At 69.9% G+C, this 115343-nt stretch carries 82 protein-coding genes and 1 tRNA gene (2 of these 83 cut by a window edge); 51 read left to right on the top strand and 32 right to left on the bottom strand.

Features of this window, described 5'->3' with window-relative positions; all coding sequences use genetic code 11:
* The 5 genes from GF068_RS06800 to GF068_RS06780 all read left to right on the top strand — a co-directional run.
* Nucleotides 1-880, top strand: the 3' portion of a protein-coding gene (locus GF068_RS06800; RefSeq protein WP_153818522.1) for a cation:proton antiporter. It extends 428 nt beyond the left edge of the window; 880 of the gene's 1308 nt are visible here — the last part of the coding sequence; its start codon lies off the left edge, out of view; the stop codon is at nt 878-880.
* Nucleotides 877-2235 (top strand): cation:proton antiporter, encoded by a 1359-nt coding sequence (locus GF068_RS06795; protein ID WP_153818521.1) that lies wholly within the window; start codon nt 877-879, stop codon nt 2233-2235. The genes GF068_RS06800 and GF068_RS06795 overlap by 4 nt, the downstream gene beginning before the upstream one ends.
* A 65-nt stretch (nt 2236-2300) precedes the next feature.
* The gene (locus GF068_RS06790; protein WP_153818520.1) at nt 2301-3398 is read left to right on the top strand and encodes a TFIIB-type zinc ribbon-containing protein; all 1098 of its coding nucleotides are present in this window, start codon (nt 2301-2303) and stop codon (nt 3396-3398) included.
* 47 nt (nt 3399-3445) lie between these two features.
* Nucleotides 3446-4864 carry a M16 family metallopeptidase gene (locus tag GF068_RS06785; RefSeq protein WP_153818519.1) on the top strand — a complete coding sequence of 473 codons (1419 nt, stop codon included), beginning with the start codon at nt 3446-3448 and terminating at the stop codon, nt 4862-4864.
* Nucleotides 4861-6441, top strand: a complete 1581-nt coding sequence (locus tag GF068_RS06780) for an insulinase family protein (RefSeq protein WP_153818518.1) — start codon at nt 4861-4863, stop codon at nt 6439-6441. Before GF068_RS06785 ends, GF068_RS06780 begins: the two co-directional genes overlap by 4 nt.
* A gap of 60 nt (nt 6442-6501) precedes the next feature.
* On the opposite strand, the gene GF068_RS06775 is transcribed toward GF068_RS06780, so the two are convergent.
* Complete coding sequence (locus GF068_RS06775; protein ID WP_153818517.1) at nt 6502-7071, bottom strand: hypothetical protein; 570 nt, start codon at nt 7069-7071, stop codon at nt 6502-6504.
* Between the two features lie 102 nt (nt 7072-7173).
* Nucleotides 7174-8523, bottom strand: coding sequence for a DUF6600 domain-containing protein (locus GF068_RS06770; protein ID WP_153818516.1), 1350 nt, complete (start codon nt 8521-8523; stop codon nt 7174-7176).
* Between the two features lie 396 nt (nt 8524-8919).
* Here GF068_RS06770 and GF068_RS06765 point away from each other — a divergent pair, with 396 nt between their 5' ends.
* Together GF068_RS06765 and GF068_RS06760 are read left to right on the top strand one after the other, a co-directional pair.
* Entirely contained in the window at nt 8920-10500 is a 1581-nt protein-coding gene (locus GF068_RS06765; protein ID WP_153818515.1) for an OmpA family protein, read from the top strand.
* A 23-nt stretch (nt 10501-10523) separates the two neighbouring features.
* On the top strand, nt 10524-12230 hold the full coding sequence (locus GF068_RS06760; protein WP_153818514.1) for a tetratricopeptide repeat protein: 1707 nt from the start codon (nt 10524-10526) through the stop codon (nt 12228-12230).
* Nucleotides 12231-12237: 7 nt separating this feature from the next.
* On the opposite strand, the gene GF068_RS06755 is transcribed toward GF068_RS06760, so the two are convergent.
* The gene (locus GF068_RS06755) at nt 12238-15717 is read right to left on the bottom strand and encodes an Npt1/Npt2 family nucleotide transporter (protein WP_153818513.1); all 3480 of its coding nucleotides are present in this window, start codon (nt 15715-15717) and stop codon (nt 12238-12240) included.
* Nucleotides 15718-15854: 137 nt separating this feature from the next.
* Nucleotides 15855-16754 (bottom strand): 1,4-dihydroxy-2-naphthoyl-CoA synthase, encoded by a 900-nt coding sequence (locus GF068_RS06750; RefSeq protein ID WP_153818512.1) that lies wholly within the window; start codon nt 16752-16754, stop codon nt 15855-15857.
* Between the two features lie 277 nt (nt 16755-17031).
* On the opposite strand from GF068_RS06750, the gene GF068_RS06745 reads away from it, so the two are divergent.
* From GF068_RS06745 to GF068_RS06730, 4 genes are all read left to right on the top strand, one after another.
* Complete coding sequence (locus GF068_RS06745; protein WP_153818511.1) at nt 17032-18162, top strand: hypothetical protein; 1131 nt, start codon at nt 17032-17034, stop codon at nt 18160-18162.
* Nucleotides 18162-18956 (top strand): MXAN_2562 family outer membrane beta-barrel protein, encoded by a 795-nt coding sequence (locus tag GF068_RS06740; protein ID WP_153818510.1) that lies wholly within the window; start codon nt 18162-18164, stop codon nt 18954-18956. The genes GF068_RS06745 and GF068_RS06740 overlap by 1 nt, the downstream gene beginning before the upstream one ends.
* A 63-nt stretch (nt 18957-19019) precedes the next feature.
* Nucleotides 19020-21380 carry a pentapeptide repeat-containing protein gene (locus GF068_RS46900; RefSeq protein ID WP_153818509.1) on the top strand — a complete coding sequence of 787 codons (2361 nt, stop codon included), beginning with the start codon at nt 19020-19022 and terminating at the stop codon, nt 21378-21380.
* Nucleotides 21381-21440: 60 nt separating this feature from the next.
* Nucleotides 21441-23423 (top strand): hypothetical protein, encoded by a 1983-nt coding sequence (locus GF068_RS06730; protein ID WP_153818508.1) that lies wholly within the window; start codon nt 21441-21443, stop codon nt 23421-23423.
* Here the strand turns inward: GF068_RS06730 and GF068_RS06725 are convergent, their stop codons facing one another.
* The 3 genes from GF068_RS06725 to GF068_RS06715 all read right to left on the bottom strand — a co-directional run bounded on the left by GF068_RS06725 (nt 23424) and on the right by GF068_RS06715 (nt 26841).
* Nucleotides 23424-23684 carry a hypothetical protein gene (locus GF068_RS06725; protein ID WP_153818507.1) on the bottom strand — a complete coding sequence of 87 codons (261 nt, stop codon included), beginning with the start codon at nt 23682-23684 and terminating at the stop codon, nt 23424-23426. It lies immediately after the preceding gene.
* Nucleotides 23685-24569: 885 nt separating this feature from the next.
* Nucleotides 24570-25691, bottom strand: coding sequence for a hypothetical protein (locus GF068_RS06720; RefSeq protein WP_153818506.1), 1122 nt, complete (start codon nt 25689-25691; stop codon nt 24570-24572).
* A 19-nt stretch (nt 25692-25710) separates the two neighbouring features.
* Nucleotides 25711-26841: a PEGA domain-containing protein gene (locus tag GF068_RS06715; protein WP_153818505.1), complete on the bottom strand. Its 1131-nt coding sequence runs from the start codon at nt 26839-26841 to the stop codon at nt 25711-25713.
* A gap of 155 nt (nt 26842-26996) precedes the next feature.
* Between GF068_RS06715 and GF068_RS06710 the strand changes: the two genes are divergently transcribed.
* From GF068_RS06710 to GF068_RS06695, 4 genes are all read left to right on the top strand, one after another.
* The gene (locus GF068_RS06710; RefSeq protein WP_153818504.1) at nt 26997-27536 is read left to right on the top strand and encodes a hypothetical protein; all 540 of its coding nucleotides are present in this window, start codon (nt 26997-26999) and stop codon (nt 27534-27536) included.
* Nucleotides 27537-27700: 164 nt separating this feature from the next.
* Nucleotides 27701-29425 carry a hypothetical protein gene (locus GF068_RS06705; RefSeq protein ID WP_153818503.1) on the top strand — a complete coding sequence of 575 codons (1725 nt, stop codon included), beginning with the start codon at nt 27701-27703 and terminating at the stop codon, nt 29423-29425.
* 39 nt (nt 29426-29464) lie between these two features.
* Complete coding sequence (locus GF068_RS06700) at nt 29465-30937, top strand: sigma-54-dependent transcriptional regulator (RefSeq protein WP_338046259.1); 1473 nt, start codon at nt 29465-29467, stop codon at nt 30935-30937.
* A 49-nt stretch (nt 30938-30986) separates the two neighbouring features.
* Nucleotides 30987-32351: a TolC family protein gene (locus GF068_RS06695; protein WP_153818502.1), complete on the top strand. Its 1365-nt coding sequence runs from the start codon at nt 30987-30989 to the stop codon at nt 32349-32351.
* Nucleotides 32352-32357: 6 nt separating this feature from the next.
* On the opposite strand, the gene GF068_RS06690 is transcribed toward GF068_RS06695, so the two are convergent.
* On the bottom strand, nt 32358-34157 hold the full coding sequence (locus GF068_RS06690; RefSeq protein WP_153818501.1) for a serine/threonine-protein kinase: 1800 nt from the start codon (nt 34155-34157) through the stop codon (nt 32358-32360).
* Nucleotides 34158-34309: 152 nt separating this feature from the next.
* Here GF068_RS06690 and GF068_RS06685 point away from each other — a divergent pair, with 152 nt between their 5' ends.
* From GF068_RS06685 to GF068_RS06660, 7 genes are all read left to right on the top strand, one after another.
* Entirely contained in the window at nt 34310-35059 is a 750-nt protein-coding gene (locus tag GF068_RS06685) for a cytochrome c biogenesis protein (protein ID WP_153818500.1), read from the top strand.
* Nucleotides 35060-35064: 5 nt separating this feature from the next.
* A complete protein-coding gene (locus GF068_RS06680) occupies nt 35065-35331 on the top strand; it encodes a CcmD family protein (protein WP_153818499.1) in 267 nt (88 codons plus the stop codon).
* A gap of 1 nt (nt 35332) precedes the next feature.
* Complete coding sequence (locus GF068_RS43385; RefSeq protein ID WP_240806715.1) at nt 35333-35476, top strand: hypothetical protein; 144 nt, start codon at nt 35333-35335, stop codon at nt 35474-35476.
* A 6-nt stretch (nt 35477-35482) separates the two neighbouring features.
* Nucleotides 35483-36622, top strand: coding sequence for an acyl-CoA dehydrogenase family protein (locus tag GF068_RS06675; RefSeq protein ID WP_420814109.1), 1140 nt, complete (start codon nt 35483-35485; stop codon nt 36620-36622).
* 103 nt (nt 36623-36725) lie between these two features.
* A complete protein-coding gene (locus GF068_RS06670) occupies nt 36726-38306 on the top strand; it encodes an SBBP repeat-containing protein (RefSeq protein WP_153818498.1) in 1581 nt (526 codons plus the stop codon).
* Between the two features lie 271 nt (nt 38307-38577).
* Nucleotides 38578-43203 (top strand): MopE-related protein, encoded by a 4626-nt coding sequence (locus GF068_RS06665; protein WP_153818497.1) that lies wholly within the window; start codon nt 38578-38580, stop codon nt 43201-43203.
* Nucleotides 43200-46511, top strand: a complete 3312-nt coding sequence (locus GF068_RS06660; protein WP_170319338.1) for a MopE-related protein — start codon at nt 43200-43202, stop codon at nt 46509-46511. Before GF068_RS06665 ends, GF068_RS06660 begins: the two co-directional genes overlap by 4 nt.
* 85 nt (nt 46512-46596) lie before the next feature.
* Here the strand turns inward: GF068_RS06660 and GF068_RS06655 are convergent, their stop codons facing one another.
* Nucleotides 46597-47391 carry a sensor histidine kinase gene (locus tag GF068_RS06655; protein WP_153818495.1) on the bottom strand — a complete coding sequence of 265 codons (795 nt, stop codon included), beginning with the start codon at nt 47389-47391 and terminating at the stop codon, nt 46597-46599.
* A gap of 360 nt (nt 47392-47751) precedes the next feature.
* Between GF068_RS06655 and GF068_RS06650 the strand changes: the two genes are divergently transcribed.
* Nucleotides 47752-48174, top strand: a complete 423-nt coding sequence (locus tag GF068_RS06650) for a response regulator (protein WP_338046257.1) — start codon at nt 47752-47754, stop codon at nt 48172-48174.
* Nucleotides 48175-48225: 51 nt separating this feature from the next.
* Here the strand turns inward: GF068_RS06650 and GF068_RS06645 are convergent, their stop codons facing one another.
* Nucleotides 48226-48651 carry a response regulator gene (locus tag GF068_RS06645; RefSeq protein ID WP_153818494.1) on the bottom strand — a complete coding sequence of 142 codons (426 nt, stop codon included), beginning with the start codon at nt 48649-48651 and terminating at the stop codon, nt 48226-48228.
* Between the two features lie 272 nt (nt 48652-48923).
* On the opposite strand from GF068_RS06645, the gene GF068_RS06640 reads away from it, so the two are divergent.
* From GF068_RS06640 to GF068_RS06630, 3 genes are all read left to right on the top strand, one after another.
* Nucleotides 48924-49661 carry a sensor histidine kinase gene (locus tag GF068_RS06640; protein ID WP_170319337.1) on the top strand — a complete coding sequence of 246 codons (738 nt, stop codon included), beginning with the start codon at nt 48924-48926 and terminating at the stop codon, nt 49659-49661.
* Nucleotides 49662-49727: 66 nt separating this feature from the next.
* Nucleotides 49728-50867, top strand: coding sequence for an NHL repeat-containing protein (locus GF068_RS06635; protein WP_153818492.1), 1140 nt, complete (start codon nt 49728-49730; stop codon nt 50865-50867).
* An 83-nt stretch (nt 50868-50950) separates the two neighbouring features.
* On the top strand, nt 50951-54373 hold the full coding sequence (locus GF068_RS06630; protein WP_153818491.1) for a GspE/PulE/PilB domain-containing protein: 3423 nt from the start codon (nt 50951-50953) through the stop codon (nt 54371-54373).
* A 79-nt stretch (nt 54374-54452) separates the two neighbouring features.
* Here the strand turns inward: GF068_RS06630 and GF068_RS06625 are convergent, their stop codons facing one another.
* Together GF068_RS06625 and GF068_RS06620 are read right to left on the bottom strand one after the other, a co-directional pair.
* Complete coding sequence (locus GF068_RS06625) at nt 54453-56426, bottom strand: DsbA family protein (RefSeq protein ID WP_153818490.1); 1974 nt, start codon at nt 56424-56426, stop codon at nt 54453-54455.
* A gap of 305 nt (nt 56427-56731) precedes the next feature.
* Nucleotides 56732-57229 carry a hypothetical protein gene (locus GF068_RS06620; protein WP_153818489.1) on the bottom strand — a complete coding sequence of 166 codons (498 nt, stop codon included), beginning with the start codon at nt 57227-57229 and terminating at the stop codon, nt 56732-56734.
* Nucleotides 57230-57349: 120 nt separating this feature from the next.
* Between GF068_RS06620 and GF068_RS06615 the strand changes: the two genes are divergently transcribed.
* The gene (locus GF068_RS06615) at nt 57350-59971 is read left to right on the top strand and encodes a serine/threonine-protein kinase (RefSeq protein WP_153818488.1); all 2622 of its coding nucleotides are present in this window, start codon (nt 57350-57352) and stop codon (nt 59969-59971) included.
* 82 nt (nt 59972-60053) lie between these two features.
* The gene (locus GF068_RS06610; RefSeq protein ID WP_338046256.1) at nt 60054-61475 is read left to right on the top strand and encodes an MATE family efflux transporter; all 1422 of its coding nucleotides are present in this window, start codon (nt 60054-60056) and stop codon (nt 61473-61475) included.
* On the opposite strand, the gene GF068_RS06605 is transcribed toward GF068_RS06610, so the two are convergent.
* Nucleotides 61476-63401, bottom strand: coding sequence for a DOMON domain-containing protein (locus GF068_RS06605; RefSeq protein WP_240806714.1), 1926 nt, complete (start codon nt 63399-63401; stop codon nt 61476-61478).
* 642 nt (nt 63402-64043) lie between these two features.
* On the opposite strand from GF068_RS06605, the gene GF068_RS06600 reads away from it, so the two are divergent.
* Together GF068_RS06600 and GF068_RS06595 are read left to right on the top strand one after the other, a co-directional pair.
* Nucleotides 64044-65216, top strand: a complete 1173-nt coding sequence (locus tag GF068_RS06600) for an IS1 family transposase (RefSeq protein ID WP_153818486.1) — start codon at nt 64044-64046, stop codon at nt 65214-65216.
* 400 nt (nt 65217-65616) lie between these two features.
* Nucleotides 65617-65877 carry a hypothetical protein gene (locus tag GF068_RS06595; protein ID WP_153818485.1) on the top strand — a complete coding sequence of 87 codons (261 nt, stop codon included), beginning with the start codon at nt 65617-65619 and terminating at the stop codon, nt 65875-65877.
* 53 nt (nt 65878-65930) lie between these two features.
* On the opposite strand, the gene GF068_RS06590 is transcribed toward GF068_RS06595, so the two are convergent.
* The 3 genes from GF068_RS06590 to GF068_RS06580 form a co-directional block, all read right to left on the bottom strand.
* On the bottom strand, nt 65931-66443 hold the full coding sequence (locus GF068_RS06590) for an RNA polymerase sigma factor (RefSeq protein ID WP_153818484.1): 513 nt from the start codon (nt 66441-66443) through the stop codon (nt 65931-65933).
* A gap of 77 nt (nt 66444-66520) precedes the next feature.
* Nucleotides 66521-66784: a hypothetical protein gene (locus GF068_RS06585; protein ID WP_153818483.1), complete on the bottom strand. Its 264-nt coding sequence runs from the start codon at nt 66782-66784 to the stop codon at nt 66521-66523.
* Nucleotides 66781-67089 (bottom strand): hypothetical protein, encoded by a 309-nt coding sequence (locus tag GF068_RS06580; protein WP_153818482.1) that lies wholly within the window; start codon nt 67087-67089, stop codon nt 66781-66783. Before GF068_RS06580 ends, GF068_RS06585 begins: the two co-directional genes overlap by 4 nt.
* Before the next feature lie 694 nt (nt 67090-67783).
* On the opposite strand from GF068_RS06580, the gene GF068_RS06570 reads away from it, so the two are divergent.
* The 4 genes from GF068_RS06570 to GF068_RS06555 are packed head-to-tail and all read left to right on the top strand — an operon-like array spanning nt 67784 to nt 74575.
* Nucleotides 67784-69283, top strand: a complete 1500-nt coding sequence (locus GF068_RS06570) for a hypothetical protein (RefSeq protein ID WP_153818481.1) — start codon at nt 67784-67786, stop codon at nt 69281-69283.
* On the top strand, nt 69273-71252 hold the full coding sequence (locus GF068_RS06565; RefSeq protein WP_153818480.1) for a phospholipase D-like domain-containing protein: 1980 nt from the start codon (nt 69273-69275) through the stop codon (nt 71250-71252). The genes GF068_RS06570 and GF068_RS06565 overlap by 11 nt, the downstream gene beginning before the upstream one ends.
* Entirely contained in the window at nt 71252-73681 is a 2430-nt protein-coding gene (locus GF068_RS06560; RefSeq protein ID WP_153818479.1) for a DEAD/DEAH box helicase, read from the top strand. The genes GF068_RS06565 and GF068_RS06560 overlap by 1 nt, the downstream gene beginning before the upstream one ends.
* Nucleotides 73682-73690: 9 nt before the next feature.
* Entirely contained in the window at nt 73691-74575 is an 885-nt protein-coding gene (locus GF068_RS06555; RefSeq protein ID WP_153818478.1) for an Rpn family recombination-promoting nuclease/putative transposase, read from the top strand.
* 1 nt (nt 74576) lies between these two features.
* On the opposite strand, the gene GF068_RS06550 is transcribed toward GF068_RS06555, so the two are convergent.
* Genes GF068_RS06550 through GF068_RS06540 form a run of 3 tightly spaced genes read right to left on the bottom strand, consistent with a single transcriptional unit; the run spans nt 74577 to nt 78699 of the window.
* Nucleotides 74577-77411, bottom strand: a complete 2835-nt coding sequence (locus GF068_RS06550; protein ID WP_153818477.1) for a cation-translocating P-type ATPase — start codon at nt 77409-77411, stop codon at nt 74577-74579.
* Between the two features lie 16 nt (nt 77412-77427).
* A complete protein-coding gene (locus GF068_RS06545) occupies nt 77428-78255 on the bottom strand; it encodes a PspA/IM30 family protein (RefSeq protein ID WP_153818476.1) in 828 nt (275 codons plus the stop codon).
* A 54-nt stretch (nt 78256-78309) separates the two neighbouring features.
* Nucleotides 78310-78699 carry a CesT family type III secretion system chaperone gene (locus GF068_RS06540; RefSeq protein ID WP_153818475.1) on the bottom strand — a complete coding sequence of 130 codons (390 nt, stop codon included), beginning with the start codon at nt 78697-78699 and terminating at the stop codon, nt 78310-78312.
* A gap of 187 nt (nt 78700-78886) precedes the next feature.
* On the opposite strand from GF068_RS06540, the gene GF068_RS06535 reads away from it, so the two are divergent.
* Nucleotides 78887-79981: a protein kinase domain-containing protein gene (locus GF068_RS06535; RefSeq protein WP_170319336.1), complete on the top strand. Its 1095-nt coding sequence runs from the start codon at nt 78887-78889 to the stop codon at nt 79979-79981.
* 16 nt (nt 79982-79997) lie between these two features.
* The gene (locus tag GF068_RS06530) at nt 79998-81374 is read left to right on the top strand and encodes a sigma 54-interacting transcriptional regulator (protein ID WP_338046255.1); all 1377 of its coding nucleotides are present in this window, start codon (nt 79998-80000) and stop codon (nt 81372-81374) included.
* A 24-nt stretch (nt 81375-81398) separates the two neighbouring features.
* Here the strand turns inward: GF068_RS06530 and GF068_RS06525 are convergent.
* Nucleotides 81399-81493, bottom strand: a tRNA-Sec gene (locus tag GF068_RS06525).
* Between the two features lie 46 nt (nt 81494-81539).
* On the opposite strand from GF068_RS06525, the gene selB reads away from it, so the two are divergent.
* Together selB and GF068_RS06515 are read left to right on the top strand one after the other, a co-directional pair.
* Nucleotides 81540-83489: a selenocysteine-specific translation elongation factor gene (gene selB / locus GF068_RS46895; RefSeq protein ID WP_153818473.1), complete on the top strand. Its 1950-nt coding sequence runs from the start codon at nt 81540-81542 to the stop codon at nt 83487-83489.
* A gap of 17 nt (nt 83490-83506) precedes the next feature.
* The gene (locus GF068_RS06515; protein WP_153818472.1) at nt 83507-83938 is read left to right on the top strand and encodes an arsenate reductase ArsC; all 432 of its coding nucleotides are present in this window, start codon (nt 83507-83509) and stop codon (nt 83936-83938) included.
* On the opposite strand, the gene GF068_RS06510 is transcribed toward GF068_RS06515, so the two are convergent.
* The gene (locus GF068_RS06510) at nt 83892-85643 is read right to left on the bottom strand and encodes an FG-GAP repeat protein (protein WP_153818471.1); all 1752 of its coding nucleotides are present in this window, start codon (nt 85641-85643) and stop codon (nt 83892-83894) included. The genes GF068_RS06515 and GF068_RS06510 overlap by 47 nt on opposite strands.
* An 89-nt stretch (nt 85644-85732) precedes the next feature.
* Here GF068_RS06510 and GF068_RS06505 point away from each other — a divergent pair, with 89 nt between their 5' ends.
* Nucleotides 85733-86266, top strand: coding sequence for a tellurite resistance TerB family protein (locus GF068_RS06505; RefSeq protein ID WP_170319335.1), 534 nt, complete (start codon nt 85733-85735; stop codon nt 86264-86266).
* A 51-nt stretch (nt 86267-86317) separates the two neighbouring features.
* Here GF068_RS06505 and GF068_RS06500 read toward each other — a convergent pair whose 3' ends face one another.
* Together GF068_RS06500 and GF068_RS06495 are read right to left on the bottom strand one after the other, a co-directional pair.
* On the bottom strand, nt 86318-89728 hold the full coding sequence (locus GF068_RS06500; RefSeq protein WP_153818469.1) for an FAD-dependent monooxygenase: 3411 nt from the start codon (nt 89726-89728) through the stop codon (nt 86318-86320).
* Between the two features lie 134 nt (nt 89729-89862).
* On the bottom strand, nt 89863-92181 hold the full coding sequence (locus tag GF068_RS06495) for a squalene/phytoene synthase family protein (protein WP_153818468.1): 2319 nt from the start codon (nt 92179-92181) through the stop codon (nt 89863-89865).
* A gap of 268 nt (nt 92182-92449) precedes the next feature.
* Here GF068_RS06495 and GF068_RS06490 point away from each other — a divergent pair, with 268 nt between their 5' ends.
* Nucleotides 92450-92893, top strand: coding sequence for a hypothetical protein (locus tag GF068_RS06490; protein ID WP_153818467.1), 444 nt, complete (start codon nt 92450-92452; stop codon nt 92891-92893).
* An 8-nt stretch (nt 92894-92901) separates the two neighbouring features.
* Here the strand turns inward: GF068_RS06490 and GF068_RS06485 are convergent, their stop codons facing one another.
* The 3 genes from GF068_RS06485 to GF068_RS06475 all read right to left on the bottom strand — a co-directional run bounded on the left by GF068_RS06485 (nt 92902) and on the right by GF068_RS06475 (nt 95209).
* On the bottom strand, nt 92902-93279 hold the full coding sequence (locus GF068_RS06485; RefSeq protein ID WP_153818466.1) for a sensory rhodopsin transducer: 378 nt from the start codon (nt 93277-93279) through the stop codon (nt 92902-92904).
* Nucleotides 93280-93371: 92 nt separating this feature from the next.
* Nucleotides 93372-94223: a BtpA family protein gene (locus tag GF068_RS06480; RefSeq protein ID WP_153818465.1), complete on the bottom strand. Its 852-nt coding sequence runs from the start codon at nt 94221-94223 to the stop codon at nt 93372-93374.
* Entirely contained in the window at nt 94220-95209 is a 990-nt protein-coding gene (locus GF068_RS06475; RefSeq protein WP_170319334.1) for a carbohydrate kinase family protein, read from the bottom strand. Before GF068_RS06475 ends, GF068_RS06480 begins: the two co-directional genes overlap by 4 nt.
* A gap of 276 nt (nt 95210-95485) precedes the next feature.
* Here GF068_RS06475 and GF068_RS06470 point away from each other — a divergent pair, with 276 nt between their 5' ends.
* The 7 genes from GF068_RS06470 to GF068_RS06440 all read left to right on the top strand — a co-directional run bounded on the left by GF068_RS06470 (nt 95486) and on the right by GF068_RS06440 (nt 103063).
* On the top strand, nt 95486-95659 hold the full coding sequence (locus tag GF068_RS06470; RefSeq protein ID WP_153818463.1) for a hypothetical protein: 174 nt from the start codon (nt 95486-95488) through the stop codon (nt 95657-95659).
* A gap of 92 nt (nt 95660-95751) precedes the next feature.
* Complete coding sequence (locus GF068_RS06465) at nt 95752-96654, top strand: NAD-dependent epimerase/dehydratase family protein (RefSeq protein WP_153818462.1); 903 nt, start codon at nt 95752-95754, stop codon at nt 96652-96654.
* Nucleotides 96651-99005: a glycosyltransferase gene (locus tag GF068_RS06460; protein WP_153818461.1), complete on the top strand. Its 2355-nt coding sequence runs from the start codon at nt 96651-96653 to the stop codon at nt 99003-99005. The genes GF068_RS06465 and GF068_RS06460 overlap by 4 nt, the downstream gene beginning before the upstream one ends.
* A complete protein-coding gene (locus GF068_RS06455) occupies nt 99002-100669 on the top strand; it encodes a methyltransferase (protein WP_153818460.1) in 1668 nt (555 codons plus the stop codon). Before GF068_RS06460 ends, GF068_RS06455 begins: the two co-directional genes overlap by 4 nt.
* 92 nt (nt 100670-100761) lie before the next feature.
* On the top strand, nt 100762-101418 hold the full coding sequence (locus GF068_RS06450) for a glutathione S-transferase family protein (RefSeq protein ID WP_153818459.1): 657 nt from the start codon (nt 100762-100764) through the stop codon (nt 101416-101418).
* A gap of 57 nt (nt 101419-101475) precedes the next feature.
* Nucleotides 101476-102555: a phosphotransferase family protein gene (locus GF068_RS06445; RefSeq protein ID WP_153818458.1), complete on the top strand. Its 1080-nt coding sequence runs from the start codon at nt 101476-101478 to the stop codon at nt 102553-102555.
* 103 nt (nt 102556-102658) lie between these two features.
* On the top strand, nt 102659-103063 hold the full coding sequence (locus tag GF068_RS06440) for a hypothetical protein (protein WP_153818457.1): 405 nt from the start codon (nt 102659-102661) through the stop codon (nt 103061-103063).
* A gap of 10 nt (nt 103064-103073) precedes the next feature.
* Here the strand turns inward: GF068_RS06440 and GF068_RS06435 are convergent, their stop codons facing one another.
* From GF068_RS06435 to GF068_RS44850, 4 genes are all read right to left on the bottom strand, one after another.
* The gene (locus GF068_RS06435; protein ID WP_153818456.1) at nt 103074-103982 is read right to left on the bottom strand and encodes a hypothetical protein; all 909 of its coding nucleotides are present in this window, start codon (nt 103980-103982) and stop codon (nt 103074-103076) included.
* Nucleotides 103983-104047: 65 nt separating this feature from the next.
* Nucleotides 104048-106021: a bifunctional serine/threonine-protein kinase/formylglycine-generating enzyme family protein gene (locus GF068_RS06430; RefSeq protein WP_153818455.1), complete on the bottom strand. Its 1974-nt coding sequence runs from the start codon at nt 106019-106021 to the stop codon at nt 104048-104050.
* Between the two features lie 8 nt (nt 106022-106029).
* Complete coding sequence (locus GF068_RS06425; protein WP_153818454.1) at nt 106030-106617, bottom strand: hypothetical protein; 588 nt, start codon at nt 106615-106617, stop codon at nt 106030-106032.
* Nucleotides 106618-106625: 8 nt separating this feature from the next.
* Nucleotides 106626-107792, bottom strand: coding sequence for a PAAR domain-containing protein (locus GF068_RS44850; protein WP_240806713.1), 1167 nt, complete (start codon nt 107790-107792; stop codon nt 106626-106628).
* A 234-nt stretch (nt 107793-108026) separates the two neighbouring features.
* Between GF068_RS44850 and GF068_RS43380 the strand changes: the two genes are divergently transcribed.
* Entirely contained in the window at nt 108027-109298 is a 1272-nt protein-coding gene (locus GF068_RS43380) for a hypothetical protein (protein WP_170319333.1), read from the top strand.
* Nucleotides 109299-109401: 103 nt separating this feature from the next.
* A complete protein-coding gene (locus GF068_RS06415; protein WP_153818453.1) occupies nt 109402-110169 on the top strand; it encodes a hypothetical protein in 768 nt (255 codons plus the stop codon).
* A 225-nt stretch (nt 110170-110394) separates the two neighbouring features.
* Here the strand turns inward: GF068_RS06415 and GF068_RS46890 are convergent, their stop codons facing one another.
* A complete protein-coding gene (locus tag GF068_RS46890; RefSeq protein WP_170319332.1) occupies nt 110395-111207 on the bottom strand; it encodes an RsbRD N-terminal domain-containing protein in 813 nt (270 codons plus the stop codon).
* A gap of 173 nt (nt 111208-111380) precedes the next feature.
* On the opposite strand from GF068_RS46890, the gene GF068_RS06405 reads away from it, so the two are divergent.
* A complete protein-coding gene (locus tag GF068_RS06405; protein WP_170319331.1) occupies nt 111381-111935 on the top strand; it encodes a YybH family protein in 555 nt (184 codons plus the stop codon).
* Between the two features lie 4 nt (nt 111936-111939).
* Here GF068_RS06405 and arfB read toward each other — a convergent pair whose 3' ends face one another.
* Nucleotides 111940-112395: an alternative ribosome rescue aminoacyl-tRNA hydrolase ArfB gene (gene arfB, locus GF068_RS06400; protein WP_338046254.1), complete on the bottom strand. Its 456-nt coding sequence runs from the start codon at nt 112393-112395 to the stop codon at nt 111940-111942.
* A 138-nt stretch (nt 112396-112533) separates the two neighbouring features.
* Between arfB and GF068_RS06395 the strand changes: the two genes are divergently transcribed.
* Nucleotides 112534-115343: the 5' portion of a nucleotide-binding protein gene (locus tag GF068_RS06395; protein WP_153818450.1), read on the top strand. The gene runs 745 nt beyond the window's last position; the window shows 2810 of its 3555 coding nt (coding positions 1-2810); its start codon is at nt 112534-112536; the stop codon falls past the right edge of the window.

Raw genomic sequence — 115343 nt, 5'->3', positions numbered from 1 at the left:
GGCCTGCGCGGCGCCGAGCGCGCCGATCAGCATGGAGCTCTGGGAGCGACGCGTCGGGCGCAAGGCGGCGCGCATGATCGACGAGGTCACGAGCCTCGACGAGGTCACGGGCCTCGTGGTCCTCGGCGTCGTCGCGATCCTCTTCCGCCCCGACGAGCTCGCGACGCGCTGGACCTTGCCGCCGTCGGCGTGGCTGCTCGTGACGCTTGGCCTCGGCGGCGTGCTCGGCATCTTGACGTACGTCCTCTTGCGCGGCGCGCGCAACGCGGCCGAGGAGCTCACGCTCCTGCTCGGCGCGGTGGCGCTCTCGGCGGGCGTGGCGGGTTACCTCGCGCTCAGCGTCCCGGTCGTCTGCGCGATCGCGGGCGCGCTGCTCGCGAACCTCCCCATCCGTGATCTCGAGGGTTTGAAGAAGACCCTGCTCGACGTCGAGCGCCCGATCTACCTGATCTTCCTGCTCGTCGTCGGCGCGACGTGGCGTCCGCTCGAGTGGCAGGGCTGGCTGCTCGCGACCGCGTTCGTGCTCGCGCGTGTCGCGGGCAAGCGCCTCGGCGCCATCTGGTCGAAGCGCGTGGGCCCGAAGGATCTGCCGAGCGCGCGGATGCTCGCGATCGCGCTCGCTCCGCAGAGCCCGAGCTCGATCGTCTTCATGGTCAGCGCGGCGACCCTGTACCACGGCTACGGGCCCGAGCGCGTGCGCTGGGCGATCGACGCGGTGATCATCGGCGGTGTGCTCACCGAGGTCGTGGTCCGGATCCTCGAGTGGCGTCGCCGGCGTGTCGGGGCGGATCTCACGCCGATCCCGCCGGTGTATCCCTCGGACGGTCCGAACCGCGAGGCCGCGCAGGCGCCCGTCATCAGCCCGGAGGGAGGCACATGATCCGCGGCTTGCTCGTCCTCGCGCTCGTCGCCGGCATCGCCTTCGCGGCGCGCTCCTTCTTGCCTTCGGACGTCACGATCACGGGCTCGGGCGCGGCGCTCGCGTTTGGCTTCCTGCTGCTCGCGGCGATGCAGACGGGGCACATCTTCCACGACCTCCGGCTGCCGCACCTCACGGGCTTCATCCTTTGCGGCGCGCTCTTCGGCCCCGAGGTGCTCCGCCTCATCACGCCGTCCATGCTCGGCGACCTCACGCTCGTGAAGAAGGTCGCGGTCGGGCTCATCGCGCTCACGGCGGGCTGCGAGCTCAACTTCGCGCGCCTGTGGCCGAAGATCCGCACGATCGGCCTCCTCGCCGCCGTGAGCCTCGTCGCCTGCGCGCTCCTGCTCTTCGCGGTCTTCTTCGCGATCTCGTCCCGCCTCCCGTTCACGGCGGGCATGGAGCCTGCGCAGCGCGCCGTCGTGTCTCTCATCCTCGCGAACGTCCTCTGCGCGCGCTCGCCGGCGGTCGTGATCAGCATCCTCAAGGAGTCACGCGCCGCGGGTCCGCTCAGCGAGCTCGCGCTCTCGACCGTGGTCATCGCCGACCTCACCGTCGTCGTCTCCTTCGCGTTCTCGGACTCCCTCGCGCACGCGGTCTTCCCGGTCGCGGGAGCCGCGCAGACGTCGGTGCTCGGCGCGCTCGCCGCGCACATCCTCGGGTCGATCCTCGTCGGCGTGGGCATTGGCCTCGTCTTCGCGCTCTACATCCGCCGCGTGGGCCTGCGCGTCGGCCTGTTCGTGTTCGCCGTGCTCTTCGTCGTCGCCGAGGCGGGCGGCGCGCTCCACCTCGATCCGCTGCTCGTCGGCCTCTCGGCGGGGCTCTTCCTGGAGAACGTGAGCCCGGTCAGCGGACACGAGGTCATCCAGGAGACGGAGATCGCCGCGATGCCCACCTTCGCCGTCTTCTTCGCGGTGGTGGGGGCGGAGGTGCACCTGCACGCGTTCCTCTCGGTGGCTCCGTACGCCGCGCTTGCTGCGCTCGTCCGGGCGGCTGGCATCTACGTCGGCGCGCGCGCGGCTGGGCGTGTCGCGGGGCTCGACCCTCGTATCGGGCGCTTGGTCCCCTTCGGCATGTTCCCGCAGGCGGGCATCGCGATCGGCCTCGCGGGCCTCGTCGCCGCCACCTTCCCGCCCTGGGGTGCGGACGCAGCGACGCTCATCCTCGGCACGATCGTCATCAACGAGATGCTCGGCCCCGTCCTCTTCCGGATGGCCCTCGCGCGTGCCGACGAGATCGGCAAGAAGCGCGACGGCAGCCTGCTCGACCTGCCCTCGCACGCCCCCACGCCCGAGGCCGACGTGGAGGCCACGTGACGCGGCTGCCGCGCGCATGGCCTTCGCGACGCGCTTGCCTGTAACATCGACGCCGGAGGACACAGGTGACGAACGCCTTCGATCCGGGGCCTTCGGGCGACACGTTCCCGTGCGGCCAGTGTGGCGCGAAGCTTGGTTACGACGCGGGCGCGCAGGCCATGAAGTGCCCTTATTGTGGCTTTCAGCAGGCCATCCCGCAGGCGCCCGGCGGCCTCGTGCGCGAGATCCCCATCGAGGAGGGCATGCGCCTCGCCGCGCGTGGGTACGGCACGCCCGTCGCGCAGGTGAGCTGCCGCGAGTGTGGCGCGACGGTCAACGTCCCGCCGGGCGAGCAGACCGCGACGTGTACGTTCTGTCGATCGCAGCAGGTCCTCGCGCAGCAGTCCGCGGGCACGGCGATCCGGCCCGAGTCCGTCGTCCCGTTCAAGGTCGACAAGAACAGCGCGAACCAGCGCTTCGAGCAGTGGCTCGGCTCGCTCTGGTTCCGCCCGAGCGACCTCTCGAAGATGGCCAAGGTCGAGGGGTTCGCCGGCGTGTACGTGCCTTACTGGACGTTCGACGCGCGCGTGGATTCGACGTGGAGCGCCGAGGCCGGCTACCATTATTACGAGACCGAAACATACAGGGACGAGCAGGGCAACCAGCAGACGCGGCAGGTGCAGAAGACGCGCTGGGAGCCTGCGCGGGGCCGCCGCGCCGACGTGTTCGACGACGTGATCATCTGCGCCTCGAAGGGTTTGCCCGAGAGCCTCGGCGACAGCTTCCGCACCTTCGACACGCGCGAGCTCACGCCCTACCGGCCCGAGTTCCTCGCTGGCTGGCGGGCCGAGTCCTACGCGATCGACCTCATGCCCGCGTGGCAGTCGGGGCAAAGCATCATGAGCGCGACCCAGCGCAGCCGCTGCGCGAGCGACATCCCCGGCGACACGCACCGCAACCTGCACGTCGACGACCACTTCTCGCACGTGACCTTCAAGCACGTGCTCCTGCCCGTGTGGATCGCGGCCTATCGGTACCAGGACAAGCCCTTCCAGTTCCTCGTGAACGGCCAGACCGGCGAGGTGATCGGCAAGGCGCCGTATTCCTTCTGGAAGATCTTCTTCTTCGTGCTCTTCCTGGTGGCCGTCGTGGTGATCATCGCCGTCGTCGCGAAGAGCCGCTAGCGCCCGCCCCCTTGCAATCGTGAGCCAACGCGGCACGCTCTGCCGCCATGCGACCGATCCGTCCTCCCCTTCGAAGGCGCGCTGCGTTCGTCGCGGCGCTCCTCGCCTCTGCGCTCGCGTTCTCCGCGCCGCTCGTCACGCCCTCGCTCGTCGCGACCGCTCGCGCCGAGCAGAAGGCCGAGATCAAGGTGCCGTTCGAGAAGTACACGTTGCCGAACGGGCTGACCGTGATCCTGCACGAGGATCACGCGTTGCCGCTCGTCACGGTGAACACGATGGTGAAGGTGGGCTCGCGCTTCGAGGAGCCGAAGCGCACGGGCTTCGCGCACCTCTTCGAGCACCTCATGTTCATGGGCACGCGCCGCGCGCCGCCGAAGATGTTCGACACGTGGATGGAGTCGGAGGGCGGCTGGAACAACGCGTGGACGAGCGAGGATCGCACCGACTACTTCGACGTCGGCCCCGCGCACACGCTGAAGCTCCTGCTCTGGCTCGAGGCGGATCGTTTCTCCTCGCTCGCCGACGAGATGACCAAGGACAAACTCGACGTCCAGCGCGAGGTCGTGCGCAACGAGCGGCGGCAGCGCACGGAGAACGAGCCTTACGGCAAGGTCGAGCTCAGGCTGCCCGAGCTGCTCTTCCCGCCGGGGCATCCCTACCACCACCCCGTGATCGGCTCGCACGAGGACCTGCAGGCCGCGACCGTGGACGACGTGAAGGGCTTCTTCAAGCGCTGGTACGTGCCGAACAACGCCGCGCTCGTCGTCGCCGGTGACTTCTCGTCGGCCGAGGTCAAGCCGCTCATCGAGAAGTGGTTCGGCGCGATCCCGTCCTCGCCCGTGCCCGCGGCGCCGGCCGCCAAGCCCGTGAAGCTCGACAAGGTCGTGCGTGAGTCGCTCACCGACAAGGTGGAGCTCGGCAAGGTCGTGATGGCCTGGCACAGCCCCGCGCGATACGCGCCCGGCGACGCGGAGCTCGATCTGCTCAGCGTGATCCTCACCGACGGCAAGGCGAGTCGGCTCTACAAGGCGCTCGTCTACGACAAGGCGATCGCGCAGGAGGTGTCGGCCTACCAGGCCTCGGCGGATCTCGGCTCGTACTTCCTCGTCGAGGCCATCGCGCGCCCCGGCGTGACCCTCGCGCAGCTCGAGGCCGCGATCGACGAGGAGATCAAGAAGATCACGAACGAGGCCGTGAGCGGAGCCGAGATCACGCGCGCCAAGAACCAGTTCGAGACGAGCTTCGTCTCGCGCTTGCAGTCGGTCACCGCGCGCGCCTCGATGCTGGCCCAGTACGAGACGTACGTCGGCGACCCCGGCTACGCCGAGAAGGACCTCGCGCGGTACCGCGCCGTCACGCCGGAGGCGCTCCAGCGGACCGCGAAGAGCACCCTCGACACGAACGCCCGCGTGATCATCCACGTGGAGCCTGAAAAGAAGACGAACGGCGCCGGAGGTGCCCCGTGAAGCTTGCGAAGAGCTCGCTCGTCCTGTCGCTCGCCGCGACCATCACCCTCGCCGCGTGTGGCGGCGAGACGCTCGTCACGCCGAACGACCCGACGAAGACGGAGACGCAACAAGGGACCGCGCCCGTGGTCGCGTCGAAGCCCGCCGTGGACGTGCTCGGCCCGAAGCCGGAGCTCCCGCCGAGCCGGCCGTTCACACCTCCCACCGTCGAGACGTTCACGACCAAGAACGGCCTGTCGGTGTGGCTCGTCGAGAAGCATGGCTTGCCCCTCGTGTCGGCGGTGCTCGTCGTGCGCGGTGGGTCCTCGGCCGATCCGGCCGACAAGCCCGGCCTCATGCACATCACGACCGACATGCTCGACGAGGGCGCCGGCAAGCGCAGCGCCGTCGAGGTGTCGAGCGGCATCAACGACCTCGGCGCGACGCTCTCCCTCGGCACCGGCACCGACGCGAGCGTCGTTTCGCTCACCGCGCTGAAGAACAACTTCGGCGCGGCGTTCGAGATCTTCTCCGACGTCGTGGCGCGCCCGCACTTCGACGCGAAGGAGTGGAAGCGCGTCTCGGAGCTCTGGCACAACGATCTGAAGACACGCGCCGATCAACCGATGAGCGTGTCACGCGTCATCAACGCGGCGGCGCTCTTCGGCCCGGGGACGCCGTACGGCCACCCCTCGGACGGCTCGCTCGACGCCGCGACGAAGCTCGATCTGAAGGCGGTGAAGCGCTTCTACGCGGAGAGCTTCCGCCCCGATCGTTCGGTGCTCGTCGTCGCGGGCGACATCTCTCGCAAGGAGGTGACGGACATCATCGACGCGAAGCTCGGCACCTGGAAGGCGCCGCCCGCGAAGGCCGCGCCGAAGGCCGCGGAGCTGCCCGGCCCGCGCCCGGCCTCGGCCCGGCCGAAGCTCGTGCTCGTCGATCGCCCCGGCGCTCCGCAGTCCGTCATCGCCGTCGTGCGTGACGGCGTGGCTGCCAGCGATCCGCTCATGCCGCGGCTCGATCTCATCAACACGGCGCTCGGCGGCTCGTTCACGTCGCGGCTCAACATGAACCTGCGCGAGGAGCACCACTGGGCCTACGGCGCAGGCTCGACGTTCCAGGAGAGCCGCAACAAGGGCGGCTTCTGGGCCATCGCCTCGGTCGAGACGCCTGCGACGGGCGTCGCGCTGAAGGAGATGCTGAGCGAGCTCTCGAAGATGGCCGCGTCGGGGCCGACGGCCGAGGAGCTCGACAAGGCGAAGGCGCAGGATCGCGCGGAGCTCATGCAGACCTACGAGACCGTGAGCGGCACGGCGCGCAGGCTCGCGGCGCTCGCGCGGCTCGGGCTGCCGCCCGGGCACGATAGCGAAGCGAGCCACGCGCGGCAGAGCGCGACCCTCACGGAGGTCGCCGCGCTCGCGAAGGCGCACGTCGATCCGGGCTCGGCGACGGTGGTCGTGGTGGGGCCACGCGACGCGGTCGCGCCGCAGCTCGCGACGCTCGGCCTCGGCGAGCCCGAGCTCTGGGATCCGGAGGGCAAGCCGGCGAGCGCTGCGGCGAAGCCCGCGGACAAACCGGCTGCGAAGAAGGGCAAGTAGGAGCGAGGCGGGGGGACCCAAAGGCCCGGTCGACGCGAGGTCGGCCGGGCCTTTTTTCGTTCAGGGCACGGTCGGGACGAAGTCGACCGGGCTCGTCGGCGCGCCGTTGTGCAGGACGCCGTTGCCGAACCAGTACACGAAGCGCGGCTGCGCGACGCCGTCGATGAGGACCTCGACGCGGAGGATCGCGCCGGGCGTCGTGTTGATCTCGATGGCGTCGATGTCCACGCTCGTATCGACGTACATGTCGACCGTCCCCGCGGCCTCGTTGATGTTCACCTGGTCGGCGCCTTCGAGGTCCACGGTCGTGACCGAATGGATGCTCGAGCTCTGGTCGACGGACGTGAAGATGTCCATCGGACAAACGGAGCCCGAGAAGTTCGTGTCGCAGGTCGTCCAGATCCGATACGTGCCGCCCGAGTAGTACTCGACGAACACCCCCACGCCGTCGCCGGGGACCGACTCGAGCGCGACGTCGGTCTCGATGCTCATCAGCATCGGCTGCTCCGGGAGGGGATCCCGGTCGTCGATGATGACCGTGCCGCCATCGTTGTCGTCGACGATGATGCAGCCGGTCGTGGCGCTCCCCAGGCCGACGCAGCCGACGAGCCCGAGAACGGCCGGCCACACTCCCAGTGAACCAAGCTTCACGTTACGCAGATAAGAAGGCATCGGACGTGCTCCTGTGCGGCGGTTTTGGCAAGAGACGAGCCAAGGTGCGCGGACCGTCCCTCAGCGCCGCCCGCGCGACGGCGAGGAAGACCGCGACGGCGAGGAAGACCGCGACGGCGAGATCGAGCGCGACGGCGAGGAAGACCGCGACGGCGAGATCGAGCGCGACGGCGAGGAAGACCGCGACGGCGAGATCGAGCGCGACGGCGAGGAAGACCGTGACGGCGAGACCGAGCGTGACGGCGAGGAAGACCGCGACGGCGAGACCGACGGACGCGAGGTCGAAGGACGCGAGGTCGAAGGACGCGACGGCGCGACGGAGGGACGCGAGGTCGACGGACGCGACGGCGCGACGGAGGGACGCGACGTCGAGGACCGCGACGGCGACACGCTCGGCGAACGCGTCCCGCGCGAAGGCGACGACACGGCGGGACGGCCGCCGCGCGTGTCACGCGGGCTGACCTCGCTGCCGCGCGGGCTGCGATCCACGTGGACGCCACGGCCGTCGGCGTGCGCGCCCCGGGCCCTTCCGGCGGACGGCGCAGCGACGAGGCCACGCGACGGAGCCGGCATCGTCTTCGCTTGCGCGGTCGTGCTGCGACGCGAATAAGCGACCGCGCGCGCGTCCGGAGCGGCGCGTTTTTCCGGAGCGGCCCCCGCGGGGATCTTCGCGTCCGCGAGCGAGGGCGAAGCGGGGCGATACGACGAACGCGCGTGCGCGCCGCCGCCGCCCGCCGACGGGTTGGCCGGGCGATACGGGCGCGAATGCGCGCCGATGCGCCGGACGATGTCGCGATCACGCACGACGTACGTGTGCATGTGGCGGTGGAAGACGTAACTCGACGGGCAGAACACGAACGCGGACGAAGGCGACACCCACACGTTCACCGCCGAGCCGCCGAACCAGTACCAGGACGGCGCCATCGGAGCCCAGCCGACGTAGCCGTAATCCGTCATGCGCCAGGTCACCCACGCCGGCGCATACACGCGGCCCGGGATCCAGCCCCAGCCGCGACCGCCGATCCACGTCCAGCGACCGTAATGGAACGGGATGTAGCCCCAGTCGTAATCGCTGACCCACATCCAGTTGCCGTCGACGTCGAGCTCCCAGCGGCCCGCCGTCTGGTACGGCGCGAAGTCCGAGCCGACGACGTTGGCGCTCGGCACCCAGATCGTGCCGTAGGTGGGATCGTCGACCCACGTGCCGTACGGCGAGAGGGGCTCGCGGAAATCGTTCAGCGCGGCAGGATCGGTGTCGAGGTACTCGTCGCTCGACACCGTGACGCTGACCTGCGCGTCGACGGCCTGCGTGGGCTGAAAGCCCTCTGCGCGCGGAGCCGTTTCCGCCTCGGGCGCGTCGCTCGTCCAGCCCTGCGGGAGACCGGCGGGTGTATCCGCTTGGACTGCCATGGGTGTGAACGAAAGTGCAGCCGCGAGGACCGCGAGGACGAGAGAAGTGAAGCGACGCCCTGGCAAGGCGGGCCGGGGCGCGGGGCGATCGGTGCGGGGCGACGTCTCGGCAAAGCGCATGGCGTTCATGATGGGACCTCGTCGAAGCTGTTGCCAGAGCGGAAGCGCTCGTCGATGCGTGCTTGCAAGCGCCGTTCCGCCTCGTGATCCCTTGGACGAGCCAGGGCCCGGATCGTTTCCGGTCCAAATGATTCCAGTGCGCGTCGCCCAGCCCGCGGCGCGTCGAGGGCCGCGGAGGGGGCCAAAAGGTCGGGGCGCGAACGGCTCGGCGCAGATCCTGCGATCTCGTGCAGGTCCCAGTTCCAACGGGCCCGGCAGTGCATGTAAGGTGGCCCCGTGCGTGCACGGAAAGGATGGGCAGGGCTCCTCGCGCTGGCGTTGGGCTTTTCCCTCGCGGGCTCCTCATCGGCCCAGGAAAACAAGGCCCGTCTCGACGAGGGCATCCGCATCGACCAGCTCCAGCCGGCCTCGCCGGAGAGCCCCTTCCTTCGTGCGCTCGGGCCTCACGAGAAGGGCGCGAACACCATCGAGTTCGCGTTCGGCCTGTCGCTCGACTACGGTATGGGGCTGCTCAAGGCCGTCACGATCGACGATCAGGGCGACGAGACCGTCGCCGCGACGCCGGTGCAGAACGCCCTGCTCGCGCACGTCGGCGGATCGATCACGCCGCTGCCCTGGTTGACGGTCGACCTCGCGCTCCCCGTGGGGCTCTACGTCGGTGGTGACACGGCGGCGTTCGACAAGTACGGCGTGCTGGTCCGCCCGCCCGAGACGTTCGGCGTCGGTGATCTACGCGCAGGCCTGCATTTCCGGCCGATCAACAAGAAGGCCTTCACGTTCATCGCGGGCGGACGGTTCTGGGCGCCGGTCGGATCAACGACGTCGTACCTCTCGGACAAGAAGCTGCGCGCGGAGGTCGATCTCGGCGTCGCGAGCGAGAAGGGCTCGCTCCGGTGGGGATGCACGGCGTTCATCTCGCCCCTGTTTTTTATCGCCGTGCCGGGCTCCGACGGCGAGCGGATCGCGCTCGCGTGCGCCGCGCAGTACAAGGCCGCGTCGTTCCTGTGGGTCGGGCTCGAGCCGAGCTTCGCGATGTTCAACCAGACGCACGCGTACGTCGGCAGCGACAGCCAGAGGCAGGACGACCCTCCGAGCTCGATCGATCTGCAGATCGAGCCGCTCGCGTCGGTGCGGATGGCGTTCGGCGGGATGCAGGTCGGCGTGAGCGCCGGGCCCGGGTTCGGCGGCGCCGCGGGTTCGCCGGGTTTCCGTGGGGTCCTGAGCCTCGCGTACGTCGGCGGCGGGCGGCCGGCGCCGCTGCCGCCCAAGCCGCCGCCGGATCGCGACCTCGACAAGATCCTCGACGCCGACGACGCCTGCCCCGACGAGGCCGGGCCCGACAACGCGGATCCGAAGGAGCGGGGTTGTCCGTCGAGCGACAAGGACGGCGACGGCATCCGCGACGAGGAGGACGCTTGCCCGCAGAGCCCGGGCGTCAAGCACGCGAGCGCGGAGGCGAACGGTTGTCCGGACGTCGACAACGATCAGCTCCCCGAGCCCGTGGACAAGTGCCCGACCGAGCCCGGCGCGGCGCCCGAGGGTTGCCCCAAGTACGCGCGCCTCAAGGGCGATTCGTTCGAGATCAAGCCGCCGATCAGGTTCAGCAGGGGTGATGAGCTGACGCCCGAGGGGCACGCGGCGCTCGAGGAGATCGCGGCGACCATGCGCGCGAACCCGAAGATCGAGCAGGTCAGCGTCTCGCTCGGCACGAAGGGCGTGAGCGCGGATCTGAGTGACAGGCGCGCGCAGGCGATCATCTTCGTCCTGCGATCGGGCAGCCTCGACTCGAACCGCTACGAGCTCGTCCTGCGCGACGATCTCCGAGCGGGCACCGTGCAGGCGCGCATCATCAAATAACACGCGGTAGGAGAGCGCCGGACATGGCTACATCGAAGGCCGCGCCGTCCGGCTTCTCGCTCTTGCTCGTCGCGGCGAGCGCCTTCCTGGGGCACGCGCGCGCGCTCCAGGCGGGCTTCGTCTTCGATGATCGCGGGGCGATCCAGGAGAACCCGGTCGTGCAGGGGGGCCTCGATCTCGGGGCGCTGCTCGGCACGGATTTCTGGGGGCGGCCGCCGGGCGAGGGGCCCGGGACGTGGCGGCCGCTCGTCGTGTTCTCGTTCTGGTTGAACGAGCAGCTCGGCGGGTTTCATACGACGAACCTCGTGCTGCACGTGGCGACGTCGGTGGTGCTCGCGCTCGCGCTCGCGCGGCACACGGGGCGGACCACGTTCGCCGTCCTCGCCGCGATGGTCTTCGGCGTGCTCGGCGTGCACACGGAGGCCGTGGCCGGGCTCGTGGGGCGCGCGGACGTGATGGCCGCAGGGCTCGCGTGGCTCGCGTGGTACGCAGCCGGGCGCGCGGACGAGCCGGAATCTCCGCGAAAGCTGGCCGGCGCGGCGCTCGCGTTCGCGGGAGCGCTCGCCTCGAAGGAGTCGGCGATCGTCTTTCCGCTGTTCCTCGTGCTCGCCGATCGGACCCTCTCGCCGCCGGGGCGCGCGCCGCGGATCGTCTCGGCGCGGTACGGATCTCTCGTCGCGGCGGCGGGCGTGGTGATCGCGCTGCGGAGCATGGCCTTCGCGCCGCCACTCTCCGCGGTGATGCGGGAGGTCCAGGCGAACCCCCTGCTCGCCGAGGGGATGGGGACGCGGCTCTGGACCTCGCTCCGGCTCTTCGGCATGGCGCTCGGCAAGATCGTCCTGCCCGTGGGTTTGTCTGCGGACTATTCGTACGCGGCGATCCTCCCGGAACACTCGCCCTTCGCGTGGCCCGTGCTCGCGGGAGCGCTCGCGCTCGTCGGCCTCGTGGTCGCGGCGATCCGCCTGCGCCTGCGGGAGCCGCTGCTCGCGCTCGCGGCCGTGATGGTGCTCGTGCCGTGGATCGTGACGAGCCAGCTGCCCTTCGTGCTCCCGACGATCTTCGCCGAGCGGCTGCTCTACCTGCCAGCCGCGGGCTTCGCGCTCGTGATCGCGCGGCTCGGCGAGTGGGCGCTCGAGCGAACGCCCGGCGCGCTCGTGCCCGCCGAAAGAGCCACGAAGAAGGGGAAGAAGCGCGCGGCGCAGAAGCGGCGGGAGGAGGCGGATCCCGCGCGTTTGCGCTCGCTCGTGCTCGTGCTCGCGCCCGTGATGCTCGGCAACGCGGCGCTCGCGTGGGATCGTACTGCGGACTGGGAAAACGAGCGGACGCTGTTCGCGTCGGCGATCGAGGTCGTGTCGAGGTCGGCGCGGGCGCACCACAACTACGGCTCCGCGCTGCTCAACGAGGGCAAGGCGGCCGCGGCGATCGCGCCGTTCGAGGAGGCGTGCGAGATCCTGCCGACCTGGGCCGAGCCACACGCGCAGCTCGGGGTCGCGCTGCTCGAAGCGGGACGACCACGCGAGGCGGAAGAGCACTTCCGCAAGGCCGTGGAGCTCGATCCGGCCTCGCCGAAGGCGGTCTTCAACCTCGCGGTCTTCTTCGCCCGGGAAGGGAGGCTCGAGGAGGCGAGGTCGACCCTCGCGCCCTTCGTCGAACGTCACCCGAAGCGGTCGCGCGAGGCCGAGTTGCTGAAGCAGATCGAGGCGACGCTCCGGGCGCCACAACGCCCCTGAGCCACGCTCACTCGTCGTCGTCGTCCCAGCTTCGCCGCGCCGCTGCGGCGTCGCCTTCGGGCAGCGGATGCTCGTCCGTCGGGGCCGAGGTCTTGCGTAGCCGCGCGAGCTCGGCTTCCGCCATGGAGAGCCTTCGATCCGCCTCGCGCAGCCGGGTGCTCACCACACGCAAGACGCCCATGGCGATCTCGGCCGTGTCGTGCACCGCGGCGCTGAAGTCCTCGCCCGACACGCGCAGGAGCTCGACGGGCTCGAGGCTCACGGCGGTCGCCGCGCGTGGCTCTCGATCGATGATCGACGTCTCGCCGAAGACCTCGTTCGCGCCGAGCCGCACGACCTCCTTGCCCTCGACGCGCAGGCTGACCGAGCCCGAGATGATGAAGTAGAGCGCAGCGCCGGAATCCCCTTGCCGGAAGATCACCTCGCCGCGCGGCAGGCCGAGCACCTCCGAGGTCCGCGCGAGGCCCACGAGCTCCTCACCCGAGATCTTCGAGAGGATCGGCACTCGTTGCAGAAAGAGCACCTTCTCGATCGTCGTGTACATGCCGTCTCCCGCGTCCATCCCGCTCCGGCCCGTCTTCGCCCAGTACGCGGCCCACCGCGCGACGACACGGTCCGGATCGTTCGTCAGGCGCCGGAGCTTCTCCTCCGCGCCCTCGGCCCGCGTCTCGACCACCGCGATCGCCGCGGCCTCGCGCACCAGCGGATCCGGCGTCTCCAGCGCGGCGAGCGCGTCCTTCGCGCACGCCTCGATCCGGTGCACCGCGATCGCCTCGAGCACGAGCGCGGCGCGGTAGGGATCGCTCGACTGAAGCTCGGATCGAACGAAGGCCACGACGTCGACCATGCTCGGATCCGCGCCGCCGCGCGGCAGGCGCTCGGCGAGCTCCAGGTAACGCTCGAAGAGCGCGACGAGCCGGGCGCCGCGCCTTCGATCGAGCAGCGACTCGAGCACCTCGAAGGCGTTCGCCCGGAGCGAGCGATCCTTGCCGAAGACGTGCGTCCGCACCCCGGCCACCACCTCGCGCGGGTAAACGAGCTCGCAGAGGCGCAAGATCCGGATGAGGCCCTTGCGCAAGCGGCGCTCCACGTGCGCGTCGAGCAGCGGGCGCGCGAGGCGGGGGCGCACGAGGAGATACGCGTCGCGCTCGCGCTCGTGCGCCTGCGCTTCGCGCTCGATGCGCTCGCGGATCGGCTCGAGCGGCGCAGGCGGCGCGCCGAGGGCGAGGCGGAGCCGCGAGGCCGAGGCGAGCACCTTTTGCCGCACGCGATCGTCCGGTTCGTCCACGCGATCGAGAAGCGCGGCGAGCGCCGCGCTCGTGCCGATCCGCGACAGGAGGCGCGGCAGGGCGAGCCTCACGGTCGCGTCCGCGCCCGGATCGGAGAGCGTCGCCACGAGCCGCGGGATCGCGCGATCGCCGAGCGCCACGATCGCGTTCGCCGCGGCCTTGCCGAGCGTGTGATCGGCGAGCGCGTCGCAGAGCATCGGCAAGAGCTTCGGCGCGGCCACCGTCGCGGAGGCGGCGAGCGCAGCCTTGCGCACCTCGAGGTTCTCATCGGCGAGCAGCCGCGCGACGGCCCGCTCGAGCTGCGGTTGTCCGACCAGACCGAGCACCCGCGCGGCGATCACGCGCTCGGTCGGCGTGTCGCTGTCCAGGAGATCACGCAGCCTCGGCGCGCCTTCGAGCATGCCGCCGAGCCCGCCGTGGCGCAGCAGCGCCGCGATCGCCGCGGCCTGCGCGGTGTCGTCGCCTCCTCGTGCGGCGAGCGCGCAGAGCTCCTCGTGGGCGTCCTCGCCGAGCGCGTGGGCGAGCAGCTCGACGGCGATGCCTCGCACCTCGGGATCGGGATCTTCCAGCCGCTCGCGCGCCATCGTGGCAGCGTCGGGGTGCCCGAGCGCGCGGGACGTTCGGAGCGCCGCGGCCCGCACGCGCGCCGAGCCGTGCCGCGTGAGCGCCGGCAGCGCCTCGCGGACGCGCGCCGGGTCGAGCTGACGCAGCCTGTCGAGGGCGAAGAGCACCTGCGGCGCGTCCAGGCTCGACAGCGCCCCGGCGAGCGCGGCGATGGCCCTGCCGCCGCGCTGGGGCATCTCCGGCGTGAGCTTGCCGCGCAGGAGCGTGCCCTGCATCGCCTCCACGTAGCCGCGCCGAACGACGAGCAGGAGCGGCAGGATCACGAGGCCGAGCGGGATCGTCACGTAGCCGAGCTTCGCCGCGGCCGTGATGAGCGCTGCGCCCGGCTGCGCCTCACCTGCCGAGGGGCTGAACACGAGGAGCAACGCGGCGCCGACGCCGCAGCCGAGCGGCTTCATGATCGCCGACGCGAGCGTCCGCACCCGGTCCCGCATCGCGGCGGGGAACGGGAAGAGCAGGATCTGCAGCGTCACGTCGAAGATCGAGAACTGCAGCGCGTTGTCGCTCGCCTTGAGCACCGCCGCGAGCGGCATCGAGGGGAACGCGACGAGCAGGACCGTGCTCGTGATGAACGCGACGGGCATGGTCGCGGCGCCGCCGAGGACCCCGGCGCGCTCGAGCATGCGGGGCGTCACGACGAGCTGCACGAAGAGCCCGATGAGCCCGATCACCCCGTAAAACGTGCCCATGAAACGCGCGAGCGAGTCGCGATCGGGGTAGGTGGTGCGGGCGATGGCCTTGAACTGGTAATCGCCGACCGTGAGGACCGTGAAGACGAGCAAGATCGTCACGGCGATGCCCACCACGTACCGGGATCCGAAGAGCGGCGTCTTCTCGTGCTCGTGCGCGCGGGCGTGCTCGTGCGTGCGATGCGACGAGCCCATCCCGTGACGGCGCGCCGCGACGCGGCAGAGGAGCGCGACGCCGAGCAGCGCCGCGACGAGGACGAAGATCAGGTTCTCTGCGCCGATCACCGGCGCGATCGCGCCGGCGCCGAGGCCCGAGACCACCGTGCCCGTGATGTGGCCCGCGCCGATCAGGCCGAAGATGCGCTTGGCGCTGCGCGCGTCGTAGAGGTCCTGCGCGATGCTCCAGGAGAGCATGCCCGTCAGGTTCGCGATGACGTCCGCCCAGATCGCGAAGACGAGGTACGCGGCGCCGACGTCCTGGCCGATGAGCACGCGCAAGAGCACGTAACTCGCGGCCGCGCCGAGGGCGAACCAGGCGCCGAAGCGGGCCCGCGGCAGCTTCCGGAGGGCGCGCTCGTAGCCGAAGGCCACGACGGCGGAGACCACGCCGTAGGCCATCCACATCGGCGCGATCCACGTGACGGGGAAGCGCGTCAGGAAGAGCGCGTCACGCGCCGTGCGGCCGACGACGAGCAAAAGCGAGGACAAGAAGAGCAGCGTCGAGAGCAGCACGACGCGCTCGATCTCGGCCCGGCTGAGGGCGATGCCGAGCAACGACGACGCGGCGGCGTGGCGGGCCCCGTCCCGGTTCGTCGTGACGGTCCCCGGGCCCGGGCCTTCGTTCGGCAGGGGCGGTGCTGCGGTCGGGACGGGGGGATGGGACACGTAGGGTGAGAGGGTAGTCTACCGTAACGACAACGTCGCCTCGGTAGGCCATGGTGGGCGCCCGGCTCCCGATGTCGGGCGTGGCCCGAGTTTGGAGCCTTTCGTGTTTTCCGGACAAACGTTCGCGCGCCCCGGCGTCAATAATGCCAGGGGAATTTCTTGTAATCGGGTTTGCGTTTTTCCAGGAACGCGTCGCGGCCCTCCTGGGCCTCCTCGGTGCCGTAGGCGAGCCGCGTCGCCTCGCCGGCGAAGAGCTGCTGGCCCACGAGGCCCTCGTCGGGGAGGTTGAAGCCGTATTTCAGCATTCGCATCGCGGTCGGGCTCTTGCCGTTGATGAGCGCGCCCCATTCGAGCGCCACCTTCTCCAGGTCCTCGTGCGGGACGACCGCGTTCACCATGCCCATCGCCGCGGCCTGTTCTGCGGTGTAATCGAGGCCGAGGAAGAAGATCTCCCGCGCCTTCTTCTGGCCGACCTGCCGCGCGAGCAGGGCCGATCCGTAGCCGCTGTCGAAGCTCGCCACATCGGGGTCCGTCTGCTTGAAACGCGCGTTCTCCCGGCTCGCGAGCGTCATGTCGCAGACGACGTGCAGGCTGTGGCCGCCGCCGACGGCCCAGCCCGGCACCACCGCGATCACGACCTTCGGCATGAAACGAATGAGCCGCTGCACCTCGAGGATGTGCAGCCGCCCGAGCCGCGCGGCGTCGACCTCGCCGGCCTCGTCGCCCTCGTATTTGTACCCGTCCTTGCCGCGAATTCGTTGATCGCCGCCCGAGCAGAAGGCCCAGCCGCCGTCCTTCGGGGAGGGGCCGTTGCCCGTGAGGAGCACGCAGCCCACGTCCGGCGTCGTCCGCGCGTGCTCGAGGGCGGTGTAGAGCTCGTCCACCGTCTTCGGACGAAACGCGTTGCGCACCTCGGGCCTGTGGAAAGCGATACGAACGGTGCCTTGGTCCACGGCGCGGTGGTAGGTGATGTCCGTGAACGAAAAACCCGGCACCTCGCGCCATCGGGCGGGATCGAAGATCGCTGAGACGGTCATGAATCGGGCCTCCTCGCGGGCGCGACCCTACACGTCCGCCACGGCACGCGCCACAGGCGAGGAGGCGCGTTGTCAACTTGTCACGCGAGGAGCATCCGTCCGGCCAACTCGTCACGCGGGTAGGCTCCGTCCGGAGGGAATCACCTTCGCGCCGCAGGGTTTGCTCCGTGGCACGAGCTGTGCTCAAACAGGCGGGATGGATACAGCTTCGTCGTGTCTTGTGGGGGGACCTTCTTCCGGGAGATGTCGCGCGCGTCGGTGGGCCTCAGCGTCGCTCGTGGTCGCGGCGGGTTGGCTCACGGGTGGCGCGGCGGAGGCGCAGACGGTGGCGCTCCAGTCGCAGCAGCCCGTCATCCGGGACCCTCCGTCGAATCGCCCCGCGACGCAGTGGGACATCAACCGGCAGGAGTGCCTGGACCCCGAGGAGACGTTCACGTTCCGGCTCCAGTTCACGGGGTTCACGAACGCGTATTCGTTCGAGGTGTGGGGGTCGACGGTCGCCGGCATCGATTGCACGGACCCGATGCAACGGACGGGGCCCACGGCGCAATGTTTCCCGCTCAATCCGCCGAAGCTCCCGCAGGCGAACCCGCTGAATGGTTACGGGGAGGTCGTGCTGACGGCGCAAGAGATGGTGGCCGTGGATCAGGACCCCGACATCCAGGCCTGCGCGACGATGGGCGTCACGGGGGCGGAGAAGACGATCCAGCTCTTTTTCATGCTCTTCGGCAGCGGATCCGTGGTCAGCACCGCGAAATGGACGAACACGAAGTTCGACCTCTGGGGGCCCGCCGCGCCGACGAGCGTGTCCGTGACGGCGGCGGACGAGGGACTCGAGGTCGATTACGCGCGCCCCACGGACAACGATTTCGCCGGGGTCACGGTGTATTGCGCGCGAGGCGGCGCCATCTACCCCGGCGGTGAAACCGGGAACGGCGGCGCAGGTGGGGCCGGCGGCGCGGGTGGCGCGGGTGGCGCAGGTGGGGCCGGCGGAGCTTCCGTCGGCGCGGGCGGCGCGGGCGGGAGCGGCAGCGGGGCGTGCGCGAGCCCGTTCGTGGCGGGTCAGCGGCCCGATCCCTCGTGGAAGCCTTGCTCCGGCACGAATACGGTCACGGGGCTGGAGAACGGCGTCGAATACGCGGTCGCCGTGGCCTCCACGGACGCGCGCGGCAATGTCGGGCCCCTGTCGGAGGTCCAGTGTGTGACGCCCGTCGCGGTCGACGATTTCTTCGAGGTCTACAATGGGCTCGGCGGCAAGGGAGGCGGCGGGTTCTGCTCGGTCTCGACTTCGCCTCGGGCCGCGGGGCTCTTCGGGGGCGCGCTCGCCGTCTCCGCGCTCGTATTGCGGTTGCGACGGCGCAGGCGACAGGGGCGAGGGCGTCACGCAGGGCAAGAGGGGGCTTCGTGATGCGATCGAAAATCCTCGCTTCGGCGCTCGTCGGGATCGCCGCGCTCCTCGCCGCGGAGGGCGCGGAGGCGCAAACGAGAGGGGTCCGCGATTCGAACTGGCGGCAGCGGGATCGCGTGAGCGCGCGGCAGAACGGCAGCCCCCAGAGGTTCGCGTTCGAGCTCCGGTTCGGCCTGTATTATCCGGCCGTCGACGACGAGTTCGGCGGGACGGGCCCGTACAGCAAGTTCTTCGGCGACGCGGGCCGCTTCTATTTTGGCGGGGAGTTCGACTGGCAGGCGCTGCGGATTCCCTGGGTCGGCTCGCTCGGTCCCGGGGTCGGCATCGGATACACCTCCGCGTCGGGAAAGGCGTTCCTCTCGGGGACGTACGACGCCGCCGACGCGCAACGGGCCGGCGAGACCTCGCTCACCATTCTACCGATGCACGTCTCTGGCGTGATCCGCTTCGACGAGCTCTTTCGTCGCACGGGGTTCCCGGTCATTCCTTATGGCAAGATCGGCCTCGGCATGGGCCTCTGGTGGGTCGACGTCGGGGATGCGACGGCCGAGGTCGGCACGGGCGACGACGCGATCGCGGGGTATGGCATGAGTTATGGCGTGCACTGGGCGCTCGGCGGCATGCTCGCGCTCGATTGGCTCGGGCGCCGCTCCATGGCCGCGCTCGATCAGGAGTCGGGCATCAACCACGTGCACCTCTTCGGCGAGTGGTACAACCAGAACCTCGGCCTCGGGGGCAACCAGATGCTGGTGGGCACCTCGACCTGGGCCGTGGGCCTCACGCTCGAGATGTGAAGGCGGCTTGACGCCGCCCGCCTGCCGGGCGAATGCATCTTCGTGGGCAGCGATCTCTACGACGTGAGCATTCGGTCCTATCGGGAGTGGACGCGCGACGAGGCCGGGCGGCGGGCCCTCGCGTTCGGGCAGGGCGTCGAGGCGGCGGCGCGCTTCTTCGACGAGGCCGGGCCCTTCGTGGAGGCTCGATTCCACGTGACGAGTATCCACCCCGACGCGCCGGTCGCCTGGGATCACGGCTTCGTGCTGCGGCTCTTCGACGAGGCCGTCCTCGATTGCGAGGCGCCCGCGGGGGAGACGTTCGGGTACGAGAACACGCCTCTCGTCCGGGAGTTCAAGTCCCTCTGGGAGATGAAGCTCGAGCTCCCGAAGAAGCCGCCGGTCCTCGTCGTCGAGGTCCTGGCCAAGGAGCGGGGGCCTTCGCGCAATCGCAATCCGATGGGAGATACGGCGGAGATCGTCGCGTTCCTCCCGAAGCGCCTCGCGCCGAACATCTCGAAGCTCGGGCAATTCGACTCGCGCGCCTGGTCCGGGCCGACGTGGCGTGATTGTCAGGACGATCCCCGGACGAAACGCCCCCGGTTCGCGCAGGTTTTTCCTGTCCGTCGCTCGTTCGTCTCGGATGGGGCGCTGGAGTCCGTCGTCGCGATCGCGCCCCGCGCCGAGGGCGGCGTGTACGTGCTGAATCGGCACGCGCTCGTCGCGGTCTCGCCGGGCGGCGAGGTCTCGAAGGTGCTCGACATCGGGCCTGCGAGCGGGGGCGCGGTCGCTGCGTCGATGGTGGTGGATGGGGCGGGGAACGTCTGGATCGGCACGGGCAAGGGATTGCTCCTGCGCGAGCCCTCGGGCGAAGTGAAGCGTTTCGGCGCACAGCACGGGATCAAGAGCGCGCTCGGCGTGGCGATCGCGCCGGATGGGCGGGTCTTCGTCGGCGGAAAGGAAGGGCTCTTCGTCCGCGCGGAGGCCGAGGGCGCGTGGTCGCTCGTCCATCCGGATCTCGACGGCGAGGAGATCGGCGCCGTGTATGCGGGGGAGGACGGCACGATCTGGACGACGGGCCATAAAGCGGTCCACAGGGTTCGTCCCGATGGAACGGTCGACAAGCTCGGCAGGCGGCAAGGTGTTGTTTCTACCGTGCGATTGATCCCGCTCCCGGACGGCACGGCCTGGGTGGTCCCGTCGCTCGGCCCCGTCCTCCGCGTCGCCGCGACCGCCCCGAGCGCGATGCCCTGCCCGATCGCGCAAAACCTGGCGCCGGAGGGCCTCTACCATGGGTTTGTCGGCAAGGACGGGACGCGGCTCGTCGTCACGCGCAGCGCGCACGTGATCCGGATCGCCGAGGGCGCGGTCCCGCGCTATTTCGTATTCGAGAACACCTGCAAGGAGATCCGCAAAGAGACGATGTGGTTCCCCCACGTATGCCTTTCGAATGAGGGGGACCTCTACGTCACGACGGGGAAGGTGCTCTCGGTCGCGCGGGCCGGCGATCTCGCCGCGGCGGGGCAGGGGACGCCGATCAACGCGGATCTGCCGCATTTCGCGCACATCGAGCCGATCCTGCTCCGGCCCGGGAGCGGCCAGGCGTCGGGCGGGGACGTGGTCGATTTCAATGGGAGGACCGTGGTGCTCACGGGCACGCTGGGGTCGATGACGCGCGCCGAGGCGGAGAAATTGCTCGTGGCGCGCGGGGCCGTGCTCTCGGATTCGATCAGCAAGAAGACCCATTACCTCATCGCCGGGAGCAAGGCCGGGAGCAAGCTCGCGAAGGCCGAGCAGCTCGGCGTGAAGGTGCTCGGGGAGGACGCGCTGCTCGCCTTGAACCGGAAAAAAGCGCCGTCCGAGCTCTTCCCGATGTCCGATCAGCCTGGCGGGCCGACGGCGAACCTCGCGCGTGACCTCATGCGCAGGCTCGCGGAGTCGAGCGCGCCGATGACGAAGGAGCAGTGGAAGAAGATCCTCACGAAACACAAGAAGTTCTTGAATGCAGGCGGCGGGGGCGGGGCGTTCCATTCGCTGGAGGCGAGTGGCATGGTCATGGCCGTGTACGCCGACGCGGGCGGAGCAGACCGTGACGATCAGGCGAGCTTGCAGCGTCAAAGGTTCCCGGCCGATTTCGACGCGAAGAAGGCCCACCTACCCTGGGCGAGCGGCGTCGCCATGATCGCGGAGAAGGTCGATTTCTCCGGGGCGAACCTCTCGCACGGCAATTACACGGACGCCTTCATGGCCGGCGCGCGCTTCGACGGGGCGAACCTGTCGAGCTCGGATTTTTCACGCACGGATTTCTCCGGCGCGAGCTTCCGTGACGCGGATCTGAGGAGCGCGGATTTCGAGAACGCCGACCTCACGGGCGCGGATTTCACCGGCGCGAAGCTCGCCGGCGCGCGTTTCCCGGGCGCGAAGCTCGCCGGCGTGATCGTGTGATCGTTCGACCGAGGGCTTCGGCGCTTCGATTCGCTCGCCATACCTGATAGAGTAGGGCCGATGAAGCGCTCGTCCTCCTTCCTCGTCCGGGCCGCGCTCGGCATGTGCCTCGGGCTCGGCGTGGCCGCTTGCTCCTCGAACGCCGAGGATCCGCTGGTTTGTCCGGCCGTGACGCCGGCCTCGGGCGCGCCGAAGCTGCTCGGCGCCGATTGTGATCCGCTGGTCCCGACGCAATGCGGGTTCCCATTCCCCTCGAATGTGTGGCTCGAGGACGACGCGAGCAAGCCGACGGGGAAACGCGTGGCGTTCGGAACGACGACGCTGCCCGTGGCGGCGGGCCACGGGCCGCTGGATCCGAAATGGTGGGCGCCCTGCGACGGGTTCTCCGCGGGGCAGCCGGCGCTGACGCACCTGCCGGGGGCGACGACGACGGGATTGCCGACCGAGGATTCGATCGAGCTTTCGCTCTCGGACACGTCCCCGACGGTGATCCTCGACGCGGAGACGGGCGAGCGGGTGGCGCATTTTTCGGAGCTCGACCGGAGCATCGTGACGGAGGCGGACGAGGAGCGAGCCTTCCTCGTGCGGCCGGTCGTGCGGCTCGCGGACGCGCGGCGGTACATCGTGGCGATACGGAACGTGGTGGACGCGGAGGGCAACACCATTGCGCCGTCGCCGGCATTTCAGGCGCTCCGGGACGGGAAGGCGTCGTGCGAGCCGTCGGTCGAGGCGCGGCGGGCTCTCTACGACGATATCTTCGCGCGGCTGGAGAAGGCGGGGATCTCGCGCGAGAGCCTGCAGATCGCGTGGGATTTCACGACGGCGAGCCGGGAGAACAACACGGCGGCGCTGGTGGCGATGCGGGACGACGCGCTGATGAAGGTGGGCGCGGAGGGGCCGGAGTACACGCTGACGAGCACGGAGGAGTTCACGGAGGCGGAGAACCCGCGGATCTGGAGGCGCCTCGTGGGGCTCATGAAGGTGCCGCTCTACCTCGAAGCCGCCGGGCCGGGCTCGGCGATGTCGCGGGGGGAGGATGGTTTGCCGCGACAAAATGGATTCGCGGAGTACGAGTTCGTGGTGCACGTGCCGCACGCGGCGAAGCAGGGGGAGAAGCTCGCGCTCCTCCAGAATGGTCACGGCCTGCTCGGCTCGAAGTTCGAGGGGGGCGACGGGTATCTGGGGGAGCTCGCGAACCGGCACGGATACGTGGCTTTCTCGGTGGATCTCGTGGGTATGGCGAGCGAGGACGTCCCGAGCATCACGGACGCGCTCGTGACGGACGCGGGGGCCTTTCGGAGCAGCGTGGACCGGCAGCACCAGGGCATCCTGAACAGCCTCCTGGCGATGCGAATGATGTCGGGGCGATTCGTGAACGAGCCGCTCTTGCAGGTGAACGGGGAGAGCGTGATCGACCCGGCGCAGCGATTTTATCGGGGCGACAGCCAGGGTGGGATCTTCGGGACGACGTACATGTCGTTATCGACGGACGTGACCCGAGGGCTCGTGAGCGTGCCGGGGATGCCGTACACGATGCTGCTGGATCGGAGCACCGACTTCGCGCCGTTTTTCCTGATCCTGAAGGGTGCTTATGGAACGGGGCGGAACATTCAGCTCGTGGAGGGTCTCATGCAGATGTTATGGGATCGAACGGAGCCGAACGGATACGCGCCGTACATTCGGGAGAACATGCTGCCGGGGACGCCTGCGCATGATCTGTTGATCCACGTGGCGATCGGGGACTACCAGGTGACGCCGCTCGGAGCGCACATCCTGGCGAGGACCGTGGGGGCGAAGAACCTTTTGCCGGTGAATCGAACGATCTGGGGCGTGGAAGAGGCGACGGGGCCGCTGTCAGGGGCGGCGATGGTGGAGTTCGATTTCGGGCTGCCCGAGGCGCCGAAGACGAATACGCCGCCGAAGGGGGATGACGATCCGCACGGGAAGGTGAGGGGGCTCGATGCGGCTTATTCGCAGAGCCATGAGTTTTTTCGGACGGGGGTGATCAAGGCTTACTGCGAGGGGGCTTGTGATCCGGAGTGATCAGGGGGCGCAGAGGCCGTTCGTGCAGATGAAGGTGTAACATTCGGCGGCGTACTGGCACGGGTCGCCGGCGTCCTTGACGCATTCCATCTGGCCGTCGTTGTCGTTGTCGCGGCATTTGTAGCTGGCGCAGTCGGTGTTTCCGGAGCAGGGGGCGCCGAGGGCGCCCTCGCAAACCCCTCCAGCATTGCAAGCCTTGCCGTCCACGATCAAGCAGGACTGGCTCCCATCGGGGGTGACGTCCTCGGAGTACTTGGGCATCCAAGTGCAATCGCCAAGGTGCGATGGGATGTTGCAGGACGTGCATACTTCGTCGCATGCGCTCGCGCAGCAAACCCCGTCCACGCAGAAACCAGACTGGCAATCCCAGACCGCCAGCTCGGTTTTGCACTTCTTGCCGTTGCCACACGCTGCGCAGTATCCACCGCAGTCGATATCTGCTTCGTTTCCGTTTTGAATTCCGTCAAGACAACTGAAGCACTTGTTCGTCTCTAGTTCACATATATGGGGGAATCCAGGCCCACAATGCTTATTGGCCGTGCATTCTACGCAACTTCCCTTCCCGTCGCAGAGCTTGCCGCCGTTGTCGTTACACGGCGTCCCATGCGGAACCGGCTGCATGTACGGCTTACCGTTCAGGCATGTTCCGACCTGACAGTCCGTACTCGGCGGGACGTCGGTGGCGTCGACACTGGTGGCGATATGCCCGTCGTCTCCACATTGTGTAGATTGGCAATCCCCTGAGATTTGAGGCGGGATCGTGCCCGGTGGCTCGAGGTGGAGGACGCATTGGGATTGCTCACACGTCCAGGAGCCACAGGACTCCCAGACGGGGCAATCTTCCGTCACGACGCAGTCCACGCAATGCCCCTCCCCGTCACACACACCCGGGGAGCAAGGGGTGCGAGCTGGGAGTGGGGCCTTCTTGCAGTAGCCGGTTTCGCAGGTCCAAGGCGCGCAGGGATCAGGCGCGCCGCAGGCGGCGGGATCCGTGCACTGGATGCAGTTAGATGCTTCGCAGTCGGGTTGGTAGTCGTCGAGTCCGAGGGCGAGGCCACATCCGACGATCGTGCCGGCGAGGAGAAGGGCCAGCGGGATCCGGATGGAGCGCATGAGATGACATCTACCGCTGGAGCTACCAGGTTTTCACGGGCTGCACATGCCGTTCGTGCACATGTTGTTGAAGCATTCAACGGGCTGATTGCACGGGTCCCCCGGCCCCTTGACGCAAGTCTTTTTATTGTTGCCGTCAGGGTCGGCACATCGGAGGCTGGCGCAGTCGCCGTTACTGGCGCAGTCGGTGCCGAGCGCCTGTAAGCAGCTAGCGGCAGCGCTGCAAGCGAGTCCATCGGCATTGAGGCAAGACAGCCCATTTCCGTAGGCCGGATCTTGGCCGTATTTTTCGATGGGATTACACTCGCCAATGAAATCCGGGAGATTGCACGCGAGGCACGGACCCGTGCAAGGGGAGCTGCAGCAAACGCCATCCGCGCAGTTGGCCGTCGTGCAGTCCCCTACGACGTTGCAAGTCTGGCCCTGCGTGCACTTGGAGCACCTATCGCCCCCGCAATCGACATCGCTCTCGTCGCCGTTCCGAATTCCATCCATGCAATTGAAGCATGTATTGGACTTCGTGTCGCAGAAGATCCCAGCGACCCCACAATCCGCATCCGTATTACACTCGACGCAATTCCCTTCCCCGTCGCAGCTCTTCCCATTCCCCACGCTGCACGCCGTCCCCTGCGCAGAGGGCATGCTCACCACGCTGCCACCCGCGCACGACGTCATCTGACAGGCGATCGCCGGGACGTCGAAGTCGTCGTTCCCCTCCACCTCCTCGCCGCTGCCGTCGCACTCGATCTGCTTGCAATCCCCCGGGATCTGCGCCGGTACCGGCGTTCCGCTCGGCGCGAACGTCAAGCTGCACACGCCGCTGTTGCAGGCCCACGGCGCGCAGTCGCTCGATTCTCCACACTGATCCGGCGACGTGCAGCCGGCGCATTGGCCGTTCGAATTGCACTCGAGCGCGTTGTTCACCCCGCACGGCAATCCCGCCACCACCACGTGCGCGTTCGCCTGGCCCTCGCAGCCCTCCACCGTGCACGGATCACCGTCGTCCGCCGCGAGCTTGCATTCGCCCTTCAGCGCCGCGCTCTCGCCGTTGCGCTCGATGTTCTCCGCCTCGCTCGAGCAGCCAGGGCCCTGGATCAGGCCGATCACGGCCACGGGCAAGAGCAAGATCCACGTCGCGCGATTCATTCGCCGCATGTCCCGGTTCTCCATTCCCTCAGAACGAGCCGACCACCATGCCGCCCGTCTGGCCGCCGCCGACCACCGGGACGACGTTGACGCCCATCATCTTGCGCCCAAAGGGCGTGCGCGGCAGCAAGAACAACCCCAGCGTGCCGATCGCCGCCACGCCGCCAATCACGTACCCCACCATCGCGCCGTTCGTATACGCGTCCTGCGATGACAAGGTGTCTTTCAGCTTCGCGCAGCCCGCCGCGTTCGGCGCGAATCCCCCCGCGCCACACAGCCCCGACGTCGTCGGCGTCGTCTGCCGCAGGAGCGCGAGCTGCTGATCCGCCTCGTCACTCTTGCCGTTCGCCATCATCGTCAGACCCACGCCGAGCCCGAGGCCGATCACCGTGAGCCCCGCGCCGCCGATCATCCCGTACGTCCGCCACTTCGGCGACGGCAGCGGCGGCGGCTTCGGCTCCTCCTTCTTCGGCGGCTCCGGCTGCTTCGTCTCCGGCTCCGCGGGCAGCGCCGCGAGCGCGAACTCCATCTCGCTCTCCGTCGCCGGCGCCACCGCGAGCAGCTCCTTGCCCGGGTCGAAGCCGAACTTCTTCACCTCGACCTCGTGGCTCCCCGGATCCACGAAGAGCGGCGCCACGAGCGGCGAACGACCCACCGCCTTGCCGTCGATCGACACGTCCGCGCCCTCGACGTTGACCTTGATGATCAACGTGCCGAGCTTCAGCTTCGCGTCGTCGAGCAGCTTCTGCGCCGTCTGCTTCTCGATCGCCGTCGCCGACTTCGCCTCGCGCACGAAGAGCTCGAGGTGCTCGGCCGCGTCACGCGGCTTGCCCGTCTGTAGCTCCGACTGGCCCAGGATCAGGCCGTACGCCGGATCGGGCTTCAGCTTGAACGCGGCGAGCGCGGCGTCACGCGCCTTGTCCCACTGGAACGCCTTGTGCGCCTTCTTCGCGTCCTCGAAGAGGCGCGCCGACTCCTTGTCCGCGTCGGCCGGCGAAGGCGCGGGGGTCGGCGTCGGCGTCGCGGGCGCCGCCGCGGCGCCTTTGTCCGGCGTCGCCGCCTTGCCCGGAGCGCCCTGCGCCCATACGGACGGCGTGCTGGTCCAAACGCCCGTCACGAGCAGGCCCGCGGCCCACCATCGCCCTCGTCGCATCGTCATCGACCCTGCGCTCCTTGGTTCAGGCGCATTGGACCAAACAAGAGGCCTTTCCCTCAAGCGCAAAGTTACGATCGACGTGGTATGATGCTCGTTTGGTTCCAGGGGCCTCGCACGGGAAACTAGCTCCCTCTCGGATCCCGTGTTCCAATCTCGGTATGCGCCCTTCGCTCTCCCTCGCGCTCGCCGGACTCTTGCTCGGGTCGTCCGTGTCGGCCGAGGAGCCGCCGCCGAAGAGCCCGGCGAGCGCGTCCGCGCCCGCCGCGAAGAAGGCCCGGAAGGCGAAGAAGGCGCGCAAGCGTGACGACAAAGGGCCCAAGGCGAACGCCCCGAGCTTCCAGGTGCTCGCGGGAGGCCAGAGCCGCGTCTGGGTCGAGCTCAGCGAGAAGGTGGAGATCACCGAGCACAAGGCCGAAGGGCGGATCGTGTACCGCATGAAAGGCGTCTCGGTGCCCACGCGGACGAACCGCTTGCCGCTGGAGACGATGTTCTTCCCGACGCCCGTCGGCCGCGTGTTGCTCGCCGAGGTCGACGACGGCGACGTGGACCTCGTGATCGAGCTGAAACAGCCGAGCACGCCGAGCTACAAGCTGGTCGAGTCGGAGGGCGGCGTGACGCTGCTGGTCGATTTCCCGGCGCCCGCGAGCAGCCCGTCGAAGCCCTCGAAGCAAGCCTCGGCCGAAGGGGCGATGCGCTGAGCGGACGCGCGATCGCCGCGGCGATCGGGCTCGCGGCGTGGATCTCCGGGGCACGCGCGCGGGCTGAGGACAAACCCGGCGTCGCGGGCGAGGTCCAGTTTCGCGCCGACGAGGCGCGCGCGGATCCCGAGCGCGGCGAGGTCGAGCTCGCAGGCGGCGTGGTCGTGACGTACGACCGCTACCGGATCACGAGCGGGAAGCTCGGGATCACGCTCGGACCTTCTGCGGTCGAGATACGCGGGACGGCGAAGCTCTCGCCTTGCCCGTGCGAAGATCCGCCCGTCTCGCTGGAGGTCTCGGGCGCGCGGGCGACGGGGCAGGGCGAGATCGAGCTGCGATGGCCGCGGCTCTACGTCGGGCCCGTGCCGGTCTTCGTGTTGCCGTGGCTCCTCGTTCGGCCGGCGGATCGCGTGGGGCTCTTGCCGCCGCGGTTCGCGATGCGCGGCGCGGACGGCGCTCTGCTCGGCGCGGGGGCGCGGCTCCCCTGGCGAGGCGCGGACGGGAAGCTCCGCGCGGTCGAGCTGTTCGCGTCGGGCTACCTGCAAGGCGGCGTGGAGCTCGGCGCGCGGATCGAGGGGCCCACGATGACGGGGCGGTTCACGTGGGATCGGCTGCGGCAGGATCGGTTCGTCGCGGATACACATGGGTTCGTCCGGACGGACGCGCGCCCCGACGTGCGGATCGCCTGGGATCTCGACGCGATCCGGGGCGCGCGTGGGCTCGTGGCGACGCCCGCGCTCGCCGCGGCGGCGCAGCCCTTCGACGTGGGCGCGGCCGAGGTGACGATGGCCGTCTCGCCGGGGCGCGGCGTGGGCGCGATCCTCGGGACGGGGTTCACGGCGAGGGCGCGGCGCGGGGAGGGGCCGATCGTTTGGGGACCAACGGCCTTCGTGGGCGCCTCGGGCGCGGCGGGGCGACGCGGTTCGTGGGAGGCGAACACGTCGCTGATGATGCTTTCAGGTCAAACGAGTACGCCGTACGCCCGGGCCGAGGCGGGGATCGAGCTCGCGCCGCGGTTCGGTCCGATCTCGACGCGGGCGCGGATCGGGGCGCGGGCGCGGATCGCGGGGCCCGAGGGCGCGCCGATGGCCTCCTGGGACGCCGTGGCCGAGGCGCGGGCGGAGGCGTTTGTCTCCCTGGAACGGTCGTTCGGCGGGCCAGGGGACGAGGCTCCGCTCGTGCACCGCGTGACGCCGCGGCTCGAGGCGCGTGGCGCGATCGCGCAGGGCGCGGGCGCGTTTTTCCGGTCGATACGGCCGGAGCTCGGGCCGGCGCTCGGCCTCGCGGCGATCGGCGCGTCGAGCTCGCTCGGGCGCGCGTTCGGGAGCTCGCTCGAGGCCCAGGTGAAGGGTGGGTTCGTCGTGACGAACACCGGGGCGAGCGCGGTCGGGTGGGCGAGCGTGGAGGGCACGAGCGGGCTCGTGAGCGCGCGGATCGAGGCGATCGCGAGCAAGGGGAGCGTGGACCTCCCGAGCGAAGGAGGTGACGGCGTCTCGGGGCTCGCGGAGGTGGGCGTGGGCCTCGCGGACGGGACCACGGTCCTCGTTGATGTGTACGGGCGTGCAGGGGGAACGGGCGCGCTCGCGCGTCCGCTCGGCGGCGGGCTCCTGCTCGGCGACACGATCGGCCTCGTCGCGGAGCGCGAGCTCTTGCTCGGGCTCGGCGGGTCGAGGCCGCTCTTCGGCGGCGTCACGGGGCGTCTTCGAGCCGACGCGGACCTCTCGACGAGGGCCCTCGTCGGCCTGGGCGGCGCGCTTTCGTACCGGCATCCGGACGGGTGCGTGGCGCTCGAGGTCGGCGCGAGTCGGCGCGCGGGGCGAGGAGGCACGGACATCTGGGTATCGGTCGACCTCGTTCCCCCGCTGCCAGCGCGTCCTTCGCTGCGTTGACTTGCACGCGGGGGATTCGAGCGCGACCATGGCGGCGACGTGGCGAGCGAGACGACGCAGGGGGCGACCAAGGCGCCGAAGGCGCACGTGATGGTCGTCGACGACGAACCCGCGCTGCGACGCAGCCTGGCGCGTGTCCTGCTCGCCGAGGGCTTCGACGTGATGACGGCCGAGGACGGCGCCGCCGCGCTCACGCTGCTCTCGACGGCGCGCGCGGTCGACGTGGTCCTGCTCGACGTGATGATGCCGGGACCGAGCGGCATGGAGGTGCTCGCGCGGATCAAGGAGCAGCACCCCGAGGTCGAGGTCGTCATGATGACGGCGTTCGGCGACATCGACACGGCGGTCGCAGCCGTGCGGCAAGGCGCGTACAACTTCCTGACCAAGCCGTTCGGGCCGACGGAGACCGTGGCGCTCGCGCTGATGCAGGCCGCCGAGCACAAACGGCTCGTCGATCGGACGCGCCTGCTCGAGCAGCGCCTCGTGGAGCACGAGCGGTTCGGCGAGCTCATCGGCCGTTCGTCGCGGATGCAGGAGGTCTACCGGATCGCGCTCGGCGCGGCGCCGACCACGTCGACGGTGCTGATCCTCGGGGAGAACGGGACGGGCAAGGAGCTCGTGGCGCGCGCGATCCACCAGCACAGCCTGCGCAGCGACAGACCGCTCCGGGCCATCAACTGCGGCGCGATCCCGGAGACGCTCGTCGAGACCGAGCTCTTCGGCAGCGTGCGCGGCGCGTTCACCGGGGCGCAGGACAGGCCGGGGCTCTTCGAGCTCGCGGACAAGGGGACGGTGTTCCTCGACGAGATCGGCGATCTGCCGCTGAGCGCGCAGGCGAAGCTGCTCCGCGCGCTCGCCGAGGGCGAGATCAAGCGCGTGGGCGCGACGGAGCCGAAGACGGTCGACGTGCGCGTGATCGCCGCGACGAACGTGGACCTCAAGGAGCGCATCGCGTCGGGGCGCTTCCGGGAGGACCTTTATTATCGGCTCGCCGTGATCCCCGTGCATTTGCCGCCGCTCCGGCAGCGGAAAGAGGACATCCCGCTGCTCGCGTACCATTTCTTGCTCAAGTACGCGCGGCGGAGCGGACGCGACATCAAGCGGATCGGCGTCGAGGCGCTCCGGCTCCTGCGCGAGCAGCCCTGGCCGGGCAACGTGCGGCAGCTCGAGAACGCGATCGAGCACGCGGTCGTGATGACGCGCGGAGACTCGATCCTGCCCTCGGATCTGCCGTTCGGGCGGGACGAGGCGTACGCGGAGGAGGACGGGGCGCCCTCGGGGCATCGGGCCTTCTTTGGTGACGCGCTCTCGGAGCTGCCGTTCACGCAAGCGAAGGAGAAGGCGGCGCTCGCGTTCGAGCGGGCCTACGTGGAGCGGCTGCTCAAGCGAACGGGCAACAACGTGAGCGAGGCGGCGCGGCAGGCGGGGATGGATCGCTCGAATTTCCGGCGGCTCATGAAAAAGGTCCGCGCGGCGGAGGACGACGGCCTCGCCGAGGATGGCGAGGCGTAGCCCCCATCGAACTTGCGGCCGGCGGCCCCCTGTGAAAAAGAGGCCCGACATGGCGCAGCGGTCGATCCGGCGATGGCTCCTCGGGGCCGCCCTCTCCCTGGGCGTCATGGCCCTGCCGGCGAGCGCGGAGGCCGCGGACAAGGTCGTCTACGATCTGCCGCAGATCCTGGGCCTCGCCGAGCGCAATCACCCGAACGTGCTCGCGGCCCGGGCGCGGCTCGCGCAGGTGCGGGCGCAGCTCGACGAGGCCCACCGCGCGCCGTTCAGCCAGTTCCGCATGAGCGGCGGCATCGGACTCGCGCCGACCGTGCTCGGAAACAACGTCTTCAGCCCGAACACCGACGTCTCGCTGACGAGCAGCCTCGGGCTCGCGTGGAGGGCTTCCATCGACGGGGTCGTGCCGCTCTGGACCTTCGGCAAGATCACGAATCTGTGGGAGGCGGCCGAGGCGAACGTGAAGGTGAACCAGGCGAACGTCGAGAAGGAGCGCGACGCCGTGCGCTTCGACGTACGCCGGGCCTATTTCGGCCTGCAGCTCGCGCGGGACGGGGCGCTGCTCCTCAAGGACGTGCGCGGCGCGATCGACAAGGCCGTGAGCAAGATGAAGGAGGCCGTCGAGGAGGACGACGCCGATCCGATCGAGCTCTTCAAGCTGCAGACGTACACGGCCGAGCTCGACGTGCGCGAGGCGGAGGTCGCGCGGTACACGACGGTGGCGCTCGCGGGGCTCCGGTTCTTCACGGGGATCCGGGACCTCGATATCCCGGACGCGCCGCTCAAGCCGCCGAAGCACAAGCTCGGGCACGTCTCGCGGTACCTCACGGCGGCGCGGCTCCACCGGCCGGAGCTGGCGATGGCGCGGGCCGGGGTGCAGGCGCGGCGCGCGCAGGTCGAGGTCGCGCGGGCGCAGCTCTTCCCCGATATCGGCCTCGGGCTGAACGCGGGATACGCGCGGGCGCCCGAGGTGGCGAACCAGATCAACCCGTTCGGCGCGGATACGGCGAACTTCTTCTGGTACGGCGCGGCCGTCGTCTTCCAGTGGAAGCTCGATTTCCTGCCGCAATCGGCGCGTATCGATTTCGCCAAGTCGCAGCTCGAGGAGATGCGCGCGACGGAGAAACTCGCGCTCGGCGGCGCGGGCGTCGAGGTGGAGACGGCCTATGCCGAGGTCGTCGACTGGCAGAAGCGCGTGGATGCGTATTCGAAGGCGGTCTCGTATGCCCGCAAGTGGATGATCACGGTGCAGCAGGGCATCGACGTGGGGACCCGCGAGGAGAAAGACGTCCTCGACCCGGCGAAGGCGTACGCGACGAACCGGTTCAACCTGATGAACGCGACGATGGAGCTCGACCTCGCCATGAGCAAGCTCGCCAAAGCGACCGGCTGGGACGCGATCGCGCCCGACGGGCTCTGATTTCTCTCAACGAACCAGGATCCAGAGCAGGATCAGCAGCAGCGCGACGAGCCCGCTCGCGCTGCCCACCGCAATGGCGAGCTGCGTGCGCGGCGGCGCATTCTGCCAGAAATGCATGAGCTGACCGAGCCCGCCCGCGGGCGCCGGCGGCGGCGCGCCCTGGCCGGGCCGCGCCATCCAGGCGGGGGGCATGTTCGAGCCCATGGGCAAGGGGCCCGTCGTGCCGGGGATGTTCACGGCGGGCAGGTTGCTCTGCGAGGTCATGAGCTGGCCCGGCATGGGCGGCGGGCGGAACATGCCCGGCGGCATTCCGCCGGGAGGCGCGGCGTACACGCCGGACGCGGTCGGCGTCGGCGCGCCGAAGACCCCGGACCCGCCAGGGTTTGGCGGGCCGAACTGGCCCGGCGGCGGCAGGTTCTGGAGCTCGGGGAACTGGCTCGTGTCGAGCGGCGCCGTCTTCGCGTAGGCGTTCGGCGCGAACCTGCCCTTCGCGGCCGCGAGGTCCCCCGGTTTGACCGGCGCTGTCGGCGGGTCGTCGATGTTCTCTGACGGGATGGCGTACTGGTGTTGCCCGCGGCTCGGCTCGAGCATGCGCGTCTTTTCGCTGTCGGGCGCGCGCTCGGGCAGATCGGGTTTTACGTAGAACGTCGTGGGTGTGTCGCGGCGCTCCTCGGCGGCGGGGGCCTCCTCGGGCGCGTCTCCCGGGCTCGACGGCAGCGCCGGCGTGAGCTCGTCGACCGGGGGCAGGGCGCCTTCGGGCAGGGGGAACGCTTGCGTCGCGTCGCTGTTGTGGATCGGCCGCACGCCCGAGGGCGTGGGCGCGCCGCCCTGGAACGGGCCCGCGTGCGAGGGGCGCGGCGGCTCGGGCGTGGAGGCGCGCGGCGGCTCGTGCATCCACGCCGAGAGGGAGCGATCGCCGAAGGGCGCGAGGTCGCGGCAGAGCTCGAGCACGCTGCCTTGCCGGTCGTCGCGATCGGGCGCGAGCGCGCGCATGATCGCCTTGCAGACGGGCTGCGGCAGATCGGGGCGCAGCCGCGCGATGTCCGTCGGAGGGCCCGAGCAGAGGGCGAAGACGAGGTCGCCGATGGTGTCCGCGTCGTAGGGCTTGCGGCCGGTCAAGCACTCGTAGAGCACGACGCCGAGCGAGTAGAGATCGCTGCGTCCGTCGACCCCGGACGGGTTCCGGAGCTGCTCGAGGCTCATGTAGTACGGCGTGCCGACGGTCGAGCCGGTGCGCGTGAGCGAGCCGCCGGGGACGGGCGCGTCGCTGGCGATCTTGACGATGCCGAAGTCGAGGAGCTTGACGTCGTAGACGCCCGGGCTCGGGCCGGGCCCGAGGTGGATGTTGTCGGGCTTGAGGTCGCGGTGGACGATGCCGTGCGTGTGTGCCTCGGCGAGGCACTCGCCGACCTGCAGCGCGACGTTCACCGTGAGCTCGAGCGGGAGCTGCCCGGCGTCGTGCAGCAGCTCGCGCAGGCTCTGGCCGGCGAGCAGCTCCATCACGAGGTACGGGCCCTCGGACGGGCTCATGCCCATGTCGACGATCTTCACCGCGCGCGGGCTCTTCAGCAGGCTCGTCGCGCGCGCCTCCTGCTCCAGGCGCTGGTACGTGGTCGGATCGAGCAGGGATTTGAGGGCCAGGCGCTGGCCGGTGCGGACGTGCTCGACCTCGTGGACGAGGCCGTTGCCGCCGCCTCCGATGAGCCGGAGGACGCGGTAGCGACCGTCCACGATGGTGCCGGGACGGAACGCGGGGACGTCGGCCGGTGCATCTGCCGGAGCTTGCTCGGGGCGAATGGGGGCCATGGGGTTCGCGGTTCGGAGGGCGAGGATAGATCAGCTCGTCGCCGAGGGATACTTTCCAGGAGGGGGTGCCTGCGCACGGAAACGGGGCGAAGAGGCGCGGCGGTGTGGGTCCTTGAACACCCGCGTCCTTGGCACTACCGTGGCCGTTCACCATGGCGTCGAGCGAGGCACTGGCTGCCGGAACGAAGGTCGAGACGTCGCGCTCCGGCGGCGACGCCGTGTTTTACACGGTGCTCGCCCTGACCGCGGCCGCGTTCGTGATCAGCCTTCAGGTGATCTTCTTCAAGGCGCCCGTCGAATCGACGATGGGCATCGTGCAGAAGATTTTCTACTTCCACGTGCCCATCGCGTACTCGATGTACGTCGGGGCTGCCGCGTGTTTCGTGGGTTCGGCCGGTTACCTCGCGAAGGGCACGCGTGGGTGGGACGCGTTCGCACGTGCGGGCGCGGAGACGGCCGTGGCGATGGGGATCCTCGTGCTCGTGACGGGGGCGCTGTGGGGCGCGAAGGCGTGGGGCGTCTACTGGACGTGGGATCCGCGGCTCACGACGGCGCTGCTCTCGGTCTTGATCTACGTCGCGTACGTGGTCTTGCGGGCGTTCGCGGGCGACGGGGATGCGGAGCGGAAGTTCGCGGCGGCGCTCGGGGTGCTCGGCGCGGCGAACCTGCCGATCATCCACTACTCGGTGCAGAAGTGGGGCGGCAACCACCCGAAGGTGATCACCTCGGGCGGCGGCGGGATCAAGCACCCGGACATGAAGCTCGCGCTCCTGCTCGGGTTCGTCACGTTCACGTTGCTCGCGGTGGTGCTCATCTGGACCCGCGTGCGGATCGAGCTCGCGTCCGCGCGGCTCGGTGAGGCCGAGGAAGAGGCGCTCGAGCTCGGCGTAGGCGAGGAGTGAGAGGGATGTCGTCGGAACAAGCAGCACAAGAGGCGCCGGGATCGGCCGGGCAGGGGACGGCCGACGATCGCTCGACGAGCTTCCGCGCGGTCGAGGGCGGCAACCAGATGCAGAGCGGCGAGAAGCTGCTCGTCGAGGCGTACGCGATCATCTGGATCGTGATCCTCGTGTTCGTCGCGTCGATGTTCCGGCGGCAGCGCCGGCTGGATCGGCGCATCGAGACGCTCGAGGCGGCCCTGCAGAAGGCGCGCGCGAAGAGCGGGGGCGAGTGACGTGTTCAACTTCGGTGAGATCACGCCCCAGCACGTGATCTACATCCCGAGCGTGCTTCTCCTCGGGCTCGTGGTCGGTTACACGATGGGCGCGCGCGCCGTGCGCGCGGAGCTCGAGAAGCGCAAGCGCAGGATGAAGGAGTAGGAGCCCGTGGTGGATTTCTCGCTGTCCGAAGAGCACAAGGGTCTCATCGAGACCGCCCGCCGCTTCACGAAGGAGCGGATCACCCCGATCGCGGCCGCGTGTGATCACGAGTCCCGCTTCCCGATGGAGGTCTTCCGCGAGGCGTGGGAGATCGGCCTCGTCAACCCGACGGTCCCGGCGGAGTACGGCGGCTCGGGCATGGGCGAGCTCGAGAACGCGATCATCACGGAGGAGCTCGCGTACGGGTGCACGGGCATCCAGACGAGCCTGCTCGCGAACGGCCTCGCCCTCACGCCGATCAAGCTCGGCGGCAGCGAGGAGCAAAAGAAGAAGTACCTCGGCATGCTGACGAGCGAGCCGGTGATGGCGAGTTACGCGACGAGCGAGCCCGACGCGGGCAGCGACGTGGCCGGCATCAAGACGCGCTTCGCGCAGCACGGCGACGACTACGTGCTGAACGGGCAGAAGTGCTGGATCACGAACGCGAGTTACGCGCGGTTCTACGTGATCTTCGCGACGACCAACCCCGACCTCCGGCACAAGGGCATCGCGGCGTTCATCGTCGATCGCGACACGCCCGGCGTCCGCGTGGGCAAGAAGGAGGACAAACTCGGGCAACGCGCGAGCGACACGGCGCAGGTCTTCCTCGAGGACGTGGTCGTGCCGAAGGCGAACCTGCTCGCGCCCGAGGGCAAGGGCTTCAAGCTCGCGATGGAGACGTTCAACCAGACGCGCCCCGACATCGGCGCGGGCGCGACGGGCCTGATGCGCCGCTGCCTCGACGAGTGCGTGGCCTACGCGAAGGAGCGCAAGACCTTCGGCACGCCCATCGCGAACCACCAGCTCGTGCAGTGGATGATTGCGGAGATGGCGATCCGCGTGGAGGCGACGCGGCTGCTCTACCAGAAGGCCGCGTGGAACCTCGACCACGGCGTGCGTGACCCGATCGTCTCGAGCTTCGCCAAGGCCTACGGCGCCGACAGCGCGATGCAGACGGCGGTCGACGCGGTGCAGGTCTTCGGCGGCAACGGGTACGTGAAGGAGTACCCCGTCGAGAAGCTCATGCGGGACGCGAAGGTGCTGCAGATCTACGAAGGCACGAGCCAGATCCAGCGGCTCGTGATCGCCAAGCAGCTCTTCGGCTGAGCGTCTTTTCCTCCCGTCCGCGCAAAGCCCCCCCTACACGCGTCCGCCCACCCTTGATATCACCGAGGGCTGGCGAATATCGCTTCACCGGAGGAATGGCTTCATGCGGACACGTCGCGCGCACGCTTCGACAACCAAGCTCCTCGGCACGGGCACCGTGCTGGCCTCGTTCGTCTGCGCGGGCGCGCTCGTCGCGCTCGCGTCGGCGTGCGGGGACGGGAGCGGCACGGGGGGCTCGGGCGCCGGCTCGGGCGGCGCCGGCGCGACGGGGGGCCAGGGCGGCGATGGCCTCCAGGACTTCGTGCAGAGCGCGTCGAGCTCGAGCTCCTCGTCGAGCTCCGGGACCGGCGGCAGCATGGGGCCGGTGTGCGACCCGCCGAGCCCGACGGGCGGCACCACGGCGTTCGCCAGCGCGTACGGCGACGCGCAGGTGCAGAGCGGCGTGTCCGTCTCGACCGACGCGCAGGGCAACATCCTCCTCGCCGGCGCCTTCCAGGGCGCGATGAACCTCGGCGGCAACATGCTCACGAGTGGTGGCAAGGAGGACGCGTTCGTCGCGAAGCTCTCGCCCACGGGCCAGGTGCTCTGGGCGAAGCGCTTCGGCGACGCGCAGAACCAGAGCGCGACGGGCATCGCCGCCGACGCGCAGGGCAACGTCTACGTGACGGGCATCTTCATCGGCACCGTCAACTTCGGCGGGTCGAACCTCACGAGCGACACCATCTTCTTCCAGGACGTCTTCCTCGTGAAGTTCGCGCCCGACGGCACCCACGTGTGGAGCCAGAAGTTCGGCGATTCGAACATCCAGTATTCGCGCTCGCTCGTGGTCGACGCCCTCGGCAACGTCGTCATCTCCGGCTACTTCCAGCAGCAGGTCGACTTCGGCGGCGGCGTCCTGACCGCGACGGGTAACGCCTTCGACGTGTTCGTCGCGAAGTTCAACGGGCTCGGGCAACACCAGTGGAGCCGGCGTTACGGCAACGAGGCGGATCAGTCGGCGAAGGGCCTCGCGGTCGACGGCATGGGCAACGTGTACCTGGCGGGCGAGGCGTCGGGCTCGATCGATTTCGGAAACGGGGCGCTCACGGCCCAGGGCAACCCGAACGCGTTCGTCGCCAAGCTCGACCCGCAGGGCGCGCCGATCTGGGCGAAGCTCAGCGCGGGCTCGGGCAAGGCCTCGGCGAACGCCGTCGCGGTCTCGCCGACGGGCGCGGTGGCCGTGGCGGGGCAGTTCCAGGGCACGTTTGATCTCGGCGGCAAGCCCGTGACGAACCTGGAGGTCGACGACGCGTTCGTCTCGGTGCTCACCCCGGCCGGCGCGCAGACGTACACGCGGACGTTCGGCGATGGGACCTTCCAGCGCGCCGACGGCGTGGCCTTCGCGCCGAACGGCGACGTGCTGCTCGCGGGCGCTTTCACGGGAGACATCGATCTCGGCGGCGGCGCGATCAAGAGCGTCGAGGGGTTCGACATGTTCCTCGGCCGGTTCGACGGGACGGACGGCTGCCTCGTCTGGGGACGCTCGTACGGCGGGCCTCTCGTGCAGGCGCCGCAGGCGATGGTCTTCGACGCCGTGACGGGCAACGCGGTGCTGACCGGCAGCTTCGGCGGGACGGTCGATTTTGGTCTCGGCCCCGTGACCGCGGCAGGCGACGACGCTTTCCTCTTCGCTGTCAAGCCCTGAAACGAACGCGGCGTGTGCCCTCGGTCGAATTCTGGGGGCGCGCGTGCGCTGACACGGCGCGGCAACGTCCTACGTCAAATGGGCGACGCGCGCGGCAGGGAAGATCCGGGCTGCGAAGAGTGTTGGGGGGGCGCCTCGGGGGCGTCTCCGGGGCTTGTGGTGTGGCGAAGGCTCTGAGATCCTGAGGGACGATGCGCGCCTACGTCGAGTCCTCGACGGGAAGGCGCGTGTGGAACGGTCGCACGATCGTGCGCCCTCCTCGGAGCTACCCATGGCTTTGTTCCGGCAGCCCTCGAAAGGCATCCTCACCTCGTTCGCCGCGCTCACAGGGATCGCCGCGGCCGCTGCGTTCACCCCGCCGGCGGACGCGCAGGAGGCGGCCGCGTGCCTCTCGCAAAACCCCGCGGATTGGCCCGCGCCGTCGCGCCCGTACTTCATGGTCGTCTCCGACACGTCCGGCTCGATGACCACGTGTACGACGCCGCCCACGGCCGTGACGGTCGAGTGCAACTCGGCCTCGCCGGGGTACAAGCTGAACTCCTGCGGCATGATTCCGAGCCGGTTGAACGACGCGAAATGCGCGCTCCGGCAAACGGTGCAGGCGTTCGCCGGCGAGGTGAACTTCGGGCTCTCGACGTACGCCGGCATCATGTCGAACTGCTCGTTCGGCGCGGGCGGGGTGTGCGTGAGCGATTGCGGCACGCCAAACGGGGGCACGTGTAACCCGGACAATTACGGCTGCACCATCACGGACCTGCCCGGCGGCTCGAGCAAGTGCGGCAACAACCCGAACTGCTCGAGCGGCGCCGGCCCCGGCACGCCGAACTTCCCCGAGAACACCTGGCGCAACGGCGGCAACATCGTCGTGCCTCTGCCGCAGGATCCCTGGTGGGGCCCTGCCGCGCCGGCCTCGAACGTGCCGGAGCTCCTGCAGTGGTTCGACGGCCTGTGCAACGACAACAAGGAGCTCTTCGCGGACGGCGCGACGCCGATCGCGGGCTCGATCCGCACGGTCGCCCAGTACCTTCGCTCGGGCTGGAACCCAAACTGGAGCAACTCGAACTACTGCGCGAGCGGCTTCGGCTTCGGGGCGAACCTCACCACGCCGATGAACTCGCAGGATCGGCCGTGTCGCAGCGTCAACGTCATCGTCGTCACGGACGGCGACGAGACGTGTGACACCCAGTCGGCCGCGGAGAACGCCGCGTCGGATCTCTTCAACAACGGCATCACGATCGGCGGCAAGAACTGGAAGGTCCCGGTCTACGTCGTCAACTTCGCGGGCGGCTCGACGGCGAACACGGACGCGATCGCGTTCGCCGGCGGCACCACCAAGTCCTACACGGCGAACAACGAGGTCGAGCTGGCGAAGGCGCTGGCGTCGATCGTCGGCAACGCGGCCAAACCCGAGGTCTGCAACAACGGCGACGACAACTGCAACGGCTGCACGGACGAGGGCTACAAGCACTACTGCAACAAGGGCAAGGCGTGCTGCGCCTGGTCGACGACCGCGCAGCGCAATGCGTGCCTCACCAGCTACACGAACTCGATCACGGGGGCGGATCCGGACGGCAACGAGGCGCTCCTGCCGTGTACGACCGACGCGCAGTCGACGCAGCCGGCGAACTGGCTTTGTTACGATCCCAAAGAGATCTGCGACAACGTCGACAACAACTGCCAGGACGGCGTCGACGAGGGCCAGACGAAGTGCGGCAACCCCGCGCAGTGTCCCACGACCGAGACCTGCGACGGCCAGGACAACGACTGCGACGGCCTGACCGACGAGAACGTCTGCCCGAACTGCGTGCCCTCGCCCGAGGTCTGCGACGGCTGCGACAACGACTGTGACGGCATCGCGGACGACAACATCCCCGCGGTCCCGTGCGGCGAGCCGACCCCGGCGAACTGCCAGGGCACGCAGGCGTGTAACCCCGCGCAGCCCGTGCCGCAGCCGGGCCAGTGCGTCGCCGGCGGTGGCCTCGGCGTCTGTCAGAACAACCCGATCGCCGAGACCTGCGACGGCATCGACAACGACTGCGACGGCATCATCGACGACTCGGTGCCGCCGACGGCTTGCGTGCCGGCGGGGACGCCGGGCGGGCTCGTCTACGGCGGCACGAGCCAGTGCAAGCAGGGCTCGCGGCCGTGCGGCAGCATGACGTGCACGGGCTTCGTGGGCCCGTCGGCCGAGGTCTGCGACGGCATCGACAACGACTGCGACGGCCAGGTGGACGAAGGCGCCGCCGGCGTGGGCACGCAGTGCGGTCAGGCGCTGCCGCCGTGCACGCCCGGCACCCTCGCCTGCGTCAATGGCGCGCTGGTTTGTCAGGGCGGGACGGGCCCGCAGCCCGAGGTCTGCGACGCCGTCGACAACAACTGCAACGGCATCGTGGACGAGGCGCCGCTCGCCGACGGCCCGCTCGCCGGGCAGAGCGGCTGCTGGCAGAACCCCGGCAACTGCTGCGTCTTCAAGAACCTGCAGTGGTGCCCGCCCTCCGGCGGCACCTGCAATGGCAACGGCACGCTGACGTCGCCCTGCAACCGCGGCACGCTCGTCTGCTCGAGCGGCGCCTGGGCCTGCCAGGGCCCCGTCGGTCCGCAGACCGAGCAGTGCGACAGCGCGGACAACAACTGCGACGGCCTGGTCGACAACGTGCCCGGCACGGGCGGGCCCTGCGGCTCGGACGTGGGCGAGTGCGTCGCCGGCGTGCAGCAGTGCGGACCGAACGGCGTCGAGTGCATCGGCCAGGTCGGCCCCTCGACCGAGATCTGCGACGGCAAGGACAACGACTGCGACGGCGTCATCGACGACAACGTCGGCGGCCTCGGCCTGCCGTGTGGCATCAACCAGCCGCCCTGCTCGCTCGGGCAGACGGCGTGCGTGAACGGCGCGGTCGTCTGTCAGGGCGGCATCCAGGCGCAGGCCGAGGTCTGCGACGGCGTCGACAACGACTGCGACGGCAAGATCGACGACGCACCGCTCTTCGACGCGCCCGCCGCGGGGCAAAACGGCTGCTGGAACATCCCGGATCCGACCGGCGCCTGCGGCTGCAGCCACTACGGCCTCGAGTGGTGCCCGCCGCCCGGCGCGTCCTGCGGCGACAACGGCATGCTCGCTCCGCCTTGCAACAAGGGCACGCTGGCCTGCCAGGGCGCCCTCGGCTGGGCCTGCGTGAACGCGAAGGGCCCGGAGGCCGAGGCTTGCGACGGCCTCGACAACAACTGCGACGGCATGATCGACGACGGCTCGTTCATGGGTGAAGGAGCCTCCTGCGGCAGCGACGTCGGGCAGTGCATGCCGGGCCTCATCGACTGCACGGGCGGCATCCTCGACTGCGTGGGCGACGTGCCCCCGTCGCCGGAGCTGTGCAACGGCCTCGACGACGACTGCGACAGCACGGTCGACAACGGCATCGTGGTCGGCGGCTCGTGCACGCCGCCGTACGACACGATGCAGTACCCGGGCCCGCGTGACAAAGGCGCGTGCCAGCCGGGCATCCTGCAGTGCGACGGCATGGGCGGCGAGACGTGCATCGGCGGCACCGGCCCGCAGCCCGAGATCTGCGACGGCGTCGACAACGACTGCGACGGCTCCATCGACGAGGCGGGCCCCGCGCCGGACGGCATCGACGGCACGACGAACCCGCTCGATCCGACGCAGACCATCGGCGGCGCTTGTGGCATCGACACCGGCGCCTGCCAGGAGGGGCAGTGGGCGTGCCTCAACGGCATCTTCGCTTGCCTCGGCGGCCAGGGTCAGACGGACGAGGCCTGCGACTGCGAGGACAACGACTGCGACGGCACGACCGACGAGCAGGACCCGAACGCTGCCGCGATCTGCGCGCCCGGCAACTCGTGCGTGAAGAGCGGCAGCGCGTGCACCTGCGCGACGCCGTGCCAGGGCGGCGAGTTCCCGTGCCCGCCGGGCCAGGCTTGCGAGGAGGTCATCTCCAGCGAGACGGGCATGCCGCTCGGCAACTTCTGCATCGCCAACAACTGCGGCGACTGCACGACGAAGACCGTGAAGGACGCGATGGGCAACACGCTCTGCGCGCCCGCGGGCACGCCTGCGGACGCGAACTGCGTCGTGCCTCCGGTCTGCGTGTGCAAGGGCATCGCCGGCTGCAAGGAGCCTTGCGACGGCGTGACCTGCGGCGCGGGCGAGGTCTGCACGAACTACGGCCCGAACGCCGGCAAGTGCGTGCAGAACAACTGCTTCAACGTGCCCTGCGTCGGCTGCGGCAAGGTCTGCAACGCGGGCTCGTGCGTGGACAACCCGTGCAAGCCCGATAGCTGCCCGATGGGCCAGGTCTGCAAGCCGAACGATACGTTCACCGACGTCACGTGCGTCGACTCTTGCGCGGACAAGAGCTGCGGCACGGGCGAGGTGTGCAAGGACGGCCAGTGCATCCCGGGCTGCGATCCGGCGTGCGTCGGGGCGCAGGTCTGCGACCTGTCGCAGTCGCCTCCGGCGTGCGTGGACAACAAGTGCGCGTCGCCGAACTGCCCGGACGGCTCGGTCTGCGATCCGGTGACGGGCACCTGCGGCAACGATCCGTGCGAGGGCGTGCTCTGCCCGATGGGCCAGGTTTGCCAGGGCGGTGAATGCGCGCAGGGCATGGGCGGCAGCGGCGGCGCGGGCGGCGGCGGCGGCGCAGGAGGCGGCGGCGGCGCGGGCGGCGGCGGCAGTCCGACGTCGACCACGGGCACCGGCGCGGGCGGCGCGCCTGCGGACGACGGCGTCTGGGGCCTGCCCACGGGCGGCGGTGGATGCGCGTGCGACGTCGGCGCGCAGGATCGGAACAGTGGCTTCGCGCTGGCGCTCGCTGCGCTCGCGCTCGGCGTCGCACGCAGGCGGTCTTCCGGGCGCCGCGGCGGTACGGAGGTGTCGCGATGAGCTCGCTCGGCAAGGTCCTCTCGGCCCTCGTGGTCTCGGCGCTCGCGCTCGGGACCGCGGGGTGCACGACGGAAGCGTTCTGCTGGGACAAATGCGCCGGCGACTCGTCGCCGACGGGCTCGGGCTCGGGCTCGGGCGGCAGCGGCACGGGCGGTCAGGGCGGGGCAGGAGGCGAGGACTGCTTCCCGTTCTGCAACGTCGACGGCGGCGGCGGCGCGGGCGGCGGCGTGGGCGGCGGCGGCCCGTGCGTCCCGACGAACGGTGGCATCGAGAAGTGCGACGGGCTCGACAACGACTGCAACGGCGCGGTCGACGACGATCCGAACATCAACCTCGAGAGCAAGACGACGTGCGGCACGTGTGACAACAACTGCTTCGCGAAGCTGCTCAACAACGATCCCGCGAGCATCAACTGCGTGCCGAGCCCGAACCCGGGCACGGTGCCGGGCGAGTGCACGGGCACCTGCGCGTCGGGCTACTACGACCTCGATGGCGACAAGGCCTGCGAGTACTACTGCATCCAGAACACGCCGGACGACGCGTCGTGCAACAACAAGGACGACGACTGCGACGGCGTGAAGGACGAGGACGTCAACCTCTGCACGAGCACGACGGACTGCGGCAAGTGCGGCAACAACTGCGTCGTCATCAACGGCACGCCCGCGTGCGAGACGACCGCGGGCGCCGGCGAGGCGTGCACGGCGGCGAACACGCAGTGCAAGATCGCGCAGTGCAACCCGGGCTGGTACGACCTCGACAACTCCGTCGCGACGGGCTGCGAGTACCAGTGCACCCCGACGAACGGCGGCGTCGAGAGGTGCGGCGACAGCATCGACAACGACTGCGACGGCAAGATCGACGACGCCGACGATCTCTCGATGGACCCGCAGATCGGCAAGAACTGCTTCGGTGATCCGGACGGGATCTGCGGTTTGCTCGCGGCCGCCGGCAAGACGGCCTGCGTCGGGAACAAGGTCGTCTGCTCCGGGCCGGACGTGATCCTCGAGGGGCAGATCCAGGAGATCTGCAACGGCCTCGACGACGACTGCGACGGCCAGGTCGACGACAGCCCCACGGACGCCGGCAACTCCTGCGGCCTGAGCAACATCTTCCCCTGCCAGTTCGGCAAGCAGCAGTGCCAGAACGGGAACCTCGTCTGCGTGGGCGCGGTGAACCCCGAGGCGGAGATCTGCGACGGGCAGGACAACAACTGCAACGGCGCGATCGACGACATGCCCGTCGACGTGGGCGCGACGTGCGGCCTGACGGACGTCGGTCCTTGCCAGAAGGGCGTGGAGCAGTGCCTGCCCGGCGGCGCGAAGACCTGCGTCGGTGAGATCACGCCGAAGACCGAGACGTGCAACGGCGTGGACGACGACTGCAACGGCCTCGTCGACGACGTCGCGGGCGCGGGCTCGGCGTGTGGTCAGAGCAGCACCGCGCCGTGCAAGCTCGGCACGCTGCAGTGCGTGGGGCAGGCGCTCACGTGTGTCGGGAACATCGACCCGGCGAACGAGAGCTGCAACATGGTCGACGACGACTGCGACGGGCAGGTCGACGAGGGCATCCCGCTCCAGCAATGCGTGCCCGTCGGCGCGCCGCCGAACCTCGTGTACGGCGGCCTGAGCAAGTGCGTGAAGGGCACCCAGGCGTGCGGCGGCGCGTGCACGGGTTACATCGGCCCGAGCGCGGAGACGTGCAACAGCCTCGACGACGACTGCGACGGGATCGTCGACAACAACCTGAACCTCGGCGCTTGCAACGTGCCGCCTCCGCCTCCCGCGGGCGCGACGTCGCCGTGCCAGGCGGGCACGTTCACCTGCGTGGGCGGCGTGCAGACCTGCCAGAACGCGGTGGGGCCGTCGAGCAGCGTCGATAGCTGCGGCGTCGACTCGAACTGCGACGGCACGCTGACCGGCCAGCCGAACCTCCAGACCGACGTCGCGAACTGCGGCGCGTGCGGCAACAACTGCTACGCGAACGCGGTGCACTCGATCTGGTCGTGCACGACCGGCATGTGCGTCTTCCAGGGCTGCGAGAACGGCTACTACGATCTCAACGGTGACAACACCTGCGAGTACAGTTGCCAGTACAAGCAGGCCCAGGAGATCTGCAACGGCGAGGACGACGACTGCGACGGGCAGATCGACGAAGGCGTCATCGCCCCGACGCCGGTGCAGGTCTGCGGCGTGAGCGTCACGGCCACGTCGCCGGAGTGCACGACGCAGGTGGCGGTCACCTGCACGCAGGGCGCGTGGCAGTGCACGTTCCCGGCGGGCGTCTGCAACGGGCCTGCCCCGAACTACTGCTCGGGCGCGACCGAGGTCTGCGACAACCTCGACAACGACTGCGACGGCATCCGCAACGAGAACGTGCCGAACTTCGGCAAGCCGTGCGCGAGCGACGACGGCCTGCCGGCGCCCGGACACGGCGCTTGCCGGACGACGGGCACGTTCGTGTGCAACGGCCTGAACGCCACGACGTGCAACGCGGTCAAGGCCGACTGCGCGTCGCTACCCGGAGGCTGCACCGAGGCCTGCGACGGCGTGGACAACGACTGCGACGGGCTCGTCGACGAGTCGTACGTGTCGAAGGGCTCGAACGCCACGTACTACGTGAAGCCCGCCGTCACGCGGATCTCCACGAACCGCTGGATCTACAGCTACGAGGCGAGCCGGCCGAACGCGATCACGGATCTCGCGAACAACGTGATCACGCCTGGCAGCGGCAACGGCTATCACACGAGCGCTCCTGCGGGCACGACGCTCGACAAGACGCTCGCGTGCTCGGTGCCCGGCAAGCTGCCGTGGTTCAACGTCACGCCGCGTGAGGTCGAGCAGACGTGCGCCGCCGTCGGCGGCTTCATCTGCTCGACGACCGAGTGGACGAACTCGTGCCAGGCGACGCTCGGCTGCCAGTGGGGCTACAACCCGCGCGGCGCCGCGTGCACGTCGACGTACACGGCCTCGAAGTTCTGCAACATCGGCCCCTCGTTCGACTTCAGCCCGGGGACGGCGGGGGATCAGGACGGCCTGCTCTTCACGGGCTCGTCGAGCTTGCAGAACTGCTGGGCGGACTGGTCGAACCTGCAGGGCAACACGACCGCGACGAACAAGCTCTTCGACATCACGGGCAACCTGCGCGAGATCACGAAGAGCGCGACGAACACGTATCCGCTCATGGGCGGCGCGTTCAACACCGGCGACGCCGGCGGCGCGACGTGCTCGTTCCAGTTCTACACGGTCGACGAGAACTTCAAGCTCTTCGACCTCGGCTTCCGCTGCTGCTTCTCGGCGAACCCCGGCTGACAAAACGAATCGAGCGGGCGCCTCGCACGGCGCCCGCTCGATCGGTTCATGCTTCGTCCTCGCGCCCGTCTCGGCGCGCCCTCGTTCAATCCCTGCGGTGGTGATTCGTGAGGCCCAGGCCCTCGGCCGCGGGCAGGGTAAAGTGGATCGTGCTGCCGCGACCCAGCTCGCTCTGCGCGCCGATGTGCCCGCCGTGCGCCTCGACGATGCCCTTGGCGACGTAGACGCCGAGGCCCATGCCCTGGCACGCGCGGCGCCCCTCGGGCGGCCTGCGCGAGAACAACATCGGCCGATCGAGCTCGGCGATGCCGGGCCCCGTGTCGGTCACCGAGAAGCGCGCGCCGGAGGGCGTGGGCTCGGCGCGGATGGTGATCGATCCGCCCTTCTGCATGAAGCGCGCGGCGTTGCCGACGAGCCGGGAGAGGACCTGCAGCACGCGGGCGCGATCCACGTAGAGCGCCGGCAGATGCGGGACGACCTCCTTCACGACCGCGATCGGCCGCTGCGCCGTGGCGAGGGCCGCGGCCATGGCGGCGGCCTCGACGATCGACGCTGCGTCGTGCACCTCCTGCCCGATCGACAGCCTCCCGGCGTCGATGTGCGCGGCGTCGACGAGGTCCTCGACGATCTGGTTCATGTCGAGGGCTGCGCGCTTGATCGTCTGGAGTTGACGATCGTGCGTTGGTTCCCCGCCGAGCTCCCGCGCGAGCAGCGTCGTCGTCACCATCACGACGCCGAGCGGGTTGCGCAGGTCGTGCGAGACGATGGTGAGCAGCTCCGCGCGCTGCGCCTCTGCGGCTTGTGCGCGTCGCTCGAGCTCTCGGCATCGCCGCTCGAGCTCGGCCACGTAGCGCGCGTCTTTCGTCTGCGCGGTCGGCATGCGAGCGCGCTTCTGCGCGGCGCGCGCCGTGCTGCGCGGAGACCCATTTGCCGACTTGCTAGCTTGTTTGCGTTTCCTCGCTTCGGCCACGATCGCCTCTTCTTTTTGCAGAGTAACGCGATCGCGCCTGGTCGATGCAGTCGGAGATCACCGGACTCGGCCGTCCGTGCCTTTATGTGCGGAGACGCCGCGTCGGGTTTCTCCTGATATGCGGCTCAGGCGCGTCTCCACGGCCCAAGAAGGGCAATAGGCCGTGCCTGAGGTTCCTCGCCTGCGGCTATCATCGTCCCTTGCCCACGACGCACGGCGCGCCGTGGTGTGAGAGACGCGCGCTCCATTGATGACCGGGGGTTTTACGTCGTGAAGACGACAGACGAAACTGGGCTCGGGCAACAGCACGGCGGCCTCTCGCCGCTCGTACTCGTGGTCGACGACTTCGACGACAACCGCGAGATGTTCACGGAGTTTCTTTCGTTCTCCGGGTTCCGTGTGGCGCAGGCTTCGACCGGGCGCGAGGCGCTCGCGCAAGCGTTCTCCCTGCTGCCCGATCTGATCCTCATGGATCTGTCGTTGCCCGAGCTCGACGGGCTCGAGGCGACGCGGTGCCTGAAGAGCGACGAGCGAACCAAGCGCATCCCGATCGTGGCGCTCACGGGGCATGCGCTCGCGGGTCACTCGAAAGACGCGAAGGAGGCGGGCTGCGATTCGTTCCTGACCAAGCCCTGCCTGCCGGATGCGCTGGTGACCGAGATCAAGCGGGTCCTCGGCGCGCGAGGCCGATAGCGGGCGCGGAGCGCTCTGCGCCGCGGAGGGGGGAGCATGAGAGCATCCGGCTCACGGGTGGGCGTGCGCGCGGATCGCGTCACGCAACAGGCGGGCGGCTTCGTCCCAGTCGACTGGCTTGACCAGGACCGCGTCGAACGCGCTGTTCGCGAGCTTGGCGCGCGCCGACAGATCACGCCGGCCGGTGCACGCGAAGAGCGCCATCTTCTGCGTCGCGGGGTCGGAGCGCAGCGCCTCGGCGACGACGAAGCCGTCGATGCCGGGCATACGCAGGTCGCACAGGACGGCGTCCGGTACGTCCTGCGTGGCGAGGAAGACGCCGCGCAGGCCGCCCTTCGCGCGCTCGACCTGGAAGCCGTGCGCCTCGAGCGAAGCCTCGGCGATCGCGAGGAAGTCCGGATCGTCGTCGACGATGAGGACCCGCGGGCGAAACGTGCTCGTCTGCTCCATCTCGCCCTCGCCCATCGCCTGCGCCATCCCGCCCCCTCCGACTGCACGCAAAACGCCTCTGTCCACGCGAGAGCACGCGCGACGGGACGCTTCGCTCCCCCATGTCTTGGACCGGCTCCGGGAATGCGCAATGCGGCGGCGCGGTCTCGACGATCTTCGTCCACGCGCGACGCGAAGTCCGTCCGGCGGCTCTGCGCGCGATCTCCTCGGACTGCGGGATCTCCAGCGTGCTACGCCGTGTGCGCCGTGTTCTCGGTCAACGCTTACCGCGCCCCTTCTCGGGCTCTAGAGAGTGCCTCATGAGTGTCGACGAGGTTTTCTTCGACCGCGTGGCCCACGACCTCCGTGGTGAGCTCTCGACGATGCTCGCCGGCGTCCACTACTTGCTCCGCTTCGGCCGGGATCTCTCGCCTCCGACGCGCGAGATGCTCGAGCGGGTGAGCGGCGCGGGCGAGCGGCTCACGCGTATGCTCGCGGAGCTCGACGACGCCGTCTGGCTGCTCGACACCCAGAAGCAGCTCGTGCTCGCGCCTCTCCGCTTCGGCGATCTCCTCGACGAGGTGATGTCGCGCGTGGAGCCGACGGTGAAGACACGAGGCGTGCGCCTCGTTCTCGACCTCACGGACGAAGACGCCGCGGCCGAGGTCATCGGCGACGTGGACCTCCTGGCCACGGCCCTCACCTCCGTCGTCGACCTCGCCACCTTGCGCGCGCCGCAGCGGACGGTGCACGTCACGGCCGCGGCCAAGGGCAGCGCGCCGATCGTGCGGGTCTCGGACGAGGGGGACGCCGTGCCCAAGGACGTGCTCGCGCGCCTCTTCGAGCCCTTCGTCGAGCGGGAGATCGTGCCACGCGAGACGCACGGGCGGCGCAAGCTGAGGCTCGGGATCGGCCTGCCGATCGCGCGGGCGATCTTCGAGGCGCACGGCGGCTCGCTCGTCGTGCAGCCGGGCGACGCGGGGCTCACGCTCGAGTGCACGGTCTCCAAGCTCGACGCCTCCGCCGTGCCCGAGACGGCGCGCGCAGCCTCCGGTTAGTCGGCGCCTTGCGACCACCAGGCGGCCGTGCTCCGGTAACGCATGGCACGTGCTCGGCTCGTCTTCATGGGTGCACTGCTGACGCTCCTCGGAGGCTGCTCCGAGCCTGCCGGGGCGGCTCGCACCTGCAGCGGCGTCGCGCTCGACGGGTCGGTCTTGATGCTCGCCGGCAACCTCCAGGCGAGCGGCCTCGGGCGCATCGACGCGACCGGCTGCATGACCGAGATCCCCGACATCTCGCTCGGCGCCGACCCGTCGCTCTCTCTCGGCCGCGGCGGGCCCTTCGTGTGCGTGCGTGACGAGGGGCTCGTGCGCGCCGTCGATCCGGCGACGCTCGCGATCACCCGCATGTGGGTCGCGTTTGGCGCGTCCGAAGGGACGTTCGAACTCGCGACCGGCGGCACCGCGAAGGGGCCGCACAACCCGCACGACGCCGATCTCGACGCCGACGGCAGGCTCTGGGTCGCGCGCTTCGAGCAGCCCGGCGTCGCGGTCCTCGAGCCCGACGGCAGCTTCGGCGGCGTGGTGGATCTCTCGGCGTTCGCCGACGTCGACGGTTTGCCCGAGATCGAGGCGATCCGCGTCGTCGGCGATCACGCGTATGCCGTCGTCGAGCGCCTCGATCGCCGCACGTGGAAGCCCGCGGAGGACGGGGCCATCGTGGTGATCGACGTCGCCTCGCGGAGCGTCGTGGGTTCGATCGACCTTGGCGGGAAAAACCCCTTCGGCCGGATGAACGTTGCGCCCTGGGATCCCTCGGGCAAGACCGTGGCCCTCGCGATGCCGGGCGACTTCTACGCGATCGATCCGGGGCATGCGGCGGCGATCGTGGACCTCGAGGCCCGCGAGGTTCAGGGCATCGCCGAGGAGAGCGCCCTGGACGGGTCGATCTCCGAGGTCGCGCTCGCGGCGCCCGACGAGGTGTATGTGATCGTCGCGGGCACGGCGCTCGAGAACCCGACCCGCCTCGTGCGCCTCGATCCGTCCGGAAAAACCGCGCCGCGTGTCCTGGCCGATACGCGCGAAGGCGGCCGGAGCGGTAACTTCGACTACGCGGGCCTCGCCGTGGTGGGAAGGCACGTCTTGCTCGGCGACCGTGCCTACGGCGCGCCCGCGATTCGTATCTTCGAGCGCGCGACGGGCAACGAGGTCGGCGCTCTCCGGCCCGAGCGCCTTCCGCCCCTGTCGCTCTTGCCCTTGCCTTGAGGGAGCCTTTCGCGCTTGTGCCTCCCGGGCGAACATCGTTTACCATCGAGCGAAACCCCTTGGCAGATCGAGCCCCTTCTTCGATGTTGAGCTCTGCGCTCGCCGAGCGTGGCGTGCCGATGCGTTCCCTCGAAGAGGCGATCGCGCGGCAAGTCGTGCATGGCGGTGACCTCGTGACGAACCTGCTCGAGGTCGGCGGGTTCCGCGAGGAGATGCTCGTGCCCCTGCTCGCCGAGGTGATGGGCCTCGAAGAAGCGCCCTCGGGCAAACTCCCGCAGCCGCTCGCGCAGGTGCTGCGGCTCGTGCCCGGGGACCTCGCGATCCGCCACGGCATCTTCCCGCTCGCGCTCACGCGGCGCGTCCTGACGATCGCCACTGCCGAGCCCCTCTCGCCGGCCGTCGAGGGGGACCTCGCGTTCGCGCTCGCCGTCGAGATCCGGCAGAGCGTCGCGCCCCTCGTCCGCATCCGGCAGGCGATCGAAGAGGCGTATCAGATCCCGCTCGATCGCCGCTTCCTCCGGCTCGTCGCCAAGCTCGAGAGCCGCCCCGATCCGAGCCCCACCGTCGCGCCTCCGCCGCGGAGCCTCGAGCAAGCACGCGCCTCCTCGCGCCCGCCGCCGGAGCGCGCGCCCGAGCCCCCCGTCGCCACGCCGCATCCGCCCACGCAGACGCCGGACACGCTCGTCGCGGGCGCCGCTCCGCCGCTGGCTCCGACGCGCACGAAGCTCTCGGCCACGCCCGCGGCCTCCCGTGCGGCGCGCGCCGATCTGCCGAGGGCCAGGCCGACCGTCGAGGTCGTCGCGCCGAAGCCGGCCCCCGCGCCCGCGAACGCCGTCGCCTCCCCGCGGCGCCCGCTGACCAGCGACGAGATGCCCGAGACCATCGCCGCGCCTCCTGTCGACGCGCCCCTCGCGGACGTGGCCGAGGAGGACGCGCCCGTCTCGCGCAGGCCTGATCGCCCTCTGCGACGCGAGTCGAACCGCGCTCACACGAAGGCCAGCGTGCTCCGCCGCGCGGTCACCGGCGATCGCAAGACGCGCGCGGAAGGCGGCGCCGATCGCCGCCCCGCGCGGCCTCGACGCAAGGGGCCCTTCACCGCGGCGATGGCCGAGGAGGAGCTCGGCGAGGCGACCACCACCGACGCCGTCCTCGACATCTTTTTTGCCTTCGCCCACCAGTTCTTCGAGTACACGGCCCTCTTCGCCGTGCACGGCGACGTCGCCGACGGCCGTGACGCCTCGGGCCCCGGCGCGGGCGCGGCGCGGCTCATGTCCCTCGCCGTGCCCCTCGGCCGTCCGAGCCTGCTCGCCCTCGCGCGTGAACGCAGGGCGCCCGTGATCATGCCGCCCGCCGTGGGTGACCTCGACGTCGAGATCATCGCCGAGCTCGGCCGTGCGACCCGCGCCGAAGCAGGGACCCGCGCGCCGGCCGTCCTCGTCCTGCCGATCGTCGTGAAAAACCGTACGGTCGCGCTGCTGTACGGCGACGACGGCGCCGTCGACGTCGAGCTCTCGGCGATCGGGGACGTCATCGCCATCGCGGGCCTCACGGCCGAGGCGCTCGAACGCGCGATCCTGCGCAAGAAGCGCGGCGGCGCTCCGGGAGACGGCGCTCCGGCGAAGCGCCCGCCCCGGATTGCGCCGCAGCCGCAGGCCCAGGGCGCGGCGCGTAAGGTCGGCCTGGTCGCGCTCGCCCGCGCCCTCGAACTGCCGGCGCGCTCCACGAACGCGGCCGAGCCGCCCGCGCCGGAGCCCAAGTCCCCGCCGCCGACGACGGCTGCCATCTCCACGATCGCCGTAACCTTGCCGTCCGCCTCCGCGATGGCGCCGGCCATGCTCCAGGCGAGCCCGCAGGCTCGACCCGCGGACGAGACCTCCTTCGCGGGTATCGCCTCGAGCCAGCCGCGCCCTGCGCCGCAGCCCGTCCCCGAGCCGCCCCGCACGCCCTCTGCGACGCCCCCGGCCGCTCCGCAGACCACGCCGCAGCCTACACGCGCCACGCTCGACGAGACGTTGACGAGCCCCACCCCCGCCCCGGGGCCCGTCACCTCGCGCCCCGAGCCGCTCGCCTTGCGCCCCCCCGAGTCCGACAGCACCTGGGAGATCACGGGCCGCAGCCGAACGGCCCCCCCGTCGCGTCGCCGGCGCACGCCGCTCGGCGTCGTCGCGACGGGCCGCGTGCGCCTCACGCCTCCCACGCCCGCGCCGCCGCCCATCACGGCTGTTTCCCAGCCTCCCGAGGCGGGACGAGCGCCTCTGCCGGCCCCGCCTCCGCGGGTGGCTCGCCGGGCCATCGCGCCGAGCTTCGGCGGCCGCAGCAAGGCCTCCCAGGGGCTCGGCGCGCAGCCCTTGCCCCCCGAGCCGCCTCCGAACGCCATCGCCGCGCCGCCGACGCCTCCCGTGCCTCCCGTGCGCCCCGTGGTGCCCACGGCGCCGGCCGTGCCCGCGCCCCCCGTGCGTGTCCCGCCCCCGGGCGGCGACACGTACACCCCGGGGCCGCCGGAGACCCTGCCAGGACCGCCGGTTGAAGCATGGGGGCTCCGCCCCGCCGCGGCCGCGCCCGCACCAGCCGTCGCCGAGTGGAGCGCGGCTCCCGCGGGCAGCACCACACCGGGCCGACCTCGCCCTGCGGGCCCCGACCCCATCACCCTCGTGCAGCGTTTCCTCGAGACCGGCGCCGACGACGGCGACGCCTTCAAGGAGCTCGTGCGCCTCGGCGAGGCCGCCATGCACGCCATCATGGCCCGCTTCCCTGGCCCGCTGCGTCTCGACCCGCGTGTCCTCTCGCGTGGCGCCGAGCTCCCGCTCGCCTCTCGCAGCGGCCCGCTCCTCGGCCTCATCCATGCGATGGGCCGCTCTGCCGTCCCTTTCCTCGCCGTGCGCAGCACCGCCGGTGATCCGGACGTCCGGTTCTGGGCGACGCACCTCCTCGGCGAGCTCGTGTATCCCGAGAGCGCGCAGGCCGTCTTCACGCGTATCTTCGACGACGCGGCCCCCGTGCGTCGCGTCGCGCGTCGCGCGGCCGCGGCGCTCGTCGCCGCCGGGCCTGCGACCGAGGCGCCGATCCTGCCGACGCTCGAGCGCCTCGCGCGAAACGCCGGCGAGCGTGTGGGCCGGCGGCAGCTCGCGATCGAGGCCCTGGGCGAGCTCGCCTCGCCGAAGGTGGTCCCCGTGCTCATCACGATGCTCTCCGAGACGAGCTCCGAGCTCGTGGAGGCCGCGCACCGCGCGCTCGTGATCGTCACGCGGCACGACTTCCGTCGCGACGCGGGCAAGTGGAACGATTGGTGGTCCAACAATGGCGCGCGCGGCCGCGTCGAGTGGCTCATCGACGCGCTCCTCTCCGAGTCGCCCACGCTTCGCCGCGCCGCTGCGGAGGAGCTCGCGCCCCTCGTCGGCCGCGATCTCGGCTACTACGACGATCTCCCCGAGGACGAACGCGAGGCCGCGCAGGTCCGTTACGTCCTCTGGTGGGAGCAAGAAGGACGGCACAAGAAGCGCGGCTGATCGGACGCACAAAACGCCACGAGGGAGCCTCTCGGCTCCCTCGTGACGTTTGTTTCGTTCTATCAGCTCGAAGAAGGGATCACTTCTTCGCGGCCTGCTCCTTGAGGGTCAGGTCGATGAGCTTCTTGAACTTCGGGAACGCCTGGGCACCGCTGATGAAGTAGCCCTCCGTCTTGCCCGGGGCGGCGATGTGGAAGGCCGGCGTGCCGCTGATGCCCGCCTTGTCGGCCACGGCGCTCTCGCTCTCGATGAACTTCTTGTGCGCCTCGCTGTCGAGGGCGCTCTTGAACTTCCCGAGGTCGAGGCCCTGCTCCTCGGCGTACTTCTCGAGCGTCGTGCGGGCGAACGCGTCGGGCGTGCCCGCGCCCTTGAAGAGGGCCGCGTGCATCTTCCAGAAGCCCTCGTTGCCCTTCTGCTTCTTGGCCTCCTCGGCCGCGAGCGCTGCGGGCATCGCGTTCTTGTGGAACGGCAGCGGCTTGTGGCGCCAGACGATCTTCACCTTGTCGCCGTAGGCCTTCTCGACCTGCTCGACCGTGGCCTCTGCGCGCTTGCAGAAGGGGCACTCGAAGTCGCTGAAGATCTGCATCACGACCTTCGCCTTGTCGTTGCCCTTCCAGGCGGACTCGGACGGCGCGACGTCGACGGTCTTCTTCTCGGGCGGGGGCGGCGTCTTGCCGTCCTTGATGATCTCGTTGTAGAGGTCCTTCGGCGCGACGCCCTTGGCGACGAGGGCCTGGGCCTTCTTCATCTCCTCGTCGATGACCGACTTGAACTTCTCGAGCGGCTGCGCGCCGACGAGGCGGCGGCCGTTGATGAAGAAGTGCGGCGTGCCGCTCGCCTGGAGCTCGTCGGCGAGGTCCTGGTCGGCGGTGATCTCGGCAGAGTACTTCTTGTCGAGGATCGCGGCCTTGACCTTGTCGACGTTCAGGCCGAGCTCCTTGGCGTAACCGAGGAGGTCCTCGTCGCTGAGCTTCTGCTGGTTCTTCCAGAGCAGATCGTAGGCGGCCCAGAAGCCCGCCTCGCCCTTCTGGGCGCGGGCCTCACGCGCGAGCTCCGCGGCGGGCTCGGCGCGCGGGTGCATCGGCAGCGGGTTGTCCTTCCAGACGATGCGGACCTTGTCTCCGTAGTCCTTCGAGATCTGGTCGAGCGTGGGCACCACGCGGCTGCAGAAGGGGCACTGGAAATCGGACCACTCGACGATGGTCACGAGCGCCGTCTCGGGGCCCTTCGTGGGCGAGTTGCCGACGGGCACCTTCCAGACGGTCAGGTCGTCCTTCGGCTGCTCGCGGTTCTGCGTCGGGGGCGCCTTCGCCTTGTTCTCCGTCGAGAGCTTGGCGTAGACCTTCTCCGGCTTCGTGCCGGCCTTGATCGCGGCGTCGGCGGCCTTGAGCTGCTCGTCGATCACCTGCTTGAACTTGTCGATCGGCTGCGCGCCGCTGAGCAGGATGCCGTTGATGAACGACGCCGGCGTGCCGGAGACGCCCGCGGCCTTGCCGGCGGCGAGGTCGGCGTCCACCTTCGCGGCGTACTCCTGCTTGTCGTAGGCGGCCTTGAACTTCGCCTTGTCCACGCCCGCCTGCACGGCCCACGCCTCGAAGTTCTCGGGCGTGAGGGCGCGCTGGTTCTGGAACGCGAGCTCGTGGAACTTCCAGAACGCCTCCGGGCCCTTGAGGCGGAGCACGGTCTCGGCCGCGACCGACGCCGGGCGCGCGTTCTTGTGGAAGGGCAGCGGGTTCGACTTCCAGATGATGCGCAGCTTCTGCGGGCCGTACTGCTGGCGGAGCTGCGTCAGCGTCGTCTCGACCTTGCTGCAGAAGGGGCACTCGAAGTCGCTGAAGAGCACCAGCGTGACGGGCGCGTTCGGCGAGCCCCACGTGGGATCCTTCGACGAGACGGGGATCGCCGCGTCGCTGTGATCCCAGGTCCCTCCGGCGACGTACTCCGACGTCGCCTCGGCGCTGGTGCCGCCGGCGCCGCGATCGATGCCCCACATCAGCGCCATCCCTGCCATGAAGCAGAGAAGGAAGCCGACGATGGCGGTTCCTTTGTTCATGTTTCTTCTCTTTCTTTCCAGGCACGGTGCTGCCCGCGCGGCGCTCCTTTTCGCGCCGCGAGAGCCGACACCTCGATCGCCCCGACGAACGTCCTTCGACGTCCTGGGGGGCGAAAACCCACGATCTGCAGCGCCGTCTCTCGATCGACGCTGCCCGTGACACGTGCGCTCCGGCGGCGCCCCCCCGCCTTCAACCAGGAAGGGCGCGGAGCCGGTGCGCGAGTTCTTCCTCTTCGCGCTGGATCACTCGAGCATTCGCTCGTCGCTCGCGCGCGATCCCGTGCGCGAGCGACCACGACCGAGCGTCAGGCGCAAGGAGGTCGATCGATCTCTCGGCGAACACCCCGCAGCGGGGCGCCCTCCACCGGCGGGAACGCCGGGAGCTCGACGGCGAACGCCGGTCGGAGATCGAAGGACGCCGACAGCATGGCGTCCGGCACGGTCGCGACGAACGATGCGGGGTTCTGCTCGCCGTGGGAGGCGCCGAGGGCGGGACCGAGGTCCCTGCCGTCACACGTGACCACCGCGTCGATACGCGCGTCGGTCTCCGGGTGAATCCGCCCCGGCGCGACCGCCGTGGCGCCCCGCTCGTCACACATGGCCGCGACCTCTGGATCGAGATCGTCCAGTGGATCCAGCGGAGCCGCACAATCCACGGCAGGCGCAGCCGCGCTCGTCGCGACGGAGCCCCCATCATCGTCACAAACCGGCACGATCGCTGCGTACGCGCGGAGCGGCACGAGCCAAACCACGGCGAATACCGCCGCGATGGCCAGCGCACGAAGAACCGCGACCCGCAACATCCGCCACATCCATAGCCGACCTGGGGCCACGCGGCAATTGTCTGCCGTCCTCCAAGCCTGTCGTCCCCTCCCGATGTCGGATTCTTGGCCCACCTTGTCTTACATTTCTAGCGTGTGGGCATGGCGACTGGCCCCCTCGAGATGGATCGCGCCGCGGACGGCGCGGCGCAAGTGATCGACGAAGAGCGCGCGGCGGCGGGCCCCGGGGAGGAGCTCCCGCGGGTCCTCGGTCGATACCTCTTGCTTCGTCGCATCGCGCGGGGCGGCATGGGCGAGGTCTACCTCGCGTCGACCATGGGCATCGAGGGCGCCGAGCGCCCCGTCGTCGTGAAGCTCATTCGCCGCGATCACGCCGCGGATCCGAGCTTCATCGCGCGTTTCCTCGACGAGGCCCGCGTCCAGGCGCAGCTCCAGCACTCCGGCGTCGCGCAGGTCCTCGAGGCTTCGCTCGACGACGAGACGGGCGAGCCGTACGCGGTCGTCGAGCACGTCGAAGGCAAGAGCCTCGGCGACGTCCGCGGCCGCGCCCACGCGCTCGGCTACCGGGTCGGCTGGGCCGAGGCCGTCGCGGTCGCCACGATGATCGCCGAGGCCCTCGCGCACGTGCACGAGCGCAAGGATCCCGCGGGCCGCGCCCTCGCCATCGTGCACCGCGATCTCTCCCCGCAGAACGTGATGGTCAGCTACGCGGGCGACGTGAAGATCATCGACTTCGGCACCGCGCGCGGCATGAACCGCCGCTGCCGCACCGTGAGCGGCGTGGTCTTCGCCAAGCCCGGCTACGTCGCGCCCGAGGTCGCCAACGGCGACACCGGCGACGCGCGGGTCGACGTCTACGCGCTCGGCGTGATGCTCTGGGAGCTCTGCGCGGGCCGGCGCTTCTTGCAGGGCGACGCGGCCGTACACATGGCCGCCGTCGCGCGGGGCGCGCAGAACCTCCCGCCCATCGCCGCGCAGATCGGCGCGCCGCCCGAGCTCGACACGATCCTCGCCAAGCTCACGGCCTTCGATCGCGACGTGCGGTACGGCCTCGCGCGTGTCGCCGCGCGGGACCTCGCCAAGCTCCTCGGCGCGGCGCCGCCCTTGCCCGGCGGCGAGCGAGGCGTCCGCGCGCGCACGCAGTACCTCATGCAGAGCCTCTTCTCGAGCGAGCCCGCCAAGAGCCGCCGCGAGTTCGCGCGCCTCGTCGTGTCCGCGCGCAGCACCTTCGAGGCCGCCATCGAGGAGAGGGCCCGCCCCGCGGCGCCGCAGGCCCTGCCTGCCGAGGAAGAGGGCCTCTTGCCTGGCACGCGCCTGCGGCTCGTGCGTGAGATCGGCGGCGGCGCGACCAGCGTCGTGCACGAGGCCGAGCACGTGGACCTCGGCCGCCGCGTCGCCGTGAAGATCCTCGCCCCCGAGCACGGCGCCTCGCCCGAGTTCGCCGCGCGCTTCCGCCGCGAGGCCCGCGCGATGTCGCGCCTCGCGCACGAGGGCCTCGTCGACCTCCACGACTTCGGCCGCGCCGCCGACGGCCGCCTCTTCTGCGTGATGGAGCTGCTCGAGGGCGAGACGCTCGAGTCTCTGATCGGCCGCGAGCGCGAGGTCGACTGGCAACGCGCGCTCCGCATCGTGATCCGCGCGCTCGGCGCGCTCGAGGTCGCGCACGCCGCGGGCATCGTGCACCGCGACGTCAAACCGGCGAACGTCTTCCTCACGCAAAACGGCAGCGTCAAGGTCCTCGACTTCGGCCTCGCGCACACGCCCGACGACATCGGCGAGGCGGCGCTCGGCGCGCCTGGGGGCGACAACGCGGTCGCGGCTGGCTTCACGCTCTTCGGCACGCCCGAGTACATGGCGCCCGAGCAGGCGGCGGGTGGGCGCGTCGACGGCCGCGCCGATCTCTACGCGCTCGGCTGCGTGCTCTACGAGATGCTCACCGGCGCCTTGCCCTTCCCGGGCGCGAGCGCCGCGGCGATCGTCGACGCCAAGATGAAGGGCAGCCCCGAGCGGCTGCGTGATCGCGCGGCGGGCAAGCGCTTGCCCGAGGCCGTCGACGCGCTCGTCATGCGCGCCCTCTCGCGCCACCCTGGCCTGCGCTTCCAGAGCGCCGCCGAGATGCGCGAGGCCGCGGTGCTCGCCCTCGGCGCCCCCGTGCGCGCGCGCCGTCGCCGCAGGACCGCAGGGTTCGCCGCGCTCGCCGCGGCGATGGCGTTCGCGACCGTGCTGCTCGCCGGCAAGGCGAAGGACATCGGCGCGAGGTTGCCCGTCGCGTGGCAAGACACGCCCGCGCCCGCCGTCGTCGCCGAGCCCGCGCCCGCTGCCGCTGCCGAGCCCGCGCCCGCTGCCCCTGCCGACCCCGCTCCCGTCGCCGCTGCCGAGCCTGCTCCCGCTGCCGAGCCCGCGCCTGCGCCCGAGCCCCTCCAGCTCGCGGAGGTCCCCATCTCGGCCGCCCGCTCGGAGCCTGCGCCCGCGCCTGCTCGTCCTCGCGCGACGACACGCAAGCCGAAGAAACACACCGCCGCGAGCTCCTCGATGCTCGCTGCGGTCGCGAAGAACGACAAGCCAACCGTCACGGCCGCCTCGGGTGACAAGGCTTCCACCGAGGCGACCAAGGTCGTCCACGCCGTCGAGCCGACCGAGCCCTCGCATGTCGAGCCCACGAAGGCCAGGGCCGAGCCGGCTCGTTCGAAGCGCAACAAGAAGAAGACCCCCACGGCGTCCAAGGCGGGCGAAGGCGCCAAGCCGGCGGGCAAGTCCAAGTAGCCGTCCGCGCGCATTTTGCTCGATCGCGCGCCCTCACGTTGTATACCGCGCACCCTCGATGGCCCAGATTGCTCCGCCCGCCGTGGGTGAAAACGTCGTCACCTCCGGCCCGCCGCACCGAGCCATTCTCAAGCTGGCTCTGCCGACCGTCGGCGCGATGCTCACGCAGAGCGTCGTCAACGAGATCGACATCGTCTTCTTCGCGCGGCTGCCCTGCCCGGAGTCGTCGAACGCCCAGGCCGCGCTCCTCCCTTCGCTCATCGTCCTCTGGCTCTTCGGCGGCTCGCTCTCCGCCATCTCCGTCGGCACGCAGGCCTTCGTCGGCCGCCGCTTCGCCGAGAAGAACCACGAGGACGCGGGCGCGGTCCTCTTCAACGCGGCGCTCTTCGCGCTCGTCGCGGGCGTCGTCTTCTCGGCGATCGGCTACCTCGCGACGCCCGCGATCCTCGGCGCGATCATCAAGGTCGAGGGCGCGCGCACGGCGGCGGACGAGTACCTCAAGTGGCGCCTGCTCGGCGTCACCTCGATGGCGACCACCTTCGCCTTCAAGGCCTTCTTCGACGGCATCGGCAAGACGCACATCCACCTCGTCTCGGCCGTCGTGATGAACGCCTTGAACATCGTGCTCTGCTTCTTGCTCATCTTCGGCAACGAGGCGCTCGGCATCTCGAAGATGGGCATCGCGGGCGCGGGCATCGCGGGGTTCGTCTCCACGTACGTCGGCCTCGCGATCATGGTCGGTTACGCGCTCCTGCCGCAGTACCGCAAGCTCTACGCCCCGTTCCGCGTCCGGAACCTCGACCGCGGCTTGACGTGGTCGATCTTGAAGCTCTCGATCCCGAGCAGCGTGGCCACCATCGCGGTCATGACGGGCTTCGCGCTCTTCGCGATGATCGCGGGCAAGCTCGACGAGGTGCACCCGATGGGCGTGGTCTCGGCGATGTGCCCGGGTGGCAAGGCCGAGCCGGTCAACGGCGCGGCGACGACCGTGATCGTCGGCGTCCTCAAGCTCACCTTCACGGCGTGCCTCGCCTTCGGCACCTCGACGGCGACCCTCGTCGCGCAGTCGCTCGGCGAGCGGAACAGCGACAAGGCCGAGACGTTCGGCTGGACGTCGGTGCGCCTCGGCCTCTTGATCTTCGGCGTCGTGGGCCTCTGCGAGGCGGTCTTCGCGCCGCAGATCCTGGCGTTCGTCTCGCAGAGCGAGGTCGTGCGCGAGGTGGCGCTCGGGCCGATGCGGGTGATGGGCATCTGCACGCCGGTCATCGCGATCGGGATGATCCTCACGCAGGCGCTCTTCGGCGCGGGCAACACGCGCTTCGTGATGATCGTGGAGCTCTTGCTCCACTTCCTCTGCCTCGTGCCCCTCGCGTGGCTGCTCGGCATCACGCTCGACTTCGGCCTGATGGGCATCTGGGCCGCGGGCGTGGTCTACGCGGTGCTCCTCGCGGGCGTGATGGTCTTCAAGTTCCGGAGCGGCGACTGGAAGAAGATCGCGCTCTGATCAGCGGGCGAACGCCGACCCGCTCCACCGATACCGGATCGGGCCGAGGTTGCTCCAGGGGAGCAAGAGCGGCTCGATCCCGCCGGCCGTCGCGCTCGTGTCCTGCGTGAACGGGTACGTCGCGGCGGTCCACGTGGTCGCCTTGCCGGAGGCGAGCTCGATCTCCACGCCCTTGCCGGCCTTCACGAAGCGGTACGCGCCGCTCACCTTCTTCTTGCCGATCGCGCGCCCGATCTCCGCGGCGAACACGCGCTTCACGCCCTCGCCCTCGAGCCTGTAGACGAGCAACACGTCCCGATCGACCGTGCCTCCGCCTGCCTCGGGTGAGGCGTTCGCGTGCAGCGTGCCTTGCACGATGATCTCGGCTTTCCCGTCGCCGGTCAGATCCATCGCGCTCACCTCGGTGATGTCCGTGCCCTTCGTGAACTGCGAGAGCGACAGGTACGAGTAACCCGCGCCGCCCTTGAAGCCCTTGCCGAAGATCACGAGGTCTCGATCGTGCAGCAGGATCGACTCGACCTGCTTGTCGCCCGAGACGTCCGCCGACACGTTGAAGCGCGGCTTGCCCGTCACGCCGCGCTCTCTCTTGTAGAGCGCGTGGACCTGCTCGAGCAGCTCGCTCGCGCTCGGGCCCTTGGGCGCCTCGGGCTTCAAGGTCTCGCCTGCTGCCTTGGGGGCGGGCGGGGGCGTCGCGGCTTGGCTCGCCTCGGCTGCCTTCGTGAAGGCCTTGCCGTTCCATTTGTACGTGCGCGACGCGGTCGTCTCCCAGGGCAGGAGCGCGGGGTTCATCGAGCTCTCGCGTGGCTCGTGGTAGTTGCCGGCGTGGAACTCCTTCGCCTTGCCGGCGAGGACGGTGATCGCCACCTTCGCGCCGTCGCTGTCGAAGCGCACCTCGTTCTCGACCGCGCCCTTCTCCGTCACGATCGCGATCTCGTGCTGGAGGAGCGTCGTGGGGACGTCGCTCTTTCCGAACTGCAAGACCTGCAGGTACTCGCGGTACTTCTTCGGCGTGCCGAGGCGCTTGCGCAGGACGAGCTCCGCTTGCCCGTCGCCCGTCACGTCCCGCGCCTCGAACGAGGGCAACATGCCGCCGCGTACGTCGACGTCGAGGTCGTTCCAGTAGTACTCGGTGCCTTTGCGGAAGGTCGGGCCGAGGACGATGAGGTACCGATCCCAGACGAGCACGCGCTCCTTCAGCGCGTCGCCCGCGACGTCCGCGATCAGGTTGAACTTCGGCGCGCCGCGCACGCTCTTCTGCTTGAGCAGCCCCTCGGCGAGGGCTTGCTCGCTCTCGATGGACACGGGCGGCAGGGACTCGTACTTCGTCGAAGGCGCGGTGCCGAGGGCGGCCTCGACGGTGCTGCTCGTGTCGGCGTCGTGCACGTGGATGGCGCCGCGCAGGCCGACGCGGGTCGTCGTGGCCGGGGGGAAGGCGCTCCAGGGGATACTCGCCTCGAGCGTCCATCCGCCCGCGCGGGGAGCTTCGATGACCTTGGCGCCCGCGATGGCCTTGCCGTCCTTGGTCTTGGCCGCGCCGGCGGACTTGCCCGGATCACCGGGGAAGAGGCGCACCTCGTGCACGACGCCGCCGGGAAAGCCGAGCGTGAGGGCGACGTGGTCGCCGCCGCCGCCGCGCAGGACGTCGTCGGTGACGTCGACGGCGAGGAAGATGTTCGTGCCGTCGTAGGAGAGGGCGGCCTTCGCCTCGAGGTCGTTCTTCGAGGGCTTGCCCTTGGTGGCGTGGGAGAGCGCCATCAGCGAGGCCCACTCCTTGGGGACGCCGTCGAGCTTGATGGACCTCGGCTCGACGAGCGACGCGCGGACGGCCGAGCCCGCGGCGTCAGCCGGCGAGGCGGCGAAGAGGGCGCCCGCGAGGGCCGCGAGGGCGGTGAAGGAGGAGCCGAGGCGAGGGCGATGAGGCGTCATGAGCAGGGTATGGACGGGGGCAGGGGGCCTTTGTTCACCATGGGTGAGGGGCGCTCGGAGACGAATGTTCCCGCGAAGATAACCGGGCGAAGTGGCCCTGGGGAGGCGGTCAATCGTGTGCCCAGGGTGATCGAACGTTCGAACGGAGGGAAGTGACCGGGACGCGCGGGGGATCGAAGGTTCGAAGGGGCGCGGGAGAGGGTTACGCGCGGGGGATCGAAGGGTCGAAGGGGCGCGGGAGAGCGTTGCGCGAGGGTGTTCGAAGGGGTCGGAGGGGCGCGGGAGAGAGTTGCGCGAGGGTGTTCGAAGGCTCGAAGGGGGAGGGGAGAGGGGCGGGTCCTGATCAAACTTGATCAGCCGGTTCGTCGCGACGAACGCGCGAGTCTCCCCGTCGAGCCCCCTCCGATGTCCGGCGAGGTGGGCGCGTGTCCTTCCTGAACGCGTGGCGCGGACCGGCATCGTCCGAGCGCCGAGCATGGCACGGTTGACCCGCGGTTCGGCGCCCCGATCTCCGCGGGCAAACGGTCCGGCCTAGGACAATTCATGTCCTACCCAATTGCTGAATAACCACGAAAAAACGGCGAATCGTGATAGATTCATCCCATCGAGTGAGCCGCTGGAACGGTCGAGCCGACGACGCGCATGGGGCGCGACGCGGCGCCCGTGGCGGCCCTTGCTGGGGTCCGCGTCGTGGCGAACGTCCTGCCCATCGAGAAGCGCACCGACGTGGTGAAGCACCTCGTAGAGGGCGCGAGCGTGCGCTCGACGTCGCGGCTCACGGACGTGTCGCTTCCGACGGTCCTCTCGACGCTCGTCCGCGTCGGGACGGGGTGCGACAACCTGCACAACCTGTTCGTGAGGGACCTCGACATCCGCGAGATCGAGCTGGATGAAATCTGGTCCTACGTGCAGAAGAAGCAGGCGCGCGTGACCGCGGAGGATCCGGCGGAGTTCGGCGACGCCTACGCCTACCTCGCCATGTCGAGGACGAAGAAGCTCCTCGTGAGCTACCGCGTGGGGAAGCGCGACGAGGCGAACACGAAGGCCTTCGTGGCCGACCTCCGGGCCCGGCTCGTGACGATCCCGGAACTGTCCACGGACGGGTGGCAGAGCTACCCCGTGGCCGTCGGGCAGAGCTTCGGGGGCGCGGTCGACCACGCCGTGATCCAGAAGAACTATTCGAAGAAGGGGCGACGCGAGGGACCGGCGGACCACCGCTACGAGCCCCCGCGCGATCCGTTCATCACGAAGAAGACCGCGCACGGCGCGCCGAACCTAGACCGCGCGAGCACGTCTCACGTCGAGCGCGCGAACCTCACGGTCAGAATGCACGTCCGCCGGTTCACCCGGCTTTGCAACGGGTTCTCGAAGAAGATCGAGAACCACCGCGCCGCCGTGAGCCTGCACGTCGCCTGGTACAACTTCTGCCGCGTGCACGAGAGCTTGCGCGTGACGCCGGCCATGGAGGCGGGCATCACGGATCACGTGTGGAGCGTGCAGGAGCTTGTGGAGCGCGCCCTTGCCGCGGAGCCGTGCGCGCCCCCGGAGCCGAAGAAGCTCGCGCCGCCCGCCCCGGGCGAGAAGCAGGGCGCCGCGCGCGAGCTGCCGAACGGCAAGGGATGGCTCCGCGCCCTGCCCGGCGGGAAGGGGAAGCCCAGCACGGTCCCGCGGGCTCCTACGCCGCCTGCCGCGCCCCCGGCGAGGGTCGTGACGGGGGAGACTCCGCGCGAGGCGCTACCGCCACGGGGGACGCAGCTTGACCTGTTCGCGTGGCGACCACGGGAGAGGCAGTTACCGCTCTTCCCCGAACCGTAATAGTGTTTTCGAACACGGCTTACGTTGTTGTGACTTCGAAAACCAGGCCACAACACGAACGCGCTGGACAGCACTCGGGCCATGGGTTACACCACGGCCGTGGTCGCTTGTCGCGCAGACGCTCGCCAACGTCCCGGGATGTTCCGGGGACCAGGGCAAGATGTCTCATGTTGAGATTAGTCGCAACTTAAAACAGTCACCGGCTAGTCGGCGCGGCGAACACCACAAAGGACCGGGGCAAAAAGAAAGGCGAGCGGCAGAGACGTAACAATCCCCACCACTCGCCCATCATCCAGTTTCCGAGGCCGGATGGTAGGCGGATAGCACGACGTGATGCTTCGTCAAGGGGTCGTTTTGTCATCGGTCGCGGCGCGTCTGGGAGACCCGGGCAACGCACGCCATGTCGAAGCAAAACGCCGCCCGCACGGGCATCAACTTTCGCACGTCGTACATCCACCACCGCACCGGGAAACGAGTCTACGCCCGCCCCGGGCACCCCTTCCCGATCCCGATCGGCCCGAAGCGGCGGGAGCGCCACAAGCCGCTCCCGCCCATGCAGCTCGTATTGCCTGGGATGGAGACGTTCGTCGAAGCGCCTCGACCGCCGCGTGCTTCCGCAAAGGTGCGCACGGCGCAGACGGCGCGAGGACGGCGCAGGTAGGAAGCAGGAACGACAGGCGCCGCGAGCCAAAGCCCGCGGCGCCTGTCGCCTTTTCAGCGTCCGCGCTTCCGGCTCTTCCACGTGGGGCGTGGGGCCTGCTTCGGGGGAGCCGCGTCGAGCTTCCGGAGGGCGGCGCGGAGCTTCTGGACGTGGGCGTGATGCGTCGCGAGCCCATGCCCCATGGTCCGCGCCGCGTCCGCGCCGATGAGCCCGCGGGCGGCGAGGAGCACGATGTAGGCGAGTTTCGGGCGGGACTTCATGACCCACGTGAGCAGGTCTCGCGCCTCGATCTCGGGCATCGGATCCGACGACACGAGGTCGGGAGTCGACCGAAGCGACGACATGGGGGACTCGTGCCGCGTCGAGGCTCGACGCGCGTGGTTCATGGCGTGAAACCACGCGGTATCCCGCATGAACCCGCGGAGGGCGTGCTCGGGTTTCGTGTGTATGGCGCCGCGTACGCGCCCCTCGTGCAGGGCCTCCCACGTCGTGGCGATCGTCTCCTGCACGAGGTCCGGGATGTACAGCTCGTCCACGCCGATCTTCCGCAAGTGACGGGTGAGCATCGAGCGAAGCCGAACCACCTCATCCGCGTCAGCTATGACGATCGGCGCGCCCCCGCCCGGGGGTTGGTGGTACCGGATCACGGCTCACCCCCTCGCACCAGGGCGTCGAGATCGACGTCGAGCGCGTGCGCGACGCCCGTGGCGAAGTGCAGCGTGCAGGCGAGTTGCCCGCGGAGGAACGCCTGCACGTACATCGGCGCGTAGCCGATCGCGTCGGCCATCTTCCACAAGCCGCGCGAGGCGACGACGGGCGCGAGAGCCTTCCGCACGCGATCCGCCTGCTCGGTCGAGAGCACCGCGGGCAGGCTCTCCGGGGCCTGGTCCTGGTCGTGCTCGGTCACGAGGCGCCTCCCTTCCGGCGAGGGGAGGACACAAGGACCAGCGCGGGCGCCTTGCGGGGCGGCGCCTTGCCCGAGAGCGCGTCATCGAGCGAGAGTCCCACGGCGCGCGCGATGCTCCGCGCGAGCGCCATGTTGCCGGGGTTCGTCCCGTCCAGGAAGGCGAGCACGACCGAGCGGCGGAAGCCGAGCTTGTGCACCACGGCGATCCACGTGCCCTTCTCGCGGAAGAGGTGACGCAGCAAGGCGCGGAGGTTCGAGCGCTGGATCTCGACCAGGCCGCCCGGGTAGAGGGGAGCGGCCATCACGACGCGCCTCCCTTCCGCCCGCACGTCGGGCAGACGTCAGCCGCGGAAAGCGGCGCGAGGAGACGGTCGAGCGTCGTGCCCCCGGCACGGGCGGCGCGCGCCGCGATCGTGTGGGTTGCGCGGTTCGAGCGGTAGGCGATGAGCCGAAGCGTGGACGCCGAGACGCCCATGACCTCCGCAAGACAAGCCCACGTCCCGTAGGCGCGGCGAAGGTTCTTCAGGGCGGCGCGGACGCGCGCTTGCTCTTGATCGGACAGGAGAAGGTGATGGGCGCGACGGGGCGCACGTCCGCCGTCTTGCCCTTCGCGCGAAGGACGAACTAGGGTGAGCGTCACGATCGTGACCTCCGGTGAGAGGTTGCGGTCGAGAGGCTCCGGGGGTTGGCAGACCTTCCGGGGCCTCGCCTTTTCAGGCACCGCCGAACCTACGCGCCGAAATCGCGGCCCGCTACGGCCGATCGCCGAACTTGATCAGTCGGGCCCGATCTTGATCAGCACCGAGGGGCGCGCGCGGGGGATCGAAGGTTCGGAGACGCGCGCGTCGGGGTTACGTGGGGGCGGTGGGACGATGGGAGGGGCAGGGGGCGTGATGAAACATCGAAGAAGCGTCGCGCGGAGGACCATGGAGTGTCACTAACACGCGAATATCTAAAGAAAATCTCCTGAAAGTTCGACCGTGCTAGCGTCGCACCTGGATGCTCGACGAATCCATCTCGACGTTCCTGCCCTCCTGGTTGGTCAAGCTCGATTCCCCACCGTCGAGCCGCGACCCCCTGGGGCTCCAGGCGCGCGCCATGGAGCAGGCGGATGGGCTGCTCCCCGGCCTCAACGTCTTCACCTCACGGGCGCGTTACTACACGTTTCTTTGCTGGGCCCTCGACCGTGCGCAGGCGGCGGAGTCGAAGCGTACGCACCTCGAGCGCGTGCTCCGGCTCGAGCGCCTCCTCGTGTTATGCGAGGCCCTGAAGCACGAGGACGATCCCAAGCGGTGCAGTTACATCGGTCGCCGTCGTGGCCGGCGATTCGTCAGCGAACGCCGCGGCGCCGGGCTCTGGGAGCTGCCGACGAAGATCCTCAAGAACCAACCGTCGAGCGGCGCGCTGCGCCTCTACCGCACGTCGCTCGCGAGCCTCGGTCTCATCGAGGAGGACGACTTCGACGACGGGCTCGGCCTCCACCTGACGGATCGAGGCGAGCGGCTCGCCAAGCAAATCAGCCGCGTGGACGAGAGCGTCGTGGCCTGGGCGCTCGAGGGCGGCGCGCGGACGCAGAAGCGCCGCGGCACGATCGAGGGCGTGGCGGAGCGGCTTTGCTTGACCCATGCCCCCGGGGCTCACGAGCGGCGCTATCTCGTCGGCGCGTTGTTCGGGGACGCGGCGGAGCAAGACGCGCAGAGACGCCGCGACACCGTGCAGATCCTCTTCGAGCACGGCCTCTTGAAGCGTGGTTCTACGGGGGAAGATGCCACCGACGAGGAGGCCGTGACGGACGGCGACGAAGGAGCGACGAACGAGGGGGGCGAGCGCGAGACCCGATCGAACTGGGAGATCCTTCGGCCCGCGCTCGAGCGAGCCCCGTCGAATCGATTGCGCCCCATCCAGGCCGCGGGCGCCTATCAGCTCGTGGCCCTCGGCCTCAATGCGTTGTTCAAGTCGGCGCTCGACCCCGCCATGGAGGAGGGGCGCATCTCTCTTTCATCCTGGCGCAGGGCGATTGCCGCGCGCGCGGGGCGGGATTTTAATGCCGCGCGCGCCGCCACCTGGGCCGCCCGGCAGGATTCACCCACGAAAATCGCCAATGAGCTCCTCGACGCATCCGTGGCGCGGCCATGGTCCGAGGTGGGCATGCTCGCGACCGAGCTCCTCTTGCGCCTCGGGATGGTCGATCGTTACGTGGATTGGTTGGGCGAGGAATGCCCCCCCATCGTCGAGCGTGTCCTCGTGTGGGCACGTGGGGCGACGCGCGAGCGCGCGGGGGATATGATCGGGCAACTCCTGCCCGAGCTGGTCGAGCATCACGCCCAGGTGTCGGCGAAGAAGGGAAAAGGAGAGTGGGTGGTGATTGACGGGGACGAGGTCATGAAACGGTCCCCGCGCCCGCTCCGGTTGCTCCTCCACTCGCTCCGCTTCGCGCAGCTCGGCCAGCTCGCCGCGGACCTCGCTCTCGATCCGGAGGACGTCGCCGATGAAACGTGAAATCAAGCTCTTCGACGAGCTCGATCGTTTTGCGCAGGGCAGCGAGATCACTCACGCGCTCGCGCTCTCGTTCGGGTACGACGGGGACCTTGCGAACGAGAAGGTGTGGAAGCGCCTCATCGAGAAGTACGGGCTGCGGCAACCGCTCGTCATCGCCGGCGGTCCCAATGTCCACAAGGGTACGGCCCACTGGGTCAAGGTGCTCCCGGTCCGGAAAAGACGCGGGGTCTTTCATCCCAAGCTCTTCCTCGCGGTTCGCGAGGACGCCGTGTTCGTCGCCCTCGGGAGCGCCAACTTGACGGAGGGAGGGCTCAGGCGGAACCTCGAACTGCTCACGCCACTCGTGTTCTCGCGGGACGCCGAGCGCCCCGCGCCGCCGGATGTCCTCGCCGGTATTCTGGAGTTTCTCGACGACATCGTGGAGAGGTTGCTGGTAGGGGAGGACTCCGCAGGTCGTGTGCGTGACGCCGTGATGCAAGCCCGTATCGTCCTGGATGAGCTCCCGGACGCGCCGCGCCGCGGCCCCGATGTGCGCTTCGTGCATTCCTACGCGGGGCCGATCTGGCAGCAGGTGTGTGACATCCACGGGAGTGACGCCGTGGAGCATCTGCTCGTCGTGAGCCCCTTCCTCGAGGCCGACGCTCCTGTCGTGGAGGAGGCGGACTCGCTCTTGCGTCACGCGCTCGGAGGAGGGCTCCCGTGGGCGCCGCGCGCGCCCGTGCCGCGAATGACTTTGTGCACGGATGCCTTGAAGCCTGACGAGCCCACCGCCTTGCCGCGCCTCGCCCTCCAGGAGCTCGGGGCCAAGGTGTCGCTTCGGGGCCAGGCGTTCAGCGAGGAGGAGCGGCGGTTGCACGGCAAGATCGTGGTCGTTTTCGGCAAGAGGAGGACCACGATGCTCTGGGGGTCGCCGAATTTCACGAACGCGGCGCTCCTGCGGTCCGCCGACGAGGGGGGCAACGTCGAATGCGCCCTCGTCCTCTCGACCGCGGCGGCCCAGGCGAGCATCGAGTCGGTGCGCGAGGAGTTCGAGATCGACAGGCTCTTTCAGCGTCATCGAGGGCCCTTGCCCCCGGCGTATGTCGCGCCGCCCGCGCCCGAGGTACTCTTCGAGGTCGGCGAGGCGATTTACGACACGAGGACACGTGTGCTTTCGGTCCACGGCGCGATCTGGAGCAAGAAGGTCCGCACCCTGCGCGTCTCGATCGACGGCGAGGATGTCGTGCTCCACGAGAGCGAGTGGCTCGGGACGGGGTCCTTCTGTATCGAAATCGAGGACGCTCCCCTCGAGGAGGAGGACGCCGAGACAGGAAAGCGGCGATTGCGCGTGGTCTCCCTCCGCGTCGAGGCGCTGGGCGCCGACGGCCGCGTCCTCGATACGCAGGTTCAGGGGTACAACGTGAAGTTCGAGGAGGCGCTCGGGCTCCGGGATAACCTGATCATCGAGACGGAGGTGTTCACCGCGGATGCGCTGCTCGCACAAGCCGCCACGCCTGAGCAACGCGTCGCCGCGGTCGACGCGCAGATCGCGGCCTGGAAAGCCGCGCGCCGGGAAGAGAAGAGCGTGCAAGTGGGCCATCAGGCGTCCCTCGATCAGTTCTTCCGGCATGTCCGGGCGGGGCTCGACGGGCACCTGCGCAGGCTCGAAGCGCGCAAGATGTCACGGTTCGCGTTGCGTTGGTGGTCGGCGAAGCTTTGCCGCTCGCTCGATTCCGCGTCCGCCGGCTCCATCGAGGGGATCCGGCGAACGTATTTCGTGGCTCGGGTCGCCGAGCACGTGGAGCGCGTCGTCTCGGCCGTCGAAGAGCGGCACGACGACAAGGCGGCCGCGTTCGCCGCCCTCGAACCGGCGAAGCTCGCCGCGGCGCTCGAGAGCGTCCCGCTCACGAGCGGCGATCGCCATGGCATCCTGGACGAGGTGTGGAGCCTGCGCGTACGCGTGGTGGAGATGCTGGAGGAGCACGCGTGATGGTGGATATCGACGAGCTCCTTTCTCACATCGACCTCAATGCAGACGATCAGATGCTCGCGGTGCGCGCCGCGCTCGATGCGCTTCTCGTGCGGGAGCAGAGCGGTGTTGTGCTGGCGGACGAGGTCGGTTGCGGAAAGACGTACGAGGCGCTCGGGATCACGGCGCTGCTATGGCGGCATTTCCGCGGCACGCGAGAGCCCATTCAGCGCGTGCTGGTGGTGGCCGAGCAGGCGCTCATGAGCAAGTGGGCCCGAGAGATCACGAGCACGGACGGCGAGGAGGGCTTTCAGCGATACGTCTCGACGGCCGACTGGAAGGGCTTCCGTGACATGCTCCGCAATGTCGAGGAGATACGGAGACCCGGGGACGGTAAGGGGATCGGCGTGGTCCCTCGAAACCGCATGTACGTCGTGAAGCCGCTCTTGCTCACGGAGAGCAAAACCCACGACGCTTCCTCGGTTATGCGGTGGCTCGGGCAGACGGTCTGGGACGTCGTCATCGTCGACGAGGCGCACCATTTCACCGGGCTTCACACGAAGCACAGCCGCGTCTTTTTCCCCAAGCAGACCGTGGAGAGCCGGAGGGACGGGCTCTTCGCGAGGTTCACGCTCGCGCTCACGGCGACGCCGTTCCAGCTCGAGATCAAGGAAATGGTCAACCTGCTGCGCATCGTGGGCGCCTGCGAGGAGGACCTCGACCAGATCGAAGACGGGCTCGCCCGATACGAGAGGATGCTCGGGCGTTTCCACAACAAGCGCACCTTCCTGCCCACGGACGCGGGCCGGAGGGAGATCGTGGAGTGCTTGAACAACCTGCGGCTGCGTGACGCGTCCGGCGGGCAGCGCCCAGGGACGCCGGGCTTGCAGGCGCTCTTGCGGCGTTACCTGATTCGCAACGTCAAGGACCAGCACCACCGTGGTTATGCCCTGACGGAGAAGAGGAACGGCGGGTACGTCGCCCGGGCATTCAACAAGCTGGACGATATGCGTCCCGTGGTGCAGGAGAGCCCGCTCATCCCCCTCGAAGGGGAGGACACGTGGGTCTACCTGCATCTTCGTGACGTGCTCGTGGACGCGCAGCAGGCCGCGAACAAGGGGGAGGAGGCTCGTTCGTTCGTCGCAGGAGATCTGCGGCAATGCCTTTCGAGTTACGAGCAGCTCGAAGCGAGCCGCGTTCTCAACAAGGAGCGGCTGCCTCGCGCCGTCGAAACCCGAGCCGCCCTCGAACGGCTGCGATCGACGGGGCACGTCCACCCGAAGATCGCCGCCCTCCGCAGCGTGGTAGGGGGCATCCTCGACCGGCAGATCGAGAGGGTGCGCAGCAAGCCCGGCGCGACGTTGAGCAAGATCCTCGTCTTCAACACCCTGATGTACACGGCCGGAGCGCTGAAGGCGGCGCTCGAGGAGGTCGTCGCAGACCGCGTAAAGCCCTTCGTCGAGGAGCAAGTGAGGGCCGCGGGCTGGGCGAAGCCCTCGGCAGCGCAAGCCGCCGTCCGAAGAGCCCTCGACGAGGAGCGCCGCGTGACGCACGACGAGCTACGCAAGGAGTTCGGTCGAGACGCCCTGGACAGGACGCGCGTGCTGCTCGACGCATCGGCGGACGAGGTGCCGGGGGACAAGATGGATCTCGTCGACGCGATGTTCCGCCGAGCCTCCAGGCATTGCGCGCAGCCGCTCTTCTTGCTGCACCTCGCGAGGTCGATGAAGCCGAGCCGCGGCGCGCGGCCGACGGACGCGGACGTACGAGCATTCGTGCGGACACAGGTGGGTGACGAGCTGCGAGGAAAGCTCGCGAAGATCGTACGCATCTTCGAAGACACGGAGCAGGGAGAGGACGATCCCGTCGAGCAGGCGCGCCGAGAATGGCGCTACATCGACGACCTGTACGCAGCCCACGATTACGTCGCGCGGTTTGATGGTAAGCAGGCCAGCGAGAATCGCGACGCGCGACGCGAGAATTTCAACCGGCCCTACGCGCCGCTCGTGCTCCTCGTGAGCCGCGTCGGCGAGGAGGGAATCGATCTCCAGGCCCACACCCGTTACGTCCTCCACTACGACGTGGAGTGGAACCCCGCGAAGATGGAGCAGCGCGAGGGGCGCGTCGATCGCAAGGGGCGAAAGACGGAGTCCGAGGGCCCCGTCGAGGTGCACTTCTTCCTGCTGAAGGACACCTACGAGGAGCGGATCTTCCACACCGTCATGCAGCGGGACGCGTGGTTTCAGGTGCTCATCGGATCGAAACGCAAGGCGCTCCTGAAAGGGCCTGCGGAGGAGGACGAAGAGGGAGCCGCCGACGTGAACGTCGTCGAGGAGCGAGGACGGATGACGCCCGAGGAGCGGGAGAAGGTGATGATCGACCTTCGACCCTTCGCCCCGTCACGGCGCTCGCAGAAGCCCACGCCTCGAACTCTGGGGCGACCACGCTAGAACATCCCCATGACCCGCCCCGTCTTCGCCGATCCCAAGACCGACTTCGTCTTCCAGCGGATCTTCGGGACCGAGGAGCACAAGTCCGCCCTCATCGGCTTCCTGAACGACGTGCTCGGCCTCGACTACGCACATCGCATCACCGATGTCTCGTTCTTGCCGGCCGAGCAGCGCCCCAAGGTGAGCGAGCTCAAGTACTCCATCGTCGACGTGAAGTGCGTCGACGCGCGCGGCACCACGTACGTCGTCGAGATGCAGGTGCTCAACGTCGAGGCCTTCGAGAAACGCGTCGTCTACAACGTCGCCAAGGCCTACACGAACCAGCTCGAGGTCGGCGACGACTACCCCGAACTCGACGACGTCATCGGCATCAGCATCTGCGACTTCGAGCTCTGGCCACAGACGGACGGCGCGGCGGTCCCGATGCTCAGCCGGTGGCGCATGCAGGAGCAGACCAGCGGCGTGCGTGGCTTGCCCGAGCTTCAGTTCGTCTTCCTGGAACTGCCCAAGTACGACACGTCGCGAGAGCCCGAGACGCTCGTCGAGAAGTGGGCGTACTTCTTCCGCGAAGCCCGCAACCTGACGATGATCCCGCCTTCACTCCAGCACCCGCCGCTCGTGGCGGCCCTGGAGGCAGCTCGAACGGCGAGCTTCACGCGGGAGGAGTGGGACGCGTACATCGCCTCGGGCATGGCGATCCAGAACGAGCGCGGTGCGCTCTCGCTGGCGCGTAGGGAAGGGCTCGAGGAGGGGATTCGTCAGGGCATCGTCGCGACGTGTGACGTGCTCGGTATCGAGCTCGACGACGCGCGCCGAGCCCAGCTCGCCGCGTTCGACGCAGCCGGGCTCGAAGCGTTGCTCGCGCACCTGCGTCGCGAGCGTCGTTGGCCGTGATTCAGCGGGTGGTCGGCTTGAGGATCGCCCGATAGACGACCTTCGCGATCTCCACGGCCGGGACCACGAGGGCCGAGAGGCCGAGCAGCATCATCCAGTCGTTTGCTTCCATCGCGTAGGTGCGGAAGACCGGGCGCAGGCTCGGCACCAGGATCGCGACGAAGTGGATCGCCGCGCTCGTCAGGCACGCGAGCACGAGCGGCAGGCTCACGAGTGGCTTCGACGAGAGCGCCGAGAGGATCGGGCTCCGGCAGCTCCACGCGTGGAAGAGCGGCGAGAGCGCGAGCAGCGAGAACGCGAGCGCGCGCGTGCGGAGCAGGCCCTCTTCGTCCTGCGGCGAGAGGATGTAGAGCGCGATCGCGGCGAGGCCCATGATGCCGCCGACGTAGAGGATCCCCAGGTAGTCGCGGCGGTTCAGCAGGCCCTCGCTCGTGTCGCGCGGCGGCTCGCGCATGAGGTGCGGGTCCGGCGGATCGATGCCCAGCGCCAGCGCCGGAAGGCCGTTCGTGACGAGGTTGATCCAGAGGATCATGAGCGGCGTCAGGGGCGGCCACTTGCCGACGAACGAGACCACGAACACGGCCACGAGCAGGCCCATGTTCGACGACAGCAAGAAGAAGATGAACTTCTGGATGTTGCGGTAGATCGCGCGGCCCTCGCGCACGGCCTCGACGATCGTGGCGAAGTTGTCGTCCGCGAGCACGAGGTCGCCCGCCTGGCGCGCGACGTCCGTGCCGCCGAGGCCCATCGCCACGCCGATGTGCGACTCGCGCAGCGCCGGCGCGTCGTTCACGCCGTCGCCCGTCATCGCCACGACGTGGCCCTTCGCCTTGAAGGCCCGCACGATGCGGAGCTTCTGCTCGGCCGTCGTCCGCGCGAAGACGCGCAGGTGCTCCACGCGCTTCGCGAGCTCCTCGTCGCTCATCTTCGCGAGCTCCGAGCCCGTGATCGCCTCGTCACCCTCGTCCCAGAGGCCGATCTCCTTGGCGATCGCCGTCGCCGTGAGCTTGTGATCGCCGGTGATCATGACCGCGCGGATCCCGGCGCGTTTGCAGGTCGCGACGGCCTCCTTCACGCCCGCGCGTGGCGGATCCATCATGCCCACGAGGCCGAGGAACGTGAGCTCGCGCTCGACGTCGCCGTCCTCCCCGACGTCCTTGCGCACGCGGCGGCAGATCGCGAGCACGCGCAGCGCCTGCGAGCTCATCTCCTCGGCGACGGCCGTCACCGTGCGCCGATCCTCCTCGGTCATGCCACGCACGCCGTCGTCGGTCGCGTACTTGCTGCAGAGCGGGAGCAGCACGTCGACGCTGCCCTTCACGTGCGCGATCTCGCGGCCGTTCTTGTCGCGCGTGATCACCGTCATGCGCTTGCGGTCGCTGTCGAAGGGCAGCTCGTGGACGAACTGGTGCGAAGGAGCGACGGACTCGCGGGCGAGGTTGCCCTTCGCCGCGAGCGCGAGCAGCGCGCCCTCCGTCGGATCACCGACGATGCGCCACTTCTTCGTCTCCTTGTCCTGCTCGAGGTGCGCGTTGTTGCAGAGCGCGGCCGTGGCCAGCGTGTAGGTGAGCGGCGCCGGGAGCTTGTCGAGCTCGAGGTCGATTTCTCCCTCGTGATGCCGGAACCCGCCCGCCGGGTCGTACCCCTCGCCCGTGACCTGGTAGCGCTTGCCGCCCGCGTACACGACGCGGACGGTCATCTCGTTCTGCGTGAGCGTGCCGGTCTTGTCCGAGGCGATGACCGTCGCCGCGCCGAGCGTCTCGACCGCCGGCAGCTTGCGCACGATGGCCCCGCGCTTCGCCATGCGCTGCATGCCGAGCGCGAGCGTGATCGTCGTGATCGCAGGCAGACCCTCGGGGATCGCGGCGACCGCGAGGCTCACGGCCTCGAGCAAGAGCTCGTGCCAGGGCCGACCGCCGCGCAGGAAGCCCCAGCCGAGCAGCACCGCCGAGAGGACCAGGCAGACGCGCAGGATCGTCGAGCCGAACGCCTCGAGGCGCTCCTCGAGCGGCGTCTTCGTCTCGCCGACGGAGCTGATCATCTCGCCGATCCGGCCGAGCTCCGTGCCGCTGCCGGTCGTCGTGACGACGGCGCGCGCCTTGCCGCGCACGACCGTCGTCCCCGTGAAGACCATGTTCACGCGATCGCCGAGCGGCGCGTCGGCACCGACAGGCGCGAGCGCGTCCTTCATCGAGGCCGTGCTCTCGCCCGTGAGCGCCGCCTCCTCGGTCGCGAGGTCGATCGTCTGCACGAGCCGCGCGTCGGCCGCGATCGCGTCACCCGCCTCGAGCTCGAGCAGGTCGCCGGGGACCACCTCCTCGGCCGGGATGACCTTCACCTTGCCGCCGCGACGCACGCGCGCGGCCGGCGCGGTGAGCTTCTGCAGCGCGTCGAGCGCGGCCTCCGCGCGGCGCTCCTGGTAGTAGCCGAGGAACGCGTTGAGGATGACGATGAGCAGGATCGCGATCGCGTCGCCGAAGCGGCTCAGGATCCCGCCCTCGTGGTCCGTGAAGCCCACGACGACCGCGATCGCGGCGGCGGCGAGCAGCGTCAGGACGAGCGGGTTCGCGAACTGCTCGAGCAGCCTCCGGAGCGTGCTCTTCCGCGGCGGATCGGGGAGCCTGTTCTTGCCGTACTTCGCGAGCCTCCCCGCGGCCTCGGCCTCGTCGAGCCCGTCGATCGAGCTCGCGCCGAGCCGACCGAGCAGGCCGTCGATGTCCTCTGCGTAAACGGGTCCGCCCTTCCCACCGGCCGCGGGCGGCTGCGTCTTGCTCGCAGGCGTGCGCGGCTCGGGGGGGCGGACGGAACCCGTGCCCGTCGTCCCAGCTTCACTCATGGCAGGTACTATTCGGCTAGCGCTTCATGCGGGCTTGCTCGCGTTGCTCTTCGGCTTCGAGCTCGGCGAGCGCGGCGGCGAGCTCGTCTTGCTCCGCCTGCGTCGGCGGGGCAGGGGCCGGGCCCGCGACGCGCACCTGCGCGGGGGCGACCTCTTTCGGCGGCTCGGGCGGCGCGACGCCCATCTTGCGCTTCAGCGCCAGAAGATCGTCCTCGGCGCCTGCCGTGGCCTCGAGCTGGCCGAAGCGGTGCGCGAGCGTGTCGCCCGAGTACTGCTCCTGGAGCTCGCCCGCGGCCTCGGCCTCGGCCTCGATCTGGTCGATCTTGGCCGACATGCGATCGAAGGTCTCGAACGCGGAGGCGTTGTTCAGGCCGGAGAGCGTCTCCTGGATGGCCTTCTGCGCCTCGGCGCGCTTCTTCCGCGCGATGAGGACGTTCTTCTTGCGCTTGGCCTCCTCGATCTTGTTGTTGAGGAGCCGGAGGGCCGTCTTGAGCTGCTCGACCGCTTGCTTTTGCTTCGTCCACTGGTCCTTGTAGGACGCGGCGAGCTGGTCGTGCTCCTTCTTCCGGGCGAGCGCTTCCTTGGCGAGGTTGTCGTCGCCGGCCTTGATCGCGAGCATCGCGCGCCGCTCCCACTCGGCGGCGTTCGCGGCCTCTTGCTCGGCCTGCTTGGCCAGACGCTTCTCGTCGGCGATCGAGACGGCCACCTGCTTCTTCGCCTCGATGAGCTGGTTGGACATGTCGATGACGACCTGGTTCAGCATCTTCTCGGGGTCCTCCGAGCGGCTGATGAGGTCGTTCAGGTTCGACTTGATGAGCGTGGCGAGTCGCGCGAAAATTCCCATCTCGATTGGCCTCTCGTCCGAGAGCTAGGCTCGCGAAATCGGTGAGCTTGTGAGCTAGGTGGTGGCGAGATCGTGGAGCGTCGGCACGTGGCTCGACAAGGCGAGGTCGAGGTCGCTCAGGATCGCCTCGAGCTCGTTGATGTCGAGGTTGTCGATGGGCAACGCGGCCGAGAGCACGACCGTGTGGTCGTCGATGCCATAGGCGGCGTGCATCAGGTCCGTCGCGTTGTACTCGAGCAAGCGACGGTAGAGCTTGTTCTGATGCTCCGGATCCTTCGGCAGCGGGCCGATCGCGACGCGCACCGCCAGGATCGGCGGCGCCACGCGGATCGCGATCGGCGGCATCTCCGCGCCTGCGGAGACGAGGTAAGTCCCGCCATCGATCTCGAAGTGGCGGTTCAGTTGGAGGAGGAAGTTCTCTACGTCCTCGGCGGTTCGCGGCATGGCCGGCCGGAGCGTACAGGCAGTGCGAGGCAGGGTCGAGGGGATCCGAACACATTTCACGCCCGTACGTCGCGACCTCGTTTCTTCCTTCCAATGAACGGGCCTCCGCTGGTACGGTCGTGACAGCAGGTCAACGCTTGGGGGCTCCGCTCGGATGACCCGAGCTTCGCCCCCAAACCCCCGGTCCGTGGCGATCCACCCTGGCGACATCCTCGCGGGCTACCGAGTGACCCGCCTCCTCGGCCGCGGCGGTATGGGCGAGGTGTGGGCTGCTCGTAGTGACGTCACCGGGCGTGAGGTGGCCATCAAGGTCCTCCTCGCCCGCGCCGCCGTGAAGCCCGATCTCGTGCAGCGCTTCCAGCGCGAGGCCAAGATCGCCTCCGCCATCCAGAGCCCGTACGTCTGCAGCCTGCTCGACGTGGGCCTGACGCCCGACGGCGCGCATTTGCTGGTCTTCGAGAAGCTCGACGGCGAGAGCCTGGCCGACCGGCTGAAGCGCGAGCAATACCTGCCCTTCGTCGAGGTCTACCCGATCATCGAGGACGTGCTCTGCGGCCTCTGCGCGGCGCACGCGGCGGACGTGATCCATCGGGATCTGAAGCCCGGAAACATCTTCCTCGAGCGCACGGCGTTCCCCGAGCGGCCCGAGCGCGCGAAGATCCTGGACTTCGGGATCTCGAAGCTCAAGCGCGGCGACGGCGAGCAACACGAGCCGACGCTGACGGCCTTCGACGCGACGCTGGGCTCGTTCGCATACATGGCGCCCGAGCAGGTGCGCGGCGCCGCGCGGGCGGACGAGCGGGCGGACATCTACGCGGTCGGCGCCGTCGCGTTCCGCGCGCTCTCCGGGCGGCTGCCCTTCGAGGGGACGACGGCGGCGCTGCTCGTGGCCATGAAGCTCGAGCGGCAAGCGCCGAGCCTGGCCGAGGCGACGGGAGACCGCTGGCCGGCGGGGATCGAGCGGTTCCTCGAGCGCGCGCTCGCGCGCAAGCGCGAGGACAGGTTTGCCTTGGCGCTCGAGGCGCTCGACGCGTGGCGCACGCTCGCGCCCGGCGGGCGCGTGGCGCAGCCGCCGCCGGTGCGGGCGCCGGAGCCGTCGTCGCACCTGCTTCCCCCGCCCGATCCGCCGACGGTCGCGGACGAGGCGGACCTCGCGGGGAGCCAGGACGATCAACCGACGTGGGTCGATCATCCACCCACGGTGACGGTGGATACGCCGCTGATGAGCCCTTTGCCCGACGTCCCCCTGGCGCCGGGGCGAGGACGCGGGACCGGCAGGTGACGAATCGGGTGAGACCGTGAACGACGCGACCGTCCTTTCGCGAAACAAGGTCGAGGTCCGCGGAGGCCGCATCAAGGCGGGCAAGGCGGGCTGGGTGGAGGTGGGCACGGAGCCGGTGATCGTGGGCCGCAACGCCCAGTGCAGCATCGTGCTCGACGACGCCAAGATCAGCGCGGTGCACGCCGAGCTCGTGGCCACCGAGCAGGGCGTGCGCGTGCGGGATCTCGGCAGCCGCAACGGGACGTTCGCGGGCGGCGTGCGCGTCGGCGAGGTCCACCTGCTCGCGGCCTGCAAGCTCCGGCTCGGCGAGACCGAGCTTTCGTTCGAGCCGGCGCGGCCCGAGCGGATCACCGTGCCCGCGATCCCGGCCTTCGGCCCGCTCGTCGCGCAGAGCGCCGGGATGCGCGGCATCTTCGAGAAGCTCTCGAAGGTCGCGCCGACGGACCTCACCGTGCTGATCACGGGCGAGACGGGCACGGGCAAGGAGGTCGTGGCGCAGGCGATCCACCAGGCGAGCGCGCGGGCGAAGAAGCCGTTCGTGGTGGTCGACTGCGGCTCGATCCCGTCGAGCCTCGCGGAGGCGACGCTCTTCGGCCACGAGCGCGGCGCGTTCACCGGCGCGGTCGACAAGCGGCTCTCGCCGTTCGTGGAGGCCGAGGGCGGGACGATCTTCCTCGACGAGCTCGGCGAGCTGCCGATCGAGGTGCAGCCGAAGCTCCTGCGCGCGCTGGCCGAGCGGCGCATCAAGAGCGTGGGCGGCTCGTCGTATCGCGAGGTCGACGTCCGCGTGCTGGCGGCGACGCGGCGGGATCTCGTGCGGGCCGTGAACACCGGCGCGTTCCGGAGCGACCTCTACTTCCGCGTGGCGCAGGTGCGCGTCGAGCTGCCGGCGCTGCGCCAGAGGCTCGAGGACATCCCTGTGCTCGTGCGCCGCATGCTCCGGGATCTCGGCGGCGACGAGGCCGCGTTCGATCGGGTGTCGAACTCGACGCTGGAGCGGCTGATGCGCCACGACTGGCCGGGCAACGTGCGCGAGCTGAAGAACGCCGTCGCGGTGGCGTACGCGCTCGGGGGTGAGGGCGAGGAGCTCGACGTGGCGGCGCACCTCGGCGCGTTGACGGAGATCCACGAGCCACACGTCGCGGGGCCCGCGCCCTCGAGCGGCGGCCCGGTGTCGAGCGCGTCGGGCGGGTCGTTCAAGGGCAAGGCGTTCCAGGAGGCCAAGCACGACGTGCTCGCGCGGTTCGAGCGCGAGTACTTCGCCGGGCTCTTCGACGAGGCGAAGGGCAACATCTCGGAGATCGCGCGCCGGGCCGGCATGGAGCGCGCCCACGTCCGCACGTACCTCAAGCGGCACGGCATCCACGGCAAGACGGATCCCGGCGAGGGTTGAGCGTCCGCGCGCCGGAAAAGAAGACGGAAGCGCACAGGAATCGAACCTGCCCAGGACAGCGGAACTGCCCCGCGCCGATTTTGAAGACCGGGGGTGGCACCAGCCGACCGCGCGCTTCCACCTGCCCTTCTAGCCGGGTTCTTGCCGTGACGCTACTCTCGCGCCGTGCGTCGCTTCGTCCTCGGCACCGCAGGTCACGTCGACCACGGCAAGACCACCCTCGTCCGCGCCCTGACGGGCATCGACACCGACCGCCTGCCCGAGGAGAAGCGCCGCGGCATCACGATCGAGCTCGGCTTTGCGCCGTGGAAGCTCGAGGACGGCATGGAGGTCAGCATCATCGACGTCCCCGGCCACCGCCGCTTCGTGCACACGATGATCGCCGGCGCGATCGGCATGGAGGTCGTGATGCTCGTCGTCGCCGCGGACGAGGGCGTCATGCCGCAGACGCGCGAGCACGTCGCGGCCTGCGAGCTGCTCGGCATTCGCCGCGCCGTCGTGGTCGTGACGAAGATGGACCGCGTGGGCGAGGAGCTCGCGCGCCTCGCCGGCGACGAGGCCGTGGAGCTCGTCGCGGGCCGCATGCAGGCCGAGGTCGTGCTCTGCTCGGCGCGCACGGGCGAGGGGCTCGACGCGGTGCGCGACGCCGTCCGGCGCGCCTTGATCACGCTCCCGCCGCCCGCCGCCGCGCCACGCGCCCGCCTCGGCGTCGACCGCGTCTTCTCCGTGCGTGGCGCGGGCACGGTCGTCACGGGCACGCTCGTCGAGGGCAAGATCCCGCTCGGCGCGCCCCTCTTCGTCGTCGGCGCGGGCCGCGCGGGCGAGCGCAGCGCCGAGGGGGAGGTCCACAAGACGAGCGCGCGTGGCCTGCACGTCCACGATCGCGGCGTCGACGTCGCCGAGGCGCCGACCCGCCTCGCCCTGAACCTCGCGGGTTTGCCGCTCGAGTCCGTGCACCGTGGGGATCTCGTCACCGACGATCCCAGCGTCGTGCCCACGCGCATCATCGACGCCTCGCTCCGCGCCACGGCCCCCGTGCGCAGCGGGATGGGCGTCTCCGTGTACATCGGCACGGCGCGCTCCTCGGGCAAGCTCGACCTGCTCGGCGAGGAGCTCGAGGACGGCCGCCGCCTCGCGCGCTTGCGCCTCGCCGACGCGCTCGCGGTCGTGGGCGGCGATCGCTTCGTCCTGCGAGGCTCGGACGTCGACGGGCCTTCGGGCGCCGTGCTCGGCGGCGGCGAGGTCCTCGACGCGCGCCCGCCCAGGGTCCTCCGCAAGCGTGGCCGCGCCGCGCGCCTCGCCGTGCTCGAAGCCCTCTTCGTCTCGCGCGAGCCGCAAGCGGTGATGCGCGCGCTCGCCCTCGAATCCTCGCCGCGCCCGCTCCCGCGGGACGTCTTGCCCTCGCGCTTCTCCTTGCCTGCGGCCGAGCTCGAGCGCGCGGCGGACAAGCTCGGCGACAAGGGCGAGCTCGCGCGGATCAAGCGGATGGGCTGGATGCCGCGGGCTGCGCTCGTCGAGCTCGCGGTGGAGGCGCGTGGGCTCGTGGCCGCGCATCAGAAGAAGAACCCGCTCGATCGAGGCATGGTCCTCGAGACCCTGCGGGCGCGTCTCGCCGCACGCGCGGGGGCCGAGGCGGCCGACGAGATCATCAAGCTCGCCGCCTCGAAGAGCGGGAGCGTCGTGGGCGAGCCGATCGTGGTCGAGGGTGACGTCGTGCGTGCCCCGCACGTCGCGTCCGCGCCGGCCTCGGGCGCCCTCGGCGCGGTCGGCGCGGCGCTCTCGGCGCTGGAGAGCGCGAAGCTCAAGGGTTTGACCGAGTTCGGCGTCAAGGAGGCCTCGGGCGCTTCTCCCAAGGAGGTCAAGGCGATCCTGGCGAAGCTCGTGCGCGAGGGGCACGCGACGCACGCCGGCGAGCTCTGGTTTTTCCGTGCCGATATCGATGTATTACGCGCCAAGGTGAAGGAGCACCTCGACCATCGGGGCCGCATGTCGATCGCCGATTTCAAGGAGCTCTCGGGCCTCGGGCGGAGGCAGGCGATCCCGCTGCTCGAGCTCTTCGATCGGGAGGGGATCACGCGGCGCGAGGCCGATGACAGCCGGGTGAGGGGAAAATGACGTTTCAAAGGCCACGAATGCGCTCGGTCCTCTTTTTGTGCGTGAAGAACTCTGCGCGTAGCCAGATGGCCGAGGGGCTCGGGCGGGTGATCTTCGGCGACGGCGTCCGCGTGCAGAGCGCGGGCAGCGAGCCCTCCCACGTGAGCCCGTGGGCGATCCAGGTCTGCCGGGAAATCGGTGTCGATCTCGGCGGACAGAGCTCGAAATTCGTGGGGACGATCGACCCCGACTCCGTGGACACGGTGATCCGGCTCTGCGCCGAGGAGGTTTGTCCCGCGACCCTGAGCGGCAAGCAGCACTATTACTTGCCGATCGACGATCCGGCGAGCGACGACCCGGACGTCGATCCCGAGGAGATGCGGGCGCGATTCCGCCGCGCGCGTGACGAGATCAAGGAGCAGCTCACGTCGCTCGCGGCGATCCTCGACCGGAGCGAGACGTCCGCCTGAGCGCGGCCGCGAGGAGCGTCAGGAAAAACCAGCCGGGGCGCCCGTCGGCACCGCCGCTCGTCCGGCAAGCGCCGCCGGTGACGAGGACGGCTTCGTCGGCTCCGGCTCCCGCGTCCGCGCCTGCATCCGCTCCCGCGTCCGCATCTGCGCCCGCGTCCGATTCCGTCATGCATTGACCGTCCATGCACGCGCCCCCACCACAATCCTTGGGCGGGCCGCTCGTGCACACGCCCTCTGCGCAGGTATCTCCCGTCGTGCAGGCGTCCCCGTCGTCGCACGGATTCCCCGTGAGGACGGCGCACGCCCCATCCACGCTCGCGCCCGCGGCCACGGAGCACGCGTCACACGCGCCGAGATCACAAGCGCTGTCGCAACACACGCCATCCACGCAGAAACCACTCGCGCACGACGCGGCCACGTCACAAGGCTCCCCCGCTTCGCTTTTCAGGACGAACACATAGGCCGCTCCCGCGTTTGTCCCCGCGTCGTCCTCGAGGTAGGCGCCCACGAGGGCCGTGTCCCCGTCGATGGCCACCGAAAACCCGAAGGCGTCGCCCGCCGTCCCGTCGCCCGCCACGAGCAAAAGCTCCTCGGACCACCCGGCGCCGCTCTCCGTGAAGACGTACGCCGCGCCCGCGTTCGAGCCATTCGTATCGTCGAGCAGCGCGCCCAGGATCACCCGACCCTCGGTGATCGCCACGCTCGTCCCCAGCCGGTCGTCCGCACCGAGCGCCGCCGGCACGAGCTTGCCCGCATTCGCCCACGTGAGCCCGGCGCGCGTGAAGACGTATCCCGCCCCCGCGTCGCCTCCAGCCGCATTCGCGAGCGGCGCGCCCACGACCGCCACGTCTCCCTCGAGCGCCACCGCCGTCCCGAAAATGTCCCCCGCCTGCCCGTCTGCCGCGACAAACTTCTTCTGCTGGCTCCACACCGCCCCCCCGCCGACGAACACATAGGCCGCGCCCGCGTCCGTGCCCGCGTCGTCGTCCCCCGGCGCGCCCGCGAGGACGGTCTGCCCGGAAAAACCGACCGACGCCCCCAGGCGATCACCCGCCTGCCCGTCGGCCGAGAGGAGCTTCTTTTGCTGCGTGAACGTGCCCCCATTCTCGACGAATACGTACACCGCCCCCGCGTCCGCGCCTTTCGTGTTCTCGGACGGCGCGCCCAGGGCGAGCGCCCCGCCTGCGAGCGCGACCGCCTGGCCCATCGTGTCGCCGGGCTCTCCGTCGGCCCCGAACACCTTCTGCTGCTCCTCCCATGTGCCGTTCGTCCGGACGAACACGTAGGCCGCGCCCGAGCCCGGCACGGCGCCTTGGCCCCTCGGCGCGCCGACGACGGCCACGTCCCCCTCGATCGCCACCGCGCGCCCGAACCATTGGCCGGGCCCTCCGTCGCTCGCCACGAGCTTCTGCTGCTCTTGCCAGGATCCGTTTGTCCGAACGAACACGTAGGCCGCGCCCGCGTCCGTGCCTTTCGTGTCCTCGTCGGGCGCGCCGACGATCGCCGTGTCCCCCGAGAGCGCGACGGAGGAGCCGAAGAAGTCGCTCGGATCGCCGTCGGGCGCGAGCAGATCGGCCTCCTCGGTCGCGACGAGCGGCGATGCGACGCGGGCGAGGGGCTCCGGCGCCGCGGAGCCCGGATCACAGGCCACGAAGGGCAGGAGCGCGGCGAACCACGGGGAGAGCGGAGGTCGAGGCGTGGGCATGGGCTCTTGCGGGTATCGTATCGCGAAGGGCGTGGACAATGGCGCCTTTGGCGTGCGAAGGTCGCTCGGCGAAAGAAAGGGAGGTCGTCATGGCGGAAGTGAAGCGGCTGCAGAGCCTGGGGAACGTCGCGGCGGTGCAAGAGGCCCTCGCGCAGGCGAACGCGTACAAGGAAATGCTCGAGCGCGAGGCCGCCGCGAAGGCCGAGGCCGAGGCGAGGGACGCCGCCGAGGAGGCGCACGTGGGCGCCCAGATCGGCGCGCTCGTGGAGGCCGCCTACCTCGTCGCGGCAGCCGACGGGCGTTACACGAGCAGCGAATCCGAGCGGGTCGTCGAGCGCGTCGGGGCGCTCACGGAGAACAAGTTCGACGCGGACCAGCTCGCCGCGATGGCGAACGAAGCACAAGGCCGCGCCTCCGAGGGGATCGAGGCCCGCGCCCGAGCTATCGCGGAGATCCTGCCGGACCCGGAGCTGCGCCGCGCGACGTTGCTGGTCGCGTCGGCGGTCGCGTGGCTCGACGGCGGCGTGGGGCAGAAGGAAGGGCTCGCGCTGCAGGCGCTGGCGCGCGCGTTCGGGTTCTCGATCGACGAGCTGCACAAGATCATGGGGCAAGCGCACGGCTAGCCCCCATCCCCGGCCCCTCTCCCGCCCGCGGGAGAGGGGAGACGGGGGGCGTCAGCCGAGCGCCGGCTCGAACGCCGCCGCGCGCTCGCGACCCCAGACCTCACGTTCGGCCCTGCGGGTCTCGTAGAGGCCGAGCGACGCGATCGGGAAGTAGCTCTTGTACAGCGTGTAATGCAGCAGCGCCGTGCGGAAGAAGATGCCGGCGGGCTCCTCGGCGGGCCAGGTCCCGTCGTCGCGTTGCGCGGAGGCGAGGAAACGCGCTCCACGATCGATCGCGTCCCAGTCCGGATCCTTCGCCTCGAGCAGCGCCGTGATCGCCCAGGCCGTCTGGATCACCTGGCTCCGGGCGTTTTCGCGGTATTGCCCGACGATCGCGCTCTCGTGGTGCTCACCCCAGCCGCCGTCCGGCTGCTGTCGCGCCTTGATCCACGCGCATGCCTTGCGAATGGCGTGGTCGTGCGGCGGCGCGCCCGCCGCGAGCAGGCCCCGCACGCCGAACATCGTGCCATAAATGAAACACACGCCCCACGCCGCCGGGAACGAGCCGTCCGCCCGCTGGAGGGCCCGCAGGCGCGCCGCGGCTCGCCGGATCGCGATATCTACCTCGCTCCGCAAGAGCTCGGGGTGATGCTCCTGGAACGCCGCGAGCGCCGCGATACACGAGGCCGTGCATTCGACGTACGCGTCCTCGCTCATCGAGTCCCCGAACATCTCCGCCGGGTTCAGCCATTCGAGCGGCAAACGCGTGCGCCGCGCCTCGTAGCTGCCGAACGAGCCGTCCGGGTTCTGGCACCGGAGCACGAATCGCACGGCCGCCGCCATGTCCTCGGCCGAGGCCTTCGAGTGAGGTGATTCCAGCCGCGCGAGCATCGCCTCCGCCGTGCAATCACTCACCGGCCACCCGTGCCAGACCCCGGCGAAGCAATACCCGCCGCGCGGATCGAGCCTGTCGTGCGCCGCCGCGTCCTCGCTCGCCTCGCGGATCTGCTGGTCTTCGAGGAATCGATCCGCCCGCGCGAGCGCCTCGGACACGTCCACGTGCCTCGACGCCGCCACGAGCGCCTGCGCCGCGAAGGACGTATCCCACGTCGCGCTGCGCGCCCCGGCGACCCGCGCGCCGTCGGTGTCGTCCTCCCAGATCCAGCCCTCGAACCGCTCGAGCGCCATGCGCGCGTCCGGGTCCTGCGGGTCGTGCATCCAGAGCGCCAGGATCCCGAGCAGCCCGCTCACCGGCGACAATCCGGTGTGGCCGCTCGTGCGCAGATCGAAGCGCACCTCCTCGCGGAGCGCCGAGAGCAGGCCCGTCCGCGATTTCGCCGAACGCACCCGATCGACGACCTCGAAGGCCTGATACGCGAATTCGAGCGCGAGGCTCGGCGGCGTGTGGAGCTCCGCCGCGCGCCGCTGCCTTCGCGCCGCCGCGAAATCGACCGCGCCAAACCCCTGCGGGTACAGCTCGTCGCGCAGCGCCCGCGTGAGCGCCGTCTCGGGCGCGCTCCGCTTCGCCGCGACGAGCAGCGACATGCCGAGGTAGATGTACCGCGTGTGGCAATAATACTTCGACGGGTGGAGCGCCCACGATCGCGGCAAGAGCCACGCCTCGGGCAGCACCTTCGGCACGCCCTCCCAGGCATAAAGACCACACAGCGCGAGCCACAGCTTGCCCCAGGTCGGGATCGCCGAAGCTCCGCCCTGTTCACGAATGAACACGAGCCCCTTCGCCACGAGCGCGTCGTCCGCCGGTACGCCGAGCACGCGCGCCGCCACGTACACGAGCGTCGTGACGAACAGGTAAGGCTGCGAGAGCTCGTGCATGCCCCACGTTCCATCGGGCAAACGCGTCCGCGCGAAATGCAAGAGGAGCCGCTCGCGGCGCACCGGATCGATCGGCTCGCCCATCACGTGGCACGCGAGGACGTATTGCGCCGCGAGCATCGGGTTCCAGACGACCTCGCCCTCCCACGACCCGTCTTCGGCCTGCTCACGCGCGAGCGCGCGGACGCCCCGCGCGAGCGCCGTCCTCGGCTCGAGCCGCGTTTTCCCGAGCCGCGTCGCGCGCTCGGCCGCGGGGTGCTCGAGGACCTCGGCCCGCCCCGCGGCGGCTTTCAGCGCCGCGCCGTATCGATCCTCGGCCGAGCGCGGAAAATCACGCGTCGGCTCGGCCGGCGCGAGGTGCAACGTCGCGCGCATCATCCATTGCAGGCGCATGCCGAGCTCACCCGCCACGCCCGCCGCGTGCCGCGGATCCCGCCGGACCACGCCGTCGCGCACGATCGCGGAGGACGCGCGGAGCAGCGCCTTGAGGAACGAGCGGCCGAAATGGAGCGCGTTCGTGTCCTCGCACGAGAGGAAGCTCATCGTGCGCATCCGCTCCGCGGGTTGCTCGCGCCAGAGGTCGTAAATCCCGCTGCGGATCGCCGCCGTCTCGTCCGACGTGTCGGCGAAGACCTCGTAGAGCGCGACCGCGAGCATCTCCGGCGCGCGGCTCCCGATCGCGCGACCGCGGCTGTAGGCGCGGAAGCTCTTCGCCTCGGAGAGCGCGATCGCGTCCTGGAAGCCGAGCGTCATGCCGAGCGCCGTGAGCGGGTGGTGGTGGCCCACCGCGTCGCCCACGAGCGCGAGCCCCTCGCGGCCGTAATCGACGCGCGGGCGGATCTGGTTCGTCGCCCACGCGATCTCGCCCGCCTCGAGCGCGCGCCGGAACGCCGGCCGCAGCGCCTCGGGCAGGACGTGCGCGTAGGCGTCCCAGAGCGTCGCCGCCTTGCTGCGCTGCACGCGCATCGAGAGGGGCACGTCGAGGCAGAGGCGCACGCGCCGATCGTCGATCCGATACGCGAGCGCCGGCCCCGGGCCGCCGAGGAAGACGTGGCCGTGCCCTTCGAGCGGCATCCGTACGCCTTCGAGCAGGAGGCCCGCCATACGCGAGTACGTCGCCGCGCTCCGGTCGATCGAGAGCGCCGCGTGCGCCACGCCGCTCCGCCCGCTCGCGCCGACGACGAGCCCGGCGCGGATCGTCCGCGTGGCGCCGCCCTTCTGCTGGTACGAGAGCGCCTTCTCGACGATGTTCGTCGCGCGGGAGCCTGGCTGGTAATCGATGAGCCCCTCGCCGCTCGCGTGCTCGCGCAGCCGCTCGACGAGCCGCGCGTGCTCGATGGCGTGCCCGACGTTGCCGGCGCGATAAGGCAGCGCGATCGGCGTCGTGCCGTCGTCGGGGTACAGGACGAACCCGCGGCCCGTCTCGTACGTCGTGTTCGCCCGCAGATCCACGCCGAGCCCGCGCAGGATGTCCACGGCGGGCGGGTGCAACCACTCGCCGGCGAGCCTCTCGACCGCGCGCGGGTTCGACTCGAGCAAGAGCACCCGTGCGCCTCGCCTTGCGAACGCGAGCGCCGACACGCATCCGACCGGACCGGCGCCGATCACGGCGATGTCGTAGTCGATCCTCTCTGCCTTCCCATTCATGCAGGACCTCGTTCGTCTCCGTCGCCCCGGCGCCCGCCGGCGGCATGCAGAACTGGTCCCCCCCGATCACTCGCGAGGCCTTCAAAGGCGCGCGGACGAACCACGCGCCGTCAAGGCCTCCCGTCCATTCGTGCTCACGTCCGCGGGACGTGCGCCCCGCGCGACGCGGGGCCTTCGGGCACGAGCGCCCGCCGGAAGAAATCGGCGTACGCGTCGTAGATCGCGCTCCGCACGCACGTCGGCACGAAGCCGAGCTCGCGCTCTGCTTTCGAGGTGTCCGCGCGCCGCGGCGAGGACGCGGGCGAAGGCGCGCCCGGCGGACGTTCGCCCCCGAGCACCCGCGCCGCCGCGAATCTCCGCGCGAAGGGCGCCTCCACGATCCGGGCCGGCACGGCGAACGACGGGCGCCGCCGCGCGCTCGCTTCCTCGAAGAACGAGAGCAGATCGTCCATCGACACGAGCTCGGTCGCGACCACGTACTTCTGCCCTTTGCGCCCGCTCCGCATCGCGCCGACGTGGGCCTCCACCGCGTCGCGCGTCGCCGTGAGCAGGAGCGCGCCACGCGCGAAGGCGCGGAGCCTGCCGTTCGCGTGATCCACGAGCGCGCGGCCGATCAGGCTCGGACGATCGTCGAAGGGCCCGACCAGCGTCGTCGGCGCGACCACGACCACGTCGAGCCCGTCCGCCACGGCCTTCAAGCATTCGTGCTCCGCGAGCGCCTTCGTCCGCGCGTGCGGCGAGTGCGCGGAGAACGGGTCGAGCGGCGTCGCCTCGTCGATCGGCGCGCCGCGTGAATCCTCATATCGCACGGCGTCGAGCGAGCTCGTCACCACGACCCGCCGCACGCCTGCCTCGCGACACGCGCCGAGCAGCGCGCGTGTGCCGAGCACGTTCGTCTCGAAAAACGATCGCTCGTCCCCTTCGGCCACGAGGGCCGCCGCGTGATAGACTTCCGCGATCCCGCGCGTCGCCGCGCCGAGCGCGTCCGCGTCGCGCACGTCGCACGTCACCACCTCCACGGGCAAACCTGCGAGCGTCGCCGCGCCCCGCGCGCCTCGTACGAGCACGCGGACCTCCTTGCCCTCGGCGACGAGGCGCCGCACGAGGTTCTGCCCGAGGTGCCCCGCGCCGCCCGTGACGAGCACGCGCCCCTCGCGGGCCCGCGCCTCGCTCCGCGAGGCATCGCCGCTCGACTTCTTCGCGTCCGCGCCGCCGCGGATCACCGTCATCGACGCGCGCCGCTCGGGCGGCACCGGCGGCCTCCGCGCGCGGAGCAGCGGCATGGTCACGCGGCCGGATCCCCCCGCGGGCGCGCTCGGCCTGGCCTCCGCCGCGCGTGCGAACAGGGCCGTGAGCGCCGCGTCACTCTCGGCCGCGCGCCGCGCGCCGGCGAGCACCTCGGCCACGAGGCGTTTATCGATCTTCGGCTCGCGCCCGCGGACGAGCGTGTCCTCGCCCCGCTCCACCTCGCGCAGCGTGGCGATCGCCAGCGCCAGCGGGACCGCGCAGAACGCGCGCACCTCGGCGCCCTCGCGGCCCGGCCAGCAAAACGTGTATTCGACGGCCGCGTCGAGGTGCCCCCGCGCGATCGCGCACACCTCGGACACCGCCGCGAGGCCACCTTCACGCGCCTCCGGCGAGAGCAGTGCGTCCCGACGAACCCCGTGACGGGCGAGCACGTCTTCCGGGAGGAAACACGCGCCGCGATCGAGGTCCTCCGCGACGTCCTTCAGCACGTTGACCATCTGCAGGCCGAGCCCGAAACGTGTCGCGCGGCTCCGCGCCGCAGCGACGACCTCCTCGCTCGCCCCGGGCACGGCGCGCTCGAAGAGCGAGGTGAGCAGCTCGCCCACCGTGCCGGCCACGAAATAACAATACCGCTCGAGATCGGGAACGTCGACGATCCGCGTCATGCCCTCGGCGTCCGCGCGGCTCGCATAATCACGCATCCCCCGGCTCATCTCGAGCACCCACGGCCGGATCGCCTCCTGATCGGCGGCGGGCAGGGCGCGGAACACGCGGAACACCGCGCCGGCGCCCTTGCAGAGGGCGCGATCGGCCTCGGCCATGCCGATGGACGTGTCCGCGAATCGGGCCTCGAATTCGGGGAGCGATCCTCCCTCTCCCCGCATGAGCGCGTCGAACGCATCGAAGAGCGAGGCGCGCGTCTCCGGCGTGATCGGATTCGCGTCCTCGATGCTGTCGACGACCCTGCACAGGAGATAGGCGGCGCAGAGCGAATCGGAGAGCGCCTCGGGCAAGGACAGGATCGAGAGCGCGAACGTCCGCGAGACGCGAGGCAGCATCCGCACGCAGAAATCGCGATCGTCGACCCGCTGCGCGGCGAGCGCCTCCATGGCGGCGGCCATGGCCCCGCTCCCGTCCTCCGACAAACCAATCCGCAGCCCCGCCGCGCCCGCGTCGCGGAGCCCGGAAACGTCATGCCTCGCCATCCGCGGCCTCGTTCGTTAACGAAGTAATCGAAGCGTCAAAAACAAGCGTTTGTGTACTGCGCTGCCGTTTTGTAGTTCATGTCGATCTTCCGGCTTTGCAGCGAGGCCGTACATGGCGCACGAAGGGCAATCGTGTCAAGGGCCCGTCGTCTTTTATCGCTCGCTTTTTCGTGCTCCGTCCGGTGAAAGCGCGAACCCGACTTCGCATCGGCCCGTCTGCGCGCCTTCCGCCCGTGGTCTCGCCCGACCATTGCATGCGTGGACGGACATGAGCACGAGGAGAGCCTTTTTGTGGGCTGCGCTCGTCGCCTCGCTCGCCGCCTGCGAGCGCGACGCGCCCGATGTTTCACGAGAACCCGCGGGCGCCCGTCTCCAGAACGTGGCGCTCTTGCCGGTCCAGGTCGAGGATCCTCACCCCGCCCTCGGCTGCTACGAGCAAGCGCTCGACCGCACGATGCTCACGCAGCACGACGCCTATCGCCTGTGCCTGGGCGCGATGTCGTACGCGCCGATCGACTGCTACGAGCGGGCGACGGCCGGGCTCGTGCTCTCGGTGCAGGCGATAGAGCTCTGCCGCTGCACCGACTCGCTGGCACCGATCGAGTGTTACGAGCGCGCCACGCGACAAACCGGGCTCACGCAGCCCGATATCATCGCGTTATGCAGCGCCACCTCGATGAACCGTCTCTATCCGAATTGCGCCCCGTTCTGACGCCCCGATCACATGCCGCAGCGCTCGGAGTGCGCGATCGTCGTCATCGCGCCCCCGCCGCCCGCGCCGACGCGCGTGTATTGCACGACGATCGGCACGTCCGACTCGATCACGCTCGCGAAGTCCGTTCCGATCGGCAAGGGCTCCGGGCCCTCGAGGTCCTGCCAGCGGACGCGCCGGCTCCGTTCGGGCAGGAGCGTCAGGCGGTAGGGCCCGGCTGGCGCGCGATGCTCGAAGTACACCATGATCTCCACGTGCGCCTCGTGCGTGGAGGCATTGAGCAGCCAGAGCACGTCGTTCGCGCCGTCGGGCTCCGCGCCGTCCGCCCGCTTCGCGACATGCCCCTCCGCGACCGACCACCGCTTGCACCCTGCCGGCTTGCTCATCGCGTCCCCCTCGTCCGGGCGCTTTTGCCCGCGAGATTCGCCTGCAGAGCCCGTGCCGCGCGGGGCCTGTTCCCTTCGCTCGAGCTTGCTCGTCAGCCCGCCGCCCGCGCGGCCCGGACGAACCTCCGCACCCGCTCGACGTCGACGGGCTCCTCGATGCGCCCGCCCTCTTTGATGCTCGACCCCACGATCACCCCGTCGGCCGCGCCGAGGAATGCGGTGACGTTCTCCTCGGTCGCGCCGCTGCCGATGAGCACGGGCGAATCGCCGGCGAGCGCCTTGGCCTCCCGCACCTTCGCGAGATCCGGCGCGTCCCCCGTCATTTTCCCCGACACGATGAGCGCGTCGGCCCCCGAGAAGCGCGTCCATTCGATGTGCGTCGCGAGATCGATCCCCGGGAAACGCACCGAATGTTTCTTGTCGACGTCGGCGAAGAGCTTGATGTGCTCGGCGCCGAGATCCTTTCGTCGTCGCAAGAGCTCCGCCGCGCACCCCTCGTCGATCGTGCCCGACTCCCAGACGCCCGCGCCCGCGAGCATGCATACCCGGACAAACTTCGCGCCTGCGGCGATCGCGATGCCGAGCAGCGCGACGCCGCCGTTGTGCACCAGGTTGATGCCGAGCGGCAAGGGCACGGTTTGCCCGACGGCCCGCGCCACGACCGCGTGCGCCGCGATGCTCTCGGGGGCGACGTGGCTCCCTGCGCGGAAAGGGATGTCCCACATGTTCTCGACGATGAGCCCGTCCACGCCGCCCTCCGCGAGCGCGCGGGCGTCGCGGATCGCGTTCTCGAGGATCACGTCCATCCCGTAGCCCGAATATCCCGGCGCGCCGGGCAGCGGCCAGCAATGCACCATCCCGAGGACGGGCTTCTTCGTGCCGAAGAGGTCCCCGAGATCCTGGAGCTTGAGCGCGTCGAGGCGCGCTTTCCACGGAGGCGTCATGTCTCTCTCCCGAGGTGTGGTGTGTCCTTCATGAACAATTGAAAAGCGAGCTCGGACGCGCCCTGCGCGGAGAGCGCCTGCGCGAGCTCCTCCCGCCCCGGCAGCGAGGCCGCCGCGCCGGGCCGGCTCACGACGAGCGCGCCCGCGGCGTTGCCCAGCATGGCTGCATGGGCGGGCGAGGCGCCGCGGCGAATTGCATAGATAAATGCCGCAACAAACCCGTCGCCGGCGCCCGTCGTATCCCGCACCTCGGCGGGACATGCAGGCAAAAACGTTCGTCCGGACCCTTCCGCCACCACGGCGCCCTCGGCGCCGAGCTTGCCCACGACGAGCGGCGCTCCGGCGAGGGCGAGCGCCGCGATGGCGGCCTCGCAGGCCTCGCGCCCCGGCGGAGCGAGCGCGCCGAGCTCGCGTTTGTTGCCGAAGAGCACCAAAATCCGCGGGGCGAGCGCGAAGACCTCCGCGGGCCAGGCGCGGACGAGCGGCAGGCAAATATCGAGCGAAATGGGGATCGCGCGGCGGCTGGCCTCTTCCATCATCTCGAGCGTCGCGTCTCGCTGCGCACCTTCGAGGAGCGCATGCCCGGCCACGTGCAGGTGCTTCACGTCCTTCCACACGGCCGAACCGTCGGAGCACGAGAGCGCGGCATTAGCGCCACGAAAGCTCATGAACGTCCGTTCGCCGCCGGGAGAAATGGCCACGAAGCAGTGCCCGGTGGGGAGCGTGGGGTGCGTCTGGACGAACGAGAGGTCCACGCCGGCTCGCCGTGCGGCCTCGAGCGCGACGTCGGCCCCGGGATCTCGACCGACGGCGGTGACGAGCCGAGCGCGCGCGCCGAGCTTGGCGAGCGCCGTAGCCACGTTCGCGCCCGAGCCGCCGCTCGAAAAGGCGAGGGAGGTCATCGGCGCGTCGTCACCCTCGTGCGGGAAACGCGTGAGCGTGCCGCTGAGGTCGGCGTTGGCGTCGCCGAGGATGAGGAATACCATCGGGGCGGAGTCTACTACGGAGCCTGTGCACCGAAAAGGCAACTTTGATCTTGACGGTGGCGTTGGCTGGGTGCAATTCTGTGGGTGCATCGCTACCACTCTTCATGTCAGTGGGTCATGCCAACCGGAGTCGTAGGACCGGGTGAATGGTACCGATGCTGGAGAAGTCATCCACCGACCCCTCAGCAATACCTCGTCTGCACATCGCGGGATGTGCGCCCAGCTCCAGGGTCTCCGAGACGTCCGTACGGCTGAGCAACGACATAGGAGCTCAAGATGAAAGGAAAGACGATGGAGAAGCACGCTCTGGACAACCACTCTCGGCAGTTGGACGAGAAACAGCCGGAGTACTACCAATCACGTGGTTTGACGAGCGAGCAGGCCGAGCTGGCTGCGCGTCAGGCGCGTGAGGCCCAAGCTCCGGATCCGGGCAAACCGAAGGCCAAATAGGCCGTTCGGTTTATCGATAACCCGGCCGTACCCCCGCCGCACCTCGCATTCGCGCGCGGCGGGGGCACGGCCCCTTTTTGCCCGGAGAAACCATGACCGTTCGAATCCTCATCACGGGATCGGAAGGGCTCGTCGGCCGGGCGCTTTCGCGTCTCCTCGCGCGAAAGGGCCACGATATCGTCCCCCTCGATCTACGCGCGCCCGAGGGGCGCGGCCGCGGTGACGTGCGAAATCGCGCCGATTTGAAGGCCGCCCTGCGCGACTGCGCCGGCGTCGTCCACCTCGCCGCCGTCTCCCGCGTCATCCACGCGGAACACAACCCCGATCTCTGCTGGTCCACGAACGTCGTCGGGACGCAGCTCCTCCTCGACGTCGCCCGTGATTGTCCGCGCAAACCCTGGGTGCTCTTTGCGAGCAGCCGCGAAGTCTACGGCGAACCTACGGCGCTGCCCGTGCGCGAAGACGCGCCCCTCGCGCCCGTCAACGTGTATGGTCGATCCAAGGTGGAAGGCGAAGAGAGGACCCTCGGCGCCCGAAAGGACGGGCTCTCGACCGCGGTCGTACGTCTGTCCAACGTGTATGGCGGGACGAACGATCACGCCGATCGGGTCGTGCCCGCTTTCGTGTCCAGCGCGCTGTCGGGACGGCCGCTGCGCGTGGACGGCCCCGACCATACCTTCGACTTCACCCACATCGACGACACCACGCTCGGCCTCGCGGCGATGATCGAGCTCCTCTCGCGGGGCGCCGAGCTGCCGCCCATCCATCTGCTCACCGGCATCCCGACGACGCTCATGGAACTCGCGCGGCTTTGCGTCGAGCAGGCCGGGACATCCGCGTCCATCGTCGAGGCCCCGCCGCGGACGTATGACGTGCAGAGGTTCGTCGGGGACCCCGGACGGGCAGCGGCGCTCCTCGGCTGGGCGCCGCACATCGGGATCCGCGAGGGGATCGAGCGAATGATGAACGACGTTCGACAGGGGAGCGAGCCATGAGGATCGTGCAGGTCATTCACGGTTATCCGATGCGGTACAACGCCGGCTCGGAGGTCTACACGCAGACCCTCTGTCACGCGCTCGCCGAGCGCCACGAGGTGCACGTCTTCACGCGCGAAGAGGACTCGTTCGCGCCCGATTTCGCGCTCAGGCGCGAGCGAGACGCCGCCGATCCGCGCGTCGACCTGCACGTCGTCAACGTGCCGCGGAGCCGCGATCGTTACAGGCACGTCGAGGTGGATCAGCGGTTCGCCGAGCTGTGCGACGAAATCCGCCCCGACGTGGTCCACGTCGGCCACCTCAATCACCTCTCGACCTCGCTCCTCGTCGTGCCGGCCACGCGGCAGATCCCCATCGTGTACACGCTGCACGACTACTGGCTCATGTGCCCGCGTGGCCAGTTCATGCAAATGCACCCCGAGGATCCACGAAACCTCTGGGCCGCCTGCGACGGGCAGGAGGACCGGAAATGCGCCGAGCGCTGCTACGCGCGGTACTTCTCCGGCGCGCCGGACGAGCGCGCCGAGGACGTCACCTACTGGACGGGCTGGGTGTCGCGGCGCATGCGTCACGTGCGTGAAATGGTCGAGCTCGTGGACGTCTTCGTCGCGCCCTCGCGGTACCTCCATGATCGATATCGTGATCACTTCGGGATCCCCTCGCGAAAGCTCACGTACCTCGATTACGGGTTCGACCTCGGGCGGCTCGGCGGACGTCATCGAGAAGATGGCGAGCCGTTCACCTTCGGGTACATCGGGACCCACATCCCGGCGAAGGGGATCCACCATTTGATTGACGCATTCGGCGCCGTTCGTGGTGATGCGCGCCTCCGGATCTGGGGGCGACCTCGGGGGCAGGACACGGACGCGCTGCGGGAGCTCGGCAGGAGCCTGCCCGGCGACGCGCCGGACCGCATCGAATGGCTCCCCGAATATCGCAACCAGGACATGGTGCGCGACGTCTTCGATCGTGTCGACGCCATCGTCGTGCCGAGCGTGTGGGTGGAGAATTCGCCGCTCGTCATCCACGAGGCGCTCGCGGCGGGTGTCCCGGTGATCACGGCGGACGTCGGAGGAATGGCCGAGTACGTCCATCACGAGGTCAATGGCCTCCTGTTCACGCATCGGGACCCTGCGGCGCTCGCGAGGCAGATGCAGCGCTTCGTGGACGAGCCCGACCTCGCGCGGCGCCTCGGCAGCCGGGGGTACGTGCAAGATTCGATAGGCCGCGTCCCGGACATCGACTCCCACGTCCGCGCTGTCGAGGGCATTTACGAGCAGGCCCTCGGGCGCAGGGACACGGCCCGGCTCGATCCGCTCGCGGGCCCGTGGCGCATCACCTTCGACACGAACCCGGATACCTGCAACCTGCAATGCGTGATGTGCGAGGAGCACTCGCCGCACAGCCAGCAGCAGGAGAAACGGCGGCTCCTCCGCAAGCCCCGCCGGGTCATGCCGATCGAGCTCCTGCGCAAGGTCGTCGAAGAGGCCGCGGGGCGAGGCTTGCGCGAGATCATCCCCTCGACGATGGGAGAGCCGCTCCTTTACGAGCATTTCGAGGACATCATCGACTTGTGCCGGACGTACGGCGTGAAGATGAACCTCACCACGAACGGTACGTTCCCGCGCCTCGGCGCCCGCGCCTGGGCGGAGCGGATCGTGCCCGTGACGTCGGACGTCAAGATCTCGTGGAACGGCGCCACCAAGGCCACGCAGGAGCGCGTCATGATCGGCGCTCGCTGGGAGAAGATGCTCGGCGACGTGCGCACGTTCATCGAGGTGCGGGATACACACGCCCAGACGAACCCGACCGATCGGTGCCGCGTCACGTTCCAGCTCACGTTCCTGGAGACGAACGTCGACGAGCTCGCCGATATCGTGCGGCTCGCGATCGAGCTCGGCGTGGATCGCGTGAAGGGTCACCACCTCTGGGCGCATTTTCCGGAGATCGAGGGACTCTCGATGCGGCGGAGCCCCGAGGCGATCCGACGCTGGAATGCCGCCGTGCTCGAGGCGCGCGCCGTGGCGTCCGCAAAGACGTTGCCGAGCGGCAAGCACCTCCTGCTCGAGAACATTTTCCTCCTCTCCGAATCTGCGCCCGAGGACCTCGCGCCCGGTGGGCCCTGTCCCTTCCTGGGGCAGGAGGCGTGGGTGAGCGCGGAGGGCCGGTTCGACCCATGCTGCGCCCCGGACGCGCAGCGGCGTACGCTCGGCGAGTTCGGGTCGCTCGACCACCGAGGGTTGATGGAGATCTGGAATGGAGCCGCGTACCGGCGCCTCGTCGCGACCTATCGTACGCGGGGCCTTTGCCTCGGCTGCAACATGCGCAAGCCCGTGGGAGCGCCTCGATGACGACGGAATGGCAACGAATTCGCGTGGCCGAGGACGGGACACATCACGTCGTCGCCGGTGAGCCCCTGTACGACGCGCGGTTCGACGAGGTCCTGGCGTTCCATGCGCCGGGGCTCGCGCCCGTGCGTCGTGATGGCGAGGCCTTTCACGTCGACGTGCGTGGGAGGCCGGCTTATGGCCGGCGCTTCGAGCGGACGTTCGGGTTTTACGAGGGGCGAGCCGCCGTGCGCGGGAGCGATGGGTGGCGCCACGTCTTGCCGGACGGGACCGACCTTTATCCCGAGCGATACGCGTGGTGCGGCAACTACCAGCAGGGTCGTTCCGCCTTCCGCGACATGCGCGGGCGCTACGGCCACCTCGATCCGGACGGCCGCCTCATTTCGACGACTCTGTGGCGTTACGCTGGCGATTTTCGGGAAGGGTCGGCCGTGGTCCAGGCCGACGATGGGCGCTCGTCGCATGTCCGTGCCGATGGCACCCTCCTGCATGGCCGCTGGTTCGTGGACCTCGACGTGTTCCACAAGGGGTTTGCCCGCGCGCGGGATGGGGCCGGGTGGATGCACGTGGATCGGCAGGGGCGCGCCATCTACACGCGCCGATTCGCGGCGGTGGAGCCCTTCTACAATGGCCAGGCGCGCGTCGAGCGGCACGACGGCGGGCTCGAGGTCATCGACGAGCGAGGAGATCCTATCGTGGAGCTGCGGCCCGCCCGCACGAGCGAGCTTGCAGCGCTGTCCGCGGACCTCGTCGGGCACTGGAGGACGGATACGCTCGCCGCTGCGGTGTCGCTCGGGGTGTTCGACGTCTTGCCCGGGGCGGAGGGGTTTGTCGCGGAGCGCTGCAGGATGCCCCTCGACAAGACCCGACGCCTGCTCCGGGCCCTCGCGGAGCTCGGCGTGGTCACGCGGCGAGACGACGGAACCTGGGCTTCCACGCCCCAAGGCACGTTTCTCCGTGCCGACCACCCGCTCACGCTCGCCGGCGCGGCGCTCGAATACGCCGGCCCGCTTCGCCAGCGCTGGACCTCCCTGGAGACGGCATTACGCGCCGAGGTGTTTCGGCCCGACGACATCTTCCGGGAGGTCTCGAGCTCACCGGAGCGGTGCCGCGCGCATCACCGCATGCTGGAGAGCTACGCCCGCCACGATTACGAGCCTCTCGTCGACCATCTGCCCATTCGAGCGGGGGACGTCGTCGTCGACGCAGGTGGAGGCACGGGCGCGCTCGCCTCCTTCATCGTTGCAAAGCACCCCTCGAGCCGGGTCGTCGTGCTCGATCTTCCCGGCGTCCCGGCCGCTGCCATCGAGCCGCCGCCTCACCTGGCGTTCGTCGAAACGAACCTCTTTGATCCGTGGCCGGTCTCGGCCGACCTCATCGTCCTCGCCCGGGTCCTCCACGACTGGGACGACGTCCACGCGATCCGCCTCCTCATTCACGCGAGGAATGCCTTGAAGCCGGGGGGCCGTATTGCCATCGTCGAGATGGTGCTCGACGAGGACGGGCACGGCGGCGGGCTCTGTGATCTCCACCTGCTCGCAGTCACGGGAGGGCGCGAGCGGACGCGCCGAGATTTCGAGCGAATCCTCGACGCCGCGGGGCTCCGGCTCGTGCAGGAGAGAACGACGCCGTCGCTCCCGCGTGTCCTCGTCGCCGTCCCCGCGTGAGGGCCTCCGTCGCCCCTTCCCACGCTCCCCCACCCGATCCATCATACCCACCGCGGCTCTCGGCCCACCAACCCGGAAGGGGACGTTCGCGCATGAAACTCTGCGGTTTTCGCATCAGCAACTACCACAACAAGGTCCGCCTCGTCCTCCTCGAAAAGGGCATCCCCCACGAGGAGGACCCGACCTGCTGGCCCTCCCAGGATCCCGCGTTTTTGGCGCGTACCCCCATGGGCCGCGCGCCCTTCCTCGAGACGCCGCACGGCGTGCTCTGCGAGTCGCAGGTGATCTGTGAATACCTCGAAGACGCGTATCCGGAGAGCCCGCTTTATCCGCGCGACCCGTTCGCCCGCGCCAAGGTCCGCGAGCTCATCCAGGTCTTCGAGCTCAACGTCGAGCTCGTCGCGCGGCGCACGTACCGCGCCGCGTTCATGGGCGGCTCCCTCTCGAACGAAGAGAAGGCCACGATCCAGGCCGATCTCGCCAAGGGCATCCGGGCCCTCCAGACGCTCGCGAAGTTCGATCCGTTCATCGCCGGCGCCGAGCTCACGGTCGCCGACTGCGCGGCTGCGGTGCACGTCCCGCTCATCTCGCTCGCCACCCGCCGCGTGTTCGGCGCGGACGTGTTCGCCGACGTGCCCCAGGTCGCGACGTACGTCGAGATGATCAACCAGCGCCCGCACTTCGCGCGTGTCCTCGCGGAGAGCCGCGAGGCGTTCCAGAAGGCGATGGCCGGCGGGAGCCGCAGCTAGGGTCCGTTTCTTTCCAATCGACGGCGGCGGGGGCCTTTTGTTATAAGCGCCCTCGCCATGCCCCTCGTGCCGCCGAAGAGCGCCCGCCCTCCGCGTGAAGCCCACCGCATCGACGAAGCCTCGCTCGCGCGCTGGCTCGCGGCGAACGTCGAGGCTTGTCGGGGCGGCGGCGCCGTCACCGCGCTCCAGTTCCAGGGCGGCCAGTCGAACCCGACGTACTGGGTCGGCTTTTCGGGGCCGGAGGGCGAGCTCGAGCTCGTCCTGCGCAAGAAGCCGCCGGGCGAGCTCTTGCCTTCGGCGCACGCGGTCGAGCGTGAATACCGGGTCATGCGCGCGCTCGCCGGCTCCGACGTGCCCGTGCCCGAGACCCTCGCGCTCTGCGAGGATCCGGCCGTCATCGGCACGCCGTTTTTCGTGATGCGCCACGTCCCGGGCAGGATCTTCTGGGACCCCCAGCTCCCCGGCACGAGCGGCCCGGACGAACGCCGGGCCCTCTACGACGACCTCGTCCGCGCCCTCGCCGCGCTCCATCGCGTCGATTACGTGGCCGCGGGCCTCGGCGATTATGGCAAGGTCGGCGGCTTCATCCCGCGCCAGGTCCAGCGCTGGTCGCGCCAGTACGAGGCCTCCCGCACTGGCGACGTGCCCGCGATGGAGGCGCTCATGGCGTTCCTCGGCAGAAATACCCCCCGGCACGACGAGACCACGCTCGTGCACGGTGATTACCGCATCGACAACGTCATCTTCGCGGCGGACGAGCCGCGCGCCCTCGCGATCATCGACTGGGAGCTCTCCACGCTCGGGCACCCGGTGAGTGACCTCGCGTATCTCTGCATGGGGTATCACCTCGCTTTGCCTGGGCGTGGCAGCCTCGTCGGCGCGGATTTCGCGGCGCTCGGCATCCCGGACGAGCAGGGCATGGTCGAGGCGTATTGCAAGCTCACGGGCCGCGGCGCCATCGACGACTGGCCCTATTTCATGGCGTTCGGCATTTTCCGCCTGGCGGCGATCGCGCAGGGCGTCTACAAGCGCAGCTTGCAAGGCAACGCGAGCTCGGACAGCGCGAGCGCGTTCGGGGCCGCGGTCTTCGCGCTGGCGGATCTCGGATGCAACATCGCCGGGGTTCGCCCGGGCTGATCACATGGGAGCACGGAGGAACATGATGCGGGGGTTTTTCGCGGCTACGTTCGGTGTGTGTCTCCTCGGATGTGGGCCATCGGCCTCGTCTTCGGGCGCGGTCGTGGACGGCCCGGAGACGCCCACGCAGGCGTCGATGGAATGCGAGGGCCCGCAGCCGCCCGTGGTGCAGAACGTGCGCTGGCTCGGCCCCGCGACGGCCCCGGGCAAGGCGCCGCTCGCGGGCGTGGCTGCCGAGGTGAACAAAACGCTCGCCTTCGAAGAGGGCGTCGAGGTCACGGTCAAGCAGGTGAAATACACGCCCATCGCGGCGGACCGGAACCTCGCCATGGCCCTGGTCTCGGTGCGCCGCGGGAGCGAGACGAAAGACGTGCGCCTGGGCCGCGAGTTGCCGGGCGGGAAGGTGTGTTATCAGCAGGCGTCGGGCCTGTGGGTCGGCCTCGTGGAGACCGTGCCGAACAAGGCCATGCTCCGCGTGGGGTTGCCCCCCGCGGAGCCTCCGCCCTGACGCGCGCCTGCTAAAAAGAAACGCGTAGCCCTGCGCCGGTCGTCAAGCCCCGCGTGGGGAGCGCAGCCATCGTCGCGTGCGGCGCCGCGGGGCCGCCGCGGGCCTCCTGGAGCGGCGTGATCTCGAATTTCACGTCGTCGCTTCGGAACATGAGGAGCGTTCCGGCCAAGCTCCCGCCGAGCACCAGAATGCTTCCGATGACGATCGGCGCGGCGCTGAAGCTCTCGCCGGGCTCACGCGTGAAGATGGGCACCATCATGACCGCACCCCCCACGAGGATGCCGCCGACGAGCACCCCGAGCCCGGCCATTCGTGTACCCGCGTTCGACGTGTACGACCCGACGACACGCGAGGGGCCGTCGAGGCGCACCGGATCCGGGCTGAGGACCGGCACGCCGCCTTGCTTGGAGAGGGCGAGGTAATGCGTGCCCACCGGCAAGCTCGCCTCGCACGGGGCCGTGCAGATCTCCGTGAACGACTGCCCGACCGCTGAGCCACGCGTCCCGATGACGTACGCCGAGCCCGTGCGGACGTGGTACGTCGCGTTCGGCTCGTTCGATTCGAGCTTGAGCGCCGCTTCGCCGGCCTTGACGGTGATGAAAGGTTTGGTCTTGCCGTCGCGGCCCCCGCGCGCCGGAGCCTCGTCCTCGTCCTCGTCCTCGTCTGCCTTTGGCCTCGCGGACTCGGCCCCGGCGTACGTGACCTCGCCCATGTCCACCGTGCGGCTTTTCCCGGATGGCAGCAGGATGGTGACGGACCCTTCCGGATCTTTTTCGACGATGGTCCCGCGCAACATCCCGCCGTTTTTCAGGATGACGATGTCCGGAACCGATGACTTGCCGCTGTCTGCCGACGCCTCGGGGATCGCTCCGAGGAGGAGCGCGGCGCCGACGACGAACCCTAATATGCTCGATCGCATGCAGGCTGCCCTACCACGATGCCGTCCAGAACTCCAGAAGTTGGTGAGGCCGTTCATCGGGCGGCTCAATCCGCGTTTTTCGCGCAGCGCACGCCCGTGCTGACGTGGCCCGACTCGCGGTCGAATGCGTAGCGGGTCGTCGCCTTGGCCGCGCTCGGCGCGAAATCCCAGGAGCCGCCCCGGATCACGCCCTTCGCGCCCGTGGTGACGAGCGGGTCCTTGCGCTCCGCCTTCGTGTAGGCGCTCGGATCGAACGTGTCCGCGACCCACTCCCAGACATTGCCGGCCATGTCGAGCGCGCCGAAGGGGCTCGCGTGATCGGGGAACGAGCCCACGGGCATCGTGCCCCTCGCCCGGCCCTGGCACTGGCCGGCCTTGCGCGCGAAATTGCCCATCGTGCAGGACGCGGGCTCCTCGCCCCAGGGATAGAGGCGGGCGTCCTTGCCCCGCGCGGCGTATTCCCATTCGGCCTCGGTGGGCAATCGTTTGCCGAGGAACGCGCAGAGCGACGCCGCCTGCCCGTGGTCGATGCAATTGATGGGGTGGCGCGCCTTCGTGGGGTCCTGCTCCGCGCAGAAGGACGCGAATTTCGTGGCCTCGGCCCCGTTCACGCCGGGCCCGTGCACCCCGCTCTTCGTGCATTTCCCGGCGGCCACGCAGCGCTTGTACTCTTCCGCCGTGACCTCGGCGCGGTCGAGGTAAAACGCCTTCGAGATCGTCACCGTGTGTGGTGGCTTCTCGGTCTTCCCTTCCTTCGCGTGCCCCATCGTGAAGCTGCCCGCGGGCACGAGCACCATCTCCGGCGGCGCGCTCGGCAGCTCGACGTGCCCCAATTCGGGGCCCATGCGCAGCACCGCCGGGACGGGCTCGATCGCGGCTCGTTGCTTGATGACGACCGACGCCGCGACGGCGAGCCCGACGAACGTGAAGGCAAAGGTCGCAGCAAAAAGCGTGCGCCGCGACGAGGCCGGTTTGCTCGCGCGACCTTCCGCAATTTGCGGTGACGTCGTCTGCGGATCCCGTATCTCTCGGCCGTTCCCCTCGGCGACGCTCTCGCCGGGCGCGTCGGGCTCGATGGGCGCGGGCAATGCCTCGCGCAGCGCCTCCCAGAACAGGCGCGCCGACGTGTAACGGCCGCGCGGCTCGATCGCGAGCGCCTTCTGGAAGACACGCTCCACGGCGTCGCTCGTGCGCACGCCGTGGGCGCGTGGCGTGGGCCGGATGGATGGATCGGTCGTGGCGATGTAGAGCTGCGTCACGTCGTCCCCGACGAGCGCGCTCTTGCCCGAGCAGAGCTCGACCAGCACGAGCGCGAGCGCATACACGTCGGTCCAGGGCCCGGTCGCGCCGAACCGGCGATTGAACTGCTCGGGCGCGCCATAAAACGGCGTGAACATGGACGGCGTGTTCCCCGTCTCCTCCATGGCGCGGGTGATCGACGCATTGTCGGCGATCACCTTGGCGATCCCGAAATCGAGCACCTTCATCGCGGGCGTGTGGGCGGAGGCGCCCCCCACGAGGGGCGACGTGTCGCTCAGGAACAGGTTCGCCGGCTTGATGTCCCGGTGCGCGATTCCCTCGTCGTGCGCCGCGGCGAGCGCGAGCGCGGCGGGCTCGAGCAGCACGAATGCCTCGGCGAGGGGCATGCCGCCCCTTTTTTCCTGCGTCCTTCGCGCGAGGAACGCCTCGAGCGTCTCGCCGCGTAGCCATTCGAGCACGAGGTAAGGCGCCCACACGCCGCTCGGGGCCACGGCGGCGCCGACGTCGAGGGCCTGGACGACGGCGGGCGTCGCGCGCGACAGCTTGCGGAGCAGGCGCCCCTCTTCGAGGAAGCTCTGGTGGAAACGCTCTCGCTCCTCGGGTTCGAGGGACGGGGGGATCTTGAGGCATTTCACCGCGACCGGCTCGCCGAGCCCGAGGTGCAATGCGCGGTAGACGACGCCAAACCCCCCCTCGCCGACGACCGCCTCGACGTGGAATTTGCCGTCGATGGTCTGGCCCACCCAGGCGAAAGGATCGGCAGGAGCGGCGGACGCCATCGGGCCTGTTATTTCGTGGGGCGAAGCTCGGCCTTCGCGTTTCGGAGGAACGCCGCGATGTTCTCGGCGCTCCACGTATCTCCGGGCAGGAGCCCCGGCGTCTTCGTCGTCAACGTCCCGCCCGCGCCCACGAGCGCGCGCCGCCCCGCGTCGAAGGAATCACCCTTCACGCGGGCGATCGCGATCTCTCCGGGCCACGCGTCCTTCAGGAACAGCATCACCTGGGCGACCATCTCATCAAAATGTCCGATACGCGCCACGACGGCGTGCGCCTCCCCGATCACGATCTCGGTGATCTCCTCGTCGGCCAGGTAAAACACGATCGATTTCGACTGCGCCTCGGAGCGCGCGAGCACGGCGAGCTGGGGCGCGACGGCGACGGCGAGCGCCTGCATCAGGTCCTCGTCGAAATGCCAGGTCCCCGGCCGCTCGGCCGGCGTGAGCCAGCCGTGCTGGTGCAGCTTCTCCCGGAGGCGCGGGACGTTCTCCTCCGAGAAGACGCGGAACAGCGACGGGTCGAGGCCCACGAGCTTCTTCGCGTTCAAGAAGCCGACGAGGGCCGCGAGCTCCTCGATCTCGAGCTTGAAAGATTTCATCGTTCGCCCTAATCCCACAGGCTGTTCCAGCCGTCCGAGACCCAATCCTTGGCGCCCTCGTAGGCATTACCGACCGTCTCGGTGGTGCTGTCCCAGGCATTCCCGACCGCCTCGGTGGTGCTGTCCCAGGCGTTCCCGACCGCCTCGGTGGTGCTGTTCCAGGCGTTCCCGACCGCCTCGGTCGTGGCGTCCCAGGCGTTCGACACCCCGTCGATCCCGCCGACGACGCCGTCCATGACCACGTCGCCCGCCGCGTCGGTGAACCTCGTCCCGCCGCCGCGATCCGGCAGCTTGTCGCGCCAGTACGAGATACCCGAGCGTTGCCCGGAGAGCGGGTCCGACGTGTCGCGACCCTCCAGCCCGAGGTAATCGTATCCGGGGCCCTGGTCGTGGTAATTGTAGAGGTACCCGCCGGCGTCGTGCACGGCGCCGTGGTATCCGATCGCCGAGTCGTTGCCGTCGACCGCGGCATTGCCCGGACCGACGAGCCCGCCCGTCGGATTGAGGAGCGCGCCGAACACGGGATCCATGCCCAGCGCGTCCCCGGCGACCTGGCCATACCGGAGCTGGGACGTGCTCCCCATGTGATCGCCGTGCAGCCAGCCATTGATCCCGGGCGGCGGCTCCATCCCCTTCTCGGCGGCGATCCGCTCCTGCTCGGCGAGCGCGGCCTGATACCGCTGCCAGTCCTGCTGGATCTCCTCGAGTGGCTTGCCGCGGGCGTCGGCGATCTGCTGGAGCGCCGCCTGGACGTCGGGGTGGTTCGGGTCGTGGCGATGCTCCCAGAGCGTATTCATCGCCTCGCGCAATTGCTCGGAGTCCGCCCCTTGCCATTCCATGCCGACGAGCGTGGACAGGTATTCGTCGGTGAAGAGCGCGGCGACGGCGTCGCCGGGCGCGAGGGGCCCGATGAGGACCGTGGGGCAGCCCTGGGCGATGACGCCCGCGTGCCGCGTCAGGTCCCCGAAGCGCGCCGCGGGTTTGCCCCCGATGAGCACGGTGGGCGCGCCCGTCTTGATCATGTCGGTTGGCCCCTCGCACTGGCAGAGGTCATCGATCCGCGCCGCGGACCGCCCTCCGATGACGACCGTGGGACACCCCGGCGGGAGCACCGGCCCCCCGACATGAGCCGGGCAGGTATGCGCATCACCAACACGTGCGGCAAGCTGGGTCATGGGCCCTCGGCCGCGAGGGTATCAGAGGTGGGGGTGGGGACGCAGCAAAAACGAAACGAATGGTTTCGCGAGGTTGTACGCGTGGTGCTGATCCCTCGTCGACGCGCGCGGCGGGGCCATCCGACGGCAGCCGGCTCCCGGAGTCGATCTCGTGCTCCTCCTCGGTGGGCCTGCCTTGTTTGGTTGACAGGCGCGCTGGACCCTCTCTAGCGTGGCGCCCCGATGAAAGCTTCAATGCGCGGTCATTTGATACTTGGTGTGCTGCTGGCGCTCGTGGGGTGCGACGGCGGCGGCGGCAATGGCGGTCAAGGAGCTGGGACGGCCGGCACGTCCAGCGGTGGGGGGACGGCATCGAGCGGCGGCGGCGGTCAAGGCGGCGCGGGCGGCATGGGAATGGGCGGCGCCGGGGGCGTCGGCGGCATGGCCACCGGTGGTGGGGACGCGACCGGCGGGCAGGGCGGCATTGGCGGCGGTCAAGGCGGCGGCGGCGGTCAAGGCGGCGGCGGCGGTCAAGGCGGCGTTGGCGGTCAGGGCGGCATTGGCGGTCAGGGCGGCATTGGCGGGCAGGGCGGCATTGGCGGTCAAGGCGGCGGCGGCGGTCAGGGCGGCATTGGCGGTCAAGGCGGCGGCGGCGGTCAAGGCGGCGGCGGCGGTCAAGGCGGCGGCGGCGGCTCGGGCGGCTCGGGGGGCGGGTCGCTGACGACGACGCTGTACAGCGTGCATTACGACCAGGTCCAGATGGAGGAGCGCTTCGGCGTCTTCATGCCCTCCACGGGCAAACTTCAGCCGATGAGCATCCTCCCCGGTGTCCTGTCCGTCGGTGACCCGATGGTGCTCGACTCCGTGAACGGTCGATTCTACGTCCAGACGAACGTCGGCCAGCTCGCGATTGACGTGAAAACCGGCGGCGTCGTTGATGTCTCCCCCGCGTGGGAGAGCTACACGGTGCGTGCCCACCCCATCACAGGGGTCCTTTATGGCGTGCGGTGGGACGCCGCGGCCTCCGAGGAGCATTTCGGCACCCTCGATCCTGCGACCGGGGTCTTTTCCAGCATCAACACGCTCCCCGGCGTGCAGCTCCTCTCGGACGCGCCCGGGATCGATCCGACCGGCAAGAGCTTCTATTTGAGGACGAACCTCGGCTGGCTGACGATCGACGTGAGCACGGGCCTCATCACCCACGTCGCGCCGGACGTGGACGACGTGTCGGCCCACGAGCTCCACCCGATCACAGGCACGATATATGGCCTCCTCCGCAACCCCGACACCCTCGAATTCGCGTTCGGGACGCTGGACATGCAGACGGGCGCCTATACCCCGATCAAGGCCATCCCGACCGTCACGTCGCACAACGCTCGCGGAGGCATCGACCCGGGGAAGAACGAGTACTACGTATTCACCAACCTCGGTTATGTCACGATCGACATCACCACGGGGGACGTGAAGAACATCGCGCCGGACCCGGACGACATCTCGAACGTCTTCGAGCATCACGCCATGCGCTGAGCGAAGCGGCAAGGAGGGGCGGCGCCGCTCGCCTGCGTTCCTGACCCGCCCCCCCACAACCCCCCTTCCCCTCCCGCCCCCGCTTCCCGTACCCTCCCCCACCATGTCTCACGCCCCTCCCGATCCCACCCTCTACGTCCGCGCCCCCGTCATGAGCGCCGAGGCCGGCATTACCCTCTCCCGCGCCCTCTTCGCGGCCTGCGTCCAGAGCTTCTCGCCGGCCATCCAGAAGGCCGCCGCAAAGGTCAACGTCGCCGCCGACAAGGCACAATCGGCGCTCGCGCTCCGGCAGAAGGCCCTCGGCAAGGTCTCCGACGACACCGCGCGACTCGTCGATCAGGCGGGGGATTCCTCCTGGAGCGCGCTTCGCCTGCGCCTCCTCGGCGCCGCCGAGCTGCCAGGCGCCACGTATCCCGACGCCAAACGCGCCGCCGAGCTCGTCACCATTCTTTTTGGCCCCGAGGGCCTCTCCTTCCTCAAGGAGACCTATCCGGTGCAATGGTCCACCGCCGATACCATCCTCAAGCGCATCGACGAGGAGGGGCTCGAAAAGGACATCGATCGGATCGCCGGGAAAATCTATCTCGACAACATCCGCGCCCAGCATGAGCAATATGGCGGCATGGTCCAGGGCATCCTCCTCCGCGAGCAGGCCGAGGGCGTGAACCTCAACGACCACGTCCGCGCCATGGGCCGCGCCATCGTCGATTACGCCACCAAGGTCTGCGCCTCCGTCGACGAGGACGACCCCTCCAGCATCAGCGCCGCTCGATCCGCCCTCCGCCCCCTCGACGCATACCGCGAAGCCGCCGCCCGGCGCGGCAGCAGCCCGCAACCCCCCGCGACGCCCGAAATCACCACCCCCGGCTGATCAAAACCACCTCCGAAAGGTCGAAGGACCCCCCAAAACCCCTTCGAACCACCCCAGACTCCTCCCGGAACCCGGCAAATTGTGAGCTAAACAGGTTTCAGGCGCCTCCCGGGACCCCGCAGAGGTGGTTTCATCCACCCGGGCGGGGTCCGGGGACCTGTTCGAAGCGGTTCGAGGCAGCTCGCGCCGGGCAGAGGACCTCGCGGCGGTGGTTTCGGGCGCTGATCAGCGCTTCGGCGCGATCGTCATCCCGAGCCGGTCGAGCGCGTCCCGGAGCCCACTCGCCAGGTCGCCGCGTGTCGTGATCCCGCCGAGATCGACCCCGGCCTCGACCATCGTGCGCGCCATGTGTGGCTGTACGCCGACGAGGATCGCCGTCGCCCCGAGCAAAACGACGCCCCGCGCCGCGCCCGTCAAATGCTCGGCCGTCTCCGCGACGACCGCGGGCAAACCCGTCACGTCGATAAGCACGACGCGCGCCTGGTTCTCCACGACGGCCCGGAGCAAGAGCGGCACGAGGTGCCCCGCGCGCGTGGCGTCGAGCGCGCCCACGAGCGGGAGCACGAGGATGCCCGGATAAAGCGGCAGGACCCGCGCCGAGAGCGCGAGGATCTCCTCGGCCTGCGCCCGCACGAGCCTCTCGCGCGCGGTCATATACGCGTCGGCGAGCGCAGCCGCGCCGAGGTAACTCACCCGCGCCCGGACCCGCTCCCAATACAAGCGCGCCTCGAGGTCGTCAGCGAAGACCCGCGCGAAGTCGTCGGTCACGATCTCGAAGCCGAGCAACATGCCCCGGAGGATGTCCATGATGGTGACACCCTGGTCCGAGCGCTGCGCGCCGAGGGCCCGGAGCAGCGCCGGGAACGCCTCCGTGGTGCCCGCCGCGAGGTCGTCCCCCATCGCCTCGAACGCGCGCTTGAAGGCGCCCCGACGCACGTCCGCGGGCAGGCCCCGATAAAAGGGGATGTCGGCCGCCTGCACGCGCGTGCACGACTCGGTCACGTTGTCCTCGAGGCGCTCCCAAAAGGCTTCGACCACGCGCTGCATGTCCCTCGCTCCCGTGCGCCATGTTGCACGAGCGCGGGACCAAAGGGAAAGGGCCGCGTATCCACCCGCCGGAGTTTCGGCGTTCTCCCGGGTTTCGAGCCGCTCCGCCGCGCCCGGCGGCCCGCCCCGTGCATCGGCTCGCGGCGATTCAGGAGGCGACGCGCATGAAAAAGGTTCGCTCTTCTCTCCTCGCCGGACTCTCCCTCGTGGCCGCACTCTCGATATCCGGGCTACTCGCGGCGCCGATCGGCTGCAAAAAAGCCCCGACGACCACGGAGGTCGAGCCGAGCGCCCCGTCAATCCTGCCCGACAAGGAGCTCATGCAGCGCACCTGGGACGCCTGGAGCACCCTCGATCCAGAGCAAGCCGCCCCATTTTACGCGAAGGAGCCAGACCTCGTCTTCTTCGATTTCGCGCCCCTCCAGTTCCGAGGCTGGGACGCCTATTCGACAGGTGTGAAGGAGATGCTCGCGCAGTTCACGAGCTTCAAAGGCAAGGTAAAGGAAGACGCAAAAATCGACGTCCTCGGCGACAAAGCCATCGGCGCGAGCATCGTCCAGATGGAAATCACCTTCCAGGACGGCATGACAGAGTCGTTCAACGCACGCTGGACCGTGGTATGGGCATGGCGCGAGGGGCAATGGCTCATCGTGCACGAGCACCTGTCGGTGCCGATCGACGGGGGGCACGAGGAGGGGGAGGCGCCGCAGAATCCGTGATCGCCTACTCCTCGCCCCGCCCCGCCCGAGACCGCTTCCGCTCACCGGCGCGTTTCTTCTCGTCGAGGCGACGCTCGACGGAGCCGCGGCTCGGGCGCGTGGGCTTGCGTGGCCTCGGCGCGATGAGCGCCGCCGCGACGAGCTCGCGGATCTTGGCGCGCGCGTCCGAGAGGTTCTTCGCCTGATCCCGCGTCCTTTGGCTCGTGACCCGGAGTTTTCCCTCGGCGTCGAGCCGCGTCCGCGCCGCCGCGACGAGCCGCGCCCGCGCGCCCTCGTCGAGGCCGACGATCGCGCCGAGATCCACGCGGACATCCACCTTGGACTCCACCTTGTTCACGTTCTGACCGCCCGGGCCGGAGGCGCGCGCCGTCGTCACGGTGAGGGCCTGCGCAGGGACGTGAACACGGTCGTTCACGACGATGGCGCCTTCCGGTGTCGCGCGGCTCTCTTTCGGGTCCACGAGCAGTCTCCTCGTCCTCGGCGGCGCGCAGAAAAGCACCAATCCGCCTGTTCGTCGAGCTACAGCCGCGACGGGCGTCTATTGCCAGGCGTGTCCGCCGTCCGGTAGAGTCGCGCCTCTTTCCGAGACGAGGGCGGCGTGAGCGAGCGGCAGGGGATCATCGTCGGGCTCGCTTCGGCGCGCGGAGGTGTCGGGCGCGCGATGGCCGTGGCCAATGTCGGCGCGCTCCTGGCGCAAAAAGGCAAGCGTGTGCTCGTCGTGGACCTGGCCGTCGACGAGCCTGCGCTGGAGCGATATTTTCAGGGGCGGGGTGAGGGCCGCAGGGGTGCGGGGGTTGTTGGTTTTTTTGAGGCGGTGCGGGCCGCCGTCTCGCCGCTGACGCTCGGGCGGGCGCGGGAGACGCCGCCCGAGGCGGCTGTGCGCGCGGGCGTGACGCAGTTGCTCGAGGGCGCGGGGATCCGGGTGGTGCCGCTGAAGCTCGGGGGAGCGCCGGCGGAGGTGCATTACTGGCCGGCGGAAGGGGTGCGATCGGCGGTGGCGCGGGGGCGGGTGATCGAGGAGTGCCCGTGGTTGCTCGCGCCGCTCGGGCAGGCGCTCCGGGCCCGGTACGACGAGGTGCTGGTGAACGTGCCGTCGGGCCGGACGGAGGCGACGGCGCTGCTCGCTGCTCACCTCGTGGACAAGCTCGTGTTGCTCGTGGATGACGCGTCGCTGGAGGAGGCGATCGAGCTTGGGAGGTTCGCGCATGCGCGGCGGGGGATCGTGGATGCGGGCCGGCCGCTCGCGATTTTCCCGCTGCTCGTGCGGGTGGAGGAGGGGGCGAGCGGGCGCGCGTTCGTGGAGGAGGCGAAGGAGCAGCTCGAGGGGCTGATCTACGAGACGACGCACGTGATGGGCCGGGATCTCGGGCCCTACCTGGGGCTCGCGACGATCCCCTGGAACGAGCGGGCCGCGCGGGGCGCGGCGATCGCGGCGGAGTTCGAGTCGACGGCGGATCCGAAGAGCCTCGCGCACGCTTATCTGCGCTTCGTGCAATGTCTCCGGCGACAGAGCCCGCTCGACGTGGGTGAGGCGGCGCGGCCGAGCTCGCGGGATCTCTGGGCCGCGATCGAGGCGCGGCGGGGGCGATCCGGGCCGGACTCGTCGCCGCCTTCGTCGCGGCTGTTCGCGGAGGATCGAGGTTCGTCGCCGCCGCCGCCGCCTTCACGGGTGCCGCCGAGCGTGCGGTTCATCGAGGGGGATCCGTTCGTCCGCGCGGCGGCGCTGCGGGCGGAGGGGAATGTTCGCGCGGCCCGGAAGGTGTACCTCGACATCACGCGCGGCGAGGTGCGCGACGAGGGCGGCTCGCGGGAAGTGGCGCGGGCGCTCGTCGCGCTCGGGGACCTGTCGATCGAGTCGGGTGAGCCGAGCGTCTCCGAGTACAGCGAGGTGATCCGGCGGTTCTTCCCGCGTCGATTCGAGGATCGGGAGTTCCTGACGTCGGTGCTGCTGGCGTCGTATCGTCAGGGCAAATTCCACGCGGGCCGGGAGCAATGGGCCGAGGCGTGCAAGCACCTCGGGATGGCGCTCGAGCTCGGCGAGGAGATGCGCCTCGTCGAGGAGCCGCCGTGGCTCGCGGCGGTGCTCGTCGACGCGGCGCACGCGGCCGGCGTGTGCTGTCAGGAGCTCGGCTGGGACGATACGGCGGTGAACCATTTCGCGATGGCCTGCGCCGCGGCCCAGGCCCGCGAGGGGATCGGGTTTCGCGCCGTGGAGGCGGCGTCGCTCTGCGGGACGATCTTCTCGGCGGGGCGCCTCGGCGCCCACGAGCGGGCGCTCGAAGCAGCGATGGAGCTCGCGCGCCGGGCGAACACGCCGGCCGCGGCGTCGATGGCGGCGGCGATCGTGCTCGGGGCCGCGAACGCGGCGGCGACGCTCGGGCTCGCGGGGCACACGTCGCAGGCGGCCGCGGCGCTCGGCGTGTTGCGGGAGCGGCTCGCGGGGGTGAAGGAGTCGCCCCATTTCGAGATCGCGGCGGCGGTGGCGTGTAACGAGGTGACGGTGCTCGACGCCGCGGGCAGGCACGAGGAGGCCGCGGCGCGGATGGCCGAGGTGCGCGCGCGTCTCGCGGGGAGCCTGCACCTGCCGGTGCTGTCGGCGCTCTGCGCGGCGGAGTGCTCGCACGCGATCACGCTGGCGACACGCGGGGAGGCGCGGCGCGCGAGCGAGGCGCTTTTTGCTTTGCGCGAGCGGCTCGGGCGGGTGTGGCTGCGGCTCGACGCGGGGGCAGGGCTGATCGCGCTGCTGTCGGGCGTGTCGTATTCGCTCTCGTGTGTGCTCGAGCGGGAAGGGCGCGTGGACGAGGCGCGCGCGGCGCTGGCGGAGGCGTCGTTACGCGCGCGCTGGGACGACCCGCGGAGGCCGCGGATCCTGGGCCGCGCGGGGCTCGCGCTGCTGCGGGTGGCGGCGATGCTGCAAGGGTTCGGGGTGACGGCGGGCGAGGCGTCGTTCGAGCTCGCCCGGAGGAACCTGCGCGAGGCCGCCGAGCATGATGGGTCGGATCCGTTCCTGCTCGGCTGCGCGGGGATCCTCGCGCTCATCCGCGCCGACGAGGACGAGGCGCGGGGCCTGCTGGAGAAGGCCTACACGCGGGGCGGCGAGGTGGTGCTCGCGCGGGCCCTCAGCGCGGTGCGGGCGGCCATGAAGCCCCACGACGGAGGGCTCGTCCGGGAGATCGGGTCGCGGATCGAGTCGATCCCGGCCGAGACACGCGAGGCGCTGCGCGCGCTGGATCCCTCGGGGCTGGCCTGGCTCTGCGCGCTCGCCGGGGCCACGGCCGCGGCGCCACGCAAGCCCGTCGCGGTCGTGGGCGCGGAGGCCGCGGAGAGCGCGCTCGAGCGGGCGAACACGCGGGCGATCCGCACACACGCGGCGCCCGTTTGTCGACCCGATACCTCGCTCGGCGTGGA

It is taken from the genome of Polyangium spumosum, from assembly GCF_009649845.1.
Taxonomy (GTDB): domain Bacteria; phylum Myxococcota_A; class Polyangia; order Polyangiales; family Polyangiaceae; genus Polyangium; species Polyangium spumosum.
The sequence above is the reverse complement of the archived record's forward strand: the minus strand, read 5'-3'. Positions and strand labels throughout refer to the sequence as shown.

What these genes read in the sequence shown, in the direction of transcription:
- GF068_RS06550 (WP_153818477.1), bottom strand. Translation starts at nt 77,411, where the DNA reads ATGAGTGAAGCTGGGACGACGGGCACGGGTTCCGTCCGCCCCCCCGAG.
- GF068_RS06635 (WP_153818492.1), top strand. Translation starts at nt 49,728, where the DNA reads ATGGGTGCACTGCTGACGCTCCTCGGAGGCTGCTCCGAGCCTGCCGGG.
- GF068_RS06430 (WP_153818455.1), bottom strand. Translation starts at nt 106,021, where the DNA reads ATGGCGTCCGCCGCTCCTGCCGATCCTTTCGCCTGGGTGGGCCAGACC.
- GF068_RS06660 (WP_170319338.1), top strand. Translation starts at nt 43,200, where the DNA reads ATGAGCTCGCTCGGCAAGGTCCTCTCGGCCCTCGTGGTCTCGGCGCTC.
- GF068_RS06670 (WP_153818498.1), top strand. Translation starts at nt 36,726, where the DNA reads ATGCGGACACGTCGCGCGCACGCTTCGACAACCAAGCTCCTCGGCACG.
- GF068_RS06720 (WP_153818506.1), bottom strand. Translation starts at nt 25,691, where the DNA reads ATGCGGCGAATGAATCGCGCGACGTGGATCTTGCTCTTGCCCGTGGCC.
- GF068_RS06470 (WP_153818463.1), top strand. Translation starts at nt 95,486, where the DNA reads ATGAAAGGAAAGACGATGGAGAAGCACGCTCTGGACAACCACTCTCGG.
- GF068_RS06695 (WP_153818502.1), top strand. Translation starts at nt 30,987, where the DNA reads ATGGCGCAGCGGTCGATCCGGCGATGGCTCCTCGGGGCCGCCCTCTCC.
- GF068_RS06725 (WP_153818507.1), bottom strand. Translation starts at nt 23,684, where the DNA reads ATGCCCAAGTACTCCGAGGACGTCACCCCCGATGGGAGCCAGTCCTGC.
- GF068_RS06715 (WP_153818505.1), bottom strand. Translation starts at nt 26,841, where the DNA reads ATGACGATGCGACGAGGGCGATGGTGGGCCGCGGGCCTGCTCGTGACG.
- GF068_RS06655 (WP_153818495.1), bottom strand. Translation starts at nt 47,391, where the DNA reads ATGCCGACCGCGCAGACGAAAGACGCGCGCTACGTGGCCGAGCTCGAG.
- GF068_RS06710 (WP_153818504.1), top strand. Translation starts at nt 26,997, where the DNA reads ATGCGCCCTTCGCTCTCCCTCGCGCTCGCCGGACTCTTGCTCGGGTCG.
- GF068_RS06600 (WP_153818486.1), top strand. Translation starts at nt 64,044, where the DNA reads ATGGGGCGCGACGCGGCGCCCGTGGCGGCCCTTGCTGGGGTCCGCGTC.
- GF068_RS06730 (WP_153818508.1), top strand. Translation starts at nt 21,441, where the DNA reads ATGAAGCGCTCGTCCTCCTTCCTCGTCCGGGCCGCGCTCGGCATGTGC.
- GF068_RS06590 (WP_153818484.1), bottom strand. Translation starts at nt 66,443, where the DNA reads ATGCTCACCCGTCACTTGCGGAAGATCGGCGTGGACGAGCTGTACATC.
- GF068_RS06500 (WP_153818469.1), bottom strand. Translation starts at nt 89,728, where the DNA reads ATGAATGGGAAGGCAGAGAGGATCGACTACGACATCGCCGTGATCGGC.
- GF068_RS06570 (WP_153818481.1), top strand. Translation starts at nt 67,784, where the DNA reads ATGCTCGACGAATCCATCTCGACGTTCCTGCCCTCCTGGTTGGTCAAG.
- GF068_RS06620 (WP_153818489.1), bottom strand. Translation starts at nt 57,229, where the DNA reads ATGTTGCGGGTCGCGGTTCTTCGTGCGCTGGCCATCGCGGCGGTATTC.
- GF068_RS06630 (WP_153818491.1), top strand. Translation starts at nt 50,951, where the DNA reads ATGTTGAGCTCTGCGCTCGCCGAGCGTGGCGTGCCGATGCGTTCCCTC.
- GF068_RS06485 (WP_153818466.1), bottom strand. Translation starts at nt 93,279, where the DNA reads ATGAGCAAGCCGGCAGGGTGCAAGCGGTGGTCGGTCGCGGAGGGGCAT.
- GF068_RS06595 (WP_153818485.1), top strand. Translation starts at nt 65,617, where the DNA reads ATGTCGAAGCAAAACGCCGCCCGCACGGGCATCAACTTTCGCACGTCG.
- GF068_RS06510 (WP_153818471.1), bottom strand. Translation starts at nt 85,643, where the DNA reads ATGCCCACGCCTCGACCTCCGCTCTCCCCGTGGTTCGCCGCGCTCCTG.
- GF068_RS06680 (WP_153818499.1), top strand. Translation starts at nt 35,065, where the DNA reads ATGTCGTCGGAACAAGCAGCACAAGAGGCGCCGGGATCGGCCGGGCAG.
- GF068_RS06495 (WP_153818468.1), bottom strand. Translation starts at nt 92,181, where the DNA reads ATGGCGAGGCATGACGTTTCCGGGCTCCGCGACGCGGGCGCGGCGGGG.
- GF068_RS06415 (WP_153818453.1), top strand. Translation starts at nt 109,402, where the DNA reads ATGTCTCACGCCCCTCCCGATCCCACCCTCTACGTCCGCGCCCCCGTC.
- GF068_RS06490 (WP_153818467.1), top strand. Translation starts at nt 92,450, where the DNA reads ATGAGCACGAGGAGAGCCTTTTTGTGGGCTGCGCTCGTCGCCTCGCTC.
- GF068_RS06435 (WP_153818456.1), bottom strand. Translation starts at nt 103,982, where the DNA reads ATGCGATCGAGCATATTAGGGTTCGTCGTCGGCGCCGCGCTCCTCCTC.
- GF068_RS06505 (WP_170319335.1), top strand. Translation starts at nt 85,733, where the DNA reads ATGGCGGAAGTGAAGCGGCTGCAGAGCCTGGGGAACGTCGCGGCGGTG.
- GF068_RS06445 (WP_153818458.1), top strand. Translation starts at nt 101,476, where the DNA reads ATGCCCCTCGTGCCGCCGAAGAGCGCCCGCCCTCCGCGTGAAGCCCAC.
- GF068_RS06665 (WP_153818497.1), top strand. Translation starts at nt 38,578, where the DNA reads ATGGCTTTGTTCCGGCAGCCCTCGAAAGGCATCCTCACCTCGTTCGCC.
- GF068_RS06455 (WP_153818460.1), top strand. Translation starts at nt 99,002, where the DNA reads ATGACGACGGAATGGCAACGAATTCGCGTGGCCGAGGACGGGACACAT.
- GF068_RS06795 (WP_153818521.1), top strand. Translation starts at nt 877, where the DNA reads ATGATCCGCGGCTTGCTCGTCCTCGCGCTCGTCGCCGGCATCGCCTTC.
- GF068_RS06405 (WP_170319331.1), top strand. Translation starts at nt 111,381, where the DNA reads ATGAAAAAGGTTCGCTCTTCTCTCCTCGCCGGACTCTCCCTCGTGGCC.
- GF068_RS06560 (WP_153818479.1), top strand. Translation starts at nt 71,252, where the DNA reads ATGGTGGATATCGACGAGCTCCTTTCTCACATCGACCTCAATGCAGAC.
- GF068_RS44850 (WP_240806713.1), bottom strand. Translation starts at nt 107,792, where the DNA reads ATGACCCAGCTTGCCGCACGTGTTGGTGATGCGCATACCTGCCCGGCT.
- GF068_RS06465 (WP_153818462.1), top strand. Translation starts at nt 95,752, where the DNA reads ATGACCGTTCGAATCCTCATCACGGGATCGGAAGGGCTCGTCGGCCGG.
- GF068_RS43380 (WP_170319333.1), top strand. Translation starts at nt 108,027, where the DNA reads ATGCGCGGTCATTTGATACTTGGTGTGCTGCTGGCGCTCGTGGGGTGC.
- GF068_RS06640 (WP_170319337.1), top strand. Translation starts at nt 48,924, where the DNA reads ATGAGTGTCGACGAGGTTTTCTTCGACCGCGTGGCCCACGACCTCCGT.
- GF068_RS06480 (WP_153818465.1), bottom strand. Translation starts at nt 94,223, where the DNA reads ATGACGCCTCCGTGGAAAGCGCGCCTCGACGCGCTCAAGCTCCAGGAT.
- GF068_RS06740 (WP_153818510.1), top strand. Translation starts at nt 18,162, where the DNA reads ATGCGATCGAAAATCCTCGCTTCGGCGCTCGTCGGGATCGCCGCGCTC.
- GF068_RS06605 (WP_240806714.1), bottom strand. Translation starts at nt 63,401, where the DNA reads ATGACGCCTCATCGCCCTCGCCTCGGCTCCTCCTTCACCGCCCTCGCG.
- GF068_RS06690 (WP_153818501.1), bottom strand. Translation starts at nt 34,157, where the DNA reads ATGGCCCCCATTCGCCCCGAGCAAGCTCCGGCAGATGCACCGGCCGAC.
- GF068_RS06565 (WP_153818480.1), top strand. Translation starts at nt 69,273, where the DNA reads ATGAAACGTGAAATCAAGCTCTTCGACGAGCTCGATCGTTTTGCGCAG.
- GF068_RS06545 (WP_153818476.1), bottom strand. Translation starts at nt 78,255, where the DNA reads ATGGGAATTTTCGCGCGACTCGCCACGCTCATCAAGTCGAACCTGAAC.
- GF068_RS06615 (WP_153818488.1), top strand. Translation starts at nt 57,350, where the DNA reads ATGGCGACTGGCCCCCTCGAGATGGATCGCGCCGCGGACGGCGCGGCG.
- GF068_RS06750 (WP_153818512.1), bottom strand. Translation starts at nt 16,754, where the DNA reads ATGACCGTCTCAGCGATCTTCGATCCCGCCCGATGGCGCGAGGTGCCG.
- GF068_RS06685 (WP_153818500.1), top strand. Translation starts at nt 34,310, where the DNA reads ATGGCGTCGAGCGAGGCACTGGCTGCCGGAACGAAGGTCGAGACGTCG.
- GF068_RS06770 (WP_153818516.1), bottom strand. Translation starts at nt 8,523, where the DNA reads ATGGCAGTCCAAGCGGATACACCCGCCGGTCTCCCGCAGGGCTGGACG.
- GF068_RS06760 (WP_153818514.1), top strand. Translation starts at nt 10,524, where the DNA reads ATGGCTACATCGAAGGCCGCGCCGTCCGGCTTCTCGCTCTTGCTCGTC.
- GF068_RS06785 (WP_153818519.1), top strand. Translation starts at nt 3,446, where the DNA reads ATGCGACCGATCCGTCCTCCCCTTCGAAGGCGCGCTGCGTTCGTCGCG.
- GF068_RS06425 (WP_153818454.1), bottom strand. Translation starts at nt 106,617, where the DNA reads ATGAAATCTTTCAAGCTCGAGATCGAGGAGCTCGCGGCCCTCGTCGGC.
- GF068_RS06515 (WP_153818472.1), top strand. Translation starts at nt 83,507, where the DNA reads ATGCGCTCGGTCCTCTTTTTGTGCGTGAAGAACTCTGCGCGTAGCCAG.
- GF068_RS06555 (WP_153818478.1), top strand. Translation starts at nt 73,691, where the DNA reads ATGACCCGCCCCGTCTTCGCCGATCCCAAGACCGACTTCGTCTTCCAG.
- GF068_RS06645 (WP_153818494.1), bottom strand. Translation starts at nt 48,651, where the DNA reads ATGGCGCAGGCGATGGGCGAGGGCGAGATGGAGCAGACGAGCACGTTT.
- GF068_RS06625 (WP_153818490.1), bottom strand. Translation starts at nt 56,426, where the DNA reads ATGAACAAAGGAACCGCCATCGTCGGCTTCCTTCTCTGCTTCATGGCA.
- GF068_RS06460 (WP_153818461.1), top strand. Translation starts at nt 96,651, where the DNA reads ATGAGGATCGTGCAGGTCATTCACGGTTATCCGATGCGGTACAACGCC.
- GF068_RS06450 (WP_153818459.1), top strand. Translation starts at nt 100,762, where the DNA reads ATGAAACTCTGCGGTTTTCGCATCAGCAACTACCACAACAAGGTCCGC.
- GF068_RS06475 (WP_170319334.1), bottom strand. Translation starts at nt 95,209, where the DNA reads ATGGTATTCCTCATCCTCGGCGACGCCAACGCCGACCTCAGCGGCACG.
- GF068_RS06540 (WP_153818475.1), bottom strand. Translation starts at nt 78,699, where the DNA reads ATGCCGCGAACCGCCGAGGACGTAGAGAACTTCCTCCTCCAACTGAAC.